This window comes from Pseudomonas sp. NPDC087614 (assembly GCF_044743485.1).
In the GTDB taxonomy this organism is placed as follows: domain Bacteria; phylum Pseudomonadota; class Gammaproteobacteria; order Pseudomonadales; family Pseudomonadaceae; genus Aquipseudomonas; species Aquipseudomonas baetica_A.
In genome coordinates, this window is sequence record NZ_JBIUWN010000017.1 from 1,137 (window position 1) to 92,135 (window position 90,999).

Annotated in this window: 80 protein-coding genes and 2 pseudogenes; 48 read left to right on the forward strand and 34 right to left on the reverse strand. The window is 57.7% G+C overall.

What is annotated here, in order from left to right:
* Window positions 1-430: pseudogene (locus tag ACIOWA_RS09295) on the reverse strand (UPF0149 family protein); the annotation flags it as partial.
* A 266-nt stretch (window positions 431-696) separates the two neighbouring features.
* On the opposite strand from ACIOWA_RS09295, the gene recQ reads away from it, so the two are divergent.
* The 3 genes from recQ (at window position 697) to ACIOWA_RS09310 (ending at window position 5,286) form a co-directional block, all read left to right on the forward strand.
* Window positions 697-2,826, forward strand: coding sequence for a DNA helicase RecQ (gene recQ, locus ACIOWA_RS09300; RefSeq protein WP_339432663.1), 2,130 nt, complete (start codon window positions 697-699; stop codon window positions 2,824-2,826).
* 134 nt (window positions 2,827-2,960) lie between these two features.
* A complete protein-coding gene (locus ACIOWA_RS09305; RefSeq protein WP_007962151.1) occupies window positions 2,961-3,395 on the forward strand; it encodes a MarR family transcriptional regulator in 435 nt (144 codons plus the stop codon).
* A gap of 127 nt (window positions 3,396-3,522) precedes the next feature.
* Window positions 3,523-5,286, forward strand: a complete 1,764-nt coding sequence (locus ACIOWA_RS09310; protein WP_401159401.1) for a FimV/HubP family polar landmark protein — start codon at window positions 3,523-3,525, stop codon at window positions 5,284-5,286.
* A gap of 147 nt (window positions 5,287-5,433) precedes the next feature.
* On the opposite strand, the gene ACIOWA_RS09315 is transcribed toward ACIOWA_RS09310, so the two are convergent.
* A complete protein-coding gene (locus ACIOWA_RS09315; RefSeq protein ID WP_401159403.1) occupies window positions 5,434-7,635 on the reverse strand; it encodes a patatin-like phospholipase family protein in 2,202 nt (733 codons plus the stop codon).
* 70 nt (window positions 7,636-7,705) lie between these two features.
* Between ACIOWA_RS09315 and ACIOWA_RS09320 the strand changes: the two genes are divergently transcribed.
* Window positions 7,706-7,993 (forward strand): SelT/SelW/SelH family protein, encoded by a 288-nt coding sequence (locus tag ACIOWA_RS09320; RefSeq protein WP_093442622.1) that lies wholly within the window; start codon window positions 7,706-7,708, stop codon window positions 7,991-7,993.
* Here the strand turns inward: ACIOWA_RS09320 and ACIOWA_RS09325 are convergent.
* Together ACIOWA_RS09325 and ACIOWA_RS09330 are read right to left on the reverse strand one after the other, a co-directional pair.
* Window positions 7,987-8,880: a DMT family transporter gene (locus tag ACIOWA_RS09325; RefSeq protein WP_221732035.1), complete on the reverse strand. Its 894-nt coding sequence runs from the start codon at window positions 8,878-8,880 to the stop codon at window positions 7,987-7,989. The genes ACIOWA_RS09320 and ACIOWA_RS09325 overlap by 7 nt on opposite strands.
* Window positions 8,881-8,952: 72 nt before the next feature.
* On the reverse strand, window positions 8,953-9,717 hold the full coding sequence (locus tag ACIOWA_RS09330; RefSeq protein ID WP_401159405.1) for an AraC family transcriptional regulator: 765 nt from the start codon (window positions 9,715-9,717) through the stop codon (window positions 8,953-8,955).
* Between the two features lie 132 nt (window positions 9,718-9,849).
* Here ACIOWA_RS09330 and ACIOWA_RS09335 point away from each other — a divergent pair, with 132 nt between their 5' ends.
* Window positions 9,850-10,665, forward strand: a complete 816-nt coding sequence (locus tag ACIOWA_RS09335; RefSeq protein WP_339432657.1) for a UDP-2,3-diacylglucosamine diphosphatase — start codon at window positions 9,850-9,852, stop codon at window positions 10,663-10,665.
* Between the two features lie 54 nt (window positions 10,666-10,719).
* Here the strand turns inward: ACIOWA_RS09335 and ACIOWA_RS09340 are convergent, their stop codons facing one another.
* Window positions 10,720-11,310: a phosphohydrolase gene (locus ACIOWA_RS09340; RefSeq protein WP_339432656.1), complete on the reverse strand. Its 591-nt coding sequence runs from the start codon at window positions 11,308-11,310 to the stop codon at window positions 10,720-10,722.
* 25 nt (window positions 11,311-11,335) lie between these two features.
* A complete protein-coding gene (locus tag ACIOWA_RS09345) occupies window positions 11,336-11,647 on the reverse strand; it encodes a DUF962 domain-containing protein (protein ID WP_339432655.1) in 312 nt (103 codons plus the stop codon).
* Window positions 11,648-11,811: 164 nt separating this feature from the next.
* On the opposite strand from ACIOWA_RS09345, the gene ACIOWA_RS09350 reads away from it, so the two are divergent.
* Window positions 11,812-12,873 carry an AraC family transcriptional regulator gene (locus ACIOWA_RS09350; RefSeq protein ID WP_339432654.1) on the forward strand — a complete coding sequence of 354 codons (1,062 nt, stop codon included), beginning with the start codon at window positions 11,812-11,814 and terminating at the stop codon, window positions 12,871-12,873.
* On the opposite strand, the gene ACIOWA_RS09355 is transcribed toward ACIOWA_RS09350, so the two are convergent.
* Window positions 12,830-14,284 carry a TrkH family potassium uptake protein gene (locus ACIOWA_RS09355; RefSeq protein WP_339464114.1) on the reverse strand — a complete coding sequence of 485 codons (1,455 nt, stop codon included), beginning with the start codon at window positions 14,282-14,284 and terminating at the stop codon, window positions 12,830-12,832. The genes ACIOWA_RS09350 and ACIOWA_RS09355 overlap by 44 nt on opposite strands.
* A gap of 121 nt (window positions 14,285-14,405) precedes the next feature.
* Here ACIOWA_RS09355 and ACIOWA_RS09360 point away from each other — a divergent pair, with 121 nt between their 5' ends.
* Window positions 14,406-14,972 carry a nitroreductase family protein gene (locus ACIOWA_RS09360; protein WP_339432652.1) on the forward strand — a complete coding sequence of 189 codons (567 nt, stop codon included), beginning with the start codon at window positions 14,406-14,408 and terminating at the stop codon, window positions 14,970-14,972.
* A gap of 112 nt (window positions 14,973-15,084) precedes the next feature.
* Here ACIOWA_RS09360 and ACIOWA_RS09365 read toward each other — a convergent pair whose 3' ends face one another.
* From ACIOWA_RS09365 to ACIOWA_RS09390, 6 genes are all read right to left on the reverse strand, one after another.
* Window positions 15,085-16,425: an ATP-binding protein gene (locus ACIOWA_RS09365; RefSeq protein ID WP_401159409.1), complete on the reverse strand. Its 1,341-nt coding sequence runs from the start codon at window positions 16,423-16,425 to the stop codon at window positions 15,085-15,087.
* Between the two features lie 178 nt (window positions 16,426-16,603).
* The gene (locus ACIOWA_RS09370; RefSeq protein WP_095187815.1) at window positions 16,604-17,053 is read right to left on the reverse strand and encodes a Spy/CpxP family protein refolding chaperone; all 450 of its coding nucleotides are present in this window, start codon (window positions 17,051-17,053) and stop codon (window positions 16,604-16,606) included.
* Between the two features lie 125 nt (window positions 17,054-17,178).
* Complete coding sequence (locus tag ACIOWA_RS09375; RefSeq protein WP_339432650.1) at window positions 17,179-17,856, reverse strand: response regulator transcription factor; 678 nt, start codon at window positions 17,854-17,856, stop codon at window positions 17,179-17,181.
* Between the two features lie 7 nt (window positions 17,857-17,863).
* Window positions 17,864-18,274, reverse strand: coding sequence for a translation initiation factor 2 (locus tag ACIOWA_RS09380; protein WP_221732027.1), 411 nt, complete (start codon window positions 18,272-18,274; stop codon window positions 17,864-17,866).
* Window positions 18,275-18,385: 111 nt separating this feature from the next.
* On the reverse strand, window positions 18,386-18,685 hold the full coding sequence (locus tag ACIOWA_RS09385; protein ID WP_025110562.1) for a YciI family protein: 300 nt from the start codon (window positions 18,683-18,685) through the stop codon (window positions 18,386-18,388).
* A gap of 1 nt (window position 18,686) precedes the next feature.
* On the reverse strand, window positions 18,687-19,283 hold the full coding sequence (locus ACIOWA_RS09390; RefSeq protein ID WP_339432649.1) for a septation protein A: 597 nt from the start codon (window positions 19,281-19,283) through the stop codon (window positions 18,687-18,689).
* 87 nt (window positions 19,284-19,370) lie between these two features.
* Between ACIOWA_RS09390 and ACIOWA_RS09395 the strand changes: the two genes are divergently transcribed.
* The 6 genes from ACIOWA_RS09395 to rluB all read left to right on the forward strand — a co-directional run bounded on the left by ACIOWA_RS09395 (window position 19,371) and on the right by rluB (window position 24,284).
* Window positions 19,371-20,234: a PHP domain-containing protein gene (locus ACIOWA_RS09395; protein ID WP_339432648.1), complete on the forward strand. Its 864-nt coding sequence runs from the start codon at window positions 19,371-19,373 to the stop codon at window positions 20,232-20,234.
* Between the two features lie 13 nt (window positions 20,235-20,247).
* A complete protein-coding gene (locus ACIOWA_RS09400) occupies window positions 20,248-20,877 on the forward strand; it encodes an L-threonylcarbamoyladenylate synthase (protein ID WP_221732024.1) in 630 nt (209 codons plus the stop codon).
* Window positions 20,878-21,000: 123 nt separating this feature from the next.
* Entirely contained in the window at window positions 21,001-21,699 is a 699-nt protein-coding gene (locus ACIOWA_RS09405) for a ScpA family protein (RefSeq protein ID WP_221732046.1), read from the forward strand.
* Between the two features lie 11 nt (window positions 21,700-21,710).
* Entirely contained in the window at window positions 21,711-22,682 is a 972-nt protein-coding gene (gene scpB / locus ACIOWA_RS09410) for an SMC-Scp complex subunit ScpB (RefSeq protein WP_339432647.1), read from the forward strand.
* 46 nt (window positions 22,683-22,728) lie between these two features.
* Window positions 22,729-22,920, forward strand: coding sequence for a DUF1289 domain-containing protein (locus ACIOWA_RS09415; protein ID WP_339432646.1), 192 nt, complete (start codon window positions 22,729-22,731; stop codon window positions 22,918-22,920).
* A 143-nt stretch (window positions 22,921-23,063) separates the two neighbouring features.
* A complete protein-coding gene (rluB, locus tag ACIOWA_RS09420) occupies window positions 23,064-24,284 on the forward strand; it encodes a 23S rRNA pseudouridine(2605) synthase RluB (RefSeq protein ID WP_186550794.1) in 1,221 nt (406 codons plus the stop codon).
* A gap of 119 nt (window positions 24,285-24,403) precedes the next feature.
* Here the strand turns inward: rluB and ACIOWA_RS09425 are convergent, their stop codons facing one another.
* Window positions 24,404-25,369 (reverse strand): leucyl aminopeptidase, encoded by a 966-nt coding sequence (locus ACIOWA_RS09425; RefSeq protein WP_339432645.1) that lies wholly within the window; start codon window positions 25,367-25,369, stop codon window positions 24,404-24,406.
* Window positions 25,370-25,440: 71 nt separating this feature from the next.
* Window positions 25,441-25,578: a hypothetical protein gene (locus ACIOWA_RS09430; RefSeq protein ID WP_003222780.1), complete on the reverse strand. Its 138-nt coding sequence runs from the start codon at window positions 25,576-25,578 to the stop codon at window positions 25,441-25,443.
* 893 nt (window positions 25,579-26,471) lie between these two features.
* Between ACIOWA_RS09430 and ACIOWA_RS09435 the strand changes: the two genes are divergently transcribed.
* Window positions 26,472-27,893 (forward strand): amino acid permease, encoded by a 1,422-nt coding sequence (locus ACIOWA_RS09435; RefSeq protein WP_339464118.1) that lies wholly within the window; start codon window positions 26,472-26,474, stop codon window positions 27,891-27,893.
* A gap of 54 nt (window positions 27,894-27,947) precedes the next feature.
* On the opposite strand, the gene glyA is transcribed toward ACIOWA_RS09435, so the two are convergent.
* A complete protein-coding gene (glyA, locus tag ACIOWA_RS09440; protein ID WP_401159416.1) occupies window positions 27,948-29,297 on the reverse strand; it encodes a serine hydroxymethyltransferase in 1,350 nt (449 codons plus the stop codon).
* Between the two features lie 534 nt (window positions 29,298-29,831).
* Here glyA and ACIOWA_RS09445 point away from each other — a divergent pair.
* Entirely contained in the window at window positions 29,832-30,446 is a 615-nt protein-coding gene (locus tag ACIOWA_RS09445; protein WP_401159418.1) for a helix-turn-helix transcriptional regulator, read from the forward strand.
* A complete protein-coding gene (locus ACIOWA_RS09450) occupies window positions 30,415-31,293 on the forward strand; it encodes a queuosine precursor transporter (RefSeq protein WP_401159420.1) in 879 nt (292 codons plus the stop codon). The genes ACIOWA_RS09445 and ACIOWA_RS09450 overlap by 32 nt, the downstream gene beginning before the upstream one ends.
* 64 nt (window positions 31,294-31,357) lie before the next feature.
* Here the strand turns inward: ACIOWA_RS09450 and queC are convergent, their stop codons facing one another.
* The 6 genes and pseudogenes from queC to ACIOWA_RS09480 all read right to left on the reverse strand — a co-directional run.
* A complete protein-coding gene (gene queC, locus ACIOWA_RS09455) occupies window positions 31,358-32,056 on the reverse strand; it encodes a 7-cyano-7-deazaguanine synthase QueC (protein ID WP_221732016.1) in 699 nt (232 codons plus the stop codon).
* 609 nt (window positions 32,057-32,665) lie between these two features.
* Window positions 32,666-33,199 (reverse strand): hypothetical protein, encoded by a 534-nt coding sequence (locus ACIOWA_RS09460; protein WP_401159422.1) that lies wholly within the window; start codon window positions 33,197-33,199, stop codon window positions 32,666-32,668.
* Window positions 33,200-33,394: 195 nt separating this feature from the next.
* A complete protein-coding gene (locus tag ACIOWA_RS09465; protein WP_401159424.1) occupies window positions 33,395-34,012 on the reverse strand; it encodes a recombinase family protein in 618 nt (205 codons plus the stop codon).
* A 280-nt stretch (window positions 34,013-34,292) separates the two neighbouring features.
* Window positions 34,293-35,360, reverse strand: a complete 1,068-nt coding sequence (locus ACIOWA_RS09470) for a hypothetical protein (RefSeq protein ID WP_401159426.1) — start codon at window positions 35,358-35,360, stop codon at window positions 34,293-34,295.
* Between the two features lie 802 nt (window positions 35,361-36,162).
* The gene (locus tag ACIOWA_RS09475) at window positions 36,163-36,888 is read right to left on the reverse strand and encodes a hypothetical protein (RefSeq protein WP_339539884.1); all 726 of its coding nucleotides are present in this window, start codon (window positions 36,886-36,888) and stop codon (window positions 36,163-36,165) included.
* A 183-nt stretch (window positions 36,889-37,071) separates the two neighbouring features.
* A pseudogene (locus tag ACIOWA_RS09480) lies at window positions 37,072-37,530 on the reverse strand (GPO family capsid scaffolding protein); the annotation flags it as partial.
* A 129-nt stretch (window positions 37,531-37,659) separates the two neighbouring features.
* On the opposite strand from ACIOWA_RS09480, the gene ACIOWA_RS09485 reads away from it, so the two are divergent.
* A complete protein-coding gene (locus ACIOWA_RS09485; RefSeq protein ID WP_401159428.1) occupies window positions 37,660-37,917 on the forward strand; it encodes an ogr/Delta-like zinc finger family protein in 258 nt (85 codons plus the stop codon).
* 83 nt (window positions 37,918-38,000) lie between these two features.
* Here ACIOWA_RS09485 and ACIOWA_RS09490 read toward each other — a convergent pair whose 3' ends face one another.
* The 6 genes from ACIOWA_RS09490 to ACIOWA_RS09515 all read right to left on the reverse strand — a co-directional run bounded on the left by ACIOWA_RS09490 (window position 38,001) and on the right by ACIOWA_RS09515 (window position 45,096).
* Complete coding sequence (locus ACIOWA_RS09490; protein ID WP_339539879.1) at window positions 38,001-38,291, reverse strand: hypothetical protein; 291 nt, start codon at window positions 38,289-38,291, stop codon at window positions 38,001-38,003.
* A 495-nt stretch (window positions 38,292-38,786) separates the two neighbouring features.
* Window positions 38,787-40,565 carry a DUF927 domain-containing protein gene (locus tag ACIOWA_RS09495; RefSeq protein WP_339539877.1) on the reverse strand — a complete coding sequence of 593 codons (1,779 nt, stop codon included), beginning with the start codon at window positions 40,563-40,565 and terminating at the stop codon, window positions 38,787-38,789.
* The gene (locus ACIOWA_RS09500; protein ID WP_401159430.1) at window positions 40,562-41,575 is read right to left on the reverse strand and encodes a toprim domain-containing protein; all 1,014 of its coding nucleotides are present in this window, start codon (window positions 41,573-41,575) and stop codon (window positions 40,562-40,564) included. Before ACIOWA_RS09500 ends, ACIOWA_RS09495 begins: the two co-directional genes overlap by 4 nt.
* Window positions 41,576-41,776: 201 nt before the next feature.
* Window positions 41,777-42,391 carry a hypothetical protein gene (locus ACIOWA_RS09505; RefSeq protein ID WP_401159432.1) on the reverse strand — a complete coding sequence of 205 codons (615 nt, stop codon included), beginning with the start codon at window positions 42,389-42,391 and terminating at the stop codon, window positions 41,777-41,779.
* A 603-nt stretch (window positions 42,392-42,994) separates the two neighbouring features.
* Entirely contained in the window at window positions 42,995-43,210 is a 216-nt protein-coding gene (locus ACIOWA_RS09510; RefSeq protein ID WP_339539868.1) for a helix-turn-helix domain-containing protein, read from the reverse strand.
* Between the two features lie 464 nt (window positions 43,211-43,674).
* Entirely contained in the window at window positions 43,675-45,096 is a 1,422-nt protein-coding gene (locus tag ACIOWA_RS09515; RefSeq protein WP_401159434.1) for a site-specific integrase, read from the reverse strand.
* 138 nt (window positions 45,097-45,234) lie between these two features.
* On the opposite strand from ACIOWA_RS09515, the gene arfB reads away from it, so the two are divergent.
* Window positions 45,235-45,648: an alternative ribosome rescue aminoacyl-tRNA hydrolase ArfB gene (arfB, locus tag ACIOWA_RS09520; protein WP_339465190.1), complete on the forward strand. Its 414-nt coding sequence runs from the start codon at window positions 45,235-45,237 to the stop codon at window positions 45,646-45,648.
* Here the strand turns inward: arfB and ACIOWA_RS09525 are convergent.
* From ACIOWA_RS09525 to phhA, 6 genes are all read right to left on the reverse strand, one after another.
* Window positions 45,645-46,844 carry an MFS transporter gene (locus tag ACIOWA_RS09525; protein WP_401159438.1) on the reverse strand — a complete coding sequence of 400 codons (1,200 nt, stop codon included), beginning with the start codon at window positions 46,842-46,844 and terminating at the stop codon, window positions 45,645-45,647. The two genes, arfB and ACIOWA_RS09525, sit on opposite strands and share 4 nt — an antisense overlap.
* Before the next feature lie 103 nt (window positions 46,845-46,947).
* The gene (locus tag ACIOWA_RS09530; protein ID WP_042558181.1) at window positions 46,948-47,130 is read right to left on the reverse strand and encodes a hypothetical protein; all 183 of its coding nucleotides are present in this window, start codon (window positions 47,128-47,130) and stop codon (window positions 46,948-46,950) included.
* A gap of 70 nt (window positions 47,131-47,200) precedes the next feature.
* A complete protein-coding gene (locus ACIOWA_RS09535; RefSeq protein ID WP_260455831.1) occupies window positions 47,201-47,332 on the reverse strand; it encodes a hypothetical protein in 132 nt (43 codons plus the stop codon).
* 270 nt (window positions 47,333-47,602) lie between these two features.
* Window positions 47,603-48,796, reverse strand: a complete 1,194-nt coding sequence (locus ACIOWA_RS09540; RefSeq protein ID WP_401159440.1) for an amino acid aminotransferase — start codon at window positions 48,794-48,796, stop codon at window positions 47,603-47,605.
* Window positions 48,796-49,152: a 4a-hydroxytetrahydrobiopterin dehydratase gene (locus ACIOWA_RS09545; protein ID WP_401159442.1), complete on the reverse strand. Its 357-nt coding sequence runs from the start codon at window positions 49,150-49,152 to the stop codon at window positions 48,796-48,798. The genes ACIOWA_RS09540 and ACIOWA_RS09545 overlap by 1 nt, the downstream gene beginning before the upstream one ends.
* A gap of 107 nt (window positions 49,153-49,259) precedes the next feature.
* Complete coding sequence (gene phhA / locus ACIOWA_RS09550) at window positions 49,260-50,051, reverse strand: phenylalanine 4-monooxygenase (RefSeq protein WP_339432637.1); 792 nt, start codon at window positions 50,049-50,051, stop codon at window positions 49,260-49,262.
* Window positions 50,052-50,376: 325 nt separating this feature from the next.
* Here phhA and ACIOWA_RS09555 point away from each other — a divergent pair, with 325 nt between their 5' ends.
* The 30 genes from ACIOWA_RS09555 to ACIOWA_RS09700 all read left to right on the forward strand — a co-directional run bounded on the left by ACIOWA_RS09555 (window position 50,377) and on the right by ACIOWA_RS09700 (window position 90,863).
* A complete protein-coding gene (locus ACIOWA_RS09555; RefSeq protein ID WP_221732010.1) occupies window positions 50,377-51,936 on the forward strand; it encodes a sigma-54-dependent transcriptional regulator in 1,560 nt (519 codons plus the stop codon).
* A gap of 310 nt (window positions 51,937-52,246) precedes the next feature.
* Window positions 52,247-52,987 (forward strand): flagellar basal body rod protein FlgF, encoded by a 741-nt coding sequence (locus tag ACIOWA_RS09560; protein WP_401159444.1) that lies wholly within the window; start codon window positions 52,247-52,249, stop codon window positions 52,985-52,987.
* 45 nt (window positions 52,988-53,032) lie between these two features.
* On the forward strand, window positions 53,033-53,818 hold the full coding sequence (gene flgG / locus ACIOWA_RS09565) for a flagellar basal-body rod protein FlgG (RefSeq protein WP_187677348.1): 786 nt from the start codon (window positions 53,033-53,035) through the stop codon (window positions 53,816-53,818).
* A gap of 52 nt (window positions 53,819-53,870) precedes the next feature.
* Window positions 53,871-54,566 carry a flagellar basal body L-ring protein FlgH gene (gene flgH / locus ACIOWA_RS09570; protein ID WP_339432636.1) on the forward strand — a complete coding sequence of 232 codons (696 nt, stop codon included), beginning with the start codon at window positions 53,871-53,873 and terminating at the stop codon, window positions 54,564-54,566.
* Between the two features lie 27 nt (window positions 54,567-54,593).
* Window positions 54,594-55,682 (forward strand): flagellar basal body P-ring protein FlgI, encoded by a 1,089-nt coding sequence (locus ACIOWA_RS09575; RefSeq protein ID WP_221732045.1) that lies wholly within the window; start codon window positions 54,594-54,596, stop codon window positions 55,680-55,682.
* Between the two features lie 11 nt (window positions 55,683-55,693).
* Window positions 55,694-56,989 carry a flagellar assembly peptidoglycan hydrolase FlgJ gene (flgJ, locus tag ACIOWA_RS09580; RefSeq protein WP_401159446.1) on the forward strand — a complete coding sequence of 432 codons (1,296 nt, stop codon included), beginning with the start codon at window positions 55,694-55,696 and terminating at the stop codon, window positions 56,987-56,989.
* A 22-nt stretch (window positions 56,990-57,011) separates the two neighbouring features.
* The gene (gene flgK, locus ACIOWA_RS09585; RefSeq protein WP_401159448.1) at window positions 57,012-59,072 is read left to right on the forward strand and encodes a flagellar hook-associated protein FlgK; all 2,061 of its coding nucleotides are present in this window, start codon (window positions 57,012-57,014) and stop codon (window positions 59,070-59,072) included.
* Between the two features lie 13 nt (window positions 59,073-59,085).
* The gene (locus ACIOWA_RS09590) at window positions 59,086-60,651 is read left to right on the forward strand and encodes a flagellar hook-associated protein 3 (RefSeq protein WP_401159450.1); all 1,566 of its coding nucleotides are present in this window, start codon (window positions 59,086-59,088) and stop codon (window positions 60,649-60,651) included.
* 110 nt (window positions 60,652-60,761) lie between these two features.
* Entirely contained in the window at window positions 60,762-64,340 is a 3,579-nt protein-coding gene (locus tag ACIOWA_RS09595; RefSeq protein WP_401159453.1) for a glycosyltransferase, read from the forward strand.
* Window positions 64,341-64,413: 73 nt separating this feature from the next.
* Window positions 64,414-67,170 carry a TIGR00180 family glycosyltransferase gene (locus ACIOWA_RS09600; protein WP_401159455.1) on the forward strand — a complete coding sequence of 919 codons (2,757 nt, stop codon included), beginning with the start codon at window positions 64,414-64,416 and terminating at the stop codon, window positions 67,168-67,170.
* Between the two features lie 253 nt (window positions 67,171-67,423).
* Complete coding sequence (gene rfbF, locus ACIOWA_RS09605; RefSeq protein WP_401159458.1) at window positions 67,424-68,194, forward strand: glucose-1-phosphate cytidylyltransferase; 771 nt, start codon at window positions 67,424-67,426, stop codon at window positions 68,192-68,194.
* Window positions 68,185-69,249, forward strand: coding sequence for a CDP-glucose 4,6-dehydratase (gene rfbG, locus ACIOWA_RS09610; protein ID WP_401159495.1), 1,065 nt, complete (start codon window positions 68,185-68,187; stop codon window positions 69,247-69,249). The genes rfbF and rfbG overlap by 10 nt, the downstream gene beginning before the upstream one ends.
* Entirely contained in the window at window positions 69,242-70,564 is a 1,323-nt protein-coding gene (rfbH, locus tag ACIOWA_RS09615) for a lipopolysaccharide biosynthesis protein RfbH (protein ID WP_401159459.1), read from the forward strand. Before rfbG ends, rfbH begins: the two co-directional genes overlap by 8 nt.
* Complete coding sequence (locus ACIOWA_RS09620) at window positions 70,564-71,259, forward strand: sugar phosphate nucleotidyltransferase (protein WP_401159461.1); 696 nt, start codon at window positions 70,564-70,566, stop codon at window positions 71,257-71,259. The genes rfbH and ACIOWA_RS09620 overlap by 1 nt, the downstream gene beginning before the upstream one ends.
* Entirely contained in the window at window positions 71,256-72,623 is a 1,368-nt protein-coding gene (locus tag ACIOWA_RS09625; protein ID WP_401159463.1) for a CBS domain-containing protein, read from the forward strand. Before ACIOWA_RS09620 ends, ACIOWA_RS09625 begins: the two co-directional genes overlap by 4 nt.
* Window positions 72,620-74,539 (forward strand): N-acetylneuraminate synthase family protein, encoded by a 1,920-nt coding sequence (locus ACIOWA_RS09630; RefSeq protein WP_401159466.1) that lies wholly within the window; start codon window positions 72,620-72,622, stop codon window positions 74,537-74,539. The genes ACIOWA_RS09625 and ACIOWA_RS09630 overlap by 4 nt, the downstream gene beginning before the upstream one ends.
* The gene (locus ACIOWA_RS09635; RefSeq protein WP_401159468.1) at window positions 74,532-75,719 is read left to right on the forward strand and encodes an FkbM family methyltransferase; all 1,188 of its coding nucleotides are present in this window, start codon (window positions 74,532-74,534) and stop codon (window positions 75,717-75,719) included. Before ACIOWA_RS09630 ends, ACIOWA_RS09635 begins: the two co-directional genes overlap by 8 nt.
* A 21-nt stretch (window positions 75,720-75,740) precedes the next feature.
* A complete protein-coding gene (locus ACIOWA_RS09640; protein ID WP_401159470.1) occupies window positions 75,741-77,531 on the forward strand; it encodes a thiamine pyrophosphate-binding protein in 1,791 nt (596 codons plus the stop codon).
* 2 nt (window positions 77,532-77,533) lie between these two features.
* Complete coding sequence (locus ACIOWA_RS09645; protein WP_401159472.1) at window positions 77,534-78,403, forward strand: sugar phosphate isomerase/epimerase family protein; 870 nt, start codon at window positions 77,534-77,536, stop codon at window positions 78,401-78,403.
* A 16-nt stretch (window positions 78,404-78,419) separates the two neighbouring features.
* Window positions 78,420-79,475: a Gfo/Idh/MocA family protein gene (locus ACIOWA_RS09650; RefSeq protein ID WP_401159474.1), complete on the forward strand. Its 1,056-nt coding sequence runs from the start codon at window positions 78,420-78,422 to the stop codon at window positions 79,473-79,475.
* Window positions 79,468-80,307 carry an SDR family oxidoreductase gene (locus ACIOWA_RS09655; protein WP_401159476.1) on the forward strand — a complete coding sequence of 280 codons (840 nt, stop codon included), beginning with the start codon at window positions 79,468-79,470 and terminating at the stop codon, window positions 80,305-80,307. The genes ACIOWA_RS09650 and ACIOWA_RS09655 overlap by 8 nt, the downstream gene beginning before the upstream one ends.
* A gap of 62 nt (window positions 80,308-80,369) precedes the next feature.
* Window positions 80,370-81,242: a class I SAM-dependent methyltransferase gene (locus ACIOWA_RS09660; protein ID WP_401159478.1), complete on the forward strand. Its 873-nt coding sequence runs from the start codon at window positions 80,370-80,372 to the stop codon at window positions 81,240-81,242.
* Entirely contained in the window at window positions 81,239-82,297 is a 1,059-nt protein-coding gene (locus ACIOWA_RS09665) for an NAD-dependent epimerase/dehydratase family protein (RefSeq protein ID WP_401159480.1), read from the forward strand. Before ACIOWA_RS09660 ends, ACIOWA_RS09665 begins: the two co-directional genes overlap by 4 nt.
* A 46-nt stretch (window positions 82,298-82,343) precedes the next feature.
* Window positions 82,344-85,835: a glycosyltransferase gene (locus ACIOWA_RS09670; protein ID WP_401159482.1), complete on the forward strand. Its 3,492-nt coding sequence runs from the start codon at window positions 82,344-82,346 to the stop codon at window positions 85,833-85,835.
* Window positions 85,836-86,029: 194 nt separating this feature from the next.
* Complete coding sequence (locus tag ACIOWA_RS09675; protein WP_401159484.1) at window positions 86,030-86,956, forward strand: ketoacyl-ACP synthase III; 927 nt, start codon at window positions 86,030-86,032, stop codon at window positions 86,954-86,956.
* 274 nt (window positions 86,957-87,230) lie between these two features.
* Window positions 87,231-88,079 (forward strand): flagellin domain-containing protein, encoded by an 849-nt coding sequence (locus ACIOWA_RS09680; protein ID WP_401159486.1) that lies wholly within the window; start codon window positions 87,231-87,233, stop codon window positions 88,077-88,079.
* Between the two features lie 71 nt (window positions 88,080-88,150).
* Entirely contained in the window at window positions 88,151-88,516 is a 366-nt protein-coding gene (locus ACIOWA_RS09685) for a flagellar protein FlaG (RefSeq protein ID WP_401159488.1), read from the forward strand.
* An 82-nt stretch (window positions 88,517-88,598) separates the two neighbouring features.
* The gene (gene fliD / locus ACIOWA_RS09690) at window positions 88,599-90,032 is read left to right on the forward strand and encodes a flagellar filament capping protein FliD (RefSeq protein WP_401159490.1); all 1,434 of its coding nucleotides are present in this window, start codon (window positions 88,599-88,601) and stop codon (window positions 90,030-90,032) included.
* A gap of 128 nt (window positions 90,033-90,160) precedes the next feature.
* A complete protein-coding gene (gene fliS / locus ACIOWA_RS09695; RefSeq protein WP_221731985.1) occupies window positions 90,161-90,556 on the forward strand; it encodes a flagellar export chaperone FliS in 396 nt (131 codons plus the stop codon).
* A 10-nt stretch (window positions 90,557-90,566) separates the two neighbouring features.
* Window positions 90,567-90,863, forward strand: coding sequence for a flagellar protein FliT (locus tag ACIOWA_RS09700; protein ID WP_221731984.1), 297 nt, complete (start codon window positions 90,567-90,569; stop codon window positions 90,861-90,863).
* Window positions 90,864-90,999: the final 136 nt, after the last annotated feature.

Consider the following 90,999-nt stretch of genomic DNA (forward strand, 5'->3'; position numbering starts at 1 on the left):
CCGAACCGACCATGATCGGCAGGAGCATTTCGCTGACTTCTTCTTCGGCGGTTTCGAACCAGGCCGCTTCACGCAGGAACACGCCTTCCATGAAGCCAATGCACCAGCCGCGCAGTTCGGAGTCGTCCGGCTCTTCGCCCAGATCCAGTTCACATGGCAGCTCGAACTCTTCGTCGGACGCCAGTTGGCGGGCGATGTGGGCCTTGAGGCCGATCAGCGTGGCTTCGATCTCTTCGCGCTGAGCGTCGCTGCTGTAATGCGGCTCTTCGGCGAACAGGGCGTCGATCCATTCACGCTCCGGCACTTCTTCCGAACAAATCGACAGGGCGGTCAGGTAACCGTGGGCGGCCACGTAATCCAGCGCCTCGTCATGCAGTTCGTCGGCGTCGAGGAATACTTGCAGGCGGGTCAGTTGCTCAGCGAAGGACATTACGGGGCTACCTTGGGGGAATAAACAATGCGGGAATTCTAGGCCTTCTTGCGCGCTCAAGCCAGCCACAAGGCAGATTTGCCCTAATTGGTGGAGTCTTATCAGCGGCGCCCTGTGCGAGGGAGTGCTCGGGTATACTGCCGCGTTTTGCGATCCCTGTCCGTATTGCGGCCGTCATGCAACGAGCCCTTACGTTTTGTTTAAGCAGCCCTGGCTGTCTTGAACCAGCCTGCGCAGGGATGTTTCGGTAGATTTTTGGAGTTTTTATGCTCGAACAGGCTCAACGCGTCCTCAAGGACATCTTCGGCTACGACAGTTTCCGTGGCCGTCAGGGTGCAATCATTGAGCGCGTGGCCAGCGGCGGTGATGCGCTGGTGCTGATGCCTACCGGTGGCGGCAAGTCCTTGTGCTTCCAGGTGCCCGCGCTGTTGCGCGATGGCCTGGCGGTGGTGGTCTCGCCGCTGATCGCCTTGATGGACGATCAGGTCGCCACCCTTGACGAACTGGGTGTGGCCGCCGCTGCGTTGAACTCCACCTTGAGCGCCGAGCAACAGCGCGATCTGGCGGCGCGGATCAAGCGCGGCGAAGTGAAGATGTTGTACCTGGCGCCCGAGCGTCTGGTGCAGCCGCGCATGTTGTCGTTCTTGCAAGGCTTGAATATTGCCCTGTTCGCCATCGACGAAGCGCACTGCGTATCGCAATGGGGCCACGACTTCCGCCCGGAATACCTGCAGCTGGGTCAATTGGCCGAGATGTTCCCCGACGTACCGCGCATCGCCCTGACGGCCACTGCCGACAAGCGTACCCGCGAAGAGATCGTCACGCGTCTGCATCTGCAGAACGCCGAGCGCTTCCTGTCGAGCTTCGACCGCCCGAACATCTTTTACCGCATTGTGCCCAAAGAGCAGCCGCGCAAGCAGTTGCTGGCGTTCCTGGCCGAACGGCGCAGCGATGCCGGCATCGTCTATTGCCTGTCGCGCAAGAAGGTCGAGGAGGTCGCGGCGTTTTTGAGCGAGCAGGGCTTCCCGGCGCTGCCGTATCACGCCGGTCTACCCAATGATCTGCGTGCCTTCAACCAGAAGCGCTTCCTCAATGAGGAGGGGTTGATCATGGTCGCCACGGTGGCGTTCGGCATGGGTATCGACAAGCCCAACGTGCGCTTCGTCGCCCACCTCGATCTACCGAAGTCCCTTGAGGCGTACTACCAGGAAACCGGTCGCGGCGGCCGTGATGGTCTGCCGGCGGATGCGTGGATGGCCTACGGTCTGCAAGACGTGGTGATGCTCAAGCAGATGCTGCAGAACTCCGAAGGCGATGAGCGCCACAAGCGTCTTGAGCAGCACAAACTCGACGCAATGCTCTCGCTTTGCGAAGAAACCCGCTGCCGGCGTCAGACACTGCTGGCGTATTTCGATGAAGACATGCCGCAGCCTTGCGGTCACTGCGACAACTGTGTCGACGGTGTGCAGACCTGGGATGCCACTGAGCCTGCACGTCAGGCGTTGTCGGCAATTTTTCGCACAGGTCAGCGTTATGGCGTGGGGCATCTGGTCGATGTGTTGCTGGGCAAGGACAACGAAAAAATCCGTAGCTTCGGCCATCAGCATCTGTCGGTGTACGGCGTCGGCAAGGCGCTGAGCGAAAGTGAGTGGCGCTCGTTGTTCCGGCAATTGGTGGCGCGTGGTCTGGCCGATGTCGACCACGAAGGCTATGGCGGTCTGCGTCTGAACGACAGTTGCCGACCGCTGCTCAAGGGCGAAGTCACCCTGGAGCTGCGCCGCGACCTGAAACCGCAAGTCACCGCCAAAACCGTCAGCAAGAGCCCGGCCAGCCAACTGGTGCGCGGCGAAGAGCGCGAACAGTGGGAAGCCCTGCGCGCCCTGCGGCGCAAACTGGCCGAAGAGCATGGTGTGCCGCCGTACGTCATTTTCCCCGACTCGACACTGTTGGAAATGCTGCGCAGCCAACCCACTTCGCTGGCGGAAATGGCCCGGGTCAGTGGCGTCGGTGCACGCAAGCTGGAACGTTATGGCGAGGCCTTCCTCGAGGTGCTCGGCGGCGAGGTCGAGGCGCCGAAAGCGGTGGCCGACGTGCGCCACGAACTGATCACTCTGGCCCGCGCCGGCATGACGCCGATGCAGATTGCCGGTCAGTTGCAGTGCTCGGAAAAGAACGTGTACGCCATGCTGGCCGAGGCCATTGGCAAGCAACAGTTGTCGCTGGAGCAGGCGCTGGACTTGCCCGAAGATCTGATGGGCGAAGTGCAGGATGCGTTCCTTGACGGCGAGGGCGAGTTGCCGTCGGTCGCCGAGATCGCCGAGTTGTTTGCCGGTCGCGTACCGGAAGGCGTCCTTTACTGCGTGCGGGCTGCGCTGCAATCTGAGTTTGAAATGTAAGACGGCGATTACGCCAAGCGCCATACAGTTGTAACGATTCAGTTCAGAGCGCCACTTGCCTATAGCTGCAGCTCATGCTTAGCTGACTAATAATTAGTTTTTCTCTATTACTTCAGTCTAATCATGAGTGTTTTATGCCGTTAACCGATCAACACCGCTTTGGCATGCAACTGGCCCAGATGTCTCGTGGCTGGCGTGCCGAACTGGACCGCCGGCTGGCGGGCCTCGGTCTGTCTCAGGCGCGCTGGCTGGTGCTGCTGCATCTGGCGCGCTTCGAAGATGCCCCGACCCAACGTGAGCTGGCGCAAAGCGTGGGCGTCGAAGGGCCGACCCTCGCACGCTTGCTCGATAGTCTGGAAAGCCAGGGGCTGGTGCAACGCCAGTCCGTGATGGAAGACCGCCGAGCGAAAAAAATTGTCCTCTGCGCACCAGCCCTGCCGTTGATCGAACAAATCGAAACCATTGCCACCCAACTGCGTCACGAATTGTTCGAAGGCGTCGACGAGGCGGATTTGAAGGTGTGCATGCGCGTGCACGGGCACATTCTGGCCAACCTGGAAAAATCTTGAGGCATAACCTTGTGCCGTTTTTTTGAGAGAACGCGCTGAGCAGACTATAAGAACTACTGGGCAATATCGTGTTCGTACCGGATGTGCGAACGCATAGAAGTCGGTTTTGCTTATTTAAGGGATGCTCATGCTCGCAAGTTGGCACATGGTACTGCGCGTTTGCGCCAAAGGGCTTTTGGTCGCAGGCGTGTTCGGCTATTCGACCTGGTCGCAGGCCTTGGGGCTGGGTGATATCACCGTTCATTCAGCCCTCAATCAGCCGCTCAAGGCGGATATCGCCTTGGTTGATGTCGGCGGTCTGACCCAGAGCGATCTTTCAGTGAGTCTGGCCTCGGCAGACGAATTCGGTCGCGCCGGGGTTGAGCGGGTGTTCTTTCTCAACAACCTCAAGTTCACGCCGATCCTGCATGGCAACCGCCAGATGATCCGTGTGACCTCCAGCAAACCGGTCAATGAGCCGTTTCTGGATTTTCTGGTACAACTCAATCAGCCCAATGGCCGCTTGCTGCGCGAGTACACGGTGCTGATCGATCCGCCGGGCTCGCCCGGTATTGTCCCGGCCACTGATGAGCCGGATCCGCGCGCGCAATCCTCTGCATTTCCCACTGTCGAACCGGTCACCGCGCCGACGCAGGCAGCCCAGGGCAAGCGCGAAAGTGCGCCTGTGCCAGCAACGGCAACGGTGCCTGTCAACGATGCTCTGGCCGAGCAACTGGCGGCGAGCGTGCTGCAGAACCAGCAGTCGCAAAAGACCCTCGACGAATTGAACGCCAGACTGCAAACACAAGATGTGCAAATTGCCGAAGGCAAGAAGCAGATCAGTGATCTGCAAACCCGCATGGCCGAGTTGCAAAAGGCTGCGCCTGCACCTGTCGTGTCCCCGGCTCCGGTTGCAGCACCGGTCGAATCCACAGATGACGGTTTGAACTGGCCATTGCTGGGTGGGCTGCTGCTATTGCTGGGGGCGTTGGCTGTGTTGTTCATCCTGCGTCGAAGACAGCAACAGCAACAGGGCGATGTTGCGCTGCCGCTGGTGCCTCTGGCGCCTTTGAGCCATGAGCCTGTTCAGGACGCACCCGCAAACACCGAACCTTTCAGGGCTCATGTCTGTGCCGAGCATCGTAATGAGCCAGCTGCGGATAATGTGCTGGAGGCGGTGGGCATTTACCTGGCCTATGGCCGACTCGGCGAAGCCGTTGGACTGCTGCGCGACGCTTTGAACAAGGAGCCGGATCGAATCGATCTCGGTTTGCAGTTGCTGGAGGTGCTGGGGCAGCAGGGCGACAGTACCGCGTACGGGCAGCACGAAAGCAATTTGCGCGAGCTAGGCGTGGATACTCGACAGTTGCAGGATGTCCGTGCCCGCTACCCGGCGCTGGAGAGCCCTGCGCCGGCCTCGGCAGCCGATCCGTTGGTTGCCAGCGCCGCGCCCGAATCTGCGGTGCTGGAGGATGATTTCCAATTGAATCTGGATCAGTTGTCGATGGATTCCAGTTGGGATCTTGAGGACACCCGTTCTGTGCCACCGCAGCCATCAGTTAATGAATCGGCTTTGGGCTCCAGCCTGCAGGTGTTGCCGCAGGATTTCGAGTTGCCAGAGACTGAAACCGCCGAGGAAGCGGAGCTTGAGTGGATCCCCGAGCCGGATGCGCAGCCGCTGGACGATGACTTTCTCGATGAGTTTGGCGATCTGGAACCGTCACTGGAGCCGTTGGATTTGCACATGTCGCAGCCCGTCGAGGCCGCCAGTGCCGGGAAACTCGAACAGGCGCAGACCTGCATCGATGACGGTGACATTGACAGTGCGATCGCGTTGCTCAGCGAGTTGCTCAAGGACGCGGATGAACCGTTGAAACAAACGGCCCGGACGTTGTTGGCGGGGATTCGTTGATCTGAGGCCAAGTGTGTTGACGGGGGTAATTGTTTTGACGCCTTCGCGAGCAAGCCCGCTTCCCACATTGGGCTCGTGTTCACAAAACCTGTGTGGGAGCGGCTTGTTCGCCAATTCGGTCCTTCAGGCGCCATCAATCGTTGAGAATCAGAACGTCTGCCCCAGATTCAAATACACCGCCTGCTCATTCGCATCATTCAATCCATAGCTGAAATTCAACGGTCCCAGCGGCGTATCGAAACCGATGAACACACTTGCCGCATTGATGTAGCCGCTGTCGAATTCGTTGTCGTTGTTCCATGCCCGTCCGCGTTCCAGCGAAGCCCCGGCATACAGCGGGAAGTCCAGCGGCAGATACGAGCGCGGTGTCAACCGGCGGTAGTACACCGCTCGCATCAGACTGACGTTTTGCCCGGAAATCGAGTCTTCGCGGAACCCCGACAGTTGCCGCGCCCCGCCGAGCAGGAAGCTCGACGTCACGACGCTGGTGTCGTCGAGGGTGCGGCCGTAGCGACCTCCGAGAATCAGCGTATCGGGCCCACGACTCATGGCTTTGTCGAGTTTGAATTCCCACTGCCGGTAACGTGTATCCGAGCCCAGGCTTGGTTCGAATTGCAGCAGCGTCAGGCTGACGTCCTTGCCCTCATGGGGGTAGTAAACGTTGTCCAGCGAATCATAGGAATACTTGAGCGAATAAAAGCCCTCATTGAAACTTTCACTCGGCAGGTCCTGATCGCCAATGCGCACGTCGGCCTTGCCCCAGGCCTCGCCGACGCCGAAACGCACTTCACCGTTGTTACCGATCTGTCGACCGACGTTCAAGGCCATGCCGTAGCGCTCGACGCGGTACTGGGCGATCGGATCATTGTCGAGCACCGCATCGACGTTCTGTGCTTCGAACACCACCGAGGGGGCGATGAAGTAGCGCGAGCCGACGTCCAGTGGCTGATAGAACTCGCTGTACAGTTCCTGTTTATCGCCGAACTGCGCGCGGGTCAGCCATTCGGCGCCGAGGCGGTTGATACCGTTGATGCGATAACTGGCACCGAGGTTGAAGGCGCTGTCGCCGCGCATGTCGTCCGACAGGTTCAGGCCGACCCTGAGGTAATCGGTGCCGCTGCGTTTGCCACGGGCGCTGATCACCAAGGTGTGATCCTGGCCCTTGTGCACCACGCGGTATTGCACTTGCTCGAAGTAGTCGAGGCCGTACAGGGTGCCCATGTCCGAATGCAATCGCCCCAGATCCAGAGGCTCGCCGATATGTTGGCGGATGTAGTAGCGGATCACATCGTCGTCGACTTTCGAGTTGTTCTCGACTTTGATCGCGGTGATGATCGGCGTGCGTTGACCCGGCGAGCGTGCGGCGTTGAGTTCGGCGTCCTGCGGTTCGTCGGGTTTGAGCACGGCAAGGCGCGCGTCGAGAATTCTGGTCGCGCGGTAGCCTGCGTCGATCATCTCTTGGGCTTTGCCGAAATCAGTGACGCCAAACGCAGCCAGCGAAGGCTGGATCAGCACATCTGAAGGTTTAAGCACTGCCAGTTGCTCTTCCGAGTTGCGTCGGGTCATCAGGGTGATCGACTGGTTGAGTACGTCGACCACGGTGTTCAGTTGCTTGCGGCTGCGCAGCGGCGTACCGATGTCGACCACGATGGCCACGTCGACCCCCATTTCCCGTGCCACATCGAGCGGGATATTGTCAGTCATGCCGCCGTCCACCAACAGACGACCATCCAGTTCGACCGGTGCGAACACGGCCGGGATCGACATGCTGGCGCGGATCACCTGAGGCAGGTGGCCTTTGCGGAACACTACTTTTTCGCCATTGGCGATGTCGGTGGCCACGGCGCGGAACGGGATCGGCAGTTTGTCGAAGTCGCGGGTATCGCTGGTGTGGGCCAACAGGCTTTCCAGCAGCAGCGACAGATTCTGGCCCTGAATCACGCCCAGGGGCAGACCGAGGCTGCCGTCGTCGCGGAAGCTGAGTTTCTGTTTCACCAGAAAATCGCGGTCATCCTGTTTTCGCCGAAACGGTACATCTTCCCGGGGGGGCGCATCGGAGAGTGCCTGCTGCCAGTCGATCTGCAGCGCGAGTTTTTCCAGCTCATCAATCTTGTAGCCAGAGGCGTATAGCCCGCCGACCACCGCGCCCATGCTGGTGCCGGCAATCGCATCGATCTTGATGCCTTGCTCTTCAAGTGCCTTGAGCACGCCGATATGCGCGAGACCGCGAGCGGCGCCGCCGGACAGCACCAGGCCGACTTTTGGCCGTGGTGACTCACTGGCATGGACGCTGGCGAGGGCGAACAGGGGCAGGAATCCAAGCAGCAGGCAGAACAGCAGACGGCGCATTGTGAGTCTCTGGGCAAGCAATAAAGCCGGCTATTATAGCGGCGCCCTCGTCTCAGGAGTTTCAACGAACATGACTGTCGCAAAAGCAGAAGTTGTCATCACCTATTGCACCCAATGCCAATGGCTTCTGCGCGCCGCGTGGCTGGCGCAAGAGTTGCTCAGCACCTTCGGCGATGATCTGGGCAAAGTGTCATTGGTGCCTGGCACCGGCGGGGTGTTTCACATCACTTGCGACGGCGTGCAGATCTGGGAGCGCAAGGCGGACGGCGGTTTCCCCGAAGCCAAGGTGCTGAAGCAACGGGTTCGCGATCAGATTGATCCTGACCGCGACCTCGGCCACAACGACCGTACTCAGTGAGAGGCAGCCTCGGCGGCCACGGTTTTTTTGTCGGCATGGCCGGACATGCGAGCAGACACCACGATAGCCACGATGATTAGCGCGCCGCCGATGAGCATGCGTAGCGTCGGGTTTTCATTGAACAGCAGCCAGGCCATGGTGATGCCGTAAACCGGTTCCATCGCAAATACCACAGCCGCCGTGCGCGCCTTGATCACCGCCAGACTGGCGACGAACAGGCTGTGGGCGACACCGGTGCAGAACACCCCGAGCAGAGCGATCCATAGCCAGTCCAGCGCGCTGACTTCGCTCAGTTGCGGTGCCGCGACCGGCAGCAAACACAGTGCCACCACCACGTTCTGACACAGCGCCGCCTGCACCGCTGGGATACGCCCGGAGCTGGCCCGGTTGGTCAGCGACAGCAGGGAAAACAACAGCCCCGATAAGACCGCCCAAAGCAAACCGGTGGTTGCACCGCTCGCCAGATCGAACGCTGGGGTCACGAGCACCAAACCAATGCTGACCAGCACCACTAACACTATTTCATTGGCGCGGATGCGTTCGCGGAAGATCAGTCCCTCAAGAATCACCGTAAATGCCGGAAAACTCGCGAAGCCCAACGTGGCGATCGCAACGCCGGCGACTTTTACGGCGATGAAAAAACTCACCCAGTGCCCGGCCAGCAACACGCCGCTAAGAGCGAGACGGCGCCAGTCGACGGCTTGAAGTTTCTGCCAGCCACTCTGGCTGGCGAAGCGGGCGAAAAACGCCAAGGCGAGCACGGCGAAAGCAGCACGTCCGAAGACGATAACGGCGGGCGATGCGGCGGCAAGCTTGCCGAACACGCCGGTCAGGCCGAACATCAAAGCACCAATATGCAGAGCGCCGAGGGCGGTACGCGGAGTCATTGCAATCCTTGATCCAAACACAAATTCATTGACCTATTGAACCGTGTCTCGGCCAACAAGTCTGTCGGCAAACTAGCGTCTTTTGTTGTAGGAGTCGCGCCGCAGTTGGCCGGGAGATGAGCCGAACTCTCGCAGGACGACGGCCGAGAAAGCACTCTGCGAGCTGTAGCCGACGCGACTGGCGATTTCGCCGATGGGCAGTCCCGTGTCACGCAGCATCTGCACTGCCAGGTGCAGTCGACGACTGCGGATGTAATCCATCGGCGTCTGCCCGCATTCGGCCATGAAGCGTGCATGCAGACGTGCGCTGGACAATCCGGCGACCCGCGCCAGATCGGCGACTTGAAGTGGGTAGGCGGCGTATTGCTCGATGTGTCTGTCCAGGGCCGCATAAGGCAGGCGGCGGGCTCTGAGTTCGGCGGGTTGCGCGTGATTCAGGCTGGCCAGCAGCAACACCGCGCCTTGCTGAGCGATCAGTGGATCGCTGACCGGACTGTTGGCCAGCCAACTGACCAGTTGGCTCTGCCCCGAATCCAGCGATAATCGCGCAGTCTGGTCGAGCAAACGGCGACTGGCGTCGGCATGTTCCCCTAGCGAATCGGTCAGCCATTGCCCGTCAGGAATGTCCATCACCAGACAACGACTGCCGCCCGGACTGTCGCAGGCGTGATGGGCACCAGACGGGACCACCACAAAACTTCGCTGACGCACTTGGCTGCCGCAGCCCTCGACCTCGAAATCCAGCGCGCCGGACAACCCGAAGACCAATTGAGCGTGGTCGTGGCTGTGGACGATCAGGTCGCGGGTGTACTGACGCAGGGTGAGGATCGGACGCATGGCAGGTCTCCGGGCAGGGCGTCAGTCTACACCGTCGCATTCGGGGTGCGCTGTCACAGGACTGACTCGCGCCTGTCATGGTCGATTAACCGGACGGGCGCACTCTGGCGAAAACATCGCAGAGGGTTGCCCATGACCAGCGCCGAGCTCGCCAAACCCAGCCGTAAACAACGGGTACGAACCCTGTGGATTTCCGACGTGCATCTAGGCACGCGCGATTGCCAGGCCGAGCACTTGTCGCAATTTCTCAAGGGCTACCATGCCGACAAGATTTACCTGGTCGGCGACATCATCGACGGCTGGAAACTGCGCGGCGGCATGTACTGGCCACAGGCGCACACCAACGTGATTCGCCGCTTGCTGACCATGAGCAAACGCGGCACGGAAGTGATCTACGTCACCGGTAACCACGATGAGTTCTTGCGCCGCTATTCCAAGCTGATTCTGGGCAACATCCAGTTGGTCGATGAGGCGGTGCATGTCACGGCCGATGGTCGGCATTTGCTGGTGATTCACGGCGACCAGTTCGATGTGATTACCCGTTACCACCGCTGGCTGGCCTTTCTTGGCGACTCTGCCTACGAATTCACCCTCACGCTCAATCGCTGGCTCAATCACTGGCGCGCCCGGTATGGCTATGGTTACTGGTCGTTGTCGGCGTATCTGAAGCACAAGGTGAAGACGGCGGTGAGTTTCATCAGTGACTTTGAAGAAGCAATCGCCCATGAATGTGTGAAGCGCGAGTTGCATGGTGTGGTCTGTGGGCACATTCACCATGCCGAGATCCGCAAGGTGGGGGACGTGGACTACCTCAATTGCGGCGATTGGGTGGAGTCATGCACGGCGCTGATCGAGCACTGGGATGGCACGATCGAGTTGTATCGATTGGCGGATGCGCAGGCGCGAGAGGCGCAGCTCAAGGCTGCCAACGTCGCTGAGGTCGCCTGAACGACAGAGAACCATGTGGGAGCGAGTGTGCTCCCACACCGGTTTGTGGTGTTCTCAGACTGATGCCTGTTCTTGCATCGCAGCCTTGTAAATCGAGTGCTTCGGCTCGGCGAACAACCGCGCCATCATCGGTTCGAAGAAGCTGAGCGGCAGGGTGTCATACGCAGGGTCGAATGCAGGCGCATCGTACTTGGCGCAGAATTCGGCGGTTGCCTGAAACTGCGGATGCTCCTTGAACTGCTCGCGCAGGTGTCGATCCATGCCCAGGTGATGAAAGAAGTAGTAGCCCTGGAACACCCCGTGCTTTTCGACCATCCACAGGTTCTCGGCACTGACGAACGGCTTGAGAATCGCTGCCGCAATGTCCGGATGGTTGTAAGAGCCGAGGGTGTCACCGATGTCATGTAACAACGCGCACACCACGTATTCCTCCTCACATCCGTCACGAAAGGCGCGGGTCGCGGTTTGCAGCGAATGCGTCAGGCGATCCACCGGAAAACCGCCGAAGTCACCTTCGAGCAATTTCAGGTGCGTCATGATCCGTGACGGCAACTGTCTGGCGTAGGCACTGAAATCCGCAGCGATGATCGCCCAGTCTTCCTGCGTGCCGTCCTTCATATGGGTGAAGCGCGCGTTGTCGTTCATCGGCCATCCTCAATGTTTCTTTTTTTCAGAACGCCACGCGCCCCAGAATCATGTCGCGGTACATGACGAAATCGCCAAGCAGGCTGTAGAACGGATGTTGAAACGTCGCCGGGCGGTTCTTTTCAAAGAAGAAATGCCCGGCCCAGGCAAAGCCGTATCCAGCCAGCGGCAGGGCCAGTAACAGTAGCCATGCACCTTTGGCGATGGTCAGCGCGAGAATAAAAATCACCAGTGTCGTGCCGATGAAATGCAGGCGACGACAGGTGCTGTTGTTGTGTTCGCTGAGGTAGTACGGATAGAACTCGGCGAAGTTGTTGAAACGTTTGATGTTTTCCACGACCGCTATCTCTGTGGTTATTGTTCTGGCGACGAGTTGTTCTGCGGGTAGCCTATTTGAGTCTAGAGTGATCATGGAGGGGGGCCAGTGACAATCGGCGCCACTTTAGTATCCTTCGCAAATCAGGCCGTAACAGGCGGCCCATCATGTAAAAGAAAAACGCCATGAGCGAACGAACGACTTCTGCAAGCTGGGCGATGGGGATTGTCAAAGCATTGGAGATGGACGGCCTGGATTGCCGGGTTCTGTTCAAGCAACTGGGGCTTGATTACACCGCCCTGGATGATCCGGATGCGCGCTTCCCGCAAGATTCCATGACTCGACTCTGGCAACGGGCAGTCGAGCTGTCCGGTAACCCGGCGATTGGCCTGAACATGGGCAAAGTGGTGCGGCCGGCCTCGTTTCATGTCGCCGGTTATGCGCTGATGTCGAGTAATACCCTGGCCGAAGGTTTTCAGCGATTGGTGCGTTATCAGCGCATCATCGCCGAAAGTGCCGACCTGAGTTTTCGTTTGCTTGAAGACGGTTATGCGCTGATTCTGACCGTGCACGGCGATCATCTGCCGCCGACCCGGCAAAGCGCCGAAGCTTCGCTGGCCTGTGCCTTGGCCCTGTGTGGCTGGCTGAGCGGGCGCACGCTGCACCCGGTCAAAGTACTGGTGCAGGGCGATCAACCGGCTGATCTGCAACCCTACAAACAAGCCTTCCATGCGCCGCTGATGTTCAACGCGCCGTACGATGCGCTGATCTTCGAACGTGCCGACATGGAGGCGCCACTGCCCACCGCCAACGAGGCGATGGCGCTGTTGCACGACCGGTTTGCCGGGGAATATCTGGCACGCTTTTCCGAAAGCCGCGTGACCCACAAGGCGCGCCAGGTGCTGTGCCGTTTGCTGCCTCAGGGCGAACCCAAGCGCGATACCGTCGCACAGACCTTGCACTTGTCGCAGCGCACTTTGCAGCGTCGGTTGCAGGAGGAGGGCACGAGTTTTCAGCAATTGCTCGACGATACCCGCCGCGAACTGGCCGAGCAGTATCTGGCGCAGCCGAGCATGACCCTGCTGGAAATCGCCTACCTGTTGGGGTTCGCCGATCCGAGCAACTTCTTCCGCGCGTTCCGCCGCTGGTTCGACACCACGCCCGGCGATTACCGGGCGCGGCTGTTGCAAGCGCCGAATGCGGTCAGTGACGCCAAAAAGCCGGAATACACAGCACAAACACCGTGATGATCTCCAGTCGGCCGAGCAGCATGCCGAACGAAAGAATCCACTTGGCCGCATCCGGCAGCGTCGCAAAGTTGCCCGCCGGGCCGATGGTTTCGCCAAGGCCGGGGCCAACGCCGGACACGGTACTGGCCGCGCCGGTCAACGCTGTCATCCAGTCGACACCCAGCAGCGACAGCAGCAGGGCGATCACGCAGATGGTGATGGCGAAGAAGAACGAAAAGGTCAGAATCGAACGCACGATTTCTTCGTCGAGGCGGTGACCGTTGTACTTCTGCTTGATCACCGCACGCGGGTGAATCAACTGGTTAAGGTTGGCCTTGAGCAGAATGTAGGCGACCTGGAAACGGAAAATCTTGATCCCGCCCGCCGTCGACCCGGAACAACCGCCGACAAAACCCAGATAGAAAAACAGCATCAGCGAGAAATTGCCCCACAGGCTGTAGTCGCCGAGGGCAAAACCGGTGGTGGTCACCACCGACGTCACGTTCAGCGCCACATGGCGCAATGCTTCCAGCCAGTGCAGGTTGGTGGTCCACCAGTACCAGGTCGCGAGCACCAGCCAGGTCACCAGCAACATCCCGAGCAAACCTTGCACCTGCTGATCCTTGATCAGTGCCCGGCGGTTGCCGCGCAATGTCGCCACATACAGCGTGAACGGCAGACTGCCGAGGATCATGATCACCACCACGACCCAATGAACGGCGGGTTGCGTCCATTTCGCCAGGGATTGATCGGAGGTCGAGAACCCGCCTGTCGAGATCGCCGACATGGCATGGTTGATCGCATCGAACGGGCTCATGCCGGCCCACCATAACGCCAGACTACCGAGAACGGTGATGCCGACGTAGGCGGCCACGATCAACCGCGCCACCATGTGCGAGCGGGGCATGACCTTTTCCGAGCGGTCCGAGGATTCGGTCTGGAACAGCCGCATGCCACCGATGCGCAGCAGCGGCAGAATCGCTACCGCCATACCAATGAAACCGATACCGCCGAGCCAGTGCAGCAGTGAGCGCCAGATCAGGATGCCGGGAGACATGGTGTCCAGACCGCTAAGCACGGTCGCGCCGGTGGCGGTGATGCCGGACATGCTTTCGAAAAACGAGTCGGTATAGCTGATGTGCTGGGTCAGCAGAAACGGCAGCGCAGCGAAGATGCACACCACCAGCCAACTGCTGACGGTCAGCAGGTACATGTCCCTTGGACGCAGATGAATGTGTTCCGGCCTGCCGGGAATCACCAGCGCAAGGCCGGCGACGAAGGTGATCATGCTCGCCCAGAGGAACGACGGCAGGTCGCTGGTGCGTTCGAAAATCATCAGGGTGGCCATGGGCACGACCATGGCAACGGCCAGCGTGATCAGGAAGATGCCGATGATGAAACCAATGATCCGTAAGGTCGGCAACGCCATGAAGTCCGCTCGGGCTGTAGTGTGAAGGGCGCCATTCTACCTGCGGGGCAGGGCATGTAAACCGGCATCCCGATGGCAGATGAAGCTAGAATAGCCGCACATTTTTTTCAGGAGGTGGCCGATGCAGGCTCTCGACGCTTTGCTCAACCGTGTTTCCGTTCCACGACTGGTCGAACCGGCCCCGACGGCGCAGCAGCGAGAAGCCCTGTTTGGCGCCGCTCTGCGTGCACCGGATCACGGGCACTTGCAGCCGTATCGCTTTTTGACGGTCGAAGGCCCGGCGCGCGAGCAGATGGGCGAGTTGCTGGCCGAGGCTGCGCAAATGCAGGAAGGCGAAGTCACTGACGCGATGATCGACAAGGCGCGCAATGGCCCGCTGCGTGCGCCGCTGGTGGTTGTGGTGATCGCGAAGTTGCAGGCGCACATCAAGTATCCCAAGGCCGAGCAGATGCTGGCGGCGGGGTGCGCGGCTCACGGGATTTTGCTGGCGGCTTACGCGCAGGGGATTGGTGCGGTGTGGCGTACGGGCGATCTGGCGTATTCGAAACACGTCGCCCAAGGCCTGGGTCTGGCTGAGGGGGAAGAGGTGATCGCGTTCCTGTACCTTGGCACGCCGCAGAAAGAGCCGCGTGTAGCGGAGAAGGTTGATCTGGCGCAGTTTGTCAGCGCCTGGCCGGGCAAGGCCTGATACCCCGAACGCCAATAGGTGAGCGGGCTTGCTCGCGAAAGCGGTGTGTCATTCAACATCGTTGTTGAATGACCTGACGCCTTCGCGAGCACGCCCGCTTCCACCGTTTTGATCAGGGTTGCACCACGGCTCCCGGCACCAACGGCAATTCCAGACTGGCAATAAACCCGCCCTCAGGATGGTTGGCCAGGGTCAGATTCCCGCCATGGCGCTCCGCTGCACGTTTGGCAATCGCCAACCCTAATCCATGTCCCGCCGCCGTCTGTCCCGGCGCTCGATAAAACGGCTCACCCAATTGAGTCAAATGCTCGGCCTGCACCCCCGGCCCGTGATCACGCACACTCACCACCATCCGCTCGCCCTGACGCGAGGCCTGGATCTCGATCGGCTGACCCACCGGGTTGAACCGTTGCGCGTTACGCAGCAGGTTATCGACGGCGCGTTCGATCATGGTTGGCCAACCTTTGAGGTGGAGTTGTGGTTCGGCGTCAAGTCGTACGGCCTGCTCTGGCGAGCTGAGTTGCGCATCTTTGTGCAGGGCGCCAAGCAGAGCATTCAGGTCGACGTCTTCAGCGCTGGCGTTGTCGGCATCGACCCGCGCCAGCACCAGGATTTCACTGATCAACGCTTCCAGCCGATCACACTCGCGGGTCAGGCGTGGCCAGAGTTTTTCCCGTTCTTCAGGATTGGCCCGCTCAGCCAGTGCCAGCGCAATGCGTAGCCGTGCCAGCGGTGAGCGCAGTTCGTGGGACACATCGCGCAGCAATTGGCGCTGGCTGCCGATCAAGCTTTGCAGGCGGGCGCCCATGCGGTTGAAGTCATTGGCGAGTACGCCGAACTCGTCACGACGGTTGGCCAGTTTGGCAAGGCTGTTCTGTTGATAGGTGGTCTGCCCCAGATCGTGTACCGCGACGCGCAAACGGCTGAGCGGACGGGTGATGGAGAAGGTCACCAACAGGCTGAACAGGGTCAGCACTACCAGCGCGATACCCAGCGCGCTCAGGGGCCAGAGCAGGCTTTCGCGGTGCCAGGCATCGAGTTCCGGGTGTGGAATACGGTAGATGAACAGGTACGTGTCACCGGTTTTGTCACTGGTGAATTCGTCGGTCAGACGCCGCCACGGCAGGCGTCGGTCATCGTTATTTTGCCGGGCTTCGAAAGCGGCTGCGCGGCGGGGGAAGGTGCCGCGCACTACCGGGTCGCCGGTCTCGTTCAGCACCTGAACGTCGATGTGGTACTGACGTTTGCGTTGTTCGAGGATCTTCTGGGCGGCGTCTTCGCCTTGGGCTTCGTAGCGCTGCGTCCATTCAGCGGCGAGGGTGTTAAGCCCGGGATGACGACTGAGGATCCACGCGTCCTGATTGAGCATGTGCCCCAGCAGAATGGACAGCCCGGCAACCAGAGCGATGGCCAGCCAGAAGCTCGCGAGAATACGCCAGAACAATGAACGCACAGAAAATCCTCAGAACAGACGCAATGCCCATGTGGGAGCGGGCTTGCTCGCGAATACGGTGGATCAGTCACTGAGGATGTCGACTGATATTCCCTCTTCGCGAGCAAGCCCGCTCCCACATTTGAATTGAGTGGCAACAGACCCGACGGTGTTGGCCGTCGGATCGTGGGTTACTGCATTATTGCGCCTTTTGCGGCTGTTGCGCTTTCCAGGCCTTGAATTCAGCCCATTCTGCGCGACGTTCGGCTTGTTTTTTCTGGATTTCGTCGAATTTCTTCTGTTGATCCGGTTTCAACACGGCGCGGACGTCGGATTCGGCTTTCTTGTGGTTGGCCGCCATCTCGTCTTTCATGGCTTTCTGGTCAGCCGGCGAGAGTTTTTCCAGGTATTTGTCGACCACTTGCTTACGCTCGTGCATCTGCTCGCCCATGATCTTGCGGATCTGTTCGCGCTGTTCGCGGGACAGGTCGAGTTGACTGTACGGGCCTTTGCCGTGCATGCCGTGCATCTGACCGCCGTGGCGTGGGCCATCGAGCGGACCACCCATCGGGCCACCGTCTTGCGGCATGGCCATGGCGACAGTTGGCAGAGCGGCAGCGAACATCAGAGCGATAAGAGTCTTGCGCATGGTGTATCTCCTTGTCTCGTTCCCGGTACGTTCCGGATGAGTTCAGATTACGGAGATCAAGGTCAGCGGCGGTCAGCGCTACGTAAAGCTTGGGTAAAGACGCTCTCGCGCTGACCTGACAAATCCTACAGGCTGTAGTAATAACCGCGGCTACGCAGGGCCACGATGCGCGGGCGGCCGTCGGGGTGCGGGCCGATCTTTCTGCGCAGGTTGCTGACGTGCATGTCGAGGCTGCGGTCATACAGGGTCAGCTTGCGGCCGAGGGCCAGTTGCGCAAGTTCCTGTTTGTCCAGCGGTTCACCGGGCTGCTTGAGCAAGGCTTCGAGCAAGCGGCTTTCGGAGACGGTGAGGGTCAGTTCTTTCTCGTCGATGCTGACCACGCCACGTACCGGGCTAAAGCTCAGGTCGCCCAGCTCAAGCTGAGTCGACACGGCGGCCGGGTGACTGCGCCGCAACACGGCGCGCAAGCGGGCAGTCAGTTCGCGCGGATCGCAGGGTTTGGCCAGGTAATCGTCGGCGCCCAGTTCCAGGCCGAGGATGCGATCCAGCGGCTCGCCCCTTGCCGAGAGCATCAAGACCGGTAGATCAGCGTGATCGTTGCGCAGTTGCTTGAGCAATTCCAGACCGCTGCCATCGGGCAACATCACGTCCAGCACCACCGCCGCCGGGGCGGTTTCGGCCAAGGCCTTGCGAGCGCTCTGGCCATCGTGGCAGGCACGCACCTGGAAGCCTTCCTGGCTCAGCCAACTGCTCAGGAGCTCGCACAGCTCCTGATCATCATCAATAAGTAACAGCTCGCTCATGACTCACTCAATTTAGCCATTGCCGACGTTTTCGGCTTGCACCACTGGCAAAGATACCGCAGAGCAGTGCCAATAGCGCTACCCCACCTCCGGTAATGAACCACTGCTGCTGCTCGGTCAGCATCCGCGGCAGCGGACTGGCCTGGGCTTCCCTGAGTTGCAGCTTGAGACGCTGATTCTCCTGGCGCAACCGGGCGAGCTGAGCGCTTTCGCGTTCGTTGTCGGCATTTTGCAGTTGTTTGCTCAGTATTTCTCGCTGTTGCTCGCTGGCCTTGAGGCGCTGTTGCAACTCGGTGATCTGGCTGCCAGCACTTAACGACAATGGCGTGGAGCTGCCGCCTTCGGTGGTTTCCTCACCGTGGGCGGGCGCCATGATCGACAACGTGACCCACATCAGACACAACGGACCCTTGCGCATCGCGACACCTGTTTCCAAATGGATATTGGGCAGGTTGTCGGCAGACGAACGAGAATAATGAGCGATTGAGAACGCGATGAACCGACAAGGTTCATCGCGTGGGGGGAAGAACTACGGGAGGACTTGCTTGAACGGCTTGACGATCACACTGGCGTAGACGCCGGCGGCGATATACGGATCGGCATCGGCCCAGGCTTGCGCGGCGCTCAGGGAGTCGAATTCCGCGACGATCAGGCTGCCGGTGAAACCCGCTGCGCCCGGATCATTGCTGTCGACGGCCGGGTGCGGGCCGGCCAGTACGATACGGCCTTCGCCCTTGAGCACTTGCAGGCGCTCCAGGTGTGCAGGGCGCGCGGCCAAGCGAGCTTCAAGAGAGTTGGCGACGTCGGTGGCAATGATTGCGTAGAGCATGTCAGTCCTCGGTTTTTGGTGTTTTGGTATCGGCGTCGTGCATATGACGGGACAGGTAAATAAATTGTGCGAGCAGGAACACCAAGGTCATGCCCAGGCTGCCGAACACCTTGAAGTCCACCCAGATGCTCTGGAAGGTAAAGGCGACGAACAGGTTGGCGGCCCCGCAGAACAGTAAAAAGACGATCCATGCGATGTTCAGGCGGGTCCAGATCGGTTCCGGCAAGGTCAGCGCGTGACCCATGATGCGTTTGATCAGCAAACGGTCGCCGATGAAATGGCTACCGATGAAGGCCGCGGCGAACAGCCAGTTGACCACCGGGGCTTTCCATTTGAGGACGGTTTCGCTGTGGAAGGCCAGGGTCAGGCTGCCGAACACGAGGCAGGCGATCAGGGTCAGCCATTGGCTCTTTTCCAGCTTGCGCTGTTTGATGAAAAGCACACCGTATACCACCAGGGAGCTGATGATCAGCATGGCGGTGGCGCTGTAAATACCGCCTACAGTCACTTCATGGCCAGCGAGGTCGACGACCCGCGGATCGAGTTTGTAAACGATGAAGAACAGCAGAAGCGGGATGAAATCGATGAATTGTTTCACAGTGAGAGCCAGAAGCTGGATGTGGCGGCATAATAACAAACATATGGGCGCGCGATAGCGCCAGCTGATTTGAGGTTACAACTCCCCGTGAATGTTGATTTGCACTGCCATAGCACGGCCTCCGATGGCGCATTGGCGCCAGCGGTTCTGGTTGCACGTGCGTTCGAAAACGGCGTGCGAGTCCTGGCGTTGACCGACCACGACACCCTTGAAGGCCTCGCCGAAGCGCGCGCGGCCGCCAATGAATTGGGCATGCAACTGGTCAACGGCGTCGAACTCTCCTGCACCTGGGGCGGCGCGACCATCCATGTGTTGGGCTACGGTTTCGACGTCAACGCCGCTCCACTGGTCGAGGCCATCGCCAAATTGCACGATGGCCGCTGGCTGCGGTCGGAAGAAATAAGCCGCAAGCTCGCGCTCAAGGGGATGCCTGGCGCCCTCGATGGTGCCCGACAGATCCAGCAGGAGCTGGGCGATAGCGGTAACGCGCCGGCTCGTCCGCATTTTGCTGACTGGATGGTGCGTGAAGGGTTTGTAAAGGATCGCGCCGAAGCATTTCGCAAGTGGCTCGGCGCTGGCAAGTTGGGTGACGTCAAGTTGCACTGGCCGACGCTGGAAGACACTGTCGACACGTTGCGCGCCGCCAATGCCTGGGTCAGCCTGGCGCATCCGTGGCACTACGATTTCACCCGCAGCAAGCGCCGAAAGCTGATTGCCGACTATATTCAAGCAGGCGGGCATGCGATCGAGGTGGTCAATGGCCATCAGCCTGCGGAACAGGTGGGCAGCCTGGCAATCCTTGCCCGTGAGTTCGGTCTGCTGGTCAGCGCTGGCAGTGACTTCCATGGCCCTGGTGGCTGGTCCGAGATCGGCCAGTACCGGCCGGTTCCCGAGGACCTTCCACCCCTGTGGTGTCGGTTCAAACATGACACAGCTATTGCCGCCGTCTGAACAGGTAGAGAATGTGAGTCAATTTTTCCAGATACATCCGGAAAACCCGCAAGCGCGCCTGATCAAACAGGCGGTCGAGATCATCCGCAAAGGCGGGGTGGTGATTTATCCCACGGATTCTTCCTACGCGATCGGTTGCCGAATTGGCGACAAAACCGCCATTGAGCGCGTTCGACGCCTGCGCCAGCTTGACGAAAAGCACAACTTCGCACTGATCTGCAGCGATCTGTCGCAATTGGGCAACTATGCCAAGATCGACACTGGCATTTTCCGTATTCTCAAGGCGCACCTGCCGGGCCCCTACACCTTCATTCTCAACGCCACCCGGGAAGTGCCCCGGCTGCTGCTGCATCCGAAGAAACGCACCATCGGCCTGCGCGTACCGAGCCAACCGATTGCGTTGGCACTGCTGGCCGAACTGGGCGAGCCGTTGATGAGCGTGACCCTGATCATGCCGGGCGATGAAGATCCGCTCAGCGATCCTTACGAAATGCGCCAGTTACTCGAACATCAAGTGGACCTGATCATCGACGGTGGTTTCGGCGGCATCAAGGCCTCCACCGTGATCGACCTGACCGGCGACGATCCGGAAGTGATCCGCGTCGGTTGCGGCGATCCCGCGCCGTTCATGGTCGAGGCCTGAATGTCCGCAGTGCAAACCGTTGTCGATCCCCAGGCCGGCGCCCAGCAGGAGCTGCCGTTTGCGATGGTCTATGGCCAGGCGGTCATGGAAATGCCGCTGGACCTTTACATCCCGCCAGATGCGCTGGAAGTGTTCCTTGAAGCCTTTGAAGGCCCACTCGACCTGCTGCTGTACCTGATCCGCAAACAGAACATCAACATCCTCGACATCCCGGTGGCGGAAATCACCCGGCAGTACATGGGCTATGTCGAGCTGATGCAGTCGGTGCGCCTGGAACTGGCCGCCGAGTATCTGGTGATGGCCGCGATGCTCGCCGAGATCAAGTCGCGCATGCTCCTGCCACGGGCCGAGACCGTCGAAGACGAAGAAGACGATCCGCGTGCCGAACTGATCCGCCGCTTGCAGGAGTACGAGCGCTTCAAGGCTGCCGCCGAAGGCATCGACGGCTTGAGCCGGGTTGGCCGTGATGTTGTGGTGCCCAAGCTCGACGCCCCGCAGGCTCGGGCGCGCAAGCTGTTGCCTGATGTGGCGCTGGAAGAAATTCTCATGTGCATGGCCGAAGTCTTGCGCCGTGGCGACATGTTTGAAAGCCATCAGGTCAGCCGCGAGGCCCTGTCGACCCGCGAACGCATGAGTGATGTGCTTGAGCGGCTCAAGGGCGGCGGTTTTGTGCCGTTTGTCGAGCTGTTCACCGCCGAAGAGGGTCGCCTCGGTGTGGTGGTCACCTTTATGGCGATCCTTGAACTGGTCAAGGAATCCTTGGTCGAGCTGGTGCAGAATGAGCCGTTCGCCGCGATCCACGTGCGAGCCCGAGCCGAATAACGAGTCCGAACATGAACCTGACTGAACCCCGCGAGCTGGCCCCCCTGCTTGAAGCCTTTCTGCTGGCCTCGGGAAAGCCGCAATCGCTTGAACGTCTCTACGAACTGTTCGAAGACGGCGAACGGCCCGAGCCGCCGGTCTTCAAGAAAGCCCTGGCGTTGCTCGCCAAGTCCTGCGATGGCCGAGCCTTCGAACTCAAAGAAGTCTCCTCGGGCTATCGCTTGCAGATCCGCGAGAAGTTTTCGCCATGGGTTGGCCGTCTGTGGGAGGAGCGCCCGCAGCGTTATTCCCGTGCCTTGCTGGAAACCATCGCGCTGATTGCCTATCGCCAGCCGATCACCCGGGGCGAGATCGAGGATGTGCGCGGTGTGGCGGTCAACAGCAACATCGTCAAAACCCTGATCGAACGCGAGTGGATCCGCATCGTCGGTTACCGCGACGTGCCGGGCAAACCGGCGATGTTCGCCACTACCAAGGCGTTTCTCGATCACTTCAATCTGAAAAACCTCGAAGACTTGCCGCCGCTGGCCGAACTGCGCGAGATGGAGGCCGACCCGGTACTCGATTTTGACGACGCGCCGGTGCCTCAGGGTTTGCAGGAGCTGGCCGACGCCAGTGCCGAGCCCGAAGAGGAGAAGGAGGAAACCAGTTTCCACACCTTGCTGCTGGAGCTGGACGGTATGGAGGAGGGGATCAAGACCGATTTCGATGATTTGTTGCGTGATGGCGCCGATTTCGAAGCGCCGCCGGTTGAGCCTGAGACGCAAATCACCGAGCCGGTTATCGAGGTTGAACTTGAAGCCGAGCCTGAAGCCGTACCTGAAGAGGACGTGCTGGGTGTTGCGCAAGCACGGGAAAAACTTCTCGCTGCCGTTGCAGCCCTTGAGCAGTGCGCACCGCCACCCGAGTTGAGCGAAGAGGAAGCCGAAGCCCGAGCCCTGGCTGAAGCCATCGAAGCCGAACGCCGCGAATTTGAGGATTGAACACGGCCGCTCCCCCATTGGTTCTATGTTCAGCCCGGAGAGATTGATGAGCTCAACCAAAGACCCGTGCATCAGCCTCTGCAAGTTCACCGATGATGTTTGTCAGGGGTGCGGTCGCAGCAAGCGCGAAATCAAAGCCTGGAAGAAACTCGACAAGGACGACAAACGCGCTGTCCTGGCCGAAGCCGCGCTGCGGCTGATCAAGCTTGGCGGAGCCGGTCGGCGGAAAAAGAAATAACTGTGCATTGATCAGCTAGTCTCTGATGCGCGATGGCCCACATCCGCGTATGATTCGCGACCCTTCGCCGATCCCTTCGGCCAAGTACCCAGATTTCAATGCTTCAGGCGCCGCCTGAACAGACCACACCGGGAGGTGCCCAGATGAGTGACATCAATCAGAAAGACGACCAGGAAATCGGCCCAGCAGGCGAAAAGCTGCAGAAAGTCCTCGCCCGTATCGGCGTCGGCTCGCGCCGTGACGTGGAAGCCTGGATCAGCCAGGGCCGGATCAAGGTCAATGGCAAAGACGCCACCCTCGGCCTGCGCGTCGACATGCACGACGCCATCACCATTGATGGCAAGGTGATCAAGCGTGAAGAGGCTGCCGAATCGGTACGCCGCGTGATCATGTACAACAAACCCGATGGCGAGATCTGCACCCGTGACGACCCGGAAGGCCGTCCGACCGTGTTCGACAAGCTGCCGCGTCCGAAAGAAGGTCGCTGGATCAATATCGGTCGTCTCGACATCAACACCACCGGGCTGCTGATGTTCACCACCGACGGTGAGCTGGCCAACCGCCTGATGCACCCATCCTATGAGATGGACCGTGAGTACGCCGTGCGTGTACGCGGTGAAGTCGATGACGAAATGATCGAGCGCCTGAAGGCCGGCGTGGTGCTGGAAGACGGTCCTGCCAAGTTCACCGACATCAAGCAGGCACCGGGCGGCGAAGGCTTCAATCACTGGTATCACTGCGTGGTGATGGAAGGTCGTAACCGTGAGGTTCGTCGTCTGTGGGAGTCGCAAGGTCTGGTGGTCAGCCGTCTGAAGCGCGTGCGTTTCGGCCCGGTGTTCCTCAACTCCGACCTGCCGATGGGCCGCTGGCGCGAAATGAGCCAGTACGAAGTCGACATTCTGAGTGCTGAAGTGGGTCTGACGCCGGTAGCGATGCCGCAGCTCAATGCCAAGAGCAAAGACAAGCTGGAACGCATGCAGCGCAAATCGTCGCGGCCGATGGCCAAGACCGAGCGCGTGCGTACCCTGCGTCCAGCCGCTGGCGCGCCGACCGGCCCGCGTCCAGGCCGCGAGCCGCAGATCGAAGGCGAGCGTCCGGGGCGCAAGCCAGTCGCCCGTGACGGCGAGCGCGCTCCGCGTCCGGCCAACGGTCGCACCGAGCGTGGTGAGCGTGGCGCACCGGCCGGTCGCGGTACACCGGTAGCGGATCGTCCGGCGGACACCACCAACAAGCGTCCGGCCAAGCCTGCGCCGAAGCGCCCAGGGATCAAACTGGTCGACGGTGACAAGCCGTCGGGCAAGCGTCGCGGCGCACCGGCCGGCTCTGGCCAGCGTCCGGGTTTCGGGCGCAAGAAGCCTGAGTGACCGGGTTTAGCGCCTGAATGAAAAACGCCAACCGCAGGGTTGGCGTTTTTTTTCGTCTGGCGAAAGTGTTGTGGTGCCTGCCCCGCGAAGAGACCGCTAGCAGTGCCATCAATTTCAGGCTAAAACACAAACCGTCCATCAAACACTGGCTTGTCATCCAGCGCCAACACGCCACCGGAGAAGATCAGGTCCAGGTGATGACTGCCCTTGGCTCCACCCCCAAGCCCAAGGTGCAATCCACAATGCCGTTCTTCAAACCCGGCATTGCGCGCATACAGTGTTTTCACGCCTTCGTTGGTGCCAATCCCCAGCTCCTCGATGCGCCGGTTCGACGGGTTCGCGTCCAGGTACTTGTTGAAATCATGCTCCAGCCCCGGCACATCGGTGGCGATGCGGCTGATGGTCGAATTCTCGATCCACAGTTCCAGCGGTGATTCCAGTACCCCGTACTTGCGCGCAAACGGAATGGTGCTGAGGAAGGTGCCCTTGAACTTCACATGACCGTTAATGGCTTCGCTGTGGGTGGCGATCTCGCCAGGCGCCAGATCGAAGTTGCCGACGCCGTTGATGTCGGTCCACTTCTTGATACTGCTCATGGGCGCTTCGAACCATGAGCCTTCATCGTCTTTGAAACTCAGCGTCGTCGCTTGGGACATGCGTTGGATCAAGTGGCTATTGAGCCCGGCAATGCGCCGTGGCGTGACACTGAATGTGTCGTAGAAATAATCGCCGTAATCCTTGAACAGCAGCGACTTCTTCCAGTTCTGCGCCATCACCGCTTGCAGGGCGCGAACAAACTCCGGACCGTCGGGGCGCGGGTTGGGCAGGGTGGAAGAGTCGTAGAAGAAAATGTACAGATCGCTGTCGGCAATCGCCGAACTCAGCGCTGCGCTACTTTCCAGGTCCAGACGTCGGGCGCTGAACCTGAAGCGTGAATGTTCGCCGGCCTGTTCGGCGATGGCGCCGGTGAGGGCTTGGTAATCGGCAGTGTGCCCGAGCAGAATCTGCGCCGAGTCGAGGTCGGCGAGGGCCGGGTGATGTTCGAGGTAGTAAAGGAAATGCGAGATCGCGCGTGGCTTATCCATGAGTCCTCCCTGACTGACCGTGAAAAAAGCGGCAGGCACGATCGGCCGGATCGTGTCTGCCCAATGATGTGTTACAGAGGCCACATCGCCGTGCCGAACGGCACGACCGCGTCGGCTTGCATCATTTCCACGGCCGCTTCGTGAGTGGGGGCTTCAAACCATTCGTCCAGTTGCAGTTCGGTATCCAAGTCTTTTTCCAGTGCTTGCATGGTCGATCTCCTAGATGACTTTCATGGTTGTGACTGGCCGGTCAAGTTGGCCGACAAGACGTGAAGAACCTAGTTCAGGGTTTTTTGTAATGCAAAAAATCATCTATTTAATTTTTAAATAAACTTTTTATTCTGTTTCTGAATGAGGTTTTTCTTATTTCAAAACAAAAAACTAGATGGCTTTTTTCAAGAGTGAGCGAGCCACCGTCAATTTGCAGGCGACCTACGGAATTGTCTGAATTGGAAATTTTACGTTACGCCTTGTAAGGAAATATTTACGAAAAGGGCGACCAAACCCAGTGAAAGTCCCCCCACGTCGCTCGTGTAAGGAAAAGCTGCCGGAAGTTGCCCGGTCAGGTGTTGCACAAGGCTCTGGCCCGCTTGTTTCAGCGGCGTTTGAAGGGTGAGATGCGCTCCATGCCTGTCGTGCAGGCGCATAACAACAAGGAGGCGCAATGAACGCCGTGACTGATTTCCACCTCTCACCGTGGGACGGTTTTCCACTCGTCCCCGTCGATGGCCTGCAACGGCCTGACTCATTTTTTGCAGCCGGCCTTGCGACTCGAGGCGGACACGTGCAATCCCGGCAACCGACACGCTGATCCAGCGGAGTCTGGCAGCAGGGGGTTAGCGGTGTACAATGCGCCGCGTTTTAACTGTGACCCTCTGCGTAATCGCGCAAATCTCAAGGCTATCTGCCTTGTTCACTCCGCCGCGTCACAAGCGTGTCGGGTTCGATTTCGTCACAGATAAAAACAAACAGGTGACGCATGACCGTTGTAAAAAAGCTGAACTCCTGGTGCCTGCGCTGGGGTTTGATCGGGGCTGCTTGAAATCGCAACCTTGCAGCAACGTCTACTGAACATCATCAAACCTTGCGTGAGACCTTTTTCATGAGTGGACAACCCTCACAATCAGGCGAGCTGAAACGCGGCCTGAAAAATCGCCACATTCAACTGATCGCCCTCGGTGGCGCGATCGGTACCGGATTGTTCCTCGGCTCGGCCGGGGTGCTGAAATCCGCCGGGCCGTCGATGATCCTCGGCTACGCCATCTGCGGCTTCATCGCCTTCATGATCATGCGCCAGCTTGGCGAGATGATTGTCGAAGAGCCGGTGGCCGGTTCCTTCAGCCATTTCGCGCATAAATACTGGGGCGGTTTCGCCGGTTTCCTGTCGGGCTGGAACTGCTGGATTCTGTACATTCTGGTGGGCATGTCGGAGCTGACGGCGGTCGGCAAGTACATCCACTACTGGGCGCCCGACATCCCGACGTGGGTTTCTGCTGCTGCTTTCTTTGTGCTGATCAACGCCATCAACCTGGCCAACGTCAAAGTATTCGGGGAGGCCGAATTCTGGTTCGCGATCATCAAGGTCGTGGCGATCGTCGGCATGATTGCGCTGGGCAGCTACCTGCTGGTCAGCGGTAATGGCGGCCCGCAAGCCTCGGTCAGCAACCTGTGGTCCCACGGTGGTTTCTTTGCCAACGGTGTCAGTGGTCTGGTGATGGCCATGGCGATCATCATGTTCTCGTTTGGCGGCCTGGAAATGCTCGGTTTCACCGCAGCCGAGGCCGATAAACCGAAAACCGTGATCCCGAAAGCAATCAACCAGGTGATCTACCGGATCCTGATTTTCTACATCGGCGCTCTGGTGATCCTGCTGTCGCTGACCCCGTGGGACAGCCTGCTGGAAACCCTCAACGCAAACGGCGATTCCTACAGTGGAAGCCCGTTCGTACAAGTGTTCTCGATGCTCGGCAGCAACACCGCCGCCCACATCCTCAATTTTGTCGTGCTGACCGCTGCGCTGTCGGTTTACAACAGTGGTACCTACTGCAACAGCCGCATGCTCCTGGGCATGGCCGAGCAGGGTGATGCGCCCAAAGCCCTGGCGAAGATCGACAAGCGCGGCGTGCCAGTGCGTTCGATCCTGGCCTCGGCGGCGGTGACGCTGGTGGCGGTGTTGCTCAACTACCTGATCCCGCAGCATGCGCTGGAACTGCTGATGTCGCTCGTTGTGGCAACGCTGGTGATCAACTGGGCAATGATCAGCTTCTCGCACTTCAAGTTCCGTCAGCACATGAACAAGACGAAGCAAACGCCGCTGTTCAAGGCGCTCTGGTATCCGTACGGCAACTACATCTGCCTGGCGTTCGTCGCGTTCATCCTCGGCGTGATGCTGCTGATCCCGGGTATCCAGATCTCGGTGTACGCGATTCCGGTGTGGGTCGTGTTCATGTGGGTCTGCTATGTGATCAAGAACAAACGCGGTGCGCAGCAGGCGCTGCACGCGGCGGGTTCTGTCGCAAAGTAAGCGAAACGTAAAAACAACAGACCCGGCCAATCGCCGGGTTTTTTGTGTTCGCTGTTATACGTAATCGGCGATGGGATACGCCGTACACAATGCCTCGGCTCGTAAACGGAATTGCTCCCTCAGCGCGGGTTCCAGCGTGTATTCGCGCTCGCCGAGTGGCGTCACCTTGCCCAGAATCTGGCAGATCAAACCGACGACTTCACGGCATCCCTGGCGGTCGATGTGACGTTGCGCCAGAGAGCCGGTGCCAATTCGCAAGCCACTGGTAATGAGTGCCGGTCGAGTCTCGCCGGGTACGCGGTGTTTGTTCACGATGATCCCGCAGTGCTCCAGCGCTTTTTGCGCAATGGCGCCGGTGACGCCATTACGCAAGCGAATCAGTACCGTGTGGTTTTCACTGGCGCCGCCCACGACGTCGTAATCATGGGCTTGAAACGCACTGGCAATTTCATCTGCCGATCTGCGAATCCGCGCCATGTAAGCGTCGAACTCTGCAGACATCGCATAGCCCAGCGCGCAAGCCTTGGCTGCGATCATGTTGACGGCTGGCGCACCTTGCATTTGTGGGAAAACGGCTTGATCGAGGGCGTGACGGAAGGTCACCCGCAGGCCGGGAACCTTGGTGTTGGCGTCTCGGCCCGAGAGGATCAGGCCGCCGCGTGGCCCCATGAGTTGTTTGTGCGTGCAGGTTGTGGTGATGTGGGCTGCGTCGATCGGACTCGGGTGGCGCCCCGTGGCAACCAGTCCGGCGATATGCGAAATGTCAGCGAGCAGGATCGCCCCGGCTTCATCGGCAATCTTGCGCAAACGCTCAAAATCCACAGCCCGCGAGTAGGCCGTTGCGCCGCACATGATGATGCGCGGGCGGTGAGCAAGCGCCAGGCTGCGTACTTTGTCGTAATCGATGACGCCGTCTGCTGTCGTACCGTACTGGATCGCCTTGTAGTAAGCGCCCGAGAACGCTTTGGCACTGCCATGGGTGAGATCACCGCCGTGTTCGACGGCCATTCCCAGCAGGGTATCGCCCGGTTCAAGCAAGGCAGTGAGCACTTGGTAAGTGGCGGTCGATGCCGAGTGTGATTGCACGTTGGCGTATTCGGCGCCGAACAGTTCCTGTGCTCTGCGGGTGGCGAGTGATTCGATCAGGTCGGCGTTCTCGCATCCTGCGTCATGGCGCCTGCCGGGCATACCCTCAGCCGTGACGTTGACCAGCGTCGAAGCAGATGCCGCCAGGGTGCGAGGCGTGACGGCGCAGGAGGAGGAGGTCAGCGACAGCGTTCGGTGTTGACGCGCGACTTCGGCGTCGAGGATTTCAGCGAGTTCGGCATCTTCCGCTCGAAGATCCGCCAAACCTCTTCGCAGTAAGTCGGATTGGTTCAAAAGCGGTTCAGTATTGACTGCCATTACTTGTATTCCTTCCTTGGTTTCGCGTGTGTGCATACGTCCATGCGTTGCCGAACCCGATACAGGTAGATTCCGTGTTCTGGCGCCAGTGCGCGCAAAACCAATCCCTGTATAGACAACCCGTTTTCCTTCATCGCCACTCACTGGTGGAGGAGGGGAGGCTCGACGCATCATAGGTTTTTCACTGAGGAACGCCAGAGGAATTAATCAAAAAAGTGAACATTGTTCAAATAAAGTGATTCTTTTTACGCGAGCATAAGGTGTAAAACAGCAGGTCGGGAGCCGTGGCTTTACGAGCATCGCGTGTGAGGGGAAGAGTTGACGAATCGGTACAGATTGCGAATTGATCGTGCTGAGGTGCACCATGCTTTGTTCGTCACATGACTTTTGTATCAAAACCAAGGATGGAGAATGCTATGATCTCTCGCGGTTCTAATACCCCGTTCAACTGTATTCATAGTTTGCCTGTGTAGCCACTGAATAGTCATTCTTGGCGTGTTGTTAATTGCCTGTATAAAAAATGGTAAGCCTTTTATGCACAGAAGAGAAAGATCGGAGAATCTGAAAAACAATATCAAGTACTTGATAAAGAGTCGTGGTGAAACACAACTGTCGCTGTGCAATTCCAGTGGTTTGACCAGAACGACTATCTATAACATTCTCGAAGGTAAAGTGGTCAATGTACAGCAGTCCACCGTCCGTAAGATTTCTGATTTTTTCGGTGTTTCTTATGGGGAAATAGAAACGATTGATTTTGAAGAAAAAGAGATAATAGAAAGCAGTGTCTCTCCGCAAGGAAACATGAATCCGGCAGCGGTGCCGGTCATAAAAGAAAGTCTGGTGCTCGAGAATCTGGATAAAAGGATTGGCGAATTGGCCACCCTTTATCCGCTGACTTACTATTTTGGTACATCCTTTAACTTGATCGGCGTACTTCTGGAAAACGAGATCAGTGGCATGAATGAGCCTGGCGATTTATTGATCGTGCAGAAGGGGGCGTCGAGCAGCGACAGGGAAAAGCTGGTGTATGATAAAAACACGAAAAAGTTATTTATAACCAATGAGGTTGATTTTGATTTGGTTTGTGTTGTTGGGGATATAATCGAGGAACGATTTAATGGATTGCAGCATTGGAAGGGAAAACAGTAAGTACAAGTTGTTGGGGTTTGAAAATGGAAAAAGCCTGGCCGTTATTATGGTTATTGCTACAGGCAAAGTCATTAAAATAAAGCTGAGTGAAGTGTTGAGTAGTGAGATTATGGATAATCTAAACAAGATAGAAATGAAAAGCCTCTACAAAAAATTTTATTCCCAGGGTGGTGCGCTCACTGCCTATGAGATAAATGACCGGCATGAGAATTCATGGATGATCTATATCATTATGAACCTGATGCTGTTTACCCTTTATATCTTCACCAGTATTGCTGCAACAAAGCCGATTTATCTGGAATATTTTGATATTGTCGTAACGCCGGGCACCTTCCTTTATCCGCTAACGTTTCTGATCGTTGACTTGCTGAATGAGACGTTCGGTCTCAGGCTTGCGCGAAAGGCGATCCTCTTTGCTTTCATCAGCAATGCGGCCATTATCATTTTGCTGGCGATTACGACCCATCTTCCCGGGCTGCCGGGTTGGAAACTTGATGGCGCTTACAATGATGTGATCAGTCAGTTATCGGCAGTCCTGGTAGCGTCGTCTGTATCGTTTCTGGTTTCCGAGAATATAAACTCCTATCTGCTGTGCAAAATAAAAGAGCTCACAAATTCCAGATTTCTGTTCTTGCGAGTGTTTTTAAGTACGCTGTTTGCGGTGATCATCGACAGTTTTCTTTTCTGCTTTATTGCCTTTTACGGCGCGATGGAGAATAGCGCGATACTGGGCATGATCTATGTTCAGATCGCGATAAAGGTCGGATTCGCTTTCTTTAATGTCTTGCCTGCATACGGCGCTAGGGCATTGTTCAAGAAGTATTTAACGGGGGCTCAGGCGCAGTAAAATAGTGGTAGCGCTCACCGGGATGTCGTCACCGCCGTCCTTGGTGAGCGCTTGTTACTGTGGTTTACTTTAAATTCAGTTTTGCTTTCAGGCTGTGCGCCACCTGCGCTTTGTTATTCAGGAATTCATTCAGCCCTTTCGCGCGAAGATTACAGGCATCACAATCAGAGCATCCACTGCCTTTGATGCCGTTGTAACAAGTCAGTGTTTCTTCGCGAACCAGATCCAATTGATTGTGGTAATCAGCCAAGGCCCAGGTTTCTGCCTTGTTCAGCCACATCAGTGGCGTTTCCAGTTGCAGTTTATAATCCATGCCTAGTTCAAGGGCTTTATTCAGGGCCTTGACGAATTCATCTCGACAGTCAGGGTAGCCAGAGAAGTCTGTCTCACAAACACCCGTAATGACCGTCTTGGCTTGTACCTGATAGGCGTAGATAGACGCCAAGGTCAAAAACAGGATGTTTCGTCCTGGCACGAAAGTGCTTGGCAGACTTTCTCCAGAACTATTTACCGTCGGGACCGGAATGTTGTCGCGTGTCAGGCTGCTGATGGCCAATTCATTGAGCAAGGACACATCCAGCGTTTTGTGCACGGTCACACCGAGTTTTTTCGAAAGGTGCTGAGCAACTTCAATTTCCGCGTGGTGACGCTGACCATAGTCAAACGTGATGCAGTGGATTTCATCGTAGTGAGTCAGGGCGTGGATCAAACAGGTGGTTGAATCCTGTCCGCCGCTGAAGACGATAACTGCTTTGTTGGTCATGCTTATGCTTCCTGCATTGATTTGGTAAGTGAAACGGTTGGAATGGTAACTCGAAAGGGCTCTTGATATAAGCGCAAGCCCGATGCTGGCCATCAAAATGCATTAGAAGTTGCGCGTGCGGGCATGAGATCGTTTTCTGGCTAATCAGGGTATCCTGCGCACTCTGAATACGGACGCTTTTCCATGCTGGTGATTTCCAATCAGTTATTCGCCTTTATAGAAGACGCTATAATGCCCTTTATATATGGGGTTTAGCTGTCTTTGAGGGGGGGGGCGCTGCTTGCTGAAGCTTGGATTTTTCCCGTTTCGATCCCGTATCTTTTCTATATCACGGTCAAACACACAAGAGCTGCATTGATCTGCGGTTCAGCGACTGCATTGTTGGTTATCATCATTCTCCGAACCCTCAGACCTTGATCGTGCGTCCTCCTAAGGGGAAGGTTGGCAGTTCGAACCTGCCCTGGGACACCATATAAATCAAGGCCTGCAACGAAATTCACTCTCCACTAAAAAACTTCATGGGTGCAGGGTGGGTGCAAACGTATTGCGTCAGGCAAAAGAAAGCCCCACTCAGGATCTACTGGTGGGGCTTTTTTATGGCGCTTGTATCTACGGGATTGTTACTGAAAGTCCAGAGTTTGGACCTGGTGGTAGACCTAAAACGGTGTCGATCCCGGTCGTCGCCCGTAGATCATCGAGTAGCTGCTGCGGATTAAATTTCTTACCAATGATTGCTTGAGACTCTGGGCGAGGGTTCGCAGAGGGGCGCGCTCGGTAAGCGATTAGGTAAGGGACATCTTCGGCCAACGCTTTCAGGCACAACCCTCTGATGTAAAAACGGTTGAACTCGCCTTCCGCAAGCGTATCTGGAGCTGTAACCGGGATTTGCGCTTGGGTGAATCCCCCGCTCGGCTTAGCGCGATTTTCGTGGCTTTTGAGAAGCCTGCGCTCCCTGATTTGATTTGCTAACCAGACATCGGAGTGGTTACCTGCTGCCTCTTTGAGAGTGTCTGGCCAGAGCTTGATACCTTCATCATTCAAGCGCGGGCTTTTGTAGATACTTCCTTTATCTAAATCGAATGTCACTTCTTGGACCATATTTGCGCGAACATCCGCATCCATGTCCCTGTACTCAAGACCCATGATTTCTTCCCTTCATTGTCCATCGCGGGCAAGACCTTGCCCTCTTGAGGTAAAGGCGTAGCGTCCATCAGCCAGCCTAGACATCGTCCACTGCGTCACCACTCCGGCGCAGTCGATTCGACGCTAGCACTTTGATGGCGCAACCTTCAACAGGCTCAGGTCAATACAAATCAAGGAAGTGTTGCAAGGAGTCTCTTAGGACGCGGCCACATCTCTAATGCGGAGTACGGTCGTGGTCGAGCAGTTTGCGTGCCGTGCCGTCGCGCGGATACCAAGGCCGGCGTTGAGTAGTTCACTCACACGCCTGTGCAGGTCCGCATCAACTGGGCGCCCCTGGTACTTGCCGGCGGCTTTGGCCTTCTCGATACCCTGAGCCTGGCGCTCACGACGCTGCTCGTAATCCTTCCGTGCGATCGCGGCCATCATTTCCACCAGCATCGAGTTGATCGCCCCTAACATCCGCCCGGTGAACTCGTCGCCCTTGGTGTCCTGCATCCCCTGGTGGGTCGTTGGCAGGTCGAGCGCGACGATGCGCAGGCCCTTGGAATCAATCGCAGCCTTGAGCTTCTGCCAGTCCTCCACAGGAAGGCGCGAGAGGCGGTCTATCGACTCCACCAGCAGCACGTCACCCTTACGTGCATCTTTGAGCAGGCGCAGCAGCTCAGGCCGGTCTGCGGTCGCACCGCTGGCATTCTCCAGGTACACACTGGCAATGACCTTGTTGTGATCGCTGGCGAACTGCTCGAGCGATTTCCGGGCGCGGGCTGCGTCCTGCTCTTCAGTCGATGCTCGGAGGTATGCGCGGATGAACATGATGGGGGCCTGTATCAGTTAGGGTGTTCTCCTAATACTGTTTCACTTTGGGTGTTACTTATCAAGCGAAAAGACTGAAAAAGGCAAAATCTGCCCGTATCTGGATAGGCATACGTAAAAACTGGCCACGAAAAATCAGCATGAAAAAACACTTATCTCCTCCCGACGACATGGTTATGTCCAGTTTTTTGCAAATCAGAATGAAGTGCAACGATCCTGCGGGGCGCGCTGCACACTGAGGTGCGGAGCTCCTCGGCAGTTCTGTTGCTCTCAACCAAGCTCAGGAAGGACTTTGATAGAGCGGGAGAGATGTACTTGGATATCCAGGAACACCAAAGCTTTTTATCAAACTACGACGGCCATCCATGATCTCCGAAATTTGTTTGAGGTACTGTCCCAATCTCCTTGACTCATCATCATAACCGCGCCAAAAAAAAGGCACATGTTCGCTGGTAAGGCTTTCAATAAACGTGATATGAGTCAGCGCGAGAAATATCCTGAAGAAATTTGTTGCGCGATTAAAGTTGTTTCCCAGCATGTGAACTATTATGTGTCTATTGAATCCCTCGTTGTGCGATTCTGTAGGTTTGTAGAGAACGTTTTTAAAGAATAGTCTAAAACAATTTATAACATCTGATTGTGGGCATATGTGTGTGTAAAAATCTACTTCGATGCTGTCGATGCCATACATCCCGGGGTGCCAGTTATAGTCGCTAACACGGCGACTTCCCCAGTGTTTCAAGATGGCTCTAAGCCTTTTCTCGAAAACAGCTCCGCTTACATTACCCTTGTCCTCATCTAGTACTAGATTTTGTAGGTTGCGTAATCCACCCTCAAAAACAGGGATTAGGGACATTATTGCCGCATGATCAAGCCCCATATAAAACGACTCAATTGCCTCAAGGATTATTAGGCGATAGTCCTTAAGTGCTTCGCTTTTTGAAAAATAATTCAGGAAGTATGCAGCGGCTAGGTCTATTTCAAAAATATCATAGAGCCATTTTTCCACTGCAGTATCTGGGCTTTGTGAGGTTATGGCTTTATGGAAGCTTTTCGACATATCCCCTTGCCCTAAATATAGAGGGATAGGAATTCCATAGGGGAGCATGCGGGATTGAATGCTTGTTGCTCTTCCCCATTTGATGTTGAAATGCTCAATAGGGTGTTTTAGTAGTAGGAAGTTACTTTCGTCGATAGTTATCTTGAATCCAGGTTTGCCTACGTCAACTTCTTCGACAATTACCGATATGCCTTCGCGACGCTTGAAAGTCTCAATAATCAGCGAGGCGTTCAATTCAGGCGCTTTGTAGAGTTTCTTCAAAGTCTTCGTGTAGTCCATTTCGTCCATGCCTCAAGGAGTCGGTAGCATTCTGAAGCCTTCCGTAAAAACTGCCTACTCAAAAAAAAACTGCCAAAAAAGCACTTATCCCCCTCCCGCCGACGCGTTCTGTGTGATTTTTTTGTGCAAGTCTCAAGGTAGTGCAATCAGGGTTCTAGCCCAGGCTGGCTGCGGGGCTTCCCAGGCAATCGCTCTTTTCATTCTGTGCAAGGTTTTGCAAGGAAATGCATAACCAATGCACTGGCAACGCTCCAGTCCTGACGGCGTTTCAGGTCACCAAACCCAATTGCAATAAGGGTGCCCCCTTGTTTTCTGAAAGTGAACAGATTGTTTTTTGGGGTTGCATTCATCATGCGGTGGGAGCGAATGGAAAGCGTGCAAGCCATATGGAGCAAGGCTTTCAGCCCGTTTTTTGGATTTTGTCGATTGCATTTCTCTTCGTGCGAGCGCCTGCGGTGGTGCAATCGAAAACACAGCTATCGCCCATTTCGGAGCGGGCCTGAAAACAGCTTTGTTTGAGAGTCTCCGGAACAGGCAAAGTCTTGCAGGCGGGGTGGAAGATCGAAGGGGGGAGTGAGGCCGCTCGGGCGGCGGCCTTACAGGATGTCGCTATCGTATCGTTCTGTGTTGGGTGCGCTGATGCCAGCTGCGTGGTTGATGAGGGCGAGGGGTGTCCGGGGACCGGAGTGCCACCGAACCATCCTCATCCTCTGGCTGATTAGAGTCCTTTCCACGTCCGACCGGCGCTGGCCTCCAGCGATCTGTTGCAGATCCTGGAATGTCAAAACTCCCGGCGTCTCGTTGAGCACTTTCAGCGATCCACGTTTGCTTTCTTAAGTCTCAGCAATTCACCGGGTGTGTTCACTACTACTTCTTTCGACACGGCGGGCGGCATCGTTACCAATGATGGTGCCAGTGCGCTTTCCTCATCATCGCCAAACAGTTTCTCAAGGTCTTTACCGAAAGCCTTCCAGGTAAGCTCATTCGTTTTTGCTTGTCTCTCGCGCATGCTATTACAGCCATGCAATAAACCATCGTGCTCTTCAAGACTTCTGAGGAACAATGCGCGGGACAAAGCGAACATTTCCAACAAGCTTTCCCGCATACCGTCTTGAGCAAATATTTTTGCAAGTTGAGTTTGCCAATGCGCCTTGTTAATCACGTTAGGAGCACCTGCCAGCTTTATTCGAGCTTCTGCTACTCGAACAATTAAGTTATTTTGAAGGCCGGTTCTTGCTTCGGCGGTGACACGTAGCGCCTGAGCATCCTTCCTGAGTTGGGCGCTACGTTCAATTTCTTCATTGATTTTATCCTGGTCGATGGTGGCAGACTTCGCTAAGTCATTCCAAGACGCATCGGTACGTTTGGCTTGCCCTTCCAGCTCAGAGGCTTTTTGATTGATCCGTTGGCTTTCCTGTGTCACTTTGGCGAGCTGATTTTGCAGGGCAATGTAAGTTTCTTTGTCGGCGTCAAAACAAGCCACGAGCTCCCGTAGTTCTGGTGCTAGGTTGGCTCGATCAATAGTGGTGAGTTGCATGTCAATGTTCCTTAGTCATTTAATTAATGTTGGGGCGTCAAAGTGTGGGCTACGCTAAAGCACTCGTTTGCCCGGCTTGGATTTGTTAGTCAGCTCTCGACGTTCTCTAGCTTCATTCGAAAAAAATATCATCTTCCGCTTCGCTCGCTCCAGGTTGGCTGCTAACGCCTTACTACGCAGTTGCGACGGCAGTGGCACAGATGCAGTACGATAGGAGGCTTTGTTGGCCCGTTTGGAAAAATAAAGTTCCTGAGTTCCAAGGCTGGCAGGTTCATCAGTGACGGCCAGACCGGTCATGTAAGCACGTCCAGAACCCGCAAAATTCGGAGTGATCTCCACGCTGGAAAACAGCTTTTCTCCGTCACTATTTAACTTGAGTAGTCGGGAGTTTGGTTTCATCTGTACCTCTAGTGCAACTTGGCCCTTTCCAAGTGAGGTGTCGCCGTCAATCAGGCGTACGGCGAAGACAGTCCCGTGGGCACCATTACAGCGTTGATGCTCAACCCAAATAACAGCGGTATACGTCGATGGCTTGTAGGTTTCTGCACAGTCGCGTAGTTCCTGTGGTTTGATTTCTCTGCCGTCGGCAGTTGGGCCGCTGATGGCGACACGCTTCCAAGAAGAAACAAGTGATCGGGGCATTAAGCGCCTCCCTAAGTGATATGGTTAATTTCTTTGAGTGCGGTCAGTATGAAGTTGCTCAATATGCCTTTATTGCATGTTAATATTAACACAATTCGATTGATTGTCTGACATGTAGAGTTGATCTTTATGCGGGTTTATTGCAGAGAGTGTGGAAGTAAGGCGCTTATTACTGAGGAAGAAAAAATGTCGTCAGTATTTTCAAAGCTTTACTGTCAATGTACGAACGCTAGGGCGTGCGGTCACAGCTTTGTTGCGCATATTAACTTTTCGCACACTCTTAAGCCTTCAGCTATTAAGCCGTATAACTCTCTGCTTGTGCGTTTGTGTGAGCTGCCCAGGGATCAGCAACTTCAGATGTTCGAACAGTTAGAAGTTTCAAAGTGAGCTGGAGTTATTTAACTGACTTAAATTCCGAATAAGCGAAAGGCCCCACCATAACCGCTTGGGGCTTTGTTTGTTTGGGTCGATCAGCTAGTACCGCAGTTGTCGAATAACCAGTCTTTCTGACCCGCCAGTTCGGCCACTTGGACGCACATCGGTGTGATCTGCCGGAGCAGGCCCTGCGCGATTTGGAGCTGCTCCCGAAGCTTGCGGTTTTCGTCTCGCAGATCGGCGATTTGCTCGGATTGCCGGATCATCATTTCGATACCCGCGATAAACGCCTGGCTGCCGGTCGCTTTCCCCGTCATTGCCTTGGCTTGCAGTATCAAAAAGGGCGATGGGTCTCGGATGGTGAGTACCTTTTTCTGCTCTCTCATTGCGTTTTCCTTGCTAGCAATTCTTAACCTGGCGCGCAGATCGATCGCGAAAAGTGATAGCAGTTTTGTCGACGCTGACGGGGGTAAAACTGCTCGCCAAGTGGCGATGCGTTCACTGGCTTTGTCGTGCCAGGATGTCCGTCACCTGGATTGCTATTTTTTCTAGATCAGCATCCCGACATTCCGTCAACAAAAAACACTGCCACCCCCCTTATACCGCGTCTAATTTCAAAAACTTGAGGGAACACGGGAACTCGGGATCAACCGCTCTAGAATGCGGCTTTCAGAGCATCTGGCCGTTCCCGCGTTTTTTTGAGCGGGAACAGAGGAAGTGGTAAAGCCCCTATTAAACAGAGTTGTGTTCCCATGTTCCCACTCTTGTGTTTTATATGGGAACGCCAGAAACCCCGTATTTACTGGCTTGTTCCCTTGTTCCCGCTGTTCCCATCAAAAATTCACAGTGCGCTTATCGTTTGATGATGACCGCTGTTGACTCTACCCCTCATTTTCCAGTCGCTCGGGGTCGATTACGTAAAAACGGGAACTGCCACCACCTGGCGTGCGGTACTTTTTTGTCCGCCTGCTGCCCTTGGCTTCCTCGTCAACTTTTACAATTGCCGAAGCTCCTAATAGGGCTCGTAGAATTCGTTCTTTACCGAAGCCAGAAGCCGCTTCCAGAAGTGCGGGTGTGTTGAACAGGTACAGGCGTTTGTCATCGTCTACCTCGTAGAACCCTGCTCGTTCACGGACAGTCAGGTTGGCGTGTTCTGCGCGCACATCCGAAAAACGGCTGTCACCATGTAGAGCGATAAAATCAGCGAGACCACGCAAGATCTGGCGATCTTCCGCGTTGCCATCACCCGTTGTTAAGAGCCATTCGTTGAACAGAAGGCGACAGGCCTTTATGGCTGTTCCTTTCGGCCAGTTCAGCAAGTTGCGGCGGATAGCCGATTCACCCGCCAGAGCCATAATCGCGAAGCGATCAGCCACCCGCCCAGCCTGTGAACTCTCAGTACCAAAGGCTTCCCGCACCTGCCTGAAAGCGCTGTGCAGATCCTCGGGCTTCTGGATCAGCGATTCCACAAATGCCGGGCCAACATGGCCGTAGTGCTGCGCCACAGCATCGTTGACGACCCGGTGAAAATCTTGCCCCGTCAGTCCGTGCACATCGTCGAAGGCCCGGTGCGTGCGAGTGCCGGCATTGACATCGACCATGCGCAGCTCAGCTCCGGCGTGGGCGCCACTACCACCGATGGCGGCATGGTCTGACAATGAGCGCTCGCCGCTGGAAAGCGCCAGTACACGCCAGGTCAACTTGGCGCGTCCCTCCCGCTCCCTGGTCATGGTTCCCTTGCCCATCCCGTTGGCGATGGCATACGCCATTTCCTGAACACGCTTGGGGTCGGCCCGTTTGATTTCGTCCAGGATCAATACGGTGTCGTTGCGCGAGGCAGCCTCAATCTCGACACCGCCTTTCGATACGTCCCATGACGCCGCGAAGCTCCCTGGGTTGCCCCACACGGATGCAGCCAAGAGCTGGGCAAGCGATTTACCACTCGACGAATCGCCCACCAGGTGCACACCGCCCCCATTCACCCCCACCTTGGCGAGCAGAGGCCCCGCCAAGGCGCAGCAGACCGACAGGATCAACACGGGGTTGCCTAGGCAGCGGGTAGCAATCTCGGTCTGCCAACCGCTGATAGACCCCTTGTCGGTGAAGATGTTGGCTGCCCTGCCAGAGTCCTGGAAACGCACGTTTTCGCCGCCGATGACGCGAGAGGGCAGCACAAACGCCCCTGATTCATGCCAGCCCGGTTTGGTGGTAGTCGCGATCACCAGTTCGGGCGACTGATGGCTAGCCAGGTAGGGGACTATCTGGCGGCGCTGGTGGTGCTCGATGACCAGACCTCGCCCCATCAGAACTTTCAGAACCTCATCACCTTTACCGGCCAGCGCTTCCATGGGCATGACCCATTCAATACGCCTTCCCCGGTGGCTGAAAGATAGGAGCCGCCCAATGGTGCCGTCTTCTGAGTTGGCCGTTTCAGCTTCAACGTTTAGAGGCGCACAGATCCAGTGGTCTACGGGGATGGCCTTTTCATCCGGCCCGCTTTGCTTCAAGCCGTGATACCAGGTGCCTGGCTTGTATGTCCTGCCCTCGATGGTGCGATGGTTCTCGTAGACGGCATAACGTGGCCGCTCCAGTTTTTCAGGTGCTGGAGCAACAGGGTCACCAACCAGGCTCAGGGTGGACGCTTTTTCGTGAGTGCTCATACCTTGCGGCTCTTTTTAGATTGACCTGCAAGCAAGAGGTACAGGTCGTTGAAGTCGGATAGGTCGGACGGGGCCTCAGCGGGCCATTCCGGGAAAACCACACGAGCGTCGGTTGCGCGGGCTGCTTGGTTGGCAGCACGTTTCCCCGGATTGCCAATCGTCTTTCGGTCGTCATCACCAGCAATGACCAGATCCAGCGTTGCGCCGTAGCGCTCACGCATTGCCACGGCCACCGGCTTGAGGTTGCCCGCGTTCATTGCGCAGACCACCGGACTCCCGGTGTTGTTGTGCAGGGTTGCGCCAGTGGCCCAGCCTTCGCAGACATATAGGCGGCAGCCGTCGGAGAACTTGCCCAAAGGCGAATAGCAGCCCTGGACACGACCACCCGTCAAAAAGCGTTTACCACCGTCCGGCGTGATGATTTGCAGATTGACCAAGCGCCCGTCATCGCAGAGCGGAACCAGCAGGCGACCCTGGCCCAACTGGCGCAGCAGATACGGCTGCACACCTTTGGCTAACAAGTAGGTGTGCAGTGGATCGGCGGGCTTCGCCATTTTCCAGAGCTGCGACGCCTGGCGGGCAGCAGCAAGGTTTTTCTCCTCCTGGAGCTGCTGCTCACGCAGACTCCACGATGCGCGCTCCTGATCGGCCTGTCGGCGGCGTTCCTGGAGCTGCTGAGCATCGGCAGCCGTGAGATTGAACAGGCGCAGCCGTAGGCGGTCGTCAATCTCCTTGGCGGCTTCCAGTTGTCGGCAACCGTTGAGATAGGCCAGAAGTGACACCAGGTCACCACCGTGCGCACTGTCGTCGGCAAAGTCATTCCATCGGCCAGAGTCGAGCGACACGCCAAAGGAACCGGCTTTCTGATCCCCGCGGGCAATGTTGGGTGCCACCCATTCGCGGCCTTTGCGAGTGCCTCCTGGTAGCCACTCAGGTAACAGAGTTTCAGCAGCGCTCAGGGCGTGCAGGGCGGTTTGTCGTATCAGGTCGAGGGGAGTGGGCTTACTCATGAGCACTTCCCTCCTGGTTCGTTTCCAGTCGTGTCAGGTAGGTCTCTACCGCATTAACGTCCCAGCGCACTGTGCGACCGAAACGGATGGGTCTGGGGAAACCCGATGTTGTAGACCAGCGCCACCAGGTAGTGCGACTGATCTGGTAACGAGCGCAAAGCTGCTGTGCTGTCGCCCATACAGACGTTGGGGTGGTCGTAGTCATTGCGCATCTCCCAAAGCACGGGATGCCCGTACAAAAGCGTGGTTGTCGTCGAGTGTGTAGGCGATGTTGGGTTCTAGGCCGTTCTCACCGATGTAGCCGATAACGGTTCGATACCGTTCCGCTTGGCTATCTCTGTACCTGAGCCGGATTTCGCCTTTATCCCCGGCGCAAACGACGCCCTTGATTCCGGCGGTGGCCGTCCCACTCGCTCCGGCCGTGGCGTTGCCATAGTCGCCCGCGATGGCTATCCCCAGATCTCCGGCGAAGGCGTTGCTACAGTCCCGGACAGTGGCCGTCCCACAATCCCCAGCAATGGCTGTCGCGAACTCACCAGCGGAGGCTGTACCGAAGACTCCAGCCTGAGCCTCACCACGATCTCCTACCGTGGCGAAACCGCTATCCCCGGCAATGGCTTTGCCGCTGTCTCCGGCGATTGCCGTGCCGTAATTCCCTGCCTCAACACTCTGCTTGTCACCGACTTGGTAATAGGTGCGAACGGGGGTGACGTACCCGCCATGAGTTACTTGTTTGCCCTGGTGCTGTAGATCAAAGGTTTTTTTCGGGCAAGCCGATCCCGTTAACGCAATTCTGCGCAGTTGAAAACTGATCAATGTGTTAACCCTGTCGAGTAAGTTGGGCTACGCGACCGTCATTAGCGGCCAAGAAAGGCGATAGAGCTCCGAGGTTGCTTATGCTCAGTCGTGGCCGGCTACTCGGTAGCCAACTACTCGATGCAGCGTTGTTTCAGGCGAGTTAAAGGCAATGGCTTCACAGCTTCGGACAATGGTCATGTGGGCGTTGTAACGCTTGAGTCGAACGGATAGGGACGAGTTTGCGCGGAGGGCGCTCAAGGCCATGCGACGGTGAACGAGTGCGCGGATTGCGGATGGAATGAGGGCTGTCATGGGTGGTGCTCCTTTTGCTGTGGAGCTGCCACTACCCGCTGCAAAACAGGATTTGGTGGCAGCTGTACGCAGGTTTGCAGACCGGAGCAAAAGGAATCCGGCACACCCGAAGGTGTCCTGCGCACAGCCGCCATAACACTGAACGGCAGGCACAAAAAAAGCGCCTGCTGTCATGATGGGGGCGCTGTTGCGCCTTTTGCTGGTCGGGCTGCAAAACCCGTTCGCTGAATTGGCAGCGACAGGCCAACGATAGCCGCGCACGAACGAGTTTGCAACCCTTGGTCGGGATGTAAGGCACGTTGACATGGTTCAACCCTGCTGGTTGGTGAGGAAGGCGTCCACGGCATCGGCATCCCAGCGCAGGATGCGACCAGCGCGAAGCGGGGCTGGAAAGTTATCGGCTTTCGACCAGCGCCACCAGGTGGTGCGGCTGATCTGATAAAGGGTGCAGAGTTGTTCGGTGGTGGCTCGGATACCTGCGCGCGGCAAGTTTGGGCGTGGGGTGTTGTCGGTGGATAGCGTCATTGCTGCTTACTCTAACGGCGTACGGAAAAGCCGAGAGCTCGAAAATGTTTGCGTCGATGGGAGGACATTGCATAGTCCGCCTCATGGCAATACAGTTTCATGGCAGGCCAAAAGCCTGCAAAGAAGCCCCTTCAAAAAGCTTCGTCTCTCGGATGGCGTACTGGCTTGTTGCGGTGTGCAGGGGACGCTCCAACGTCCCTTTCCGAATCGGCCTCGGTACGTCAAATACCGGGGCTTTTTCTTGTCTGCTAATGACCGACTTTGCTGATTTGCCCAATGTTCTATGGTGTTTAGGGCGTCACGACATAACTCGCCAGTGCCCACATGGTAGCGGGGCGTTTCAGGCGCATTCAACTCTAAGGTGTCGACAGAACGGGTGTTTGAATTGAATTTCGACGCTTAAAGAGCTTCCCCAAGGGGCATATGGGACACATATGTCAATATGCCCGGAAATGGTTACCAATCTACCGTTCGTCGGATTTTTGTCTGCGAGTGAGTAAAACGACATTGCTACTGGACTGGTCTCCCTTTGCTAAGGCATCCAAATAGCGTCCCCATTGCTCCAGAGCGGCACGTTTCTCCGGTAGATAGGCGTATCGGTCGTAGTGCTTGGCTTGCACGCCACTGCGTCCATGCGACAGTAGCCAGGCGCGCACTTCTGAACTGATGCCCTGGTGCGCCATTAGGGTTTCGGCGGTGACACGTACATTGCGATAGGTGAAGAGGCGAGTCTTGCCGGCCTTTGCCAGCACCTGGCCTGCTTCGCTGAACGCCTTGATGATCGTTGAGGTGCTTGCAGTCGTGCCTTCTGAGAAGGAGAAAGGGCCATCGCCAATGTGGTGCTCGACCATGGGGGCCATTATTTCGGCAATTCGCTTTGTGATGGGTAGAAGGTGCTCCCAAGCCTGATCTTTGCGTCCCTTGGAGTCCAGGAGGCAAATGGTGTCGTCGGTAACGGCGTCCCAGGGCACGGCGCAAAGCTGGGTCATCCGTTGTCCTCCGAGGTAGATCAGGGCGTTGGCTATACCCCGTTTAGGCTCGGGTAGTTTGTCCAGGTAACGCAGCAGTTCACCCATCTCCACGGGCGTCAATGATTCCGTATTGGCGCGCTTGGCTCCTTGTACCGACGGAACATCCCGAACAGGGTTGGCCTGTATGGCAAACACTTTACCGCTGTGCGCCATTCGTTCCGGGGAGAGGTGCGCTTTGACGGCGTGGCTGAAGGCTGCTTGCAGTGACAGACGGAGGTTGTTGCAGATCGAGCGCATACCGTTTGATGCACCGCCTGCAGCATGGTTGCCGATCCCCCGGCCTTTGGGTTTGCGTACCAGCACGCCGGATAAGATGAGCTGGATATCCTCGGGCTCAATCAGGGCGGCGGGGCGCTGAATGAGGTCGGAGTGATAGTCCTTGATATGGGACTTGAATTGGTTCGCTACGGCCCTATGGCTCACCTTTCCTGACTTCTCCAGGTGGGCGACGTAGCAGTCCAACAGGTCGCCGAAGGTGCCGCGTCTCGCCTCAAGGGCGGCTTGCGCGGCCACCTGTGCCTGCTCTGCCGCTGCGGTGGCCTTCAGGGCCAATTGTTGTTCCAGGTATTGTTCCAATCCACCGGCAGCGATTGACGCGGTAGCGATGCGCAGCGCCGCCAGTCGCATGGCGTCCAGATCCATTTCATTCGTTTCGGGGCGTGGATTTTTGGTCAGTGTGCCCAGTGCTATGCGCTTGTCCCCGGCGTTGGTGCGCTCGCGGTAGTAGCCGTTAATGAAACCCGCCGTCTTGCGTTCGAGTGTCAGGGTGCCTTTGCCGCGGGATCCTATCGGTTCGGATTTCTTGCCCTTGACGTTGTAGGCTTCCATTTCTGTCAGTCGAATGCGCTTGGCCATTTTCCCGTTTGTTTCCCGTTTCGCCTGAAAAATCACGTTGTAGAGTGAAACACTGAGACAATAGAAGAACGCCTAAAACCCTAATAATCAAGGGCTTTATGGATATTGAGAGGTTTTCGGAATCACTATGAGAACGCAATGCTGAGGGTTTCCAACAACGTGCATCTGCCGGATGCCGAGATCGAATTGACGGCCATCCGTGCCCAAGGCGCCGGCGGGCAGAATGTCAACAAAGTCTCCAGCGCCATGCACCTGCGCTTCGACATTCCGGCCTCGTCCTTGCCTGATTTCTACAAGGAGCGACTGCTCGCGTTGCGCGACAGTCGCATCACCAGCGATGGCGTGTTGATCATCAAGGCCCAGCAATATCGCACGCAGGAAGCCAACCGCGCCGATGCGCTGGAGCGTCTGGTCGAACTGATCCTGAGCGCCACCAAAGTCGAAAAGAAACGCCGCCCGACCAAGCCGACCCTTGGCTCGAAGAAGCGTCGGCTTGAATCGAAAACCAAGCGCGGCAGTATCAAGGCCGGGCGCGGCAAGGTGGATTTCTAGTCTTCCCGATACTTGGCGGTGTGACGGTACAGATAGACGCTCAACGCCAATCCACTCAGAGAAGCGAGGGCGGCGAACAGGAAGATCGAGGCAAAACCGAAGCCTGCCGCAATCGCGCCGGCCAATGGCCCGGTGATCCCCAGCGACAAATCGATGAACAGCGAGTAAGCGCCGACGGCCGCACCGCGACTGGACGCGGGCACCAGGTTCACCGCTTCCACACCCAGCGCCGGGAATACCAGCGAGAAACCAAAACCGCTCAACGCTGCGCCGGCCAATGCCCAATGGGCATCCGGTGCCAGCCACAACAGCAATAGGCCAAGGGTTTCCACCGACAGGCAGGCAATCGCCACGCGAAAGCCTCCAAGACGATTGATCAGGTTGCCGAACAGCAGCCGCGCACCGATGAAACTGGCGCCGAACAGACTCAGGCAGAGCACCGCGTTGTCCCATTGCTGAGTGGCGTAATAGAGGGTGATGAAGGTGGCGATGGTGCCGAAGCCGATTGAACCCAGCGCCAGGCCGCAGCCGTGAGGGAGGACGCGGCTCAGCACATGCATGAATGGTAGACGTTCACCGACGACAATCGGCGCGGCGGTTTTTGGCCAGGCCAGTAACAGGCCCAACGCGGCCAGCAGAATGATGCTCACCCCCATGCTCCACAAGCCCAGACGGCTGACCAGCCACACGCCGAACGGTGCGCCAATTGCCAGCGCGCCATAGCTGGCGATGCCGTTCCACGAGATCACTTTGGCGGTGTTCGCCGCGCCAACCCGACCAATGCCCCAGCCGATCGAGCCGGAGCCGACCAGACTTTCCGCGCTGCCCAGCACCAGTCGGCCGATCAACAGGCTGATCAGGCTGAGCATCGGCATGTTCGGTGTCCATGCTGAAATCAGCATGAACACACCGCTCAAACCACAGCCCGCCAAGCCATACATCACTGCCAGCTTGCTGCCCTTGTTGTCGATGATCTTGCCTGCATACGGACGGCTGAGCAGGGTGGCCAGATACTGCACGCTGATCACCAGGCCAGCGATTACCGCGCCGAAACCGAGGTCGCTGTGGACGTAGCCCGGCAGTACAGCGAGCGGAATGCCGATGTTCAGATAGCCGATAAAGGTGAAGAGGACGATGGAAACGACTTGCAGCGTGACCGCCAGGGGGCGCTGGGGCTCTGACATAGAGAACGACATGGGTAAAGGTCCACGGGAGCAGCAGATTAGATAGGCTGCTCATGATACCGGCGCGAACGTTTCAGGGGCGGGGAAAAGTAAAACTATTTGCCGGTCGACGGTTTCAGGGTTTGGCGGGGGCGACCAGTTGCGTGGTGACCAGTGCGGCAAGTGCGTTCTCTTCGCTGCCGAAACGGGCGAGCAGGGCGGCTTGCTTCTCGGGGGAGAGCCGACTCCAGATCTCGATCATTTTCTCGGTGGCACCGATCAGAACGGCGGCTTGGCTTTCGGAGAATTCGTCGGTCATGGCGGGCTCGGGGTTTCAGGCAGTGTGGAAAGCGCATGTTAGCGCTTTCCACACGGTCTGTACGGCGGGGTTACTCTTCGCTGTCGGCCGGACGGCTCTCAACGGCTTCTTTCGGTTCGGGCTGCCCCGCGCCGGCTTGTTGCGTGGTCGTCTGCTCAGGTACGTGCAGGCTTGGGAAGGGGAGATTAGGAATCTCGTGCATGGTTGCGCTCCTCGCTAAGTCTGTTGATAGATCTGGTAGATCCGCGCTTTTTGAAAGCCTGAGCAGGATACAGCAGGAAAAATGACAATCAGACTTTTAATTCGAATTATTGCGACAAATGGCCGCAGGGTGAGCAAAAACAAAGATCACCGCAAAGTAAATGTGGGAGCGGGCTTGCTCGCGAAGGCGGTGTATCAGGCAACTTAATTGTCGACTGACACTGCGCCTTCGCGAGCAAGCCCGCTCCCACAGCGGTTTGTGTGGCTGGATCTATTTGCTGACGTCAGCGATCGCTTGTGCCAGCAAGGCGAGGCGTGTGGCGTCGATACCGGCCACGTTCGCCCGGCCTGAGCTGACCATGTAAACGCTGTGTTGCTCGCGCAGTTGTTTCACTTGCTCGGGTGACAGGCCGGTGTAAGAGAACATTCCGCGCTGCACGCCAATGTGCGCAAAACGCTCACGCAGACCATGGGGCTCCAGCGCCTCGACCAAACCGCTGCGTAATTGCGCGATACGCAAACGCATGGCCTCCACTTCGTCGGCCCAGCGGCTTTTCAGCTCTGGATCGGCAAGGATGGTCGCTACAACGGCTGCGCCGTGATCCGGTGGGGTCGACCACAGGTTGCGGGCGATGTTGGCCAGTTGGCTGCGAATGTCGATGAGCTTGTCGGCGGTGTTCGCGCAGACGATCAGCGCGCCGGTGCGGTCGCGATACAGGCCGAAGTTCTTCGAGCAGGAACTGGTGATCAGCAACTCCGGCAGTTGCGCGGCGAACAAGCGGGTCGACCACGCGTCTTGCTCCAGACCATCGCCAAAGCCCTGGTAGGCAAAGTCGATCAGCGGCAGCAAATCGCGACGGCGCACGACGTCCAGCACGCGCTGCCAGTCGTCGTGGTTCAGGTCGAAACCGGTCGGGTTGTGGCAGCACGCATGCAACAGCACCACATCGCCCTTCGGTGCTTCATTGAGCACTGCGAGCATGGCTTCGACGTCGAGACGGTTATCGCTGCCCACATACGGGTAGTGACTGATCTTGACGCCGGCCGCCGCGAAAATGGTATCGTGGATCGGCCAGGTCGGGTTGCTCAGCCATACGCCTTTGCCCGGCAAGCACTGCGCGATGAAGTCGGCGGCCAGACGCAGGGCACCGGTGCCGCCCGGGGTCTGAGTAGCGCCGGCGCGTTGTTCGGCGATCAACTTCGAGTCAGCACCCAGTACCAGCTCATTGATGACTTTGCCAAACAACGGATTGCCGTGGCCGCCGATGTAGGTTTTGGTGTCCTGGCTTTCGACCAGCCGTGCCTCGGCGATCTTCACTGCCTCGGGGATTGGCGTGAGGCCTTGGGCATCCTTGTAGACGCCAACACCCAGGTCGAATTTGCGCGGGTTGCTGTCCTGCGCATACGCCTCCATCAAACCGAGGATCGGGTCGCCGGGTACCCGGCCAATGGCGTCGAAGTGCATTACTTGCGTCCTTCTGCGGTCTTGGCCACTTCGTCGGTGCGTGCGGCCATGATGAAGTCGTTGCGGTGCAGGCCTTTGATCGAGTGGCTCCACCAGGTCACGGTGACTTTGCCCCACTCGGTCAACAGGCCCGGGTGGTGACCTTCGGCCTCGGAGATTTCGCCGACGGCGTTGGTGAAGGCCAGTGCATGTTTGAAGTTCTTGAACAGGAAGACTTTCTCCAGCTGCATGATGCTGTCGCATACTTCGATGTTCCAGTCAGGGATCTGCTTGATCAGGATCGGCAGTTCTTCGTCGCTGACTTGTGGCGCATCGGCGCGGCAGGCTTCGCAGTGGGCTTGGTTCAAAGTGGACATGGTTGGATTCCTGAATCGAGTGTTTTTTTTATAACGGTCGTCAATTGCGCCACGCTAAACCAAAGTGGCGCTAACGGACAGACTCACTTGTAAGCAAAAGCCACGGTTCACGCCGCTTTTGGTTTCGGCGGAAATTTTGGTGCATGCAGACCCAACTGCATGCCTTGTCTGACCATGGCCATGATGTCTTCATGGGCCACGTCGAACAGGCGCTTGAGGTTTGGCAGGACAAAGTACAGTGGTTGCAGAATGTCGATGCGGTACGGCGTGCGCATGGCTTCCAGCGGATCGAATGTCTGATGCTCAGGTTCGTCCGACAGGCAGTAAACGGTTTCTTTCGGTGAGGACAGGATGCCGCCGCCGTAGATGCGCTTGCCTTGCGGGGTGTCGACCAGGCCGAACTCGATGGTCATCCAGTACAGGCGCGCCAGGTACACGCGCTCTTCCTTGGTCGCTTGCAGGCCGAGTTTGCCGTAGGTGTGGGTGAATTCAGCGAACCACGGGTTGGTCAGCAGCGGGCAGTGACCAAAAATCTCGTGGAAAATGTCCGGCTCTTGCAGGTAGTCGAGTTCTTCGCGGGTACGAATAAACGTGGCCACCGGAAATTGCTTGCTGGCGAGCAGTTCAAAGAACGTCTGGAAGGGAATCAGTGCCGGGACGCGAGCGACCTGCCAGCCAGTGGTTTCACCGAGCACCTTGTTGATTTCGCTCAGTTGCGGAATGCGGTCGTGGGGCAGGCCGAGTTGTTCGATACCGTCCAGATATTCCTGGCACGCACGGCCTTCGATCACTTTCAGTTGGCGAGTGATCAGCGTGTTCCACACCGCGTGTTCTTCGGCGGGGTAGTCGATAAAACCTTGCGCATCGGGCTCGCGGGCCACGTATTGCGTCTGCTTCATGCTGCTCTCCTGCTAGGGGAATTCGTTCTTGTTATGTCCAGCGATGGACTCAGAATGACTCGAGAGCGTGTTGATTTGCAGCGGGTTGAATGGCGTCCTTGTAGGAAAGATCGTCGATTTTCGTAAAGTATTCGTTACGGATTGTAGTCTGCTTCGCGTTTGCTGCGATTTTCAGGTTTGAAAAGGCTATTGGGTGTCACATAATCTTGACGACTATCTGCGCGCCTCGACAGAAAAGTGAGACCAGGGTGCGCCGCAAAACCCTGTGGGAGCCGCTTGCTTGCACAGGGGTTGTGTTCAACCTCATCCTTGTCAGGCCTTTTCTATGCGCATCAAAGTCCACTGCCAGAACCGCATCGGTATCTTGCGCGACATCCTCAACCTGCTGGTGGCTTACGGAATCAACGTCGCGCGCGGCGAGGTCGGTGGTGAGCACGGCAACGCGATCTATCTGCATTGTCCCAACCTGATCAATATCCAGTTCCAGGCGCTGCGGCCGAAGTTCGAGGCGATTGCCGGGGTGTTCGGGGTCAAGCGAGTAGGGCTGATGCCCAGCGAGCGACGGCACATGGAGTTGAATGCCTTGCTCGGCGCCTTGGAATTCCCGGTGCTGTCGATCGACATGGGCGGCTCGATTGTCGCGGCGAACCGGGCGGCGGCACAGTTGCTGGGCGTACGGGTTGATGAGGTGCCGGGGATTCCGCTCTCGCGCTATGCCGAGGATTTCGATTTGCCGGAACTGGTGCGCGCCAACAAATCGCGAATCAACGGCATGCGGGTCAAGGTCAAGGGTGACGTCTTTCTGGCCGACATCGCACCGCTGCAATCAGAGCACGACGACAGCGAAGCCATGGCTGGTGCGGTATTGACGTTGCATCGCGCCGACCGCGTCGGCGAGCGCATCTATAACGTGCGCAAACAAGAGTTGCGCGGGTTCGACAGCATCTTCCAAAGCTCGAAAGTCATGGCCGCGGTGGTGCGCGAGGCGCGACGCATGGCGCCATTGGACGCACCTTTATTGATAGAGGGTGAGACCGGCACGGGCAAGGAGTTGCTGGCGCGCGCCTGCCACCTCGCCAGTCCGCGTGGGCAGTCGCCGTTGATGGCGCTCAATTGCGCGGGGCTGCCGGAGTCGATGGCTGAGACCGAGCTGTTTGGCTATGGCCCGGGTGCTTTCGAAGGTGCGCGCGCCGAAGGCAAACTCGGGCTGCTGGAGCTGACGGCGGGCGGCACCTTGTTTCTCGATGGCGTCGGTGAGATGAGCCCGCGTTTGCAGGTGAAGTTGCTGCGTTTTCTGCAGGATGGCTGTTTCCGTCGGGTCGGCAGCGACGAAGAGGTTTATCTGGATGTGCGGGTGATCTGCGCCACGCAGGTCGACTTGTCGGAGCTGTGCGCGCGCGGTGAGTTTCGCCAGGATTTGTATCACCGCTTGAACGTGCTTTCGCTGCACATTCCACCGTTGCGTGAATGCCTCGATGGCTTGACGCCGCTGGTGGAGCACTTCCTCGATCAGGCCAGTCGGCAGATCGGGTGTTCGCTACCCAAACTGGCACCGGCGGCGATGGACCGGCTCAGCCATTACCATTGGCCGGGCAATGTGCGGCAGTTGGAAAACGTGCTGTTCCAGGCTGTTTCGCTGTGTGATGGCGGCACGGTCAAGGCTGAGCATATTCGTCTGCCGGATTACGGCGTGCGTCAGCCGCTTGGCGATTTTTCGCTGGAGGGTGGTTTGGACGAGATTGTCGGGCGCTTTGAGAAAGCAGTGCTGGAGCGGTTGTATTCCGAGCATCCGAGCAGTCGGCAATTAGGCAAGCGGTTGGGGGTTTCGCATACGACCATTGCCAATAAGTTGCGGGAGTATGAAGTCGGTAAAACCGATTCATAGCCCAAACATGTGTGGGTAATGATGGCCTCTTCGCGAGCAAGCCTGCTTGCACATTTGCAATGCAATCGCTGTGGGCGCGAGTTTGCTCGCGAAGGCGTTGGTACCGACAACCTCAGCGCCAGGCTTTGCCACCTACCGGCATAACACCGCCGGTTTTTCGACTTCGATACATTTCTCCCGTTCGCGCAAAACCCCTCAAGTCCTTTGTTTGCCGGGCCTGAAGCCGCCAGAAAAAAGTTGGTCTGCAAATTGCTTATGGCTCAGCAGTACAGCGGTGGGCGGCAAACGTCCGGCATGCAGAGGAAAGAGTGTGGACAAGTACCTTTATGTGGCAATGACCGGCGCCAGCCAGAACGCACTGGCGCAAAAGGCGCATGCCAACAACCTGGCGAACATCTCCACCAATGGTTTTCAGCGCGACCTGGAGCAGGCGCGTTCGATGCCGGTGTTCGGTGACAGCTTTCCGGCGCGTGCGTATGCCATGAGCGAACGTCCCGCCACTGATTTCACCCCGGGCTCGCTGGTGCAGACTGGTCGTGACCTCGACGTCGCCGTGACCGGCAATGGCTGGATCGCCGTGCAGAACCCGAACGGTGGCGAAAGCTACGTGCGCACCGGCAGCCTCAATGTCGATGCCCTCGGCGTACTGCGCGCCGGCAACGGGATGCCGGTGATGGGCAATGGCGGTCCGATCGCCGTGCCGCCCGAGCAGCAGATCGAAGTCGGTGAAGACGGCACCATCAGTATTCGTGCGATGGGCGAAGGCCCGCGCGTCATGGCAGAGGTGGACCGGATCAAATTGGTCAATCCGGACATCAAGAACATGAACAAGGGCCTCGATGGCTCGATTTACACCAAGGACGGCAAGCCTGCGCCGGCCGATGCCAATGTCAAACTGGTGTCGGGTTTCCTGGAGTCGAGCAACGTCAATGCTGTGGAAGAGATGACATCGGTGCTGGCCCTGGCCAAGCAGTTCGAGTTGCACGTCAAGATGATGAACACCGCCAAAGACGACGACCAGGCCATGGCTCGGGTCTTGCAGATCAGCTAATTATCAGAACGTCGCGCCGTAAAACAGGCGCACGAGGAGAATCGAATGCTTCCGGCTCTATGGGTTGCCAAAACAGGTCTGTCCGCCCAGGACACCAACCTGACGACCATTTCCAACAACCTGGCGAACGTCTCGACCACGGGTTTCAAACGTGATCGCGCCGAGTTCCAGGACCTGCTGTATCAGATCAAGCGTCAGCCAGGCGCCCAGTCGACTCAGGACAGCGAGCTGCCGTCGGGTCTGCAAGTGGGTACGGGTGTGCGTATCGTCGGTACGCAGAAAAACTTCACCGCCGGTAGCCTGCAAACCACCGAGCAGCCGCTGGATCTGGCCGTTGATGGTCGCGGTTTTTTCCAGATTCTGCAGCCGGACGGCACCACGTCCTACACCCGTGACGGTACTTTCCACCTCGATTCCAATGGCCAGGTCGTCAATGCCAGCGGTTTCGCCCTGGAACCCGCCATCGTCATCCCGAACGATGCGCAGACCTTCACTGTGGGTCGTGATGGCACCGTCTCGATCACCGTTGCCGGTAACCCGGCATCCCAGGTGATCGGCAACCTGCAAACCGCCGACTTCATCAACCCGGCCGGTCTGCAAGCGGTGGGTAACAACCTGTTCCTGGAAACCGCTGCGTCGGGTGCGCCGCAAGTCGGTACGCCGGGCCTGAACGGTTTCGGCACCACACTGCAGAACACCCTGGAAACCTCCAACGTCAGCACCGTTGAAGAGATGGTCAACATGATCACCACTCAACGCGCTTACGAGATGAACTCCAAGGTGATCTCCACCGCCGACCAGATGCTCTCGTTCGTAACGCAGAATCTGTAATCAAGTCTATGAGGCGGCCATGAGGTCGCCTGCAACACCGTGAGGTAGGGTCATGAATCGCTTCGTATCTGTTCTGGCATTGAGTGGAGTCGTCTCGCTCGCGGGCTGCGTCGCTCCGACGCCCAAGCCCAATGACCCTTACTACGCTCCGGTGTTGCCGCGCACGCCGTTGCCAGCGGCTGCCAACAACGGCTCGATCTATCAGGCCGGCTTCGAGCAGAACCTGTACAGCGACCGCAAGGCGTTCCGGGTCGGTGACATCATCACCATCACCCTGAACGAGAGAACCCAGGCGAGCAAAAACGCCAACTCGCAAGTGGCCAAGAACAGCAAGACCGGCATCGGCCTGACTTCGTTGTTTGGCGGCAGCGGTACCCTCAACAACCCGTTGGGCAGTACTGATCTGAGCCTGGATGTCGGCTACAGCGGCGACCGCGCGACCAAGGGCGACAGCAAGTCCGGCCAGAGCAACAGCCTGACCGGTTCGATTACCGTGACCGTGGCCGACGTGCTGCCCAATGGCATCATCGCTGTGCGCGGCGAGAAGTGGATGACCCTCAATACCGGCGATGAGCTGGTGCGGATCGCCGGTCTGGTACGTGCCGATGACATCGCCACTGACAACACCGTGTCGTCGACCCGTGTCGCCGATGCGCGCATCACCTACTCGGGCACCGGCTCGTTTGCCGATGCGAGTCAGCCAGGCTGGTTCGACCGTTTCTTCCTCAGCCCGCTGTTCCCTTTCTAGGTGGCTACGTTGAATTTCAGAAGCCTTATGGTGGCCGCGTTTTTGTTGTCGGCGGCCTTCAATGCACAAGCCGAACGGTTGAAGGACATCGCCAGTATTTCGGGCGTGCGTTCCAACCAGTTGATCGGCTATGGCCTGGTGGTCGGGCTGAATGGCACCGGTGACCAGACGACGCAAACGCCGTTCACCCTGCAGACCTTCAACAACATGCTCTCGCAGTTCGGCATCAAGGTGCCGGCAGGGTCGGGCAACGTGCAGTTGAAAAACGTCGCGGCGGTGTCGGTGAGTGCCGATCTGCCTGCGTTTGCCAAACCGGGTCAACAAGTCGACATCACCGTTTCGTCCATCGGTAACTCCAAGAGCCTGCGCGGCGGCACGTTGCTGCTGACGCCGCTCAAGGGTATCGACGGTAACGTCTACGCCATCGCTCAGGGCAACCTGGTGGTGGGCGGTTTTGATGCCGAAGGTCGCGACGGTTCGAAGATCACTGTCAACGTTCCGTCGGCCGGTCGTATTCCTGGCGGTGCGTCGGTGGAGCGTTCGGTGCCGAGTGGTTTCAATCAGGGCAACAGCCTGACGCTGAACCTCAATCGTTCTGACTTCACCACTGCCAAGCGCATCGTCGACAAGATCAACGACATGCTCGGCCCTGGTGTGGCGCAGGCCGTTGATGGTGGATCGGTTCGCGTCACCGCACCGCTCGACCCGAGCCAGCGTGTCGACTATCTGTCGATTCTGGAAAACCTTGAAGTCGACCCCGGTCAGGCGGTGGCCAAAGTCATCATCAACTCGCGTACCGGCACCATCGTCATCGGTCAGAACGTGAAAGTCTCGCCAGCCGCCGTGACACACGGCAGCCTGACCGTGACCATCACCGAAGACCCGATCGTCAGCCAGCCGGGCCCGTTGTCCAACGGCCAGACTGCCGTTGTGCCGCGCTCGCGGGTCAATGCCCAGCAAGAAGCCAAGCCAATGTTCAAGTTCGGCCCGGGCACCACCCTCGACGAGATCGTCCGGGCGGTGAACCAGGTCGGCGCGGCGCCGGGTGACTTGATGGCGATCCTTGAAGCACTGAAGCAGGCCGGCGCGTTGCAAGCCGACCTGATCGTGATCTGAGGACGACGACCATGGACATGCGCAAGAGCGGGCTGGTCAGTAGCAGCGATTCGGGTTCTTACTCTGACCTCAATCGCCTGAACCAGCTCAAGGTTGGCGACAAGGACAGCGATGCGAACATGCGCAAAGTGGCGCAGGAGTTCGAGTCGCTGTTTCTCGGCGAGATGCTCAAGTCGATGCGTTCGGCCACCGAGGCGCTGGGGCAGGACAATCCGCTCAACACGCCGGCGGCCAAGCAGTATCAGGAAATGTACGACCAGCAACTGGCCGTGTCGCTGTCCCGCGAGGGCGGTGGTATCGGTCTGGCCGACGTGCTGATGCGCCAGATGTCGAAGAACAAGCCCCTGGCGTCCGGCGAGGCGGCGGCCGCGTCCGCCGCCAAGCAGGAAGAAGCCAAAGCCAAGGCTGCTGCCGTGGCAACGCCGGTTGCCGCTGGCACGGTCGCCACCCATGGCCCGTTGTCGCGACTCAATGGCGAACGTCCATTGTGGGCCTCGCGTTCAGTCAATGCGCCGAACACGCAACTGGACCATCGCAACGACATGGCATTGATCAATCAGCGGCGTTTGGCTTTGCCACCGAAACTGGCTGATCGCCTGCTCGCGGGTCTGGTGCCGTCGGCCACTGCGACGAACGCCGCGACACAATTGCCACAGCGCGCTACGACGGCCGCCACCACTGGCGCAGGTCCGTTGTACAACGGCGACTGGCTGGCACGCGCCGAGGCCGATAAGGCTTCCGGCGGGCAGATGCAGGTTTACGGCCGTGCGGTGGCACAGATTCCGCTGGCCCCGGCGAAGAAAGCCTTCAGCTCCGCCGACGAATTCGTCAACACCATGCTGCCCATGGCCAAGGAAGCGGCTGACCGTATCGGTGTCGATCCACGTTATCTGGTGGCGCAAGCGGCACTGGAAACCGGTTGGGGCAAATCGGTCATGCGCGCACAGGATGGCAGTAGCAGCCACAACCTGTTCGGCATCAAGGCCAGCAGTAACTGGAAGGGTGATTCGGCCCGGGCAATCACCAGCGAGTTCCGTAATGGCGCGATGGTCAAGGAGACGGCCGAGTTCCGTTCCTACGCCTCGTACAAGGACAGCTTCCATGATCTGGTGACTTTGCTGCAGAGCAATAATCGCTATCAAGATGTGCTGAAGTCGGCCGATAACCCAGAACAGTTTGTACGCGAGTTGCAAAAGGCCGGTTACGCCACCGACCCGAACTACGCAAACAAGATTTCGCAGATTGCCAAGCAGATGAACGTTAACCAGAACTACGCTGCGGCGGGCGTTTCGACAACGCCTCTATAAAACATAAAGTAAGGTTTGAACCATGAGTTTGCTCAACATCGGGATGTCGGGTTTATCCGCTAGCCAATCTTCTTTGATGGTGACGGGCAACAACATTGCCAACGTCGATACGGCCGGCTACTCGCGCCAGCAAACCGTGCAGAACTCAAAAAGCTCGATTCAGAACGGCAACGTCTGGATCGGCACCGGTACCACCCTGGCCGACGTGCGCCGGGTGTACAACAGCTACATCGACGCCCAGTTGCAGACCACCACTTCGCTCAACAGCGATGCGGCGGCTTACCTGGGTCAGGTCACTCCGCTCGACAAGTTGCTGTCCGACAGCGGCACCGGCCTCAATGGCGCGCTGACCAAGTTCTTCGCCTCGGTGCAGAACGTCAACGCCAAACCGGGTGACGATGCGTCGCGCCAACTGCTGCTCAGTGATGCGCAAGCCTTGAGCGCACGTTTCAACTCGGTTTCCAGCCAGTTGAACGCGCAGAACCAGGACATCAACGGCAACCTGGCGAGCATGGCTGATCAGGTCAACAAACTGGCGAACACCGTCGCTCAGTTGAACCAGAAGATCTCCGAAATTTCCGGCGCCGGTGGCCAGCCCAACGAGCTGCTCGACGCGCGTAACGAGACCATTCGCCAACTGTCGACCTTTACCGGTGCGCAGGTCGTCGAACGTGGCAGCAACATGGACATCTACCTAGGCAACGGTCAGCCGCTGGTGATGGGCAGCACGGCAAGCAAGCTGGAAGTCACGCCAAGCAAAACCGACCCATCGCGTATGGGCCTGCAGCTCAATAACGGCTCCAGCACCATCGACATCACGTCGGGCATTACCGGTGGCGAGATCGGCGGCCTGCTGCGTTATCGCAGCACCGTGCTGGATCCGGCGATGAACGAACTGGGCCGTGTCGCCCTGGTCGTCGCCGATCAGATGAACACGATTCAGGCGCAAGGCATCGACAAGAACGGTGACTTCGGCGGCAACCTGTTCACCAGCATCAATACCGCTGCCAACATGGCTTCGCGCAGCACCGCCACCATCGGCAACAGCGCCGGTTCTGGCAACTTCGATGTCAGCATCGAGGACACCGGCAAGCTGACCATCAACGATTACAACGTGACCTTCACCAGCGCCACGGACTACACCGTGCAGCGTCTGCCCGAAGGCACCGCCATGGGCGCGTTCAGCACCACCACCAACCCGGCTCCGGTGATCGACGGTTTCTCCCTGAACCTCACCAACGGCACGGCAGCGGCGGGCGACACGTTCAAGATCACCCCGACCCGCAACGCCGCAGCCAACATCAAGACCGAGATGACCGACTCCAAGCGTCTGGCCATCGCGGCTCCCTTGGGCGCCGCCATTGCTCCAGGCGGTAGCGGTACGCTGACCATCCCGGCCAGCGGTCAACCGACCCTGACCACCAGTTTTGATATTTACGACGCGACCACCACCACCGCGATGCAGAACGGCATGAAGTACTCGACGCCGGTCAAAGTGGTGTTTGGTAATCCTTCGGCGGACGGTACCAGTCAGGGTTACCAGCTCCTGGATGCCCAGGGTGGGGTGCTGAGCAGCGGCACCATCAAGCCGGGTCAGAACAACACGCTGAGCCTGACCGTTCCGCTCAAGGATTCCACTGGTGCGGCTATACCGCCGGCGCCCGCTACTCAGTACACCATCGGTTTTGACATGACCATTGCCGGTTCGCCCAGCTCCGGTTCGGCGATCAACGTATCGCTCAGCCAGCCGGGTACTCTGGACAACCGCAACGGCACCACGTTGGCAGGCTTGCAAACCAGGCAGACCGTCGATACCGGTTCGGCGAGCAAAGGTATCTCCCTCACCGACGCCTACGGCAAGCTGGTCGAGGGCGTGGGTGCGAAAGCGGCACAGGGCAAACTCGACAGCGCGGCCACCGACGCCATTCTGGCCAACGCCAAGGGGGCGCGTGATTCGCTGTCCGGCGTCGACCTCGACGAAGAGACCGGCAACCTGGTCAAGTTTCAGCAGTACTACACCGCGTCCTCGCAGATCATCAAGGCTGCGCAGGAAATCTTCAGCACACTGATCAACAGTCTTTAAGGGGTCGTAAACCATGCGCATTTCTACCAGCCAGTTTTACGAGTCCTCGGCAGCCAATTATCAGAAAAACTTCGCCAATGTGGTCAAGAGCAGCGAAGAGGCCAGCAGCCTGATTCGTGTCAACACCGCGGCAGATGATCCGGTCGGCGCCTCGCGTTTGCTGCAATTGGGTCAGCAGGCTTCGATGCTGGATCAGTACGAGGCCAACGCCACCACGATCAAAGGCACCCTGGGCACCGCCGAAGCGGTGATGACCAGCATCAACAACGTGCTGCAGCGCGCCAAGGAGCTGGCTGTCAGTGCCGGTAACGCCGGCTACACCGACGCCGACCGTCAAGCCACCGCTTCGGAACTGGGCCAGATCGAAGAGCAACTGCTCAGCCTGATGAACAGCAAGGATGAGAACGGTAAGTACATTTTCGCCGGCTCCAAGGGTGACACCGTGCCGTTCACGCGCAATGACGACGGCACCTACGCCTATAACGGCGATCAGGTTACCCTCGATCTGGCAGTGGGAGACACCATGAAAATGGCCACCAATACCACCGGTTGGGAAGCGTTCCAGCAAGCGGTAAACACCAGCCGCAGCCAAGTCACCATGACGGCGCCGGCGGTCAACGACAATCGCGTGGTTTTGTCCAACGGTCAGGTGTCGTCGAACGTCAGCTACAACAGCAAGTTCCGTAGCGGCGAGCCATACAGTGTGTCGTTCGTCAGCGGTACCCAGCTGAAAATCACGGACTCCGGCGGTAATGACGTGACGGCCGAAGCCAGCCAGGGCGGCGCGTTCGATCCGAAAAGCACGGCCGGTCAGGCGGTCAGCTTCCGCGGCGTGGATCTGACACTGAACATCAACCTGCAAGTGGGCGATGTACCGGGCACCGTGTTGCCTGGTCACACGTTCACGCTGTCGGCCAAGCCTGACACCTTCACCGGCACTCGCAGCCCGGGTAATGCTTCGGCGGCGCAGATCACCGGCAGCAGCATCACTAACTCGGCAGATTACAAGGCCAGTTTTCCGAGCGGTTCGGCGGTGATGAAGTTCACCAGTGCCACCGCTTTCGATCTGTACGCCGCGCCGCTGACGGCTGACAGCAAACCGGTGTCCAGCGGCACTGTGGTCGCCGGTGTCGCAACCGCCTCGGGTGTGAGCTTCAACGTCAGCGGTACACCGTCCGCCAATGACCAGTTCAGCGTGGCCGTCAACACCCACGAAACCCAGAACATACTGGACAGCGTAAGCCAGCTCAAGGGGGTGCTCAATACACCTGCCAGTGGCGATGCGATCGCGATTCAGAAGCTGCAGGCAGGTCTTGCTTCCGGTCTCGGCAACCTGGCCAGCGGCACCGATCAATTGTCCAGCGCGATAAGCTCCGTCGGTGGTCGTGGTTCGGCTTTGGAAATTCAGAACGATACCAACCAGTCGCTGGTGTTGGCCAATGCGCAGACGCAATCGTCGATCCGCGATTCCGATCCGGCGGAAGTGATGACGCGCCTGACCCTGCAGCAAACGATGTTGCAAGCTTCGCAGTTGGCATTCAGCAAAATCGCGCAATTGGGTCTATTCAACAAAATCTGATCCAGACCAGGGGGCGCATGCCTGTGTGCGGCTCCTGATCCTCTACCTTTTACGGTTCACAACGTCATGCTTTCTTGAGCAGTGACGTTTGCCGGTTGAGAGTCACGCGTGTGAAATCTACCCCTCTTGTCAGCATCGCCATCCCTGCCTTCAACCCGCGCTTCTTCCGCGTGGCACTGCAAAGTGCTCTCGATCAGACCTACGAAAACCTTGAAATCGTCATCTGTGACGATTGTCATACGGACGAAATCGCCCTGATCGTCGAGTCTTTGATCGCCGAGTCGAATGTGCTTGTGCGTTACCGGCGCAATCCGGTGCGCCTGGGGTTTCAACAGAACATCCTGCACTGCCTCGGCGAATGCCGGGGCGAGTTGATCAAGTTTCTGTGTGATGACGACCAGTTGTTTGCCGAGACTGTTAGCCAGCAGGCGGAAGTTCTGGTCGATCATGCGGACGTGCTGTTGGTGGTCAACAGATTTCACTTCATTGATGCCGACGATTTCGTCTTGCCGGTTCGCATGGAGAACGTTGGGTTTACCCGGTTCAATGCGATCTTCAAGGGTGAAGACCTGTTGGCCAGCTTTGAACAGACACCGCGCAATATTCTGGGGGGGTTCAGCGGTGCGCTGATGCGTCGCTCAGACATCGAGACATTGCTGCCGGCGTTGGCACAAGAGGGTGCCGGCTTCGTGGCGTTGCTCGATTTCGCGTTGTTCATTTGCCTGTTACGCCGCGGTAATCTGGTCGCGCTGAACAATGTCGGCAGCTTCGAGCGGTTTTATCCCGAGCGCTTTTCCCGCCAGCCCGATACGATTTCCGCCGCCATCGTGGAATGGGCCTGGCTGGCGCAGATGCTCGAGCAGCGCAGTGGTGAACAGGCTCCCGCCAGTGGCTGGATACGCTACGTGTCGCTGGAAGAAGACACCACGAAGGTTCCGCGGGAATGGGAAGAGCTGAATCTCTATTACATTATGGCGTCGCGACAAGCTGTCATCCTGTTTCAGGTGGGGACCGACACTGAAAGTTACGCGGACCTTTATGCGCAATGGCTCAATTGCCGGCGGTTCTTCCCGTCGAGAAAGAAAGTGTTGTCGCAACAGTTTGCGCGTTTGGCCTACCGCCCAAAGATTGTTCCCGTCATCCTCGACTTCAACGTTGATACTCACGCGCTCGACATCACGCTGAGCAGTATTGCGGGTCAATTGTATGAGGTTGAGTCGGTCGTGTTGTTGTCCAACGGGCAACAAGTTACTGATCATCACGTCGTGCAAATGGCTTTGTACGCGGACTGGCCACGGCAGCTCAATGAGCTGCTGCCACGTATGGAGGGGGTGGACTGGTTTTATCTGTTGCGTTCCGGCGACTGCTTGACGGAGTCCGCGCTACTGGTGCTTGCCGACCGGATTGTCGGTTTGCCCGGCACGAGCGTCGTTTACAGCGACGAAGGTGCGTTAGTCGACGGGAAGTCTGCGGATCCGATCTTCAAGCCTGACTTCAACTTCGATTTGATGCGCGGATACCCTTACGTCGGCCGGACCCTGGCCTTCGAACGTCAGCGCTTTGTCGAGATGGGCGGTTTTGATTCTGCGCAGGGTGAACTGGCGCCTCATGATCTTATCTGGCGGCTGGTTGAAGCGGGCGGGCCGCAGGCCATTGCGCACATCGCCGAGGTGCAAGTCGAGTCGACGTTTACCTTCGCTCAATGGTTGTCCCTGCCTGAAGTAGTCGAGCAAAATCCTAAGCTGATCTCGGCCCATTTGCAGCGTATCGGTGTCGAGCACCGACTTCATCCTGGTCCGATGATGCAGCTGGTTCCGCGCATCGAGTATTTGAGCGCGCAGCAACCTCTGGTGTCGATCATTGTCAGTTTTCAGGATGAACTGAGCGCGCTGGAACGTTGCATCAACAGCCTGATCAGCCAGACGGCCTATCCCCGTTACGAGATCATTATTGTCGACAACGCCAGTGAAGGCGACGATGTCCGCCGTTGGCTCAAAGGCATGGCCGAGCTGGGGAGCGACAAATTAAGGATTTTCTCGTACCCGCAGGATGGCAGTGAAGCGGTGATTAGGAATTTCGCTGCCGGGCAGGCGCGTGGCGACTACCTGTTGTTCCTCAGTCCACACTCAGTTGTGCATGACCCGCTCTGGCTGGATGAAATGCTCAATCACGGGCAGCGTCCTGAAGTGGGAATCGTCGGCCCGCGTACGCTCAGCCTGCAAGGCAACGTGATCGACGCCGGGTTGGTGCTGGGGTTCGGCGGTCTGGCTGGTCGGGCGTATGTCAACGAGCCGTTGATGTCTGGCGGCTACATGCAGCGTCAGCAGATGGTGCAGAACTGGAGCGCTGTCAGCGGTCACTGCCTGATGGTGCGAAGGCAAGTGCTGGAGAGTGTCGGTGGTTTCGAGCAAGCTATCATCACACCGGGTATCAACTCTCTTGAGCTGTGCCTGCGCGTGGGCAGCAACGGCTATCTGATCGTGACCACGCCTTATTCAAGTGTCGTATTGGTGCCGGCGACCGAGGCTCCCCGAGAAGCGTCATGGAAGGCGCGACTGCAGCAGGAGCAGGAGGCGTTCTATCAACGCTGGCTGCCTAAGATTGCTAACGATCCTGCCTACAATCGCAACCTGAATCTGAATGGGGCCAGCTTTGCTCTCGATCCAGGTCCGCGTACAGGTTGGAATCCTTTGATTGTGCGCAGTCAGCCGTCAATCCTCGGGTTGGCTCTCAACAGCTCTGCCATCGGTCACTACCGTATCAGTCAGCCATTGTTCGAATTGCAGGGGGCGGGGCGAGTCGTCGGGCGCGTGTCGTATGACATGCCGTCAATCATTGAAGTCGAACGGCTGTCGCCCGATGTGGTTGTGTTCCAGGGCCGCTACAACGAGAACAAGATCGAAGACATCGTTCAGGTGAAAACCTATTCGAATGCGCTGCGCATCTTCGAGTTGGATGACTACATTGCCGATATCCCCAGCAAAAACGATCACAGCCGCAACTTGCCCGGCAACCTTCCCGCACTGTTGCGCCGTGGCGTAGGGATGTGCGACCGGGTGGTGGTCTCGACCCACGCGCTGGCCAATGTCATGTCGGACATGCATCACGATATTCGTGTCGTGCCGAACATGCTGGCGCCGCACCTGTTCGGCAACCTGGTCAGTCAGCGCGGCACCTCCGGAAAGCCGCGCATCGGCTGGGGTGGGGGCACCAGTCACCGGGGTGACCTAGAGCTGATCGCCGACGTCGTGCGCGAACTCGCGGATGAAGTGGAGTGGGTGTTCTTCGGTATGTGCCCTGATTCACTCAAGCCGTATGTGCATGAATACCATTCGGGTGTGGTTCTCTCCTCATATCCACAGAAGCTCGCGAGTCTCAACCTTGACATAGCGCTCGCACCGCTGGAGTTTCATGTTTTCAACGACTGCAAAAGCAACTTGCGTTTGCTTGAGTACGGCGCCTGCGGTTATCCCGTGATCTGTTCCGACACCGAGGCCTATCGCGGCTATCTGCCGTGTACTCGCATTCGCACCAACAGCACGGACGAATGGCTGCAGGCGATCCGCATGCACCTGGCGGATCCCGCCGCCAGTTATCGGATGGGCGATGAATTGCGTGAAACGGTGTTGCGCGACTTCATGTTGCGCGGCGATAACCTGCAGTACTGGGCCGATGGCTGGCTGCCTTGATACGTCTGAACGTCGAATTGTCAAAAGAGCGCAATGCCGCTGATCTGGCTACCCGCTCGTTATAGGAATTCATATGCATAGCAATCTCTCGAATGGATCGTCTGCTCCGTTGAATGAGCGTTTTACCCTGGTTCTGCTGGCTCACGATCAACCGCGAGCCTTGCGACGTGCGTTGCGTTACTACAGTGCCTGGCCGTGCGCTGTGCTGGTGGTGGATTCGTCGCTGAACGCGGACACCGACATTAGTGAGAGCTTTGCCGGTGTGCAGTATTTGCATGTGCCCGCGCCGCGTGCTGAACACGTCAGCTACCGGGTTCGCAAAGCCATCGGGCATATCACTACGCCCTATATGGCCGTAACCGAAGTCGAGAGTTTCCTGCTGCCCGCAGCACTCACTGAGTCGCTGGAGTTCCTTGAGGCCAATGCCGACTACGGTACTTGCCAAGGGTATAGCCTGGCTTACGAAGCACACGCCGATCGCGTCGATTATTACCTGCGCGACCGCAAGGGGTGCGAGGACTACAGCGATGACTCGGCTGACGCGCGGCTAGCGATTTTGAATCGCGATTACCCGTCCCTGGCTTGCGCTGTTACCCGTACCGCAATCATTGAGCGATGGTTTGCCTCGCTGGCGGTGGATTTCAATCCCAGCGCGCGCGGGAACGGTTATTCCGATGGGCTGACAGCCGGTGCCAAGGTGCGCGTGCTGCCTGTTCCCTATGCGTTGCACGAGCGGCACAGCATCACGTTTGGTGCTGTTAGCGAGAAGCTGTTCGAGTCGAAATGGATTTCCCTGCTGGGCTTGCCGGTGCGTCGTTTCGAGCCAACGCAATACATCGAGTTGCCGTTCTATCACCAGGCTTTTTTCGAGGTGTTGACGTCGCTCGAATTCCTGCTGCATGTCACGCCAACAGGTCGACTGCAATTGGAAGGGGTGGAGGCGGCGATGCTTAGACAATGTGAGCTTTCGCGTACCCATCGCAATAGCAATGCAGAACCTTTCCTTGATCGGCTGCGTCAAGCCTTTGAGCTCTACGCCTTCAACCCGCAAGTGGTTGAGTTGCTGGGGCGCACACTTAAAAGCAAAGGCGAGCTGGCGCAGGCGCGGGGCGTCCAGGCATGGGGCGAGCGTCTGGCGGCTGCAACGCTGCAGAGCAATGTTCAATTGTTCGAAGCCACCCGCACCGGTCAGTTGCTCAACTGGCTTAAGGCGCGCAGTCCGAGCGACAGTCAAGTCAGGGACGTCTCCCGGTATCTGGCGCGCCACGCAGGCGGTCCGGTGTTCGGCATCCTGTTGCTGGATCTGGAGGGCGATATCTTCAAGCTCCAGGCGACGTTCGATAGCGTCATCAACAGCCACTGCCGAGCGTTCAAGATTATCGTATTCACCACGGGCGACCTGCCAGCGGAAACCACGCTGCAAAACACCCTGCATTTCGTCAGGGTCAATGAGAGCAACTACGTCGACAAAATCAATCAGATGGTCAGTCAGACCGATTGCGACTGGATGGTCCTTGCTGAAGCCGGTGACGAGTTGGCGCCGAGCGGTCTCTATCAGGCGAGTCTGGAGCTGCTCGCGGCACCCCAGTGTCGTGCCGTAGCAATGGATGAACTGCAGCGCCAGGAGAACGGAACTCTGGCCGATGTCTTCCGTCCAGGCTTCAACCTCGACTTGCTGCAAAACTGCCCGGCGTTGATGGCGCGTCATTGGCTGGTGCGTCGGGATGTCATGGTTCAGGCGGGCGGTTACTCGCGTGAATTCAAGGAAGCGCTCGAATTCGATTTGCTCTTGCGTTTGATCGAGCAAGGCGGCCTGGATGGGCTTGCGCATCTGAACGAACCGCTACTGATCTGCCAGGCGCAGGAAGAACAAACCAATGCCGACGAGCGCAAGGCGTTGCTGCGCCATCTTGCCGCGCGTGGCTATCAGGCTGACGTGGGTTCGCTGGTGCCAGGCACGCACAAAATCGACTACCGTTTCATCGAGCGGCCGATGGTGTCGGTTATTTTGCATGGCGTCCGGGATCTGCCGACGTTGCAGCGCTGCATTCTGAGTGTGCTGCAACGAACCCGTTACCAGCGCTACGAAGTATTGGTGGCGGACGATTCTGCTTACGCCGCGCCATTGGGTCTTTGGTTGGAGGGGCAGGGGCAGCAAGCCGGTCGCGTTCGTTTGTTCAGTGCCGCGCCGGGGCTGGCTTCCGGGGCTATGATCAACATCGCCAGTCAGCATGCCAAGGGTGAATACCTGCTGATGCTGGCCGCTGACAGCGAAGTGATCAACGTCAACTGGATTGAGACCTTGCTCAATCAGGTTCAACGTCCAGAGGTTGGCGTGGTCGGCGCCAAGTTGGTCGATGTTGAGGGGCGCGTGACTCAGTCTGCCCTGATTCTGGGGTACAACGATGGTGTGGGTTCTGCATTCGTTGGTGAACCCAAGACCTCCAGTGGTTACCTCAACAAACTGGTCGTGGAACACAACTGCTCGGCGGTCTCCCTTGCCTGTCTGATGATCTCGAAGCAATTGTTCGAAGCCGCGGACGGTATTGACGTTGAACATTTCAATGAAGCGTTCGGTGACGTCGATCTTTGCCTGCGTGTCGGACAAGCCGGTTATCTGGCGGTCTGGACGCCGCATGTACAGGTCATCCATTCGGGTCTGCTGGCGCAGTCGTCAGCGGCTCGCAAGGCGTTGGGCGAGAGGTGGCCCGATGCGTTGGCGCACGATCGCTACCACAATAGAAATCTCGCCTCCAGCGGCTCAGGCTTCGAACTGGGACCGGTGATCGGTATTGACTGGTCAGCGTTGATCAAACAGACGAAAGCCTGAGGAACACGTCTCGACTGATCTTCCTGGCAAACGAAAGAGGCTCACCTGACGGTGGGCCTTTTTTGTTTTTCTCGGGCATTGGATGCCTTGTCTGCGGGGGGGGGGGGGGGCGGCGGTGTTTTCTCCGATGGCACCATTATTGCTTCCTGGTGCTTGCGTACGCGTTAAATGCGCAGGCGCCGAATAATTGGCGTCCCTTGCCAACGGCCAACGCTTCAATGAAGTCGATGTCGCCCACAGTTGAGAGAAGTACATGAAGGCAGTAATTCTGGCGGGGGGATTGGGAACTCGCATCAGTGAGGAATCGCATCTCAAGCCCAAACCGATGATCGAAATTGGTGGCAAGCCAATCATCTGGCACATCATGAAGATCTATTCTCATTACGGCATCAACGACTTTGTGGTTTGCCTAGGCTACAAGGGCTACATCATCAAGGAGTACTTCGCCAACTACTTCCTGCACATGTCTGACGTGACGTTCGACATGGCCGAAAACAGCATGCATATCCATCAGGGCAAGGCAGAGCCATGGCGCGTCACGCTGGTCGATACCGGCGAGACCACCGGCACCGGCGGGCGCCTGAAGCGTGTACGCGACTATCTGGGTGACGAGACCTTCTGTTTCACCTACGGCGATGGTGTGTCGAACGTCAACATCCCTGAACTCATCGAGTTCCACCGTCAACACGGCAAGCAGGCCACAGTCACGGCTGTGCAGCCACCGGGCCGTTTTGGCGCGATGGAACTTGAAGGCACGTGCGTCCGAGGTTTTCAGGAAAAGCCTATCGGTGACGGCGGCTGGATCAACGGCGGTTTCTTCGTGCTTGAGCCGAGCGTGCTCGATGGCATTGAAGACGACTCGACGACTTGGGAGTACGAGCCTATGCGCAACCTAGCCCGACAGGGTCAGTTGATGAGCCATCTGCATCGCGGGTTCTGGCAGCCGATGGACACCTTACGCGACCGGGTTTTCCTCGAAGAGCGCTGGAATAGCGGCAACGCTGAATGGAATTTGTGGCAGTGAACGGATTCTGGGCGGGCAAAAAAGTTTTTTTGACCGGCCATACCGGCTTCAAGGGCGGTTGGCTGGCAATGTGGTTACGGCAGCTGGGTGCAGAGGTGCGCGGCTTTGCCTTGCCTGCAGCGACCACACCCGCGCTGTGGACAGTCGCAGGTCTGGATCGTGTGATTGCCGGTGATCTGGCGGATATTCGCGATGCAGCGGCGGTCGTTGGGGCCGTAAAGGCGTTCCAGCCTGAAGTGGTATTCCATCTCGCCGCGCAACCGCTGGTGCGCGAGGCCTATCGCATGCCTGTCGAGACATATGCGATCAATGTCATGGGTACTGTGAATGTGCTTGAAGCTGCACGTCATTGTCCCGGGGTTCGTGCGGTAGTAGTGATTACCACTGACAAATGTTACGAAAACCGTGAGTGGATTTTGCCCTATCGCGAATATGACGCCCTCGGCGGTTTTGATCCTTACAGCAACAGCAAAGCCTGCGTGGAACTGCTTTGTGCCTCGTACCGCAATTCCTTTCTGCAAGCGGCCGGTACAGCGTTGGCCACTGCACGGGCGGGCAACGTCATCGGCGGCGGTGATTGGTCGTCGGAACGGCTGATCCCGGACATTTTCCGTGCCTGGCAAAACAACGAAGAAGTGGTCTTGCGTTATCCCCACGCAACGCGCCCGTGGCAGCACGCTCTCGAGCCGCTGATGGGCTACCTGATGCTGGCCCGCGCGTTGTATGAAGACGGCGAGAAATACGCCGGCGGCTGGAACTTCGGCCCCGACAACAGCAGTGTCGCCACCGTCGACACCATTGTAGGCCAACTGGCCGAGCTGTGGCCGACTGCGGTGCGCTGGTCGATCGATACCCAGGTGCAACCCCATGAAGCCGGGTTGCTGGCGCTCGATTCAAGCAAGGCGCGCCTGGAACTGGGCTGGACGCCGCGCTGGTCGTTAGCCGCCACCCTCGAACGCACGGTGGCCTGGAACCTGGCCTGGCAACACGGCGAAGACATGCACACCTTTACCCGCAAGCAGATAGCGGACTACCAAGGCGATACCCATGAGTGAAAGTACTGCGGATCAGTTGCGCCAACAAATTGTCGAGTTGGTTGGGCGTTATGCACAGCTGGAACTGGCTCCCAAAGTCTTCGTCGCCGGCCAGAGCCCTGTGCCGCCCGCGGGCAAGGTGATCGGCGCAGGCGAACTGCAGACGATGACCGAAGCAGTGCTGGATGGCTGGTTGACCACCGGGCGCTTTAATGATGCCTTCGAAAAACGCCTGGTCAAATACCTGGGCCGGCGTTGCGTGCTGACCACCAACTCGGGTTCGTCGGCCAACCTGATCGCGTTTTCCGCGTTGACTTCGCCCCGACTGGGCGATCGCGCGATCAAGCCTGGCGACGAAGTGATTGGCGTCGCGGCGGGTTTTCCGACCACCGTTAACCCGATTTTGCAGTTCGGTGCGGTGCCGGTGTTCGTCGATATCGAACTGCCGCACTACAACATCGACCCGAGCAAGATCGAAGCCGCCATTGGCCCGAAAACCAAGGCGATCATGCTCGCGCACACCTTAGGCAATCCTTATGACCTGAAGGTTATCCGGGCGCTGTGCGACAAGTACAAACTGTGGCTGATCGAGGACTGCTGCGATGCCCTCGGTTCGACCTACGATGGTCAACTGGTCGGCACTTTCGGCGACATCGGCACCCTGAGCTTTTACCCGGCGCATCACATCACCATGGGCGAGGGCGGTGCGGTCTTCACCAACAGCCCGTTGCTCAGCCGCATCATGGAATCGTTCCGTGACTGGGGTCGCGACTGCTATTGCGCGCCCGGCCAGGACAACACCTGCAAGCAGCGTTTCTGCAAGCAGATGGGGCAGCTGCCGGAAGGCTACGACCACAAGTACACGTATTCGCACCTGGGTTATAATCTGAAAATCACCGATATGCAGGCCGCCTGTGCGTTGGCGCAGATGGATCGGCTGGAGAATTTCACCGAGGTGCGCAAACGCAACTTCCGCTGGCTCAGCGAGCGTCTGGCTAATTGCGCCGACTACCTGATCCTGCCGCAGGCCACCGCCAACAGCGACCCTTCGTGGTTCGGTTTCCCGATGACCCTGCGCGACGGCTGCGGCATCAAACGCGTCGAACTGCTGCAATACCTCGACAGTCAGGGTATTGGCACACGCCTGCTGTTCGCCGGCAACCTGGTGCGTCAGCCGTACATGGAAGGTCGTAATTTTCGTATCAGCGGCGAGCTGACGGTGACTGACAAAATCATGAACGATACCTTCTGGGTTGGCGTATGGCCTGGCCTGGGAGAGGAACATCTTGGCCACGTTGCGCGCTGCCTCGAGCAATTTTTCGGGTTGGCACACTGATGCGTGCCTACATCCTTTGCGGTGGTTTCGGTACCCGCCTGTGCGCTGTTCTCCAAGGTTCGCAAAAAGCCGTGGTCGACATTCATGGCCGGCCTTTCCTTGCACTGGTTTTGGCGCAGTTGAAACAGGCAGGCATCAGCGACGCGGTACTGTGCGCGCACTATCGTGCCGATCAGTTGGCCGAGCTGTTGCCGGCCTTGTCGGCTGAGTCGGGTCTGACTCTGGAGCTGGTCGTCGAAGAACAACCCATGGGAACTGGCGGCGCTGTACTGCAAGCCTTGCGCGAAGTACCGCCGGGCGGCCGTTATATGGTTCTCAACGCCGACACCTGGCTCGATTACTCGGCTTACCACCTGGCGGCCAACGCTGCAGAAAATCTGCTGGTGGGCGTCATGGTGGAGGACCGTTTGCGCTATGGCAGCCTGAGCTGCTCAGACACCCTGCGGTTACTGGCACTGAACGAAAAAGGTCTTTCTGGACCGGGTCTTGTGAATGCCGGCGTCTACGGCTTTGCCGTCGATGCCCTGGACGGTTTCGCGCTGCAAGCATGCTCGATGGAGAAGGAGATTTTGCCCCGGTTGATTGATCGCCAGACTCTGCAGGTCGGTGAGTACTTTGGCCCCTTCATTGATATCGGTACGCCGGACTCGTTGAGTGCATTCAAGTCTCATTTTCAGGAGGTCGCGAGCGCATGAATCAGTTGGTGAAAAGCCAGACGATTTATACCTATCAGACCATCCTCGACGCCGTTGAGTGTATCGAGTCAGGTGCCCTGCAAATCGTTTTTGTGGTGGATGAAGAGCGCCGTCTGGCCGGCGTGCTAACAAATGGCGATTTGCGCCGTTATCTGTTGCAGGGCGGGGCGACGACCGTACCGGTCACTGCGTGCATGAACATCGAATACCGCTCGGTTACCCTCGGTGCGGCGCGTGAGGAGATGCTCAAGATCTTTGATCTGAGCTATAACGCGATCCCGGTGGTTGACGTCGATGGTTTTCTCGTCGATGTAGTCACCCCGGCGCGGCTCGCGGCCAATCAGGAAGTGCCCGTGCTGGCGCGTGCGCGTGCGCCAGTGCGCATGAGCTTCAGTGGTGGCGGCTCCGACCTGACGTATTACTTCGTGGAAAACCCGGCCGCCGTGCTCAGTTGCACGGTCGGCCTTTACTCACATGCCACGTTGATCCCGCGTACCGATAGTGTCATCCGGATATTCTCCGAAGATTTAAATACCGAAGAGCAGTATACGTCGATCGCGGATTTGCTGGCGCATGCAGACAAGGGACTGCTGGCCACTATCGTCTCGGTGATCCAGCCCAATTACGGACTGGATCTGTATATCCGTTCCGACTTTCCAGTGGGTTCCGGTCTGGGCGGCTCGTCGGCGGTTACCACGGCGGTCATTGCTGCATTCAATGAACTGCGGCGTGATCGCTGGAGCACCTACGAGGTCGCTGAACTGGCGTTTCAGTCCGAGCGTTTGTGCTTTGGCATAGCGGGTGGCTGGCAGGATCAGTACGCTTCCGCCTTCGGTGGCTTCAACCTGATCGAATTCAAGGAAGGTCGGAATCTGGTGCACCCGATTCGTTTGGAGGGCTCAATCTGCAACGAGCTTGAAGAGTGTCTGGTGCTCTGCGATACGCGTATTTCCCACGACTCTGGAAAATTGCATGAGCAGCAGCGTGAAGAAATGGAAAGCAAAAATGCCCAAGGCTTGCTCATCACCGAAAGCGTGAGGTTGTGCCGCCATATGCACCATCACCTGATTCGTGGCGAGCTGCACGATTTCGGCCGTTGCCTGCATCAGGGTTGGATGCTCAAACGGCAGTTTTCCCGAGCGGTGAGCGATGGTGTGCTCGACCAGATTTATGACAGTGCGCTGGCAGCAGGCGCGCTGGGCGGCAAACTTCTTGGCGCCGGAGGCGGGGGCTTTTTCCTGTTCTTCGTGCAGCCCCAGCATCGTCAGGCCGTGACCGCCAAGGTCCGCGAGCTTGGCTGCCGAACCACCGATTTCCGTTTCGAATCCAACGGTGTCACTTCTTGGCGGACCAAAATCCAATGAATAAGCAAATCTTCAGCATCGATGGCGTTGTCGTCGGTGGTGACCATACTTTCGTTATCGCCGAAGTGGGCAACAACCACAATGGCTCAATGGAACTGGCCAAACAATTGGTGGACGCATCGATCAGTGCTGGCGCCGATTGTGTGAAGTTTCAGTTGCGCAACCGTGAGGCGCTTTATCGTCGCAAGGCTGATGGTTCGCGGGCGGAAGATCTGGGCGTTGAGTATATCCAAGACCTGCTCGACAAGGTCGAGTTGAGCGTCGACGAACATCTGCAAATTCGGCAGTACTGCGCACACAAAGGCATCAGCTACATCTGCACGCCATGGGACGAGCCAAGCGTCCAAGTGCTTGCTGATTTCGATGTGCCGGCGTTGAAAATCGCCTCGGCCGACCTGTGCAACCCGTACCTGATTGCCAAGGCTGCGCAATTGGGGAAACCGCTGATTCTGTCGACCGGCATGTCGCTTGAGCATGAAATTGTTCGCGCCATCGAGCAGTTGAACGGTCTGGGCATGCCCTTCGCTTTGCTGCATTGCAACAGCACCTATCCCGCACCGGAAACCGATATCCAGTTGGGTTATCTGGCTCGTCTGCGCGAACTGCACGGCCTGATCGGTTACTCGGGACACGAGCGTGGCACCGCGATAAGCATTGCGGCTGTCGCATTGGGCGCCAAGTTGATTGAGCGGCATATTACCCTCGACCGCGGCATGGAAGGCCCCGACCATCTCGCCAGCCTTGAACCCGAAGAATTCCGCCAACTGGTCGAAGGCATTCGCCAAGTCGAGAAAGCTCTGCCGTGGACCGGCCCGGGCCGCCACGCCAGTCAGGGGGAACTGCTCAACCGCGAGAACCTCGGCAAAAGCGTGATCGCCGCCCGAGCCATCGAACCCGGTGAAGTTTTCCAGCAGGACATGCTGAGTGTCGCCAGTCCGGGGCAGGGGCTGCCACCGTATCGCTTGACCGATCTGCTCGGTAAAAAAGCCGGGCGGGTGATCGCGCAAGGTGACTTCCTATTTGACAGCGACCTATGCGAACAAGCCGAAGTACGCCGCGAGTTTGACATGCCGATTTTGTGGGGCGTGCCGGTGCGATATCACGATTTCCTGCAATACGAGCAGTGGATCAAACCCGACCTGTTCGAGTTCCATTTGTCCTACCGTGACCTGAGCGTGGCGCCGCAGGCGTATCTGCGGCAGGTCGAGTGCTCGCGTCTGGTTGTGCATGCGCCGGAGCTTTTCGAGAACAGCGAGCTGCTGGACCTGGTGGCCGATGATCCGGAATACCGTCAGCGCTCGATTGCCAACCTGCAACGAGTGGTCGATGCCACCCTGCAAATCGCCGAGTTCTTCCCGAACGCCGACTCGCTGCTCATCGTCGCGAACATCGGTGGCTTCTCGGCCGACGTACCTTTTGCGGTCAGTCAGCGTGCGGAGCTTTACCGGCGATTCCAGGAATCCTGTGCGCAGGTCGACTTCGGTCGCACCGAGCTGATTCCGCAAAACATGGCGCCTTTCCCGTGGCACTTCGGCGGGCAGCGTCACCAGAACATTTTCATGATGCCGCAGGAGTTGGCCGAACAAGCCAAAGCCCTGAACCTGCGCCTGTGCCTGGATCTCTCGCACCTGCAAATGGCCTGCTTCCATTTCGGCCTGGACTTTCAGGCGGCACTGGCGCTGTTGCTGCCGCACTCGGCGCATTTACACGTGGCCGATGCCAAGGGCAGCAACGGCGAGGGCGTGCTGATGGGTACCGGTGATGTGGACTGGCCTGCGACGTGGACGCAGCTCAAGGGGTATCCGCAAGTGAGCTTTATTCCGGAAGTGTGGCAAGGCCACAAGGATCACGGTGCCGGGTTCTGGTCGGCGCTGGATTTTCTCAATTCACTCAACGTAGGTTCGTCCAATGACTGATCAATCTCTCTCCGCGCGCCTGGATCGTTTGTTGAGCGAACCTCTGGAAGCGATTCGCCAACGCCAACAGGACACTTTGTTGAATGTCCTTGGTGATTTTGAGCAGCCGTTTGTCTTGTTCGGTGCTGGGCATCTGGGGAAAAAAGTGGCTTCGGTGCTGCTGGAAATGGGCCTCAAGCCCAAGGCCTTCATCGATAACAATCCTGCGCTCTGGGGGCGCTCGGTACTCGGTATCGAGGTGTTGAGTCCGGCGCACCTGGCTGAACGCGAAGCCGGTCATCTGCCTGCCATCATCACCACCATCTGGTGTGGTGAGGCCAGCGACCGAATGATTGATCGACTGGCACCGTTGCATGCACTGGGCTTCGAGCGCATTGCGCTGTTCGGTCATCTGGCTTGGCGCTTTCCGGAAAAATTCCTCCCGCATTACAGCCTTGACCTGCCGGAAAAAGTTATCGGTGAGGGCGCGCGCATTCGCCAGGCGTTCAACCTGCTGAGCGATGACGAGTCGAAGGCCCTGTTTGTCGATCACGTCGAATGGCGCCTGTTTCTCAACTACGATCTGCTGCCACCGGCCTCGCCGCTGGAGATCTACTTCAACGATCGTTTCGTCAACGCCAACGATGAGGAAGTGGTTTACGACATCGGTGCGTTCAACGGCGATTCGATTCACGGTTATATCCAGAGCGGCCGCAAGTATCGCGAGATCCACTCTTTCGAGCCGTCGCCAAACAACTATGCCGACCTCAAGGACACCATCGCGCAACTGTCCGGCGAATACACCGGCCTGCACGCGCACGCGATGGCGGTAGGTGACTGCGTCGGCGAGATTCTGATCGAGACCGGTAATGGTCCGGCTTCCCGCGTTGGCATGGGCACCGAGTCGGTGCGCATGAGCTCGCTGGATGAACTGGGCAAAGAGATCCGTCCTGCAACGTTCATCAAGATTGATATCGAAGGCTTCGAGCCGCAGTGCCTGGCGGGTGGGCGCCAACTCATCAGCGAGGCGAATCCAGTATTGGCGGTTTGCGTTTACCACGAGCAGGCGCACCTGTGGAGCATCCTGCTGCAATTGCATGAGTACTACGACGGTTATAGCTTCAGCCTGTGCCCGCATCTCGCCGAAGGATGGGATCTGGTGCTGTACGCCGTACCGGCCGATCGCGTCGCTCATCACTAATTCATTTTTCAGGCGGTTTCCATGCGTGTTGCAGACTACGTCTTCGAGTTTATTGCCCGCCAAGGCGTCGGGCATGTGTTTTTCCTGCCGGGCGGAGGTGCCATGCACCTCAACAATGCGCTGTTCCGTCAGCCGCAGTTGCAAGCGATCAGCATGCTTCATGAGCAGGGTGCTGCGATTGCCGCCGAAGGCTACGCGCGCACGTCAGGCCGCTTTGGCGCCTGCCTGGTCACTTCCGGCCCAGGTGCTACCAATGCAATGACCGGCCTGGCCGGGGCCTGGTTCGAATCGACACCGGTGATGTACCTCTCCGGTCAGGTAAAGCGTGCCGACCTCAAGGGCAATAGCGGTCTGCGTCAACTGGGAACTCAGGAGCTGGACATCGTCAGCGTGGTCACGCCTATCAGCAAGTACGCGGTGTGTGTGCTTGACCCGCAGCAGATTCGTTACGAGCTGGAAAAGGCGTTGCACGTGATGATGAGCGGCCGTAAAGGCCCGGTCTGGATCGACATTCCGCTGGACGTTCAGGCCACCGAAATCGACCCCGATCAGTTGGCCGGTTACGCCCCCGATCAAGATGTGCAACCGGCACTGCCGGATGCCAGCGCGTTGCGTGATCTGGCAGTGCGATTGCAACAGGCACAGCGCCCGGTGCTGCTGGTTGGTAATGGTGTTCACGGCGCCGGTGCACAGGAGGCGATGCGTGCGCTGATCGAGCGTCTGGGCATCCCGACGATGACCACGTGGATCGGCGCCGATCTGCTGGAGTACAGCCATCCGCTGTACTTCGGTCGCTGCGGCACTGTGGCCTCGCGCGGAGCCAACTTCACCGTGCAAAACGCTGATCTGGTGATCGCCATCGGCTGCCGCATGGACTTCTCCATCACCGGTTTCGATCGATCGCAATTCGCCCGTGCCGCCGAAGTGGTGGTGGTCGATATCGACCCGGCGGAAATCGCTAAACTCGGCGACATGCCTGATCAGGCGTTCGTCTGCGACGCCGGTGATTTTATCGCTGGACTGATGCGAAATACCGAACAGAAAACTTTCGACTACACACCGTGGCGCGAACGCTGCACCGACTGGAAAAACCGTTACCCGGTGGTTCTGCCGGAGTACCACGTCAAGCAGGGATTCGTGAATAGCTATGTGTTCACCGAAATGCTCTGTGATGCACTGGTCGAAACCGACATGATCATCCCGGGCAGTTCCGGGGCGTCGATCGATACGTTCTGGATCTCGGCGAAACTCAAGCGCGGCCAACGCGCAGTAGCCACTGGGGGGCTCGGTTCGATGGGTTACGGTTTGCCTGCGTCGATTGGCGGCTGCATTGGCAGTGGCGGCCGACGCACCATTTCGGTCGATGGCGACGGTGGGTTCGTGATGAACATCCAGGAACTGGAAGTTGTCCGTCGTCTGCAACTGCCGATCAAGTACTTCGTGCTGAACAACAACGGCTATGCCTCGATCCGCGCTTCGCAATCGGGCTATTTCAAACAGACCATCGGTTGCGATCCGGTCTCCGGTCTGACGCTGCCGGACATCGGTGCGCTGGCCGTGGCGTTTGGTTTGCCGGTGCTGCGGGTCAGCGAGCAATCGACTCTGCAGGACGTGATCAACCAGGCCCTGGCAATGCCGGGGCCGGTGGTCTGTGAAGTGATGGTCGAGCCTGATCAGGCCATCGGGCCACGGATTACGTCGCGTATCGGCCAGAACGGCCAAATGGTCTCTAGCCCGTTGGAAGACCTGTTCCCGTTCCTCGATCGCGACGAGCTGCAGGCCAACATGCTGATTCCACTGGTGGGGGAATGATCATGACTGCCGACTATCTGAAGCAGTACGCCGACGCGGGTCTGTACACGATGCAAGGGCGTCTGCTACCACCGCAGGATGGGCGTTTCCAGTCCTTCCCTCGGGGGCAATGGCGTGAAGAAATCGAACTCACTGCGCAGGCAGGCCTGCGCGGTATCGAATGGATTTACGATTTGTACGGCGTGGGTGCCAACCCGCTGGAAACCCCTGTCGGGCGGGCCGACCTGAAAGAGTGCCTGGCCGGTTACGGCGTGTCTGTTGTTTCTATTTGCGCCGATTACTTCATGGATTGTCCGTTGCTGCGTTGCACCGACGAAGAACTGGCCTCGCGCCTGGAGCGACTGGAATGGCTGATCGGCATTTGCCCGGAACTGGGTATCGGTCGCGTCGTGCTGCCATTCGTGGACAACTCTCGCATCGGCTCGCTTGACGAACAGGTGAAAGTCATCGGTTATCTGCGTCAGGTGCTGCCTGCGGCAGAAGCAAACTCGGTCGAGCTGCACCTGGAAACGGATCTGGCGCCTGAGCCGTTCAAGCAATTGCTGCTGGCCATTGATCATCCGTTGGTCAAGGTCAATTACGACGCCGGCAACAGCGCTTCGCTGGGCTATGCGCCGGCTGACGAATTCGCCGCCTATGGCGAGCGGGTCGGCAGTTTTCACATCAAGGATCGCCGCCAAGGCAGCACCACCGTACCGCTGGGGCAGGGCGACGCCGATTTTGCCAGCCTGCGCGAACAGCTGATCCGCTTCGATTACCAGGGTGACTTCGTCCTGCAGGTCGCGCGTGGCGTGGCTGGTGAAGAACCGGTCTGGCTGCGGGAAATGAGTGAGCTGTCAGCCGAATGGCTGCGCGGTAACCGTCTGGTTTGAAATAGTTGAGGTCATTGTGCGGATTTTATTTTGTGGGTTGGGCGGCATCGGACAACGGCATTTGCGCAACTTGCGTACGTTGCTGGGGCATTCGCTGGAAGTGCATGCGTATCGGGTTCGTGGTCAACGAATCAAGTTGCAGGACAACCTGACTGTCGAGCACGGCGCCGATCTGGAAGCCGATTACGGTGTGATCGTTCATCACGACCTCGATAGCGCATTGGCCAAAAATCCTCAAGCGGTGTTCATCTGCAACCCCAACGCCCTGCACGTGCCGATTGCCCTGGCTTGTGCCAAGGCCGGCGTGGCAGTGTTCATGGAGAAGCCGCTGGCCAGTGACCTGGAGGGTATCGAAGAGCTACTGGCGCTGGTCGAGCAGAAGCAATTGCTGTTCTACGTCGGCTACAACTTCCGTTTTCATCCCGGCTTGCAAAGGCTCAAGTCGCTTCTGGACGAAGGGCATTTCGGCAATATCATTCGCGTCAGCGCCGAGATCGGTGAATACCTGCCGAACTGGCACAAGTACGAAGACTACCGGCAAATGTATGCCGCCCGGGCCGATCAGGGCGGTGGCGTAATTCTGTCGCAGATCCACGAAATGGATTTGATCTACTGGCTGTTCGGTTTGCCTGACAACATCCTCTGTGTCGGCGGACAACTGAGCAATCTGGATATCGACGTCGAAGACACTGCAACCTCGCTGATGCAATACCGCGGCGAGCAGGGCAGCTTCCCGATTCATCTGCACCAGGATTTCGTCCAGCGTCCACCGGTTCGTACGTTCAAGATCATTGGTGACGGTGGCAGCGCCGTGATGGACCTGATCAATACGCAGCTGACGGTGTACACCGCCGAAGGCGAGGTCGCCGAAAGCTCGAACTTCCCTGATTTTGTACGCAACGAGATGTTCCTGAATCAGGCGCGACACTTCCTGGATTGCCTCCAGGGCAACGCCCGGCCGCAGGTCACCCTGTTTGATGGTCTGCAAAGCTTGCGCCTCGCTCTGGCGGCTCGTGAGTCCTTGAAGAGAGGCGCGCAGGTCAATCTGGACGAGGTCAGGGTCAATGGCTGATCACAACGCGATGAAGCAACTTTTCGACCTCTCCGGTCGGGTCGCGATCATCACCGGTGGTGGCGGCTTGCTGGGTTATCAGCATGCCGCCGCAATTGCCGGGTTGGGGGCGGTGCCCATTCTGCTCGATGTGAGCGAAGAAGGACTGGCACGCAGCCGCAATCGACTGCTTGAGGAAACGGGTGTCACGGCGCAGACCTTTGTGGCTGACATCACGCGCCTCGAGTCGCTGCAGTCGGTATGCGATCAGGTCATCACCGCTCATGGCCGGATCGATATTCTGATCAACAATGCCGCGCGCAATCCCAAGGTTGAAGACGCCGACGGCAAGAACTTTTCCCGGCTCGAGGACTTCCCCTGGGAACAGTGGCAGCAGGATCTGGACGTGGGGCTGGGCGGCGCGTTCAACTGCGCCAAGGTGTTCGGCAAGCAGATGGCCCTGCAAAAAAAGGGCGTGATCATCAACATCGCCTCAGACCTCGGTGTCATCGCGCCCGATCAGCGCCTGTATCGGATTGACGGTCGTGAACCCGATCAGCAGCCGGTCAAGCCGGTGACGTACTCGGTGGTCAAGCACGGCTTGATCGGCCTGACCAAATACCTGGCGACGTATTGGTGCGAACAGGGCGTGCGCTGTAATGCGTTGTCGCCGGGTGGCGTATATGCCGGTCAGGACGATGTGTTTGTCAGCAAGCTGACCAGCCTGATCCCGCTGGGCCGCATGGCCCAGGCCGATGAGTATCGCGGTGCAATCGCATTCCTGTGTGCCGATGCCTCTCTCTACATGAATGGCTGCAACCTGGTGATGGACGGCGGCCGCAGCGTTTGGTGATGGCCGGCGCGTGGTGTGTTCTGCTGAAATTTTGAATCTGTTTTTGTTTCGAGGTTGTCTTCATGGCTATAGACCGAGTCGCCCAGCATTGTATTTGCTGCGCCAGTACTCAGCTCGACAGTTCGCCTGCGGTGCTGATGCCTTTCGTGGCCAGCCGGGTGTTTGGCCATGAACCTGTCAGCATCACACCTGAGTGGGGGTTGAGGGATTTGCAGCCGGGCATGGCCTATACGTTGTGCACTTCGCTCCAGTGCCAGGCGTGCGGGGTGCTGTTTCTCGATTACCGTTTCTCTGACCGGGAAATGATGCAGCTGTATCACGGTTACCGTGATGAGGCCTATACACGTGAGCGCGAGCGTTTCGAGCCTGGGTATGCCGCTGCGAACCAGCATTATCAGGGGCGGGCCGATTACCTTCGCGATGTCGAAGCCTGGCTTGAAACCAGAGTGACGGCTAACCCCCTGGTCCTTGATTGGGGGGGAGACAGCGGGATTAATTCGCCGTTTCTAGGTCGAAGCAAACAGACCCACGTATTCGATATCTCTTCAGTGGAGCCGGTCGACGGTGCACAAGCGGTTGATCGAGCTACGATAAAAACCAACAGCTATGACCTGGTGGTATGCAGTCAGGTACTGGAACACGTATCGGATCCCCATGAACTACTGACACAAATCGCCGAGTGCCTGGGCGACGACACGTTGTTGTACCTCGAAGTCCCGCGCGAAGCCTTGATGCGCGAGCATCCGGATCGCAAGGACCTGGCCGGGCTCAAGCGGCACTGGCACGAACATATCAATTTCTATACCGAAGAATCGCTGCGGGCACTGGTCTTTCGCACGGGGCTGCAGGTGCAGGAATGCATGACGCTGGACATTGATCTGGGCTGGCGCAAAAGCAGTATTTTCGGATTGACCGCACGGCGTGCCCGATCATGAGAGTGACGTTAGCGTCACAGGTCGTGGCCGCCGATGTGCAGCGTGTCATCGGATATCTGCAAGGTTACGAAGAACTCGCCGGCAAACATTTGCTGATCACCGGCAGCACCGGTTTTTTTGGCAAGTGGCTGCTCGCGCTGCTGGCGCTGTTGAACAGAAACGGCGCCGCTATCAGCGTGACCGCGATGTCCCGTTCTCCAGAGACGTTCCTGGCTCAATATCCCGAGTACCGCAGCACGGGGTGGATCAACTGGTTGAAGGGCGATGTGCAGTCGCCGATCAATCTGCAGACAGGACGTCCGGTCGATCTTGTTCTGCATGCGGCCACCGACACGCTGGCTGGCGCCCACGCGAATCCGCTGAGCATCTTCGATACGATTTTGAATGGCGCGCGCAATGTGCTGGACCTTGCCGTGCGCACGGGTGCTAGGCGCGTACTGTTTACCGGTACGGGCGCGCAATACGGACCGCTTCAGTGCGGTCAGCCAGTGCCTGAAGCCAGTCCGTCGGCCTGCAACAGCACACTGGCAAGCAGCGCCTATGCCGAGGCCAAGCGTGCGCAGGAAACCCTGGCCGCGCTGTATGCCGAGCGCCATGACATGGAAGTGGTTTTAACTCGCTGCTTCGCTTTTTCAGGACCGGGGATAGCCCTGGATGCCCACTTTGCTATTGGCAATTTCGTCCGGGATGCGTTGTGGAATGACGAGCTGGTGTTGCAATCGAGCGGGCAGGCTGTGCGCAGCTATCTGCACGGTGCCGATCTGGCGGTCTGGTTGTTGACGCTGCTGGTTCGCGGCGAAGCAGGGCAGGCCTACAACGTCGGCTCGGACAAGGCGTTGAGCATTGCCGAGCTGGCGCACACCGTGATGGCCCGTACCGCTCCGGAAAAATCCGTCAGGGTGCTCGGGCAAAACGGCGATCCCAAGACCCAATCCTATTACGTTCCCGACATCCGCAAGGCCCGCGATCTGGGGCTGAATGACTGGACTTCGCTGAGCGAGTCCATCGACAGCATGGTGCATTGGGTCCGCGAGCATCAGCGTTGCGCCCACTAATCAATTGGCAGGCCGATACATTTCAGATTTCGTCAGGAGTGCAGCAGTGACGCGTTCATTATTTTCAAAACGGCCTAGCCCTTATTACCTCCTTGCCCCGGATTTTCGGCGTAATTCTGCCGGTATTCGTGTGATGCACATGCTGTGCGATGCATTGATGCGCTCCGGGTATGAAGCTTACGTCACAGCCAATGTTTTGAGCCCCGGGTTGATGACGCCTCGCCTGACCAATGATGTGATCAAGACCCATCAGTCTCAGGGCGTGGAACCCATTGTGGTCTATCCCGAAGTCGTGTCAGGCAACCCTTTGGCCGGCAATGTCGTGGCCAGGTACTTGCTGAATCGCCCCGGCTTTCTGTCCAGGGGGGTGACCGCAGAAAGTTTTGGCAAGGATGACCTTATCTTCGCCTACACCAAGGATCTGCAATTACCCGACAGACCGGCCGATCGGGTGATGTTCATGCCGCCGTTCGACCGCAGCATTTTCTGCTTGCCCCAAGACCCCGCAAAACGGGTGCCTGGAAAGGTATGTTACTACCGGGGTCGAAGTGCCCAGTCGTACATCGATCCTGCGATCCTGGGTGATAACCCGATAGAAATAACGCCGCACTTCCCCAATTCCTGGGAAGGCCTGGCGGATGTCTTTCAGCAGTGCGAGTATTTTTACTGCGCAGAATCGTCGGCGCTGGCGGGAGAGGCAGCGCTGTGTGGTTGCATCAGTGTCGTGTTATCCAGTGAATGGGCACCCCAGGTGATCGGCAAGAGCGAAACGCAGGGATTCGGCCTGGCCCACGGCAACGACCCTGCCCAAATTGAAGAGGCACGCCGCACATTGCCGTTGCTGCTCGAGCGGATTGTCCAGCAGGAGCAAGAATTCTGGCCCGCCCTGGACAACTTCATCGACATCACCCAAGCCGCCGCCCGCGAATATCAGGAAGCGCGCAAGGGCGGGGCGGGGACGCTTTGGCTGGCGCCACGTGTGCTGACAAATGTCGAGCGCGGCATCGCCAAGGCTTATCTGCGCGACAAAATGATCCCGGCCCTTGAGTTAGTGGTGTTCGACTTCCACGGTCAGCCGGACAAGTTGAACAGAACCCTGAACAGTATCAATGCGCTGGATGGCTTGTACGCTTCGATCCAGATCTGTGTGATGGGCGTCGATGTGTCGAAGGTGGCGCCGCAGGTCAATCTTGATGCGGTAAAGATTGCAGCGCTCGATTATATGGAATTCATCAATCACCGACTGTTCGACTCCGGTGCCGAGTGGTTCATGTGTTTGAATGCTGGCGACGAACTGACGTCCAGCGGCTTCCTGACCACTGCGCTGGATCTGACCGGTTCACCCGATTGGCGCGCGGTCTATGCCGACGAAGTCATTCGCTACAACGACGGCCATTTAGAGTTGATGCTGCGCCCGGACTTCAATCTTGACCTGTTGCTCAGTACGCCAGCTACATTGGCGAAACACTGGCTGTTCCGTCGCGATGTCTGGCAGGCCATGGGTGGTTTCATCACCGATTGCCCGGACGCCTTCGAACTCGAATACATACTTCGCCTTGTCGAGAACACCGGGCTCGACAGCTTGGGTCACATCAGTGAACCGCTGGTGATCAGCGATATGCCATCCCTGCGTGACAGCGAGCAGGAACGAGCAGTCATCGAGCAACATCTGCGTGTTCGCGGGTTTGAGTCTGCGCAGGTCAACTGCCGGGTGGCGGGGCAATATGAGCTGGACTACGTTCATTCGGGTAGTCCTCTGGTCAGTGTTCTGATTCTAATTGACGGGCAACTGCCTCACGCCCAGCGCTGCCTCGAAAGCCTGTTGGAGCAGACGACTTACAGCGCGTATGAATTGCTGTTGCTCGATCGGGGCAATGACGATCCGTCCGTGCGCGACTGGTTATCCGGTATCGAGCAATTGGGTGCCGCTCACATTCGGGTACTGCGGTACCCGGCGGCACCTTCTGCGCAAGCGATCCGTAATGATGCTGTCAGCGACGCTCAGGGAGAGTTTGTGTTGTTCCTGGATTCCGCCGTCGGGATCATGGGGCAAGACTGGCTGCAACAGTTGTTGAATCAGGGCATGCGTCAGGAAGTGGGTTGCGTCGGCGCGAAGATGGTGGGCGGCGACGGCAAGGTTCGACATGCAGGCCTCCTGGCAGGCCTCGGTGGAACTGTCGGAAAAGCCTTCGAGGGCATGCCTTCCGATTCGCCTGGCTACATGCAACGTCTGCAAGTGGATCAGAACTACTCTGCACTGAGCGACCAATGCCTGATGCTGCGTCGGGAGTTGTTCAGTACGGTGGGCGGTTTCAATGAGAAACTGGCGCCATGGGCGGACGCCGATTTGTGCCTGAAGGTTCAGCAGGCTGGCTACCTGAATGTCTGGACGCCGCGAGTGCAGCTGTTGGTCAGCGACTTTGAGAGTCCGATTGCGACAGCGGAGCAGGAAGATCGTCTGTACGAGCGCTGGTTGCCGCAGCTTGCGCGCGACCGTGCCTACAACCCGAATTTCTCTTTAGCCCGAGGCCAGGCGTTCATAGTCGAGGATTCGCTGAAGTCCTGGCATCCTCTGTCGAGCCGCAAACTCCTGCCTCGCGTGCTCGCGCATACTGCGGGGCAAACCGGTAACGATCAACGCATCATCGTGCCTTTCACTGTGTTGCGCGCAGAAGGTTTGATCGAGGGCGTGGTCTCACCCGAGCTGCTGTCTGTGGTCGATTTGCAGCGTTACGATCCTGATGTGATCGTGCTACATCATGTGGCGAGCGACGAGCATCTGCAGGCGATGCGCCGCATGAAAGCGTTCTCCCGTGCATTCAAGGTCTTTGAACCGGGCGAGTATCTGCCGATAACAGAGGGCAGCCTCGCCATGTTGCGCCGGGGCCTGTCGTCAATGGATAGACTGGTTGTGTCGAGCAACGCCATGGCGCAGGCTTTCGATGGATTCTGTCCGGATATTCGTGTGGTCGATACCCGATTGAATCCGATTGAATGGGAAGGTCTTGTCAGCGAACGTCGCTGGTCCGACAAGCCGCGAGTCGGTTGGGCGGGTGGGCTGGCAGATGTCGACGAACTGGAAATGATCGGCAACGTGGTCAAAGACCTCGCCGGCGATGTGCATTGGGTCGTATTGGGTCCGTGCCCTGAAGCATTGCGCCCGTTCGTTCAGGAAGTGCATAACACTGTCGATATCGCCGCTTACCCGGCGAAGCTGGCTTCGCTCAACCTTGATCTGGCGTTGGCGCCACTGGGCGACACGATGTTCAACCACTGCAAAAGCCATCTGCGACTGCTTGAGTATGGAGTGTGCGGTTTCCCGGTGATTTGCAGCGATCTGCAACCCTATCGGAGCGAACTGAGCGTAACTCGGGTTCAGAATAGCTACGAAGCATGGGTCGAGACGATCAGGGCGCATGTGAGTGATCTGGAGGCGGCTGCGCAACTGGGTAATACCCTGCGAGATCAGGTGCAGCGTGACTGGATGTTGGCCGGCTCTAGCCTATTGACATGGCGTAATATCTGGATGCCGGACTGAGTCGAAGGCGCAGTTGGGTGTGAAAAATTGCACTCATGCACTTAACGGCGTGACGCATAGGTCATAAAGTGCATCTTCACTGTATTGTGTTTCTCGGAGCGGGCTATGAGTCTGCCCCGGGAAATCAACCATTTTGATGCGCCCCTGAGCTTTTCGGGGTGAACCTAGTCGCAGTTTATGATCGGGAAGCCATGATGATTGGCATAAAAAGCATAGCGAGTTACGTGCCGACGGCCGGCGTGGATAACTACGCTCAGGGTGCCAAGTTCGCCAAAGATGAAGAGTTTATCCTGGGCAAGATCGGTTCGGCGTTCTTGCCGCGCAAAGGTGTTGAGCAGGAAACGTCGGATCTGTGTGTTGAAGCTGTAAATGCATTGTTTGCCAATAATCCTGGCCTTAAGCGCGAGTCCATTGACGCGCTGATCGTCGTCACTCAAAACGGTGACGAAGAAGGTTTGCCGCACACAGCTGCTATCGTTCAAGACAAACTCGGCCTGCCGACACATGTGGCTGCGTTCGATATTTCTCTAGGATGTTCCGGTTACGTTTACGGCATCTACGCGATGAAAGGCTTCATGGAAGCCGCAGGCTTGAAGAATGGTTTGCTGATTACTGCAGATCCTTACTCGAAAATCGTTGATCCTGAAGATCGCAACACCACGATGCTTTTTGGTGACGCGGCCACTGCGACGTGGATGTCGGAGGATGCACCTTGGTTGCTGGGCAAGTCCAAGTTCGGTACTGACGGTTCCGGTGCGCCACATCTGAAGGTGAGCGACGGCGTGTTCTTCATGAACGGTCGCCAAGTGTTCAATTTTGCCTTGTTGAAAGTGCCTGCCCACCTGCACGAATTGCTCGAGGAATCGTCGCTGCAACCCGCCGACATCGATGCCTTCTGCATTCACCAAGGCAGTGCGGCCATCGTCGATGCAGTGGCCCGACGCTTTGAAGGCGAGCCGGAGAAATTCATCAAGGATATGGTCGAGACCGGGAACACCGTTTCATCGAGCATTCCTTTATTGCTGGAAAAACACGTATTGACATCTGGCTGGCGCCGCGTGGCGATCAGCGGTTTTGGTGTTGGTTTGTCTTGGGGGTCGGCGATTCTCTATCGCGGTTGATTGCAGTAGGCATTTCCATAGCGTTGCCGGTTTGCCGTCAGCGCTATTTTTTTGCTCGAGCGTTTTTTGGCGGATTTTTTGACGTCATTTTTTATGCGGTGAGGGCGCCAGATCCCTTGTTTTTCGGGGGGGTGGCAGTCTGCTAGTAATTTTTTTAAAAAAAAACCTCAAGCAACCTGATGTGACGACGATAACTATTACGAAGGTTCTCTAGGCCACAACCGGCGGTTGCCAGGGCCGGAAGCCGCAGTACCCAACCAACGAGGAATTCGTCATGGCTTTAACAGTAAACACTAACGTTACATCGTTGAACGTTCAGAAGAACCTGAACAAGGCTTCCGATGCTCTGTCGACTTCGATGACCCGTCTGTCTTCCGGTCTGAAAATCAACAGCGCCAAAGACGATGCCGCCGGCCTGCAGATTGCTACCCGCATGACTTCGCAGATCCGTGGTCAGACCATGGCGATCAAAAACGCCAACGACGGTATCTCCATTGCTCAGACCGCTGAAGGCGCGATGCAGGAACAAACCAACATCCTGCAACGTATGCGTGAACTGGCCGTTCAGTCCCGTAACGATAACAACAGCTCCTCCGATCGCGACGCTCTGAACAAAGAGTTCAGCCAAATGTCGGCAGAACTGACCCGTATCGCTCAGTCCACCAACCTGAACGGCAAGAACCTGCTCGACGGTACTGCCAGCACAATGACGTTTCAGGTCGGTTCCAACACTGGTGCCTCGAACCAGATCACTCTGACTCTGAGCGCTAGCTTCGACGCAGATACCTTGGGTGTTGGTTCGGCAATCACCATCGCTGGTTCGACTTCCGCTATCTCGGAAACTAACTTCTCGGCTGCAGTTACCGCGATCACCACTGCTCTGGACACCATCAACGCCAGCCGTGCTGACCTCGGTGCTGCACAGAACCGTCTGACCAGCACCATCTCCAACCTGCAGAACATCAACGAGAACGCCAGTGCTGCACTGGGTCGCGTACAAGATACCGACTTCGCTGCTGAAACTGCACAGCTGACCAAGCAACAAACTCTGCAACAAGCTTCGACCGCAGTTCTGGCCCAGGCCAACCAACTGCCATCCGCTGTACTGAAACTGCTTCAGTAATAGCTGATGAGTTTTGGCGGGGGAGTGCGTATGTCGCATTCTCTCGCTTTTTAATTTAAGAGGTGATGGGCATGGATATGAGCGTCAAGGTGAACTTGTCTTATCCTGCGGCTCAGCAGGCGACGACTGTTGCCGAAAAGCCCGCTGAGAAGCCTCAAGCGGACACATCGCCAGTGGTAGCTGTCAAGGAAGATAAAAAAAGCGCGCAAGACGAGCAGGAAAAACTAAAGATGGCCGTTCAGGAAATCGAAAAGTTTGTGCAGTCGGTCAAGCGCAACCTGGAGTTCTCGATTGATGAGCCATCAGGCAGAGTTGTGGTCAAAGTGATTTCTAGCGACTCCGGTGAGGTGATCCGTCAGATCCCCAACGAAGAATTCCTGAAGCTGGCAAACAGTTTGAATGATGCAAGCAGCCTGTTGTTCAGCGCAAAAATCTGACAGCTGGCACGAATTTTGTTGCTATGTTCTTTTGGGCGTTGTAGTGGTCAAAAGACCGGCGACACACTGAAGGGAGTTCCACATGGCAAGTCCAATTCTACCGGGCACGGGTTTAGGCTCCGGCCTCGATACCGGTGCCATCGTCAAAGCACTGGTAAACGCTGACAAAGCGGCCAAGCAAAGTCAGATCGACCGTGGGACTGCGTCCAACACCGCAAGCATTTCCGGCATCGGTACCTTGAAGTCGTTAATGTCGGCTTTCAATCAGGCGATGAAGGATCTGGGCAGTAAAACCAATCCTCAGTTTCCGGGTTATGCGGCCACTTCCTCTGATACGAAAATCCTCGGTGCCACCGCCAGCAACTCAGCGGTAAACGGCAGCTACGCGGTGAAGGTGGGCAACCTTGCCACTGCCTCGAAAGTCACCAGCGCTGCGTTCGCAGGAGGTACGACCAGTTCGATCACTGCGGGCACGCTGAGTATCAAGCAGGGCTCAAGCACCTACAACCTCGAGGTCAAGCCAGGCGCGACGCTGCAGTCGGTGCGTGACTCGATCAACGCCGACTCTTCGATGAAGGGCGCAGGTATCAGCGCCAACATCATTACAGACTCCTTCGGTTCGCGTCTGGTGCTGGGTTCTACGACCACCGGTGCAGGGTCCGATATTTCTGTCAGCGGTATTTCCGAACTGACGATCGATGGCAGCACTGTCGTGGGCGCCAGTGGTGGCCCGGTCATGACGGCTACTTCCGCCGGTTCCATCGGTGCGCTGGCTATCGATGCCAAGTTCTCCATCGATGGCATGGAGTTGACCAGCAAAAGCAATACTGTCGACAAGGCTGTCTCTGGTTTGACTCTGAATCTTGTTGCAACTGGTACATCGACGGTTACCGTGGCAAGCAATAATGATGGTCTCAAGGCTTCTATCCAGAAGTTCGTTGATGCCTATAACGCTTTGGCCAACGGCATCACCGCGCTGACCAAGGCTTCACTCGATGATGAAGGTAAGCCCACGGTGGCAGCGGCTTTGACCGGCGACGCCTTGCCGCGCTCCATTTTGCAGGCTATGCGTGGTCCGTTGTCGGAAAGTGGTGCGGGTGACAAGCTTACCGTTCTGGCGCAGTTGGGTATCACCACTGATCAGAAAACCGGTGCACTCAACTTTGACAGCACCAAATTTACCGCGGCGATGAACGACAAGAGGCTAGGTGGTGAAGTTCAGCAGATGTTCCTCGGTGATGACGGTGCTGATAACGGTCTGCTGGCGCGTATGCAGAAATCGCTCGCGGTATACTCCGATACCGGTGGCGTCCTCGATCAGCGCACGACCAACCTGAACATTACCAAGAAAAAGCTCAGCCTTGACCAGGAAGCACTCGATCGTCGCATCGCAACCCTGACCGATGTACTGACCAAAAAGTACAACGACATGGACACCTTGGTCGGCAAACTGAAGGCCACCGCCAGCAACATCACTTCGATGTTCGAGGCGTTGACCGCTCAGCAGAAAGGCTAACGTCTGAAACGCCAAAAGCCCGGCAGCGTTTTTTCACGCTCCGGGCTTTTTGCATTTGAATCTAAAGTTTTTTGACGCATCGTCGATACCCTTGATATGCGTACCATAGAAATTTGATGAGGTAGAACATGAATCCGATGTTAGCCCTTCGCCAATACCAGAAGATTGGCGCCCAGGCGCAGACTTCCGAAGCCAGTCCGCACCGTCTGGTCCAGATGCTGATGGAAGGTGGTCTTGATCGTATTGCCCAAGCCAAAGGCGCTATGGAGCGCAAGGATATCCCGAACAAAGGTGTTCTGATTGGCAAGGCCATCGGCATCATCGGTGGTCTGCTCGAGGGGCTTGATCTGGACAATCAGTCGGAGCAGGTTGGCGAGTTGGCCAATCTTTACGAATACATGATGAAGCGTCTGACTGAAGCCAACGCCAAGACCGACGCAAAGATCCTCGACGAAGTCGCTGACCTGTTGCGCACGGTCAAGGACGGCTGGGATGCCATCGGCACGCCGGCTCCACAGTTTTAAGGAGATCACCATGAGTCTTGTATTGCAGCGAATCGAAGAAACCCGCGAGGCTCTGTCCGGTGCTCTGGCCGAGCGTAACTGGGAAGCTATTGGCGAGCTGGATCTGGCCTGCCGTTCCTGCATGGAAGACGTCTTGAGTGAAGCTTCGGTGGACGAGGTGGCGTTGCGCGACAACCTTGAGGAGTTGCTAGGGGTTTACAAGCAGTTACTGGAAGCGGCGACGGGAGAGCGTAAGGCGATTGTCGAAGAGATGTCGCAGATCACCCAAGCGCAAAACGCAGCAAAGGTTTACCATCTGTTTGGTTAATTAACCCCCAGTTAATCCAGGCATGTGCGCCATAAATTTGACTGTGCACGGTTTTTTGACTTAACTAGTGGCTGTTTTCAGATTTCAGGCGTCTACAGGCACATTGAGACCTGCAAGAGACTCTCTTGAACCTTAT

Coding starts and splice junctions, on each gene's coding strand:
- recQ (WP_339432663.1), top strand. CDS start 697: ATGCTCGAACAGGCTCAACGCGTCCTCAAGGACATCTTCGGCTACGAC.
- ACIOWA_RS09305 (WP_007962151.1), top strand. CDS start 2,961: ATGCCGTTAACCGATCAACACCGCTTTGGCATGCAACTGGCCCAGATG.
- ACIOWA_RS09310 (WP_401159401.1), top strand. CDS start 3,523: ATGCTCGCAAGTTGGCACATGGTACTGCGCGTTTGCGCCAAAGGGCTT.
- ACIOWA_RS09315 (WP_401159403.1), bottom strand. CDS start 7,635: ATGCGCCGTCTGCTGTTCTGCCTGCTGCTTGGATTCCTGCCCCTGTTC.
- ACIOWA_RS09320 (WP_093442622.1), top strand. CDS start 7,706: ATGACTGTCGCAAAAGCAGAAGTTGTCATCACCTATTGCACCCAATGC.
- ACIOWA_RS09325 (WP_221732035.1), bottom strand. CDS start 8,880: ATGACTCCGCGTACCGCCCTCGGCGCTCTGCATATTGGTGCTTTGATG.
- ACIOWA_RS09330 (WP_401159405.1), bottom strand. CDS start 9,717: ATGCGTCCGATCCTCACCCTGCGTCAGTACACCCGCGACCTGATCGTC.
- ACIOWA_RS09335 (WP_339432657.1), top strand. CDS start 9,850: ATGACCAGCGCCGAGCTCGCCAAACCCAGCCGTAAACAACGGGTACGA.
- ACIOWA_RS09340 (WP_339432656.1), bottom strand. CDS start 11,310: ATGAACGACAACGCGCGCTTCACCCATATGAAGGACGGCACGCAGGAA.
- ACIOWA_RS09350 (WP_339432654.1), top strand. CDS start 11,812: ATGAGCGAACGAACGACTTCTGCAAGCTGGGCGATGGGGATTGTCAAA.
- ACIOWA_RS09355 (WP_339464114.1), bottom strand. CDS start 14,284: ATGGCGTTGCCGACCTTACGGATCATTGGTTTCATCATCGGCATCTTC.
- ACIOWA_RS09360 (WP_339432652.1), top strand. CDS start 14,406: ATGCAGGCTCTCGACGCTTTGCTCAACCGTGTTTCCGTTCCACGACTG.
- ACIOWA_RS09370 (WP_095187815.1), bottom strand. CDS start 17,053: ATGCGCAAGACTCTTATCGCTCTGATGTTCGCTGCCGCTCTGCCAACT.
- ACIOWA_RS09375 (WP_339432650.1), bottom strand. CDS start 17,856: ATGAGCGAGCTGTTACTTATTGATGATGATCAGGAGCTGTGCGAGCTC.
- ACIOWA_RS09380 (WP_221732027.1), bottom strand. CDS start 18,274: ATGCGCAAGGGTCCGTTGTGTCTGATGTGGGTCACGTTGTCGATCATG.
- ACIOWA_RS09385 (WP_025110562.1), bottom strand. CDS start 18,685: ATGCTCTACGCAATCATTGCCACCGACGTCGCCAACTCTCTTGAAGCT.
- scpB (WP_339432647.1), top strand. CDS start 21,711: ATGAACCTGACTGAACCCCGCGAGCTGGCCCCCCTGCTTGAAGCCTTT.
- ACIOWA_RS09415 (WP_339432646.1), top strand. CDS start 22,729: ATGAGCTCAACCAAAGACCCGTGCATCAGCCTCTGCAAGTTCACCGAT.
- rluB (WP_186550794.1), top strand. CDS start 23,064: ATGAGTGACATCAATCAGAAAGACGACCAGGAAATCGGCCCAGCAGGC.
- ACIOWA_RS09425 (WP_339432645.1), bottom strand. CDS start 25,369: ATGGATAAGCCACGCGCGATCTCGCATTTCCTTTACTACCTCGAACAT.
- ACIOWA_RS09430 (WP_003222780.1), bottom strand. CDS start 25,578: ATGCAAGCACTGGAAAAAGACTTGGATACCGAACTGCAACTGGACGAA.
- ACIOWA_RS09435 (WP_339464118.1), top strand. CDS start 26,472: ATGAGTGGACAACCCTCACAATCAGGCGAGCTGAAACGCGGCCTGAAA.
- glyA (WP_401159416.1), bottom strand. CDS start 29,297: ATGGCAGTCAATACTGAACCGCTTTTGAACCAATCCGACTTACTGCGA.
- ACIOWA_RS09445 (WP_401159418.1), top strand. CDS start 29,832: ATGCACAGAAGAGAAAGATCGGAGAATCTGAAAAACAATATCAAGTAC.
- ACIOWA_RS09450 (WP_401159420.1), top strand. CDS start 30,415: ATGGATTGCAGCATTGGAAGGGAAAACAGTAAGTACAAGTTGTTGGGG.
- queC (WP_221732016.1), bottom strand. CDS start 32,056: ATGACCAACAAAGCAGTTATCGTCTTCAGCGGCGGACAGGATTCAACC.
- ACIOWA_RS09460 (WP_401159422.1), bottom strand. CDS start 33,199: ATGGGTCTTGAGTACAGGGACATGGATGCGGATGTTCGCGCAAATATG.
- ACIOWA_RS09465 (WP_401159424.1), bottom strand. CDS start 34,012: ATGTTCATCCGCGCATACCTCCGAGCATCGACTGAAGAGCAGGACGCA.
- ACIOWA_RS09470 (WP_401159426.1), bottom strand. CDS start 35,360: ATGGACGAAATGGACTACACGAAGACTTTGAAGAAACTCTACAAAGCG.
- ACIOWA_RS09475 (WP_339539884.1), bottom strand. CDS start 36,888: ATGCAACTCACCACTATTGATCGAGCCAACCTAGCACCAGAACTACGG.
- ACIOWA_RS09485 (WP_401159428.1), top strand. CDS start 37,660: ATGCGGGTTTATTGCAGAGAGTGTGGAAGTAAGGCGCTTATTACTGAG.
- ACIOWA_RS09490 (WP_339539879.1), bottom strand. CDS start 38,291: ATGAGAGAGCAGAAAAAGGTACTCACCATCCGAGACCCATCGCCCTTT.
- ACIOWA_RS09495 (WP_339539877.1), bottom strand. CDS start 40,565: ATGAGCACTCACGAAAAAGCGTCCACCCTGAGCCTGGTTGGTGACCCT.
- ACIOWA_RS09500 (WP_401159430.1), bottom strand. CDS start 41,575: ATGAGTAAGCCCACTCCCCTCGACCTGATACGACAAACCGCCCTGCAC.
- ACIOWA_RS09510 (WP_339539868.1), bottom strand. CDS start 43,210: ATGACGCTATCCACCGACAACACCCCACGCCCAAACTTGCCGCGCGCA.
- ACIOWA_RS09515 (WP_401159434.1), bottom strand. CDS start 45,096: ATGGCCAAGCGCATTCGACTGACAGAAATGGAAGCCTACAACGTCAAG.
- arfB (WP_339465190.1), top strand. CDS start 45,235: ATGCTGAGGGTTTCCAACAACGTGCATCTGCCGGATGCCGAGATCGAA.
- ACIOWA_RS09525 (WP_401159438.1), bottom strand. CDS start 46,844: ATGTCGTTCTCTATGTCAGAGCCCCAGCGCCCCCTGGCGGTCACGCTG.
- ACIOWA_RS09530 (WP_042558181.1), bottom strand. CDS start 47,130: ATGACCGACGAATTCTCCGAAAGCCAAGCCGCCGTTCTGATCGGTGCC.
- ACIOWA_RS09535 (WP_260455831.1), bottom strand. CDS start 47,332: ATGCACGAGATTCCTAATCTCCCCTTCCCAAGCCTGCACGTACCTGAG.
- ACIOWA_RS09540 (WP_401159440.1), bottom strand. CDS start 48,796: ATGCACTTCGACGCCATTGGCCGGGTACCCGGCGACCCGATCCTCGGT.
- ACIOWA_RS09545 (WP_401159442.1), bottom strand. CDS start 49,152: ATGTCCACTTTGAACCAAGCCCACTGCGAAGCCTGCCGCGCCGATGCG.
- phhA (WP_339432637.1), bottom strand. CDS start 50,051: ATGAAGCAGACGCAATACGTGGCCCGCGAGCCCGATGCGCAAGGTTTT.
- ACIOWA_RS09555 (WP_221732010.1), top strand. CDS start 50,377: ATGCGCATCAAAGTCCACTGCCAGAACCGCATCGGTATCTTGCGCGAC.
- flgG (WP_187677348.1), top strand. CDS start 53,033: ATGCTTCCGGCTCTATGGGTTGCCAAAACAGGTCTGTCCGCCCAGGAC.
- flgH (WP_339432636.1), top strand. CDS start 53,871: ATGAATCGCTTCGTATCTGTTCTGGCATTGAGTGGAGTCGTCTCGCTC.
- ACIOWA_RS09575 (WP_221732045.1), top strand. CDS start 54,594: ATGGTGGCCGCGTTTTTGTTGTCGGCGGCCTTCAATGCACAAGCCGAA.
- flgJ (WP_401159446.1), top strand. CDS start 55,694: ATGGACATGCGCAAGAGCGGGCTGGTCAGTAGCAGCGATTCGGGTTCT.
- flgK (WP_401159448.1), top strand. CDS start 57,012: ATGAGTTTGCTCAACATCGGGATGTCGGGTTTATCCGCTAGCCAATCT.
- ACIOWA_RS09590 (WP_401159450.1), top strand. CDS start 59,086: ATGCGCATTTCTACCAGCCAGTTTTACGAGTCCTCGGCAGCCAATTAT.
- ACIOWA_RS09600 (WP_401159455.1), top strand. CDS start 64,414: ATGCATAGCAATCTCTCGAATGGATCGTCTGCTCCGTTGAATGAGCGT.
- rfbF (WP_401159458.1), top strand. CDS start 67,424: ATGAAGGCAGTAATTCTGGCGGGGGGATTGGGAACTCGCATCAGTGAG.
- rfbH (WP_401159459.1), top strand. CDS start 69,242: ATGAGTGAAAGTACTGCGGATCAGTTGCGCCAACAAATTGTCGAGTTG.
- ACIOWA_RS09620 (WP_401159461.1), top strand. CDS start 70,564: ATGCGTGCCTACATCCTTTGCGGTGGTTTCGGTACCCGCCTGTGCGCT.
- ACIOWA_RS09625 (WP_401159463.1), top strand. CDS start 71,256: ATGAATCAGTTGGTGAAAAGCCAGACGATTTATACCTATCAGACCATC.
- ACIOWA_RS09630 (WP_401159466.1), top strand. CDS start 72,620: ATGAATAAGCAAATCTTCAGCATCGATGGCGTTGTCGTCGGTGGTGAC.
- ACIOWA_RS09635 (WP_401159468.1), top strand. CDS start 74,532: ATGACTGATCAATCTCTCTCCGCGCGCCTGGATCGTTTGTTGAGCGAA.
- ACIOWA_RS09640 (WP_401159470.1), top strand. CDS start 75,741: ATGCGTGTTGCAGACTACGTCTTCGAGTTTATTGCCCGCCAAGGCGTC.
- ACIOWA_RS09645 (WP_401159472.1), top strand. CDS start 77,534: ATGACTGCCGACTATCTGAAGCAGTACGCCGACGCGGGTCTGTACACG.
- ACIOWA_RS09655 (WP_401159476.1), top strand. CDS start 79,468: ATGGCTGATCACAACGCGATGAAGCAACTTTTCGACCTCTCCGGTCGG.
- ACIOWA_RS09660 (WP_401159478.1), top strand. CDS start 80,370: ATGGCTATAGACCGAGTCGCCCAGCATTGTATTTGCTGCGCCAGTACT.
- ACIOWA_RS09665 (WP_401159480.1), top strand. CDS start 81,239: ATGAGAGTGACGTTAGCGTCACAGGTCGTGGCCGCCGATGTGCAGCGT.
- ACIOWA_RS09675 (WP_401159484.1), top strand. CDS start 86,030: ATGATTGGCATAAAAAGCATAGCGAGTTACGTGCCGACGGCCGGCGTG.
- ACIOWA_RS09680 (WP_401159486.1), top strand. CDS start 87,231: ATGGCTTTAACAGTAAACACTAACGTTACATCGTTGAACGTTCAGAAG.
- ACIOWA_RS09685 (WP_401159488.1), top strand. CDS start 88,151: ATGGATATGAGCGTCAAGGTGAACTTGTCTTATCCTGCGGCTCAGCAG.
- fliD (WP_401159490.1), top strand. CDS start 88,599: ATGGCAAGTCCAATTCTACCGGGCACGGGTTTAGGCTCCGGCCTCGAT.
- fliS (WP_221731985.1), top strand. CDS start 90,161: ATGAATCCGATGTTAGCCCTTCGCCAATACCAGAAGATTGGCGCCCAG.
- ACIOWA_RS09700 (WP_221731984.1), top strand. CDS start 90,567: ATGAGTCTTGTATTGCAGCGAATCGAAGAAACCCGCGAGGCTCTGTCC.